At 42.7% G+C, this 115,343-nt stretch carries 114 protein-coding genes and 1 other RNA gene (1 of these 115 only partly in view); 19 read left to right on the forward strand and 96 right to left on the reverse strand.

From position 1 onward, the window contains the following. Window positions 1-240: 240 nt before the first annotated feature. On the forward strand, window positions 241-495 hold the full coding sequence (locus IGI71_RS08435; RefSeq protein WP_016620130.1) for a LexA family protein: 255 nt from the start codon (window positions 241-243) through the stop codon (window positions 493-495). A 32-nt stretch (window positions 496-527) separates the two neighbouring features. On the opposite strand, the gene IGI71_RS08440 is transcribed toward IGI71_RS08435, so the two are convergent. Next, entirely contained in the window at window positions 528-1,514 is a 987-nt protein-coding gene (locus IGI71_RS08440) for a DNA/RNA non-specific endonuclease (protein ID WP_008379949.1), read from the reverse strand. 409 nt (window positions 1,515-1,923) lie between these two features. On the opposite strand from IGI71_RS08440, the gene mgtE reads away from it, so the two are divergent. Both mgtE and rsgA read left to right on the forward strand, forming a co-directional pair. Beyond that, complete coding sequence (mgtE, locus tag IGI71_RS08445) at window positions 1,924-3,288, forward strand: magnesium transporter (protein ID WP_074535841.1); 1,365 nt, start codon at window positions 1,924-1,926, stop codon at window positions 3,286-3,288. A 152-nt stretch (window positions 3,289-3,440) separates the two neighbouring features. After that, on the forward strand, window positions 3,441-4,382 hold the full coding sequence (gene rsgA, locus IGI71_RS08450; RefSeq protein WP_128489699.1) for a ribosome small subunit-dependent GTPase A: 942 nt from the start codon (window positions 3,441-3,443) through the stop codon (window positions 4,380-4,382). Between the two features lie 315 nt (window positions 4,383-4,697). On the opposite strand, the gene IGI71_RS08455 is transcribed toward rsgA, so the two are convergent. From IGI71_RS08455 to IGI71_RS08470, 4 genes are all read right to left on the reverse strand, one after another. After that, the gene (locus tag IGI71_RS08455; protein WP_015509694.1) at window positions 4,698-5,051 is read right to left on the reverse strand and encodes a DUF2200 domain-containing protein; all 354 of its coding nucleotides are present in this window, start codon (window positions 5,049-5,051) and stop codon (window positions 4,698-4,700) included. Between the two features lie 95 nt (window positions 5,052-5,146). After that, on the reverse strand, window positions 5,147-5,434 hold the full coding sequence (locus IGI71_RS08460; RefSeq protein ID WP_128489701.1) for a hypothetical protein: 288 nt from the start codon (window positions 5,432-5,434) through the stop codon (window positions 5,147-5,149). Beyond that, a complete protein-coding gene (locus IGI71_RS08465; protein WP_010748343.1) occupies window positions 5,431-5,709 on the reverse strand; it encodes a hypothetical protein in 279 nt (92 codons plus the stop codon). The genes IGI71_RS08460 and IGI71_RS08465 overlap by 4 nt, the downstream gene beginning before the upstream one ends. Window positions 5,710-5,745: 36 nt before the next feature. Next, window positions 5,746-6,114, reverse strand: coding sequence for a hypothetical protein (locus IGI71_RS08470; RefSeq protein WP_074535836.1), 369 nt, complete (start codon window positions 6,112-6,114; stop codon window positions 5,746-5,748). A 202-nt stretch (window positions 6,115-6,316) separates the two neighbouring features. Here IGI71_RS08470 and IGI71_RS08475 point away from each other — a divergent pair, with 202 nt between their 5' ends. Then, window positions 6,317-6,703, forward strand: coding sequence for a hypothetical protein (locus IGI71_RS08475; RefSeq protein ID WP_074535834.1), 387 nt, complete (start codon window positions 6,317-6,319; stop codon window positions 6,701-6,703). Window positions 6,704-6,862: 159 nt separating this feature from the next. Here the strand turns inward: IGI71_RS08475 and IGI71_RS08480 are convergent, their stop codons facing one another. From IGI71_RS08480 to IGI71_RS08590, 23 genes are all read right to left on the reverse strand, one after another. Then, the gene (locus IGI71_RS08480) at window positions 6,863-7,273 is read right to left on the reverse strand and encodes a hypothetical protein (RefSeq protein WP_074535832.1); all 411 of its coding nucleotides are present in this window, start codon (window positions 7,271-7,273) and stop codon (window positions 6,863-6,865) included. A gap of 1,728 nt (window positions 7,274-9,001) precedes the next feature. Beyond that, window positions 9,002-9,850 carry a sce7725 family protein gene (locus tag IGI71_RS08485; protein ID WP_430616337.1) on the reverse strand — a complete coding sequence of 283 codons (849 nt, stop codon included), beginning with the start codon at window positions 9,848-9,850 and terminating at the stop codon, window positions 9,002-9,004. A gap of 15 nt (window positions 9,851-9,865) precedes the next feature. After that, complete coding sequence (locus IGI71_RS08490) at window positions 9,866-10,534, reverse strand: hypothetical protein (RefSeq protein WP_086338209.1); 669 nt, start codon at window positions 10,532-10,534, stop codon at window positions 9,866-9,868. A gap of 87 nt (window positions 10,535-10,621) precedes the next feature. Beyond that, window positions 10,622-11,260, reverse strand: coding sequence for a hypothetical protein (locus IGI71_RS08495; protein WP_430616338.1), 639 nt, complete (start codon window positions 11,258-11,260; stop codon window positions 10,622-10,624). Window positions 11,261-11,397: 137 nt separating this feature from the next. Then, the gene (locus IGI71_RS08500; RefSeq protein ID WP_430616339.1) at window positions 11,398-13,665 is read right to left on the reverse strand and encodes an AAA family ATPase; all 2,268 of its coding nucleotides are present in this window, start codon (window positions 13,663-13,665) and stop codon (window positions 11,398-11,400) included. A gap of 18 nt (window positions 13,666-13,683) precedes the next feature. Further along, window positions 13,684-14,163, reverse strand: a complete 480-nt coding sequence (locus IGI71_RS08505) for a DUF6530 family protein (RefSeq protein ID WP_005235941.1) — start codon at window positions 14,161-14,163, stop codon at window positions 13,684-13,686. Between the two features lie 189 nt (window positions 14,164-14,352). Further along, window positions 14,353-14,610 carry a TfoX/Sxy family DNA transformation protein gene (locus IGI71_RS08510; protein ID WP_074933839.1) on the reverse strand — a complete coding sequence of 86 codons (258 nt, stop codon included), beginning with the start codon at window positions 14,608-14,610 and terminating at the stop codon, window positions 14,353-14,355. Further along, the gene (locus tag IGI71_RS08515) at window positions 14,603-15,145 is read right to left on the reverse strand and encodes a GNAT family N-acetyltransferase (protein WP_010748353.1); all 543 of its coding nucleotides are present in this window, start codon (window positions 15,143-15,145) and stop codon (window positions 14,603-14,605) included. The genes IGI71_RS08510 and IGI71_RS08515 overlap by 8 nt, the downstream gene beginning before the upstream one ends. Before the next feature lie 176 nt (window positions 15,146-15,321). Further along, window positions 15,322-16,170, reverse strand: a complete 849-nt coding sequence (locus IGI71_RS08520; RefSeq protein ID WP_005235946.1) for a DegV family protein — start codon at window positions 16,168-16,170, stop codon at window positions 15,322-15,324. A 93-nt stretch (window positions 16,171-16,263) separates the two neighbouring features. Further along, complete coding sequence (locus tag IGI71_RS08525) at window positions 16,264-17,538, reverse strand: LCP family protein (protein ID WP_074933835.1); 1,275 nt, start codon at window positions 17,536-17,538, stop codon at window positions 16,264-16,266. 117 nt (window positions 17,539-17,655) lie between these two features. Then, a complete protein-coding gene (locus IGI71_RS08530; protein ID WP_016609329.1) occupies window positions 17,656-18,126 on the reverse strand; it encodes a GNAT family N-acetyltransferase in 471 nt (156 codons plus the stop codon). Beyond that, complete coding sequence (gene pheA, locus IGI71_RS08535) at window positions 18,101-18,982, reverse strand: prephenate dehydratase (protein WP_430616341.1); 882 nt, start codon at window positions 18,980-18,982, stop codon at window positions 18,101-18,103. Before pheA ends, IGI71_RS08530 begins: the two co-directional genes overlap by 26 nt. 1 nt (window position 18,983) lies before the next feature. After that, a complete protein-coding gene (locus IGI71_RS08540; protein ID WP_005226095.1) occupies window positions 18,984-19,490 on the reverse strand; it encodes a shikimate kinase in 507 nt (168 codons plus the stop codon). Next, entirely contained in the window at window positions 19,487-20,776 is a 1,290-nt protein-coding gene (gene aroA / locus IGI71_RS08545) for a 3-phosphoshikimate 1-carboxyvinyltransferase (RefSeq protein ID WP_005226096.1), read from the reverse strand. Before aroA ends, IGI71_RS08540 begins: the two co-directional genes overlap by 4 nt. A 9-nt stretch (window positions 20,777-20,785) precedes the next feature. Beyond that, window positions 20,786-21,868 (reverse strand): prephenate dehydrogenase, encoded by a 1,083-nt coding sequence (locus IGI71_RS08550; RefSeq protein WP_368742216.1) that lies wholly within the window; start codon window positions 21,866-21,868, stop codon window positions 20,786-20,788. A 44-nt stretch (window positions 21,869-21,912) separates the two neighbouring features. After that, complete coding sequence (gene aroC / locus IGI71_RS08555) at window positions 21,913-23,079, reverse strand: chorismate synthase (RefSeq protein ID WP_005226098.1); 1,167 nt, start codon at window positions 23,077-23,079, stop codon at window positions 21,913-21,915. A 19-nt stretch (window positions 23,080-23,098) separates the two neighbouring features. Beyond that, on the reverse strand, window positions 23,099-24,154 hold the full coding sequence (gene aroB / locus IGI71_RS08560) for a 3-dehydroquinate synthase (RefSeq protein ID WP_121261326.1): 1,056 nt from the start codon (window positions 24,152-24,154) through the stop codon (window positions 23,099-23,101). A 36-nt stretch (window positions 24,155-24,190) separates the two neighbouring features. After that, window positions 24,191-25,216: a 3-deoxy-7-phosphoheptulonate synthase gene (gene aroF / locus IGI71_RS08565; RefSeq protein ID WP_005226100.1), complete on the reverse strand. Its 1,026-nt coding sequence runs from the start codon at window positions 25,214-25,216 to the stop codon at window positions 24,191-24,193. Window positions 25,217-25,255: 39 nt separating this feature from the next. Further along, the gene (locus IGI71_RS08570) at window positions 25,256-26,125 is read right to left on the reverse strand and encodes a shikimate dehydrogenase (RefSeq protein ID WP_015509715.1); all 870 of its coding nucleotides are present in this window, start codon (window positions 26,123-26,125) and stop codon (window positions 25,256-25,258) included. Window positions 26,126-26,538: 413 nt separating this feature from the next. After that, the gene (locus tag IGI71_RS08575; protein ID WP_005226102.1) at window positions 26,539-27,297 is read right to left on the reverse strand and encodes an ABC transporter ATP-binding protein; all 759 of its coding nucleotides are present in this window, start codon (window positions 27,295-27,297) and stop codon (window positions 26,539-26,541) included. Then, on the reverse strand, window positions 27,297-28,181 hold the full coding sequence (locus tag IGI71_RS08580) for an ABC transporter permease (protein WP_010748362.1): 885 nt from the start codon (window positions 28,179-28,181) through the stop codon (window positions 27,297-27,299). Before IGI71_RS08580 ends, IGI71_RS08575 begins: the two co-directional genes overlap by 1 nt. A 78-nt stretch (window positions 28,182-28,259) precedes the next feature. Continuing rightward, complete coding sequence (trpX, locus tag IGI71_RS08585) at window positions 28,260-29,312, reverse strand: tryptophan ABC transporter substrate-binding protein (RefSeq protein ID WP_010748363.1); 1,053 nt, start codon at window positions 29,310-29,312, stop codon at window positions 28,260-28,262. Window positions 29,313-29,686: 374 nt separating this feature from the next. Then, entirely contained in the window at window positions 29,687-30,265 is a 579-nt protein-coding gene (locus tag IGI71_RS08590; protein ID WP_010748364.1) for a hypothetical protein, read from the reverse strand. A gap of 126 nt (window positions 30,266-30,391) precedes the next feature. Between IGI71_RS08590 and IGI71_RS08595 the strand changes: the two genes are divergently transcribed. Beyond that, complete coding sequence (locus IGI71_RS08595) at window positions 30,392-30,790, forward strand: DUF1622 domain-containing protein (protein WP_016609320.1); 399 nt, start codon at window positions 30,392-30,394, stop codon at window positions 30,788-30,790. Between the two features lie 108 nt (window positions 30,791-30,898). Continuing rightward, entirely contained in the window at window positions 30,899-32,599 is a 1,701-nt protein-coding gene (gene efbA / locus IGI71_RS08600) for a fibronectin-binding protein EfbA (RefSeq protein WP_430616342.1), read from the forward strand. Between the two features lie 251 nt (window positions 32,600-32,850). Here the strand turns inward: efbA and IGI71_RS08605 are convergent, their stop codons facing one another. The 17 genes from IGI71_RS08605 to IGI71_RS08685 form a co-directional block, all read right to left on the reverse strand. Then, window positions 32,851-33,339 (reverse strand): pyridoxamine 5'-phosphate oxidase family protein, encoded by a 489-nt coding sequence (locus tag IGI71_RS08605; protein WP_430616343.1) that lies wholly within the window; start codon window positions 33,337-33,339, stop codon window positions 32,851-32,853. A 14-nt stretch (window positions 33,340-33,353) separates the two neighbouring features. Further along, a complete protein-coding gene (locus IGI71_RS08610) occupies window positions 33,354-34,256 on the reverse strand; it encodes an AraC family transcriptional regulator (RefSeq protein ID WP_115232326.1) in 903 nt (300 codons plus the stop codon). A gap of 308 nt (window positions 34,257-34,564) precedes the next feature. Further along, the gene (locus tag IGI71_RS08615) at window positions 34,565-35,242 is read right to left on the reverse strand and encodes a carbonic anhydrase family protein (RefSeq protein ID WP_017144366.1); all 678 of its coding nucleotides are present in this window, start codon (window positions 35,240-35,242) and stop codon (window positions 34,565-34,567) included. 158 nt (window positions 35,243-35,400) lie between these two features. Next, on the reverse strand, window positions 35,401-36,036 hold the full coding sequence (gene pyrE / locus IGI71_RS08620; protein WP_005226111.1) for an orotate phosphoribosyltransferase: 636 nt from the start codon (window positions 36,034-36,036) through the stop codon (window positions 35,401-35,403). Further along, a complete protein-coding gene (gene pyrF / locus IGI71_RS08625) occupies window positions 36,033-36,752 on the reverse strand; it encodes an orotidine-5'-phosphate decarboxylase (RefSeq protein WP_142967393.1) in 720 nt (239 codons plus the stop codon). Before pyrF ends, pyrE begins: the two co-directional genes overlap by 4 nt. Continuing rightward, on the reverse strand, window positions 36,752-37,675 hold the full coding sequence (locus tag IGI71_RS08630) for a dihydroorotate dehydrogenase (protein ID WP_005226113.1): 924 nt from the start codon (window positions 37,673-37,675) through the stop codon (window positions 36,752-36,754). The genes pyrF and IGI71_RS08630 overlap by 1 nt, the downstream gene beginning before the upstream one ends. Continuing rightward, window positions 37,675-38,451, reverse strand: coding sequence for a dihydroorotate dehydrogenase electron transfer subunit (locus IGI71_RS08635; RefSeq protein WP_005226114.1), 777 nt, complete (start codon window positions 38,449-38,451; stop codon window positions 37,675-37,677). The genes IGI71_RS08630 and IGI71_RS08635 overlap by 1 nt, the downstream gene beginning before the upstream one ends. A gap of 21 nt (window positions 38,452-38,472) precedes the next feature. Then, window positions 38,473-41,658 carry a carbamoyl-phosphate synthase large subunit gene (gene carB / locus IGI71_RS08640; protein ID WP_010748371.1) on the reverse strand — a complete coding sequence of 1,062 codons (3,186 nt, stop codon included), beginning with the start codon at window positions 41,656-41,658 and terminating at the stop codon, window positions 38,473-38,475. Between the two features lies 1 nt (window position 41,659). Beyond that, on the reverse strand, window positions 41,660-42,739 hold the full coding sequence (locus IGI71_RS08645) for a carbamoyl phosphate synthase small subunit (RefSeq protein ID WP_010748372.1): 1,080 nt from the start codon (window positions 42,737-42,739) through the stop codon (window positions 41,660-41,662). Window position 42,740: 1 nt separating this feature from the next. Then, window positions 42,741-44,024 carry a dihydroorotase gene (locus tag IGI71_RS08650; protein WP_016609311.1) on the reverse strand — a complete coding sequence of 428 codons (1,284 nt, stop codon included), beginning with the start codon at window positions 44,022-44,024 and terminating at the stop codon, window positions 42,741-42,743. Window positions 44,025-44,060: 36 nt separating this feature from the next. Next, window positions 44,061-44,987, reverse strand: a complete 927-nt coding sequence (locus tag IGI71_RS08655; protein ID WP_005226118.1) for an aspartate carbamoyltransferase catalytic subunit — start codon at window positions 44,985-44,987, stop codon at window positions 44,061-44,063. 47 nt (window positions 44,988-45,034) lie between these two features. Beyond that, window positions 45,035-46,315, reverse strand: coding sequence for a solute carrier family 23 protein (locus tag IGI71_RS08660; RefSeq protein ID WP_016609310.1), 1,281 nt, complete (start codon window positions 46,313-46,315; stop codon window positions 45,035-45,037). A 19-nt stretch (window positions 46,316-46,334) separates the two neighbouring features. Further along, window positions 46,335-46,871 carry a bifunctional pyr operon transcriptional regulator/uracil phosphoribosyltransferase PyrR gene (gene pyrR, locus IGI71_RS08665; RefSeq protein WP_005231374.1) on the reverse strand — a complete coding sequence of 179 codons (537 nt, stop codon included), beginning with the start codon at window positions 46,869-46,871 and terminating at the stop codon, window positions 46,335-46,337. 243 nt (window positions 46,872-47,114) lie between these two features. Then, window positions 47,115-48,023 carry an RluA family pseudouridine synthase gene (locus IGI71_RS08670; protein WP_218213390.1) on the reverse strand — a complete coding sequence of 303 codons (909 nt, stop codon included), beginning with the start codon at window positions 48,021-48,023 and terminating at the stop codon, window positions 47,115-47,117. Next, on the reverse strand, window positions 48,007-48,492 hold the full coding sequence (gene lspA / locus IGI71_RS08675; protein WP_005226122.1) for a signal peptidase II: 486 nt from the start codon (window positions 48,490-48,492) through the stop codon (window positions 48,007-48,009). The genes IGI71_RS08670 and lspA overlap by 17 nt, the downstream gene beginning before the upstream one ends. Beyond that, window positions 48,489-49,196, reverse strand: a complete 708-nt coding sequence (locus IGI71_RS08680; RefSeq protein WP_325843691.1) for a CBS domain-containing protein — start codon at window positions 49,194-49,196, stop codon at window positions 48,489-48,491. Before IGI71_RS08680 ends, lspA begins: the two co-directional genes overlap by 4 nt. Continuing rightward, the gene (locus IGI71_RS08685; RefSeq protein WP_074933801.1) at window positions 49,189-49,596 is read right to left on the reverse strand and encodes a hypothetical protein; all 408 of its coding nucleotides are present in this window, start codon (window positions 49,594-49,596) and stop codon (window positions 49,189-49,191) included. The genes IGI71_RS08680 and IGI71_RS08685 overlap by 8 nt, the downstream gene beginning before the upstream one ends. Window positions 49,597-49,874: 278 nt before the next feature. On the opposite strand from IGI71_RS08685, the gene IGI71_RS08690 reads away from it, so the two are divergent. Next, window positions 49,875-51,176: an ISL3 family transposase gene (locus IGI71_RS08690; RefSeq protein WP_201705159.1), complete on the forward strand. Its 1,302-nt coding sequence runs from the start codon at window positions 49,875-49,877 to the stop codon at window positions 51,174-51,176. A 160-nt stretch (window positions 51,177-51,336) separates the two neighbouring features. On the opposite strand, the gene IGI71_RS08695 is transcribed toward IGI71_RS08690, so the two are convergent. Both IGI71_RS08695 and IGI71_RS08700 read right to left on the reverse strand, forming a co-directional pair. Then, window positions 51,337-53,007, reverse strand: coding sequence for a formate--tetrahydrofolate ligase (locus IGI71_RS08695; RefSeq protein WP_015509731.1), 1,671 nt, complete (start codon window positions 53,005-53,007; stop codon window positions 51,337-51,339). Window positions 53,008-53,216: 209 nt separating this feature from the next. Next, a complete protein-coding gene (locus IGI71_RS08700) occupies window positions 53,217-53,627 on the reverse strand; it encodes an EbsA family protein (protein WP_005231379.1) in 411 nt (136 codons plus the stop codon). A gap of 65 nt (window positions 53,628-53,692) precedes the next feature. Between IGI71_RS08700 and IGI71_RS08705 the strand changes: the two genes are divergently transcribed. Continuing rightward, the gene (locus IGI71_RS08705; RefSeq protein WP_005226128.1) at window positions 53,693-54,109 is read left to right on the forward strand and encodes a ribonuclease HI family protein; all 417 of its coding nucleotides are present in this window, start codon (window positions 53,693-53,695) and stop codon (window positions 54,107-54,109) included. On the opposite strand, the gene cls is transcribed toward IGI71_RS08705, so the two are convergent. The 4 genes from cls to IGI71_RS08725 all read right to left on the reverse strand — a co-directional run bounded on the left by cls (window position 54,089) and on the right by IGI71_RS08725 (window position 61,046). Beyond that, a complete protein-coding gene (gene cls / locus IGI71_RS08710; protein ID WP_015509734.1) occupies window positions 54,089-55,555 on the reverse strand; it encodes a cardiolipin synthase in 1,467 nt (488 codons plus the stop codon). The two genes, IGI71_RS08705 and cls, sit on opposite strands and share 21 nt — an antisense overlap. A 24-nt stretch (window positions 55,556-55,579) precedes the next feature. Beyond that, window positions 55,580-56,722 (reverse strand): cation diffusion facilitator family transporter, encoded by a 1,143-nt coding sequence (locus IGI71_RS08715; protein WP_430615413.1) that lies wholly within the window; start codon window positions 56,720-56,722, stop codon window positions 55,580-55,582. 277 nt (window positions 56,723-56,999) lie between these two features. After that, the gene (gene alaS, locus IGI71_RS08720; RefSeq protein ID WP_430615416.1) at window positions 57,000-59,642 is read right to left on the reverse strand and encodes an alanine--tRNA ligase; all 2,643 of its coding nucleotides are present in this window, start codon (window positions 59,640-59,642) and stop codon (window positions 57,000-57,002) included. A gap of 351 nt (window positions 59,643-59,993) precedes the next feature. Beyond that, window positions 59,994-61,046: a DUF7278 family profilin-like fold-containing protein gene (locus tag IGI71_RS08725; protein WP_005226132.1), complete on the reverse strand. Its 1,053-nt coding sequence runs from the start codon at window positions 61,044-61,046 to the stop codon at window positions 59,994-59,996. Between the two features lie 70 nt (window positions 61,047-61,116). On the opposite strand from IGI71_RS08725, the gene IGI71_RS08730 reads away from it, so the two are divergent. Next, window positions 61,117-61,560, forward strand: coding sequence for a GNAT family N-acetyltransferase (locus IGI71_RS08730; RefSeq protein WP_430615419.1), 444 nt, complete (start codon window positions 61,117-61,119; stop codon window positions 61,558-61,560). A 31-nt stretch (window positions 61,561-61,591) separates the two neighbouring features. Here the strand turns inward: IGI71_RS08730 and IGI71_RS08735 are convergent, their stop codons facing one another. Both IGI71_RS08735 and IGI71_RS08740 read right to left on the reverse strand, forming a co-directional pair. After that, window positions 61,592-62,938 (reverse strand): DEAD/DEAH box helicase, encoded by a 1,347-nt coding sequence (locus IGI71_RS08735; RefSeq protein WP_151195264.1) that lies wholly within the window; start codon window positions 62,936-62,938, stop codon window positions 61,592-61,594. 58 nt (window positions 62,939-62,996) lie between these two features. Next, entirely contained in the window at window positions 62,997-64,160 is a 1,164-nt protein-coding gene (locus tag IGI71_RS08740; protein ID WP_430615423.1) for a VanZ family protein, read from the reverse strand. Window positions 64,161-64,253: 93 nt separating this feature from the next. On the opposite strand from IGI71_RS08740, the gene IGI71_RS08745 reads away from it, so the two are divergent. Continuing rightward, the gene (locus IGI71_RS08745; RefSeq protein WP_010748384.1) at window positions 64,254-64,580 is read left to right on the forward strand and encodes a hypothetical protein; all 327 of its coding nucleotides are present in this window, start codon (window positions 64,254-64,256) and stop codon (window positions 64,578-64,580) included. A 156-nt stretch (window positions 64,581-64,736) separates the two neighbouring features. Here IGI71_RS08745 and IGI71_RS08750 read toward each other — a convergent pair whose 3' ends face one another. The 8 genes from IGI71_RS08750 to IGI71_RS08785 form a co-directional block, all read right to left on the reverse strand. Further along, window positions 64,737-64,970: a hypothetical protein gene (locus tag IGI71_RS08750; protein ID WP_010748385.1), complete on the reverse strand. Its 234-nt coding sequence runs from the start codon at window positions 64,968-64,970 to the stop codon at window positions 64,737-64,739. Then, window positions 64,967-65,347: a hypothetical protein gene (locus tag IGI71_RS08755; RefSeq protein WP_005226138.1), complete on the reverse strand. Its 381-nt coding sequence runs from the start codon at window positions 65,345-65,347 to the stop codon at window positions 64,967-64,969. Before IGI71_RS08755 ends, IGI71_RS08750 begins: the two co-directional genes overlap by 4 nt. A gap of 83 nt (window positions 65,348-65,430) precedes the next feature. Then, on the reverse strand, window positions 65,431-66,090 hold the full coding sequence (locus IGI71_RS08760) for an HD domain-containing protein (protein WP_016609302.1): 660 nt from the start codon (window positions 66,088-66,090) through the stop codon (window positions 65,431-65,433). 146 nt (window positions 66,091-66,236) lie between these two features. After that, window positions 66,237-67,751: a carboxypeptidase M32 gene (locus IGI71_RS08765; RefSeq protein WP_213357098.1), complete on the reverse strand. Its 1,515-nt coding sequence runs from the start codon at window positions 67,749-67,751 to the stop codon at window positions 66,237-66,239. Then, entirely contained in the window at window positions 67,748-68,911 is a 1,164-nt protein-coding gene (locus IGI71_RS08770) for a THUMP domain-containing class I SAM-dependent RNA methyltransferase (RefSeq protein WP_010748389.1), read from the reverse strand. Before IGI71_RS08770 ends, IGI71_RS08765 begins: the two co-directional genes overlap by 4 nt. Before the next feature lie 66 nt (window positions 68,912-68,977). Beyond that, window positions 68,978-69,343: RNase P RNA component class B (gene rnpB, locus IGI71_RS08775), an RNA gene on the reverse strand. 24 nt (window positions 69,344-69,367) lie between these two features. Then, a complete protein-coding gene (gene gpsB, locus IGI71_RS08780; RefSeq protein ID WP_005226142.1) occupies window positions 69,368-69,778 on the reverse strand; it encodes a cell division regulator GpsB in 411 nt (136 codons plus the stop codon). A gap of 71 nt (window positions 69,779-69,849) precedes the next feature. After that, window positions 69,850-70,395 carry a DUF1273 domain-containing protein gene (locus IGI71_RS08785; protein ID WP_005226143.1) on the reverse strand — a complete coding sequence of 182 codons (546 nt, stop codon included), beginning with the start codon at window positions 70,393-70,395 and terminating at the stop codon, window positions 69,850-69,852. A gap of 70 nt (window positions 70,396-70,465) precedes the next feature. Between IGI71_RS08785 and recU the strand changes: the two genes are divergently transcribed. Next, window positions 70,466-71,092 (forward strand): Holliday junction resolvase RecU, encoded by a 627-nt coding sequence (gene recU / locus IGI71_RS08790; protein ID WP_010748391.1) that lies wholly within the window; start codon window positions 70,466-70,468, stop codon window positions 71,090-71,092. 1 nt (window position 71,093) lies between these two features. Continuing rightward, window positions 71,094-73,415, forward strand: coding sequence for a PBP1A family penicillin-binding protein (locus IGI71_RS08795; protein ID WP_034857413.1), 2,322 nt, complete (start codon window positions 71,094-71,096; stop codon window positions 73,413-73,415). Between the two features lie 78 nt (window positions 73,416-73,493). On the opposite strand, the gene IGI71_RS08800 is transcribed toward IGI71_RS08795, so the two are convergent. From IGI71_RS08800 to IGI71_RS08880, 17 genes are all read right to left on the reverse strand, one after another. Continuing rightward, window positions 73,494-74,693 carry a hypothetical protein gene (locus tag IGI71_RS08800; RefSeq protein WP_347483081.1) on the reverse strand — a complete coding sequence of 400 codons (1,200 nt, stop codon included), beginning with the start codon at window positions 74,691-74,693 and terminating at the stop codon, window positions 73,494-73,496. Next, entirely contained in the window at window positions 74,693-75,544 is an 852-nt protein-coding gene (locus IGI71_RS08805) for a hypothetical protein (protein WP_430615428.1), read from the reverse strand. Before IGI71_RS08805 ends, IGI71_RS08800 begins: the two co-directional genes overlap by 1 nt. Window positions 75,545-75,665: 121 nt before the next feature. Beyond that, the gene (gene lepB, locus IGI71_RS08810; RefSeq protein ID WP_430615431.1) at window positions 75,666-76,145 is read right to left on the reverse strand and encodes a signal peptidase I; all 480 of its coding nucleotides are present in this window, start codon (window positions 76,143-76,145) and stop codon (window positions 75,666-75,668) included. An 18-nt stretch (window positions 76,146-76,163) separates the two neighbouring features. Continuing rightward, the gene (locus IGI71_RS08815; RefSeq protein ID WP_430615434.1) at window positions 76,164-78,215 is read right to left on the reverse strand and encodes a glucosaminidase domain-containing protein; all 2,052 of its coding nucleotides are present in this window, start codon (window positions 78,213-78,215) and stop codon (window positions 76,164-76,166) included. Between the two features lie 259 nt (window positions 78,216-78,474). Continuing rightward, entirely contained in the window at window positions 78,475-81,528 is a 3,054-nt protein-coding gene (locus IGI71_RS08820; RefSeq protein WP_260262444.1) for a WxL domain-containing protein, read from the reverse strand. Between the two features lies 1 nt (window position 81,529). Next, a complete protein-coding gene (locus IGI71_RS08825; RefSeq protein ID WP_060791955.1) occupies window positions 81,530-82,657 on the reverse strand; it encodes a DUF916 and DUF3324 domain-containing protein in 1,128 nt (375 codons plus the stop codon). A gap of 13 nt (window positions 82,658-82,670) precedes the next feature. Continuing rightward, entirely contained in the window at window positions 82,671-83,483 is an 813-nt protein-coding gene (locus tag IGI71_RS08830) for a WxL domain-containing protein (protein WP_010748398.1), read from the reverse strand. Between the two features lie 40 nt (window positions 83,484-83,523). Beyond that, window positions 83,524-84,327, reverse strand: a complete 804-nt coding sequence (locus IGI71_RS08835) for a WxL domain-containing protein (protein WP_115233073.1) — start codon at window positions 84,325-84,327, stop codon at window positions 83,524-83,526. Between the two features lie 14 nt (window positions 84,328-84,341). Further along, the gene (locus tag IGI71_RS08840) at window positions 84,342-84,716 is read right to left on the reverse strand and encodes an LPXTG cell wall anchor domain-containing protein (protein WP_010748400.1); all 375 of its coding nucleotides are present in this window, start codon (window positions 84,714-84,716) and stop codon (window positions 84,342-84,344) included. A 597-nt stretch (window positions 84,717-85,313) separates the two neighbouring features. After that, window positions 85,314-85,970, reverse strand: coding sequence for an endonuclease III (nth, locus tag IGI71_RS08845; protein WP_005226155.1), 657 nt, complete (start codon window positions 85,968-85,970; stop codon window positions 85,314-85,316). Window positions 85,971-85,994: 24 nt separating this feature from the next. Further along, window positions 85,995-86,696: a DnaD domain protein gene (locus IGI71_RS08850; protein WP_115232341.1), complete on the reverse strand. Its 702-nt coding sequence runs from the start codon at window positions 86,694-86,696 to the stop codon at window positions 85,995-85,997. 112 nt (window positions 86,697-86,808) lie between these two features. Beyond that, window positions 86,809-87,195, reverse strand: coding sequence for a RidA family protein (locus IGI71_RS08855; protein ID WP_015509753.1), 387 nt, complete (start codon window positions 87,193-87,195; stop codon window positions 86,809-86,811). After that, the gene (locus IGI71_RS08860) at window positions 87,192-87,632 is read right to left on the reverse strand and encodes a Fur family transcriptional regulator (protein ID WP_005226158.1); all 441 of its coding nucleotides are present in this window, start codon (window positions 87,630-87,632) and stop codon (window positions 87,192-87,194) included. The genes IGI71_RS08855 and IGI71_RS08860 overlap by 4 nt, the downstream gene beginning before the upstream one ends. Before the next feature lie 169 nt (window positions 87,633-87,801). Further along, window positions 87,802-88,731, reverse strand: a complete 930-nt coding sequence (gene cysK / locus IGI71_RS08865; protein WP_118215638.1) for a cysteine synthase A — start codon at window positions 88,729-88,731, stop codon at window positions 87,802-87,804. Between the two features lie 198 nt (window positions 88,732-88,929). Next, on the reverse strand, window positions 88,930-89,808 hold the full coding sequence (locus IGI71_RS08870; RefSeq protein ID WP_016609285.1) for a glucosaminidase domain-containing protein: 879 nt from the start codon (window positions 89,806-89,808) through the stop codon (window positions 88,930-88,932). Between the two features lie 376 nt (window positions 89,809-90,184). Beyond that, window positions 90,185-92,182, reverse strand: a complete 1,998-nt coding sequence (tkt, locus tag IGI71_RS08875; RefSeq protein ID WP_060791961.1) for a transketolase — start codon at window positions 92,180-92,182, stop codon at window positions 90,185-90,187. Between the two features lie 100 nt (window positions 92,183-92,282). Then, window positions 92,283-92,522, reverse strand: coding sequence for a DUF896 family protein (locus IGI71_RS08880; protein WP_005226164.1), 240 nt, complete (start codon window positions 92,520-92,522; stop codon window positions 92,283-92,285). A gap of 136 nt (window positions 92,523-92,658) precedes the next feature. On the opposite strand from IGI71_RS08880, the gene lexA reads away from it, so the two are divergent. Further along, complete coding sequence (gene lexA / locus IGI71_RS08885) at window positions 92,659-93,279, forward strand: transcriptional repressor LexA (RefSeq protein ID WP_005226165.1); 621 nt, start codon at window positions 92,659-92,661, stop codon at window positions 93,277-93,279. A gap of 129 nt (window positions 93,280-93,408) precedes the next feature. Next, entirely contained in the window at window positions 93,409-93,621 is a 213-nt protein-coding gene (locus IGI71_RS08890; RefSeq protein WP_005236082.1) for a hypothetical protein, read from the forward strand. A 76-nt stretch (window positions 93,622-93,697) separates the two neighbouring features. Here the strand turns inward: IGI71_RS08890 and IGI71_RS08895 are convergent, their stop codons facing one another. The 7 genes from IGI71_RS08895 to obgE form a co-directional block, all read right to left on the reverse strand. Next, window positions 93,698-94,210 (reverse strand): adenine phosphoribosyltransferase, encoded by a 513-nt coding sequence (locus IGI71_RS08895; protein WP_005226167.1) that lies wholly within the window; start codon window positions 94,208-94,210, stop codon window positions 93,698-93,700. An 11-nt stretch (window positions 94,211-94,221) separates the two neighbouring features. Beyond that, on the reverse strand, window positions 94,222-96,522 hold the full coding sequence (recJ, locus tag IGI71_RS08900; protein WP_128433006.1) for a single-stranded-DNA-specific exonuclease RecJ: 2,301 nt from the start codon (window positions 96,520-96,522) through the stop codon (window positions 94,222-94,224). Window positions 96,523-96,668: 146 nt separating this feature from the next. After that, window positions 96,669-97,106 (reverse strand): lipopolysaccharide assembly protein LapA domain-containing protein, encoded by a 438-nt coding sequence (locus IGI71_RS08905; protein WP_005226169.1) that lies wholly within the window; start codon window positions 97,104-97,106, stop codon window positions 96,669-96,671. A gap of 12 nt (window positions 97,107-97,118) precedes the next feature. Then, entirely contained in the window at window positions 97,119-97,907 is a 789-nt protein-coding gene (locus tag IGI71_RS08910) for an SDR family NAD(P)-dependent oxidoreductase (protein ID WP_128433004.1), read from the reverse strand. Continuing rightward, entirely contained in the window at window positions 97,891-98,847 is a 957-nt protein-coding gene (rnz, locus tag IGI71_RS08915) for a ribonuclease Z (RefSeq protein ID WP_034857404.1), read from the reverse strand. The genes IGI71_RS08910 and rnz overlap by 17 nt, the downstream gene beginning before the upstream one ends. A gap of 72 nt (window positions 98,848-98,919) precedes the next feature. Beyond that, window positions 98,920-99,495 (reverse strand): DUF456 domain-containing protein, encoded by a 576-nt coding sequence (locus IGI71_RS08920; protein ID WP_010748409.1) that lies wholly within the window; start codon window positions 99,493-99,495, stop codon window positions 98,920-98,922. Between the two features lie 180 nt (window positions 99,496-99,675). Further along, a complete protein-coding gene (gene obgE / locus IGI71_RS08925; RefSeq protein WP_005226173.1) occupies window positions 99,676-100,989 on the reverse strand; it encodes a GTPase ObgE in 1,314 nt (437 codons plus the stop codon). A 248-nt stretch (window positions 100,990-101,237) separates the two neighbouring features. On the opposite strand from obgE, the gene gap reads away from it, so the two are divergent. Beyond that, window positions 101,238-102,248: a type I glyceraldehyde-3-phosphate dehydrogenase gene (gene gap / locus IGI71_RS08930; RefSeq protein WP_005226174.1), complete on the forward strand. Its 1,011-nt coding sequence runs from the start codon at window positions 101,238-101,240 to the stop codon at window positions 102,246-102,248. Between the two features lie 50 nt (window positions 102,249-102,298). Here gap and IGI71_RS08935 read toward each other — a convergent pair whose 3' ends face one another. After that, entirely contained in the window at window positions 102,299-103,249 is a 951-nt protein-coding gene (locus IGI71_RS08935) for an alpha/beta hydrolase (protein WP_375354790.1), read from the reverse strand. A gap of 178 nt (window positions 103,250-103,427) precedes the next feature. After that, window positions 103,428-104,519, reverse strand: coding sequence for a DUF871 domain-containing protein (locus IGI71_RS08940; protein ID WP_060791964.1), 1,092 nt, complete (start codon window positions 104,517-104,519; stop codon window positions 103,428-103,430). A 182-nt stretch (window positions 104,520-104,701) separates the two neighbouring features. Here IGI71_RS08940 and IGI71_RS08945 point away from each other — a divergent pair, with 182 nt between their 5' ends. Next, window positions 104,702-105,451: a peptidylprolyl isomerase gene (locus tag IGI71_RS08945; protein WP_010748413.1), complete on the forward strand. Its 750-nt coding sequence runs from the start codon at window positions 104,702-104,704 to the stop codon at window positions 105,449-105,451. 50 nt (window positions 105,452-105,501) lie between these two features. Here the strand turns inward: IGI71_RS08945 and fabZ are convergent, their stop codons facing one another. After that, window positions 105,502-105,942 (reverse strand): 3-hydroxyacyl-ACP dehydratase FabZ, encoded by a 441-nt coding sequence (gene fabZ / locus IGI71_RS08950; RefSeq protein WP_005226178.1) that lies wholly within the window; start codon window positions 105,940-105,942, stop codon window positions 105,502-105,504. Window positions 105,943-106,148: 206 nt separating this feature from the next. Here fabZ and fabI point away from each other — a divergent pair, with 206 nt between their 5' ends. Together fabI and IGI71_RS08960 are read left to right on the forward strand one after the other, a co-directional pair. Further along, window positions 106,149-106,904 (forward strand): enoyl-ACP reductase FabI, encoded by a 756-nt coding sequence (gene fabI, locus IGI71_RS08955; protein ID WP_142973037.1) that lies wholly within the window; start codon window positions 106,149-106,151, stop codon window positions 106,902-106,904. A 147-nt stretch (window positions 106,905-107,051) separates the two neighbouring features. Then, entirely contained in the window at window positions 107,052-107,969 is a 918-nt protein-coding gene (locus tag IGI71_RS08960; protein WP_015509767.1) for a mechanosensitive ion channel family protein, read from the forward strand. A 35-nt stretch (window positions 107,970-108,004) separates the two neighbouring features. Here IGI71_RS08960 and cbpB read toward each other — a convergent pair whose 3' ends face one another. The 8 genes from cbpB to IGI71_RS09000 form a co-directional block, all read right to left on the reverse strand. After that, a complete protein-coding gene (gene cbpB / locus IGI71_RS08965; protein WP_005226181.1) occupies window positions 108,005-108,508 on the reverse strand; it encodes a cyclic-di-AMP-binding protein CbpB in 504 nt (167 codons plus the stop codon). A 109-nt stretch (window positions 108,509-108,617) separates the two neighbouring features. Next, the gene (locus tag IGI71_RS08970; protein WP_005226182.1) at window positions 108,618-109,130 is read right to left on the reverse strand and encodes a metallophosphoesterase; all 513 of its coding nucleotides are present in this window, start codon (window positions 109,128-109,130) and stop codon (window positions 108,618-108,620) included. Then, window positions 109,127-110,479 carry a ribonuclease PH gene (gene rph, locus IGI71_RS08975; RefSeq protein WP_375354274.1) on the reverse strand — a complete coding sequence of 451 codons (1,353 nt, stop codon included), beginning with the start codon at window positions 110,477-110,479 and terminating at the stop codon, window positions 109,127-109,129. Before rph ends, IGI71_RS08970 begins: the two co-directional genes overlap by 4 nt. Then, window positions 110,480-111,295 (reverse strand): glutamate racemase, encoded by an 816-nt coding sequence (gene racE / locus IGI71_RS08980; protein ID WP_015509769.1) that lies wholly within the window; start codon window positions 111,293-111,295, stop codon window positions 110,480-110,482. A 230-nt stretch (window positions 111,296-111,525) separates the two neighbouring features. Continuing rightward, window positions 111,526-112,182 carry an amino acid ABC transporter permease gene (locus IGI71_RS08985; protein WP_005226185.1) on the reverse strand — a complete coding sequence of 219 codons (657 nt, stop codon included), beginning with the start codon at window positions 112,180-112,182 and terminating at the stop codon, window positions 111,526-111,528. A gap of 17 nt (window positions 112,183-112,199) precedes the next feature. Further along, window positions 112,200-112,847, reverse strand: coding sequence for an amino acid ABC transporter permease (locus tag IGI71_RS08990; protein ID WP_005226186.1), 648 nt, complete (start codon window positions 112,845-112,847; stop codon window positions 112,200-112,202). An 11-nt stretch (window positions 112,848-112,858) separates the two neighbouring features. Next, window positions 112,859-113,668 (reverse strand): transporter substrate-binding domain-containing protein, encoded by an 810-nt coding sequence (locus tag IGI71_RS08995; protein WP_005226187.1) that lies wholly within the window; start codon window positions 113,666-113,668, stop codon window positions 112,859-112,861. Between the two features lie 18 nt (window positions 113,669-113,686). Next, a complete protein-coding gene (locus IGI71_RS09000; RefSeq protein WP_005226188.1) occupies window positions 113,687-114,424 on the reverse strand; it encodes an amino acid ABC transporter ATP-binding protein in 738 nt (245 codons plus the stop codon). A 267-nt stretch (window positions 114,425-114,691) separates the two neighbouring features. Between IGI71_RS09000 and trpS the strand changes: the two genes are divergently transcribed. Further along, window positions 114,692-115,343, forward strand: the 5' portion of a protein-coding gene (gene trpS / locus IGI71_RS09005) for a tryptophan--tRNA ligase (RefSeq protein ID WP_005226189.1). The gene runs 356 nt beyond the window's last position; 652 of the gene's 1,008 nt are visible here — the first part of the coding sequence; it begins with the start codon at window positions 114,692-114,694; the stop codon falls past the right edge of the window.

A 115,343-nucleotide genomic window follows, 5' to 3' on the forward strand; every position in this document is an offset into this window, starting at 1 on the left:
CTATTTTTTGCTGCTAAATTTGATAAAATCAATACCAAAGAGCGCTGCTAGCCGATGCTTTTCTCGTTAAGGGGAAAATTCCAGCGTTTAAAAGTAACTTTAACTCGTTGGAAGAATGGGAAAAGAGAGAGGAACAATAGATTTTCAGTGTATTAATTGGACAAAAAGCTGACGAGGCAGTAGCTTATCGGTTTTTACGAATTTGCAGCAGTGAAGACTGTTTTGCGGAAAGGAGGAATTATGCCGAGAAAAGATCGAATCTTACTTTTTATTGACGAATATATGCAAGCTCAAGGTTGCGCACCTACCATACGAGAAATCTGTGCCAATGAAGAGATAAAAACAACTTCTTTGGTTTATCGTCATTTATTGCGTCTTGAAAAAAGAGGCCTGATTTACCGAGCTTATCGCTTTAAGTCACGTTCGGTTCGTTTTACAGACGAAGGGAAGGCCTATGTCAAAGTGTTGCGACAAGCACAAGCCAACGAAGAATAAATAAAACCAAAATAAAAAAGCCTAAGGCTTTTTTATTTTGGTGCACGGTAGCCGGCAGCTTCCGCTTCAGCGATGGTTTTGAACCATTCTTTCGGGTTGGTAGTATCCTCGTAGTATTTAGATCCGGGCAAATGATAGATGCCGCTTCTTGATCCTTTGATCAAACCGTTTCCTTGTTGATCGACATATTCTTTCTGTTTTTCCTCTGTTTCACTGCTTTGAGAAGTGGCTGTTGTCGTGTTGTTTTCACTACTTGTAGCATTCTCCGGCTGCGTCATATCTTCGTTGGAAATCTCGCTGCTACCATCCGCATAGTTGATTGTGACACCATCTTGGATGTTGAAGATATAATAGTTGAATTGGATCGTATCCTCGCCAATAGATTGGGCTTGCATCTGTACCCCACGGGCAACCAGCTCGTCATCGCGATAGATCGGGGTGACGGAATATCGGACATAATGATTTTTATCTTGCTTGAGATAATAGTTGATATCCATTTCTAAGCGCAACATCTCGGGATTGTTCAACTGACTTGTCCCTGTGATCAGATTCTTCCAGTTTGCATTTTCGCCAGCTAAAGCAAAGCCAATCAAGTGGGTTCGATTATATAAATATTTCCCATTGGGGAGCTGTTTATTACGCCAACCTGTCGGTTTCACACTGGAAATATCGCCACGCTTTTCCGTGGGCATCAAGGATTGATTCAACATTGCTTCAGCAGATGTCGCACGATTGAGGTGATCGAGGTCGCCGTATGCTTCCCAGGCGCCATTTTCAAGGGAAAGATCATCTTCTGAAAACTCAGGAATGTTCTGATTGACTTCAATCGTTTGGGTGCCTTGGTAAGTTAACTGTGCCAGCTCATCTGCACGAATATCCTTAGCAGAAGTGACTGCCACTTCTGATGATGGTGTTTTGTGATTTGGGAATAGATCATTACTGTGTAGGAAACTAAATCCGACTGCTGCGAGTGCGAGAAGCGCAGTGACCGATCCGATAAATGTTTTTTTCTTTGCCATCTTTTTTTGCCTCTCTTTTCATTGATGTATAGTTAGCATAAACGGGGAGTAAAAAAACTGCAACCCATTCATCATACCATTTGCATGGAGCGTTTTACAGAACTTTCAGGTTTCTTTTGCTTTTTGATCTCAAATGTTCTTAACCCACTTTCTTTACCAAGGGAACATGCCTGAATGGTTTTTTTTATTTGCAAGTCAAATTTTTCATGTTTTAAAAAAACTATGTGATATAATGAATAAAGTTGTTGCTATTTCCCTTTGATGCTTGTTTTAATAACAGGCATCTCCAGCTGCGGAACGAAATTTCAGCTGTATAGCACGCAACCTTCAAACGAAAGAAATCTGGACAATTTTCTGAACGATTTCCTTTCTTTCTTTGAGCAAAATTACAGGAGAAGGAGTGTATCCCATGAACCAGCAAGAAACCATCTTACATTATTTAAATCAGAAAGACTCTGAAAAATTAAAAGAACTCGTATCAGGAATGGAAGAGCTGCCGTTGTTACAATTGTTCAGCAATTTATCCGCGGATGAAAAAGTGATCGTTTTCCGACTATTACCGAAAGATAAAGCACTTATCCTGTTTGAAGATTTGACACCAGCTACACAACAACACTTATTACGCTCTTTCACCGATGAACGGGCAACCGAGTTTGTGAACGAAATGGCACCAGATGTCCGAGTAAGACTCTTGGATGAGTTGCCAGCGACCGTAACACAAAAACTTTTACAATCAATGGCACCGGATGAACGTGCTGCAACAAACCTCTTACTAGGGTATGAAGCCGAAACTGCGGGTCGTTTGATGACACCGGAATTCATCACATTGAAAAAAGATATGACGGTCAATCAAGCGTTAGAAAAAGTGCGAATGCAAGCCAAAGAAAAAGAAACGATCTATACGCTTTATGTTACTGATCAAACGAAAACGTTAGAAGGTGTTTTGTCGCTGAAAGATCTCTTAATGGCACAAGGGGAGCAACGCATCAGTGAGATCATGTCCCAAAAAGTTATTTATGTGACCACGGACACCGACCAGGAAGAAGCAGCCCGTTTGCTAAATGAACTAGATATCATTGCGCTGCCAGTCGTAGACAAGGAATCACGAATCGTTGGGATCATTACCGTCGATGACGCGATCGATGTCATCGAGCAAGAAACAACGGAAGACATGTTTAATGCCGCTGGTTTAGTCGATGTTGCTTCTAATGAAGCAGACCGTAGTAATGTTTTGATCAATGGCAGCCTGTGGCAAATCTGGAAAGTCCGCTTGCCATTCTTAGTGATCACGCTTGTTGCTGGGCTTTTAGCTGGGGTCGTCATTGATGAATTTGAACAAACGTTGGAGTCGGTGGCAGCCGTTGCGATTTTTATTCCTTTGATCATGGATATGGGTGGAAACGTTGGTACACAATCCTCTACTGTATTTGTTCGGGGAATGTCGTTAGGGCATATTGATCTTTCAACCTTCACCCGCCATTTCTTTAAAGAAGTTTGGATCGGTTTGAGTCTAGGCTTGATCGTCGGGATCATCTCTGGAACCGCTGCTTCACTTTGGCAAGGGATCCCGATGTTAGGGGTCGCTGTTGGGATTTCATTAGTTTTTGCTATGACCTTAGCCGCAGCACTTGGCTTTTTAGTCCCGTTTGTACTTATTAAACTAAACATCGACCAAGCAGCCGGTTCGGCACCGATCATCACCTCGATCAAAGATATTGCTGGCTTGTTTATCTACTTCGTTTCAGTAAATGTTCTTTTGGGTCATTTGCTTTAGCATACTGTCCGTTCCAGTGGTATAATAAAGCGACATCGCATGATGAGCACAACATAGAAAGGGGAAATGTCCTATGACAAATCAAATGAAGCAACATCAACTCGGAGGTTTCTCTTTTTAAGTGCGGCCTCCTAATTAACTGGAGGGAAATCATGGAAAAACAAGGAATCGTGGTCTTTCAGGCTAAGGATATCGCAAAAGTCCGCCTGACCACAGGAGAAGAATGTTTAGCAACCGTTTCAGGAAAATTTCGTCAACAGGCACGAGTGCCAAAGGATTATCCTATTGTTGGTGATTTTGTCCAAGGGCAGGTGTATGATCAAGATCATTTCTTGATTGATGCTTTGCTCCCACGAAAGAGTTTTTTACAACGAAAAGTAGCTGGAAATCGGACGGATGAACAAGGGATCGCTGCGAACATCGACACGGTTTTTATTGCAACCAGCGCCAATGAAGAATTCAATTTCGCTCGGTTAGAGCGCTTTGTCACGATCGCTTGGGACAGTGGCGCTAACCCAGTGATTCTCTTGACCAAAGCCGATCAAGTCACAGCTGATGAAAAAGCAGAGCTGTTGCAAGCATTAAACGATGCTTTTGGTGTGAAAGCATTCGCTACTTCTATTTATGAACCGAACGAATTGCTGACAGAAGCCTACTTTTCAGACGGAAAAATCAGTGCATTTATCGGTTCGTCAGGCGTTGGGAAGTCCAGCTTATTAAATCAGCTCATGGAGCAAGCCGTTCAAAAAACCAATGACATACGAGAGGATAGTCGAGGACGACACACGACGACGAGTCGCCAGTTGTTCACACTGCCCTCTGGCGCAATGATCATCGATACTCCTGGCATGCGGGAAGTTGGCATCAGTACCGTTCGGTCAGCTTCGATCGAGCAATCCTTTGAAGCGATCAGTCAATATGCTGAAGGTTGTTTCTTCAGAGACTGTCAGCATGAAACAGAACCGAAATGTGCGGTCAAAGCAGCTATTGCTGCCGGTGAGCTTTCAGAAGCAGCCTTCGCTCGCTATCGCAAAATGGAAAAAGAGCTGGCGTATTTGAAACGAAAAGAACAGATCAAAGAAATGAAAAAGTAATAGTTAGCACTCCTTTCTATAAGAGGAGTGCTTTTTTGTACGTGTCAAGAGCGCCTTGTTGAGTAAAGAAGAGGAGAGCCGCAGCCAACGTTCTTGTGTTTTCACGAAAAGGCGGCCAATTCCAAAGGGCACTACATGCTAAGTGGTTGAACTAAACTAAGATCGCCTGCCTGGTTACAAGCTGTCGTCAAGAAAAGCAGGATAAAAAAACACAGTGGGGTGTTGTCCCACTGTGTTTTGAGCAATGATTTGCCCCTGCCAAGGTATTTCTAGTATAAAGCGTTGATTCTTAAATAGCAACTCGAAAAAAACGCCTCATTCAGCAGAGCGCAGAATTTTCGTCATGGCTTTTCCTTTCGCCAATTCATCGATCAGTTTATCTAGGTAACGAATTTCTTGAACTATTGGCTCTTCGATCTCTTCTACCCGAATCCCGCAAATCACACCAGTAATCTGTTTTCGTGCAGGATTGAGCTGAGGGGCTTGCTTAAAAAAGCGTTCAAAAGAAACATCATCAGCCATCTGTTGGAGTGTTTCTTGGTCATACCCAGTCAGCCAGGTAATAATCTGATCTACTTCTTCTTTTGTCCGATTTTTCCGTTCTGCTTTGGCAATATACAGAGGATAGACTTTCGCAAAACTCATTTGGGTAATCTTTTGATTTTTCATGATAAACTCCTTTAGTCTTTACACAAAGTATACTTCATTTTTTTCTTTTTGCCGAGATTTTCAACGTTTGTTGTGTGCCAAAATAGGCGAGGGGACTAAAGGATGATTTTTTCTTCTTGTTCACGAAACCCCAATACCTTTTGTCGTGACTCGCCATCCCAATAGAGCAAGTCCAAATTCTTATGCAGCATTAGCTGTGTATATAATTCTTTCAGAGTCAAAGCAGGCTTTTTGGGTTCGAAAAATAAAATCAATTGGTTATTACTATCTTGTGCGATCGTCGTAAAAGGAATCAGGTTTTCTTTGTAAGTTAAATAAATTCCTTGGTAATCTGCTGCACTCGACGACGTTGTCAGTGCTGTCAAGAGGTCTCTTGCTCTCATAATGAACCCGCCTTTACTGTTTTTTGTCGATAGGCATCGATATCCAACATGATTTTTGTTTTGCCGTATACCGTATACTTTTGCACCACGAATTGGTGGCGCTTATTCCAATAGCCACCCACAGTTAGAAACATGCCCTCATCAACATCGCCTAAAAAATTCAAACTGTGCTTCGCAATCAAACAGTTGGTGGTGCCTAGTGTAAAGCGGACCAAAGGGGAGGGGGCAAAGGAGACGATCCTTATTTTTGAGACAGCGCCTTTTTGTGTTTGCATCAGGTATTCCTCCTTTAGTAAGTAGTAAAAAGCGGATCATTCGTTGAGATCAAACCATTTTTTCTCTTCATAAAAAGCAACATGACGAATCTCATCATAATGAATTTTTTCTGTGGTTTCTCCCGTCAAATAAATGCCCAATGTGTCGTATCCGTTGATTTTTCCGACAATATCTGGGGGATAGCCACCTTCTTCATTGACTTCTTCTCGTTGGATCGCCACAGTTAGATTCTTTTTCATCGCTTCGAATAAGCATTGATTGATTTCTTCCGTTGTGAGTGACGGCTTAGGCGGACAATCAAACGTGCGTGTCGGCTCTTCTTCAATTTCAGTTGTATGCTCAGATAAAAAGAATCCTTGCCACTTTAGCTTTTTCCGATCTTCATATGGTTGCAGCATACCCATAGCAATCACCTCTTATCTATATAATACAAACATACGTTCTCTTTTGTAAAGCGAACAGATTTTTAAATTTCTGATTCTTCTATGAAACATCTAAAAAGTGCATCAAACAAGGGGATAGTGGCGGGTATCGTTTTTTTATACTATATATGTTATAATTTATCCTGAAGTAATCATGAACGTTTTAGAAAATAGCTGGCGAAATATGTCTGGATTAATCGTGGTCCTGCTTACGATCTACTTTGCAAGTAGGAAAGATAAAGAACAGTGGCTTTTTGATCCCAAACGATTGACTATTCTGGCGCTTATGTTTGTGATCGTCGGCATAAGTTGGGGCTTAAATGACAAAATAATGAAGGATCCTCGGAACCAAAATATTAGAAGTGATTTACTGTTTAATTATTCGTTCCCCTTATTGATAGGTATGCTAGGTCTATTTATCAAAGAAATACCACGGTGGGGACGGATCGTGACTTTGTCATTTGGCTTTATGATTTTTGGGTATTTAGCTATGCACTATTTGATAGGGTTTCACAACCCGTATTGGGAAAATCTACAGCTAAGTCCATTGTATTGGCTACCAAGTGACTAGCCATACGAAAGTATCGCCAATGGAAACGAAAAAAAGCACTCCCTTTATTGAGTGCTTTTTTCGGCTAAATCACTGCAGCAAGATGTTTCTTTTCCCAAAAAATGGGTTGAACCTAAGTAGCAAGGGGGATCATATAAGGAGAAGTCACGACTGTTTGAATCAAACCGATTGATTCTTGACTAAACCGTGTCTTTTGATCATTGCCAAAGTAAAATATGCGACGAGCGTTCCTGCAATCCCAAAAAGTAAATCGATTCGATCAGGGGTGTTCATAAAGCCCAAGACAGTCTCGCTCAATAGATTGGCAATGAGTAAGAGCAGGGTCAATAGCGTGACGGCTTTAAATGGCGCACCTACGAGAAGCCAAAAGTACCCCAGTAAGCCAATAATCAAACTAATCGAAAAATTGGAGATATGAAGATAAAAGTCAGGATACATCGAAGTAAAGAAAGAAACGTCCAAGTACTTTGATAAGTAGAGGAAGAGGGCTGTGAACACGAAAAGCAAGTAGAGGAGTGACGCCCAGATTTTTGGTAAAAAGACTAGCTTTAATTGCTTCTTCTTTTTCATTATTATTCTCCTTTTAAAATTGTCAGCTTATACGGATGGAATTGCTTTTATCGGGTGTTAATTACACAGTGGAAAAAACAAGCTGCAAACCAGGCAAATCAGTAGTCTGCAACTCATTAATGGTAAAATGAGTTGAGGTGATAAAATGACAATAATAAACAATCAGCGATTATGGTTAGGTATAGGGATAGAAATTATTTTGCTCATATCATTCAGCATGATTATGTATTTCATCCTGACGAGTGGCAACTTGAAGCAAAACCCGTTCAGCAGTCGACGAAAAGGAAAAATAAGCTTATGGGTAGCTGCTGGTTTGATTTTACTTGCCATGATTCTAGTATTCCAAGGAATGATCAACGGCGCTTTATTCAGACTTTTTTAGCAAAATATGGACGTTTATGTCGACCTATGAACATTACAATTATATTAAATAACGAAATACCCTAAATTATCTACATGATTTTAGGGTTCTTTTTTATCGAATCATGTAATAGATATTTGCTGGCATTTGCAACGTCTAACTACTTGTGTAAGAACTTTGAAATGGATTGGCTATATATGAATAAAGTTCTAGGTAAAAGCTCAAAGATTTTCAACATGATTATAGCATACAATCAAACCGATTGGTTCGTGAATCAAGGCTGATAGCTTGATTCTGTATTTGCTGAGATAAAAAAGACGAATCCGTATGTAACTTGCTACAAGACCGTTAACAATCTGTTGATTAGTAAATCCAAAAAGAATCTGAAGAAACTTGTAAAATAAGAAATTCTTAGCTTTAGTTAAATTTTAGATGAATTAGAGACAATTTTCTGATAAAAGTCATTCGGAGGGAGGTAAAATGATGCAAAATTGACTTGAACTGTCTAAAATATCACGAACTCTTTTTCGAATATAACTTTGTATAATATATATTATGTAAACTAAAATATAAAATTTTTCGAACACCGTATTTAGCGGATAATTTTGCGGCTCTCCTCCCTCTTATTTAGGATTATTTCCTTCAAATTCACCTAATTGGCAGCATAATCCAAAAAAATGGTCATTTGAGCGATAGTTTTAGATTTTGTTTGTTCTACAACTGATAAGAAAATCAACTGACAAATTATCTCTGAACCTTTGTCTGTATTTGATCTTGTTGATTCTTGAATCTTTGAATTCAAGCTTTGGTTTGCAGCTGCTGGCCAAACTCAATGAATCAGTCAAGTATCGTTGTTCACGATCTTATCAGTAATGATTCGCACTTAACCCAGCAAATTTATGCTAACTAATAGCCTAATGGGAATCTTGATCACAGGCAAACCAGCAACGATAAACAAGAAACGTTTCGTTGCGTTCAGTTTTCACCTAAACGGATCAGATTCCCATAGCGAGTCCTAATCAAGGGTGCACAGTCATCTAAGTACAAGTTTCGTTTTGTTGCTGCCAATAAAGCAATGACAGCTACGGAAAGTTTCAAACTATGTAATACAGGATCGCCGAAAAGACAATGATCAAAATGACCAAGACAACGATTAGTTGATTTAAACGTCGAATAAGCAGGTTTTTCTTGTTTTTTTCAAATTCTTTTCCTTCATTTCGATAATATTCTCTATCTTTTGTTCCCACGAGCGCCAACTCCTTTTCCCTGATTTTATCACTATCCTGAAAACAATGGGTGCAATCAAGGTGTTTTGTACAATAAATGGCAGTATTTTGTTAGAGCCTACAATCGTATGCGTATAGCGACTAAATAAGACGACTGACGAGTTCCAAGTGATTCATAACGGCAGCTTTCCGAATAACGCCCATACCAGGAAACGACCTTTTCTGATAAGCAGCAACTAATAGCTGCAGCCCAGCTGTTTGTGTAGGATACTCTTCCTCATGCTGCAACAAAGCCTCCATGACTTCAAAAAACTTTTCTTTCTGACTTGGTAATTCTTCCTCAGAAAATAAGTGAACGATTCGCAAGTCTTGCTCTGCTGTCGGATAGATCCAATGCAAAACCAACCGTTTTGAGGGATAACTGTGCTCATAATAAATTTTGCTATCGACAGAAAAATCACTAAATCCCGCATAGCCCAATTTATGATAAAGATGATGGGTTTTTGAAAATCCTTCCTCCGGACATTCTGTATAAAAACTATTTTTAGGTAAACGGGTAAACGGATCTTCCATCAGTAGTTTCGGGCCGTTGATTTTATTTAACAAACGAAACTCTTTGCTTACCAGCACCGGCAGTGTATTTTCCCGCCAATCACTAGCGAGTGCTTGGTCCGCTTGATGGATGATCCAAAGATCAGGCTTTTCTTCCACTGTTTCAATGGGACGATCTACGATCATTGCTTTAGGGGCAGCAACATTTTGCAACTCTGCTAACCCCTCTGCCGTCAGAAAAGCCCCCGCCTGTGGATTGCGAACCAGATAAAAAGGATGCTGCTTCCTTTGAAACAGGTCAATGGTCGTCCAAAACGTTTTTGATTGCTTGACTGGTTCAATGATCGGCTGGATCGCGTCTGACAAACAATCTTGTTCCAACAGTGCTTTCAACGCCAATAAATCAAATTGTTTTCCACGAATATACGGGAAGTACATCTTCTTCTCTCCTTCTTACTCGCCTGATAAAAAACGTTTTTCCAGCGCTTCATAGGCTGATCTCGTAGCGGCCAATTCTTCTTTCAAGGCTTCGATCGCTTGCAGCTGAGTATCTTCAATAAATCGATCATAGTAATTGACTCCACCACCGAACAAGTCATACTCAGGCTGACGTTTCTTCAGTTCTTGGTACAAACGTTCTGTTGAAAATACCCGCAATCCTCGAGCAGTCTGTTTTGCTTTGCCGACTTCTCGCGCTTGTGCCGAAATCAACCGAAACAATAAGGCATTTTCTGGAACCTGCAGTTCTTGCCGTTGGGGCTTCTTTTCGACACTGAAATACCCTTTGCTGCCCGTTTCTTTTTCAAGAAATGCATGATAGACCAGAACACCAATTGTAGGTCCAATCTGATCTTTGACTTTCTCGTACAATGCCTTGGGTAAGACAAAATAATTATAATTCCCAATAAAGGATAGTTTTGCTTTTGAGCGAAAATCTGCCAAACTAACTTTGAGTTCGTAGCAACGCCATTCAAAGGTATTTTCAGTCGTCAAGCGACAACTCAAAGTATCCACGATGCCGTGATCATCTGGCATGACTACCTCTTCTACCACAATATCACTGTTTTCCCGACAATAATAATAAAGTGCCTCTTCCATTTCTAAAGTTAAGGATGTCTTCACAAATTCACGACCTTTGTCTTGTTTCACCTATTATAAAACATATGTTCGCATTTTGGAAGAGGGAAATAAAAGCAGCCTATCATCCCCTCACCCATTCGGGCATCCGTTAACGATAATCTCTTCAACCGTCCTCTTTGTACCGCGGAATCGTAACAAAAAAAGCAGCAAGAGCACACCAAGTTGAGCGATTAATGGACCTTTAAAGGGAAATTCAAAAGTAAAGCCTGCGGGAAGATGAAAGAAATGGAAAAAATCCTGCAGTGCTTTTTGACTAAGCCACAGACCGCTGAAAAGCCCTATCAAACTAATAACAATGCTTTGAATGCCTACAAAGAAAAGCTCTTCTAAGGTGACCAACAACGGAGACTGTCCTAACAACAACCGAATACTCAGGGATTGCTGCTCCTCCCCCATCAAATGAAAACGATACATGTGATTGCAGTGCCATAAAAAGGCGGCGATCAAGCCTACAGTTAGAACGCCTAGTACGAAGCGTAGCAACTGCAAAAAGAAAAGCCAACTGGCATACGTGAGATCCATCTGATTCTCACTGCTATTTGTTTCATATTGTAGCCATTGATGAAAAAACACTAACCAATGCTCTGCAAAGATGGCGATGATCAGTAAAAGAATCGCCAACACACCACTCATCAGCAAACTGCGCCTACGAAGTGCTGCATGCCAGCCGAATTGGCAAGGATAGTAGAAGTACCGCCATTTGTTCATGATATCTCTCCTTTTGGCGTCTATTTTACAGAACTTTCCAAATTTAGACAAATATCATCTTGTTTACATAATATAATTATGATCAAAAAAAGAGTGCGGCACGAAGTCCACACTCTTTTCCTTTTACCTATCGACGTTTACAAATACCTTGTCAGTAGCTGCAACAAACGCTGCGGAAATTCTGTTAGATTGGAAAGATCAATAAAGCGTTCTTCCCCATAAATCGCTTTGATCACCTCTTTGTCTTGCCCAATAGAAGCTGCAAGAAACAGCACTCCTTGTCGTTCATAGTCAGCGATCACCTGCTGAATATCTTCTTTGGCTTTTCCCCCTGTATAATCAGGAAGAGCTTTTGGCTGGCCATCACTGATATTCAAGAGTAATTTAGTGGTTGCCGGCTGATGAGCGAGCTTTTCAGCTAGCACACGCAAGACAGCTCCATCACGGTTATTTTGCCGAGGCTTCATTGTCATGAGTTTCTCTGGCACAAATTCAAAGCCTTCATTAAATTCTTTGTATGCAAAAAGCGAGGTTTTTTCACGAGCGGTCACGTCCGCTGTGTCGCCATAGATCATCAATGGCAAAGATAAACGTTCGGCAAAAGCATTCACCGCTAAGACCGCCTGTTGGGCATACAATATCCGATCTTCTCGAATCATCGAACCTGATTCATCGATGCGCAAAGCAAGAGCTAAGGAAGGCTGTTCGTGAGGTGGATTCTTCTTGTCAAAGGTCCGGAAATCCTGATACGCAACCTTGCTGGCATCAAAGCGTGTACCACTGTACTTACCTTTACTGTATGCCGAAGCTTGTTCGTTTTCCAATACTTCTTGGGTTTGCTTGATCAATGACTCTACGATCGGCAGCAACGGCTGCAAACGCTGTTGGGCTTCAGTCGCTTTTTCTAAATCGACGGGTGGGCGATGAACGATCAGCCCTTCTTTGGCATGGATCGATTCTTTCAATGCTTGTCGTGCTGCCTTTGATGCCGTGGTTTTCTTTTCTTTCTCCTGGGCTTCATACGCTTCGATCGACAAAGAATGAGAAGCAGGAGCTGCCTCTTGTGTCTCACTCCCAGCTTTTGCTTGGCCATCATGACTATTGCGTTCTAGTTCTTCTGAAAACGTCGCCTCAGTTGCTGCGCTTTTCGCTTCTTGTTTGTCAGAATCACTGGTTTCCATCGTTTCCGCCTCAGTTTCTTGATTGGCGGTCTCAAGGACTTGCTCATTTTTTAAGACGGGTGTGCCTTCTCCCACTACATTGCGTTGGTCAGCCTCTTCGCTGCTGATTCGGCGTCCTTTGATTTGTTCTTTAAAGGCATTTAGCGGTTGTCCAGAAAACAAAAGCCGCAATTGCGCCAATAACCCTGAAGCTTCTAGCGCCTGTTGTAAAAGAGAAAGCTCATTTGGATCGGTAGTGATTTTGTAGAGCACTTTGCTATCAATTGCTGTAAAGGGATCTTGTCCTTGTTTGACTGCATTTAACCAATAAAAATAAGAACGCATGCCCGCCACCCCTTTGATAGCGTTGGCTTTGGCGGTCACGTCTAGTAAGCGGATGATTTCAGCCATTTTCTCTGCAGTCGTTTTGTCCGGATAATTGGTTTTGGCAATGCCTCGCTGCACCATGACTGCTAGCTCAGGTAAATCCATTTTTTCAGCGTGCTGCATCCGATCTCGCAAGGATTCGTTCAAGGGGCGGTTGCCTTGGTAATTCCGATTCGTTGTGATAATCACCACACAGTCAGGGTGTCGTCGAACAAAGCCAGTCGGGATATTTAGCATCCCGTTTTGTTCAAGGGCCGAGTTTAGTGCCACTAGTACCGAAGCATCACGAATGACCGTTGGTTCTTGAATCTCAAGCAAATAGCCTTTTTCCAGCGCCCGTACGATTTCGGAGGGATAAAATTTGTATTGAATCGTCGGTTGCTGATCACTGGTTTCAATCCGTTCGATCAGTTCCGCAAATTTCGCCCGTGCCCGCTCACGAGTCAAGGAAAAATGCCGCTGGATCAATGCCAAGACATCTTCAAAACAATCACTTTGATAAATCGCATCCAGCAAGTCCTTGTCCTCTTCTTGGTCGGTGTTGATCACTGGTAATAAAGCACCAAATACATCTGACTTATCCATATCCGCAAAGCAGGTGATTTTGGTGTAGGGCAGTTGCAAGTCGGCAGAAAGTGCCTTTGCCAACTGGGTCTTACCCGACCCAGCATCGCCTTCCAGCAACACATTGAAGATCTTCATCTCTGGATCCGCCCAATTCAACGCGATCTCTGAAGCAATTCGTAGTTCTTCAGCACTGGTCTGATGACTTTGTGGTTTTTTCCAAATCATGGTTTGTTCTAATTTGCTAAAAGCGCGTCCTTTCGTTACGACAAAAGACGGTTGATTTTGTGTCATGGCAATCTGCTCCTTTTCTTAATAACCTAGCTCATCTAAAAGCCGCTTTAGGATTTTGAAGCGTTCGCCGTATAGCTCGCCATCTTTTTGCAAGGAATCATAAAAAAGCAGAATGTCTTCATCGATTTTAGGATTTTCGGTGTCTACTTCAACGGTCATACGATTTCCTTGCAGGCCAATGATCTCGATCAACGGATTTTCAGGATCGTAAAACTTTTCATGGCGATAGGCCTCTTGAAAATACAAACTAGATTGCGCCACTAAGATTGCTAGATCTAAGATTCTAGTGAGGGGTAGTTCTTCTGACTGACGAGACCATTTTTCACCTGTATGGCGCCAAACCTTGCCTGAGATATCGACTTTTCCGCGATCATTCCATTGTGCTAATCCGAGGGAAAGGCCTTTTGCATCTGTATGTAACGCATTTTTTCCGTCAACAGTATCATAGTCTTCCACTTTAATGACGGGCTTATGTTTCAAGTTTTCTGGTATTTTCATTATTCTCACTCCTTGTTTAGTAAATTAGTAATTTACTAGATAGAGTAAGTATAATGAGGAAGCTGGTTTGGAACAAGCAAAAGGTCTTTTCTAGTAGCTAGGGACAGATGTTTATAGAAAAAGCACTTGATAAGAAGCATCTAAAAACAAACGCTCTTAAAAAGTGCTTTTTTATGACGCATTACTTCACTAACTCAATTGATTGAAAAAAAGGCGTAACGCTTGTTTTCTCTGATATGTAAGCTGCGCTTTAGGAATGCCTTGGATCGCCCCTTCAATGCCGTAGAGCATATGCAAGCAAGCGCCCGCATCACATTGGTGGCGGATAGCTAGAAAAACCTCTTCGGCCGTTTTTGTGCGTAGTTGTTCAGGAGTATTGATGCCGATACGAACCAGGTGATCCGCTAAAACCTGACCTACATTTGGTAATTTTTGCAGTTCATTCATAGGTTTCTCCTTTTTGATTGTGGTCATCTTGCCCCTCTTTCTCTTGACGAACCAACGCATAGAGCTTCATGTCGAACAGCTGTTGGTTTTTCTCCGCATGCTTTCGCAAAACGCCTTCTAACGTAAAACCTGCCTTTTCCAACACACGACAAGAGGAATGATTCTTCGCAAAAGATTCAGCAGAAATACGAACGATAGTTGATGTAGTAAATACATAGTCACATAGTTGCTGAACGGCTTGCGTCATCAAGCCTTTTCCCCAATACTCTTGTGCAATAGAGTAGCCAATCTCAGCCGTTCTATAATGGATATTTTCTTTGCGAACAGCACGGATACTGCCGACTGCTCGGTCATCCACAGTGATCGCAAAGGCAAATTCTGCTTCCTCCACAGATCGAATATAGGCTTGTGCATCTGCGACCGTATAGGGGAATGGCAACCCATCTCGTAAATAATCGTGGATGGTTTGATTATTTAACGCATGGGCTAAATCTTGCGCATCGCTCATTTGCCACCTTCTTAAGGAACACTTCATAGCAATTCCTCATTTGTCAGTCCTTCATTTTGATCCTATTGTACGAGTTTGTGTGATTTTTTACAAGCGAATCTCAAAAAAGCAGAAAAAAGAACCAGCTAGACAAACGTCTAACTGGTTCTTACATACATCGTCTTGAAAAGATAATGGCGTGATAAACATAGAAAAAATAAAAATTATTGCGCTGAAATAGCGATCCCAATGGCTTTTTCTCCTAAATGCGTGCCGATAACTGGTCCGAAGTGACCAATCTCAATTTCTGCATTTGGGTATTTCGCTTGTAGCTTCGCTTTTTCTTCTTTCGCTACTTCTAAATTGTTGGCGTGGATTACATAAAATTTAACAGGCAATGCGATTTCTTGCTCCCGTTGACCAATGATATCTTCTGCGCGATTGAATGCTTTTTTACTGGAACGAATGCGCTCGTAAAGCACAATTTTACCTTGATCAAAGGTCAAGATCGGTTTGATTTTTAATAATCCGCCAATCAAGGCTGCCCCATTGGTTAAGCGACCGCCGCGAACCAAGTTATTCAAGTCGTCCACGATTAGATAGGCATAGGTATTGTCTCTGATAGTGTCCAGATGGGAAATGATCTCTTCGACGGTTTTGCCTTGACTTGATAGATCAAGAGCGGTTTCTACCATGTGACCCATCGGCATACTTGTGATTTTCGAATCGTAAGGAATGATTTGAACACCTTCGATTTCATCGGTGATTCCATACAGCGTTCCGATAAATCCAGAGATACCGCTTGATAAGTGGATACTAATGATCGTGTCGTAACCGCGATCTTTCAATGACTCATATAAGGCTAACACTTCTCCTAATACCGGTTGAGAAGTGGTTGGGAATTCTTTGCTGTTTTTCAGCAAAGCGTAATACTCATCAGCTTCAATGTCGATACCCTCATTGTAGACTTTTCCATCTAAAATAACAGGAATCGGTATGATAAACAAATCTTCATGGTTTTTGATCCGTTCCGGCAGATAAGCTGTACTGTCAGTAACAACGGCTAATTTCATTCTTTTTCCTCGTTTCAACAAATTTCAAACGTCATTAATAATATAGCATAAATTTACTTACTTTCAAATGGTTTTCAGAACTTTTCATTCTGCTTACTCATTAAGAAAATTCCTGATCGCTTGTTGATTGGTTTCAAGATTGACGACTAACACACTTCCAGCACTCGCACTTGAACCGTATTGCCAAGAGTCAGCGACTGGGACAGTCAAGCTGTCGACTCCTCCCGCCCCTCGAGCAATCGAGAAGGTATTTTTTAATAGGAAAGACATTGGCAGGTTGGTGGAAGCATAGCCTAAGACTTTTCCTGCTGCATAAGGCAATTTTAAAATAGCTAAAGGATTTTTCATTTCGCTAAAGATCGCATCCATTACTTGCTGCTGTCGTCTTACACGACCAAAGTCACCTTCTTCGTCCATCCGAAAGCGTGCGTATTGCAATAGCTCAAGCCCATTCATTTGTTGTTGCCCTTGTTTGATGGCAACTTCAAGATTTTTACTCATATCTTTTTCCGCGTTGATAGCAACACCTGAGGGAAACAGTGTGTCGATCACTTTTTCAAAGGAACGAAAGTCAACTTTTGCATAATAGTTGGTTTCTAGCCCAAAATTCTCCGCTAACGTTTGTCTGACTAAATCAGCACCACCAAAGGCATACGCCGCATTGATCTTGTTTTCGCCATAACCGGGAATCGTAACTAAAGTATCCCGCATAAAGGAAAGCAGCTTCGGTTGCTTACTGGGACCATCTAATTGCAAAACCATAATAGTGTCTGCTCGTCCAGCTTCTCCTTCACGACTATCACTACCAATGAGCAATATATTACGAGCACCATTTGCAGCGGCCGTACCATTAAAGGACTCTTCATCAGTCGTAGCAAAAGCAGCGTCACTTCTTGCGACTTGCTGACCGACAAGAAACGCAATCAATGAATAGGCAAAAAGCACCAATAGTACCCGGACCACAATACGTAGAACTGGGTGCTTCCGCTTTTTCTTTTGTTTGGGTTGCTTGCTCTTCTTAAGCTTTTGCGGTTTTTGTTTGCTTTGTTCCTGGCCTTGATGCATCGCAGGTCCCTGAGCAGATAGCGGGGGGATTGCTCTTTTTCGTCCCTCAGATTTTTTTATTCCTACTTGTGACTGTTCTCGGGAACTTTGAGCCGCACGAGGGTCGCTTGCCCTAGGATGCTCGGTGTTTTGATACAAAATGTCTCTTACTGGCTCATCAGCAGACGAAGTAGAATCACTCGGTCTGACGCGCTGGTTTCTTCTTTTTGCTTCTCGGCGGGCAAAGATACTTTCTTTGGCTGCCTGACTGGATTCCTTTTCTAGCCGTTCATGCAGTTTTTTATTTTTTTCCATCCTGCTCATTGCTTCTGATCCTCCAACTAAAAAATAGCTCTCTGTCTATAAGGATACCCTAGACCTTATAGAAAGAAAGCTATTTTCTGAAATTTTAACCTTTTTCTAGGAAATTTCTTCATTTTTCTACCTTAGATGCTTTGATGCTCCTTGTCGTGTGCTCACAAATCCTGCTTGCTCATAAAATGATTTCACTTGATTTGCCGACCAAAAGTTTAGTGAGAGATCATCGAAGCCTTTTTCCAGCGCAACGTTTTCAGCAAATGCCAACAATTGTTTTCCAATATGCATCCCTTGGTACCGAGGGTCAACAGCGATCGCTGCAATTTCCAGCCACTTTCGTTCATGCATCATCGCATTTTGTGGCAAACGGACCTCTTGAAGATGCACAAAGCCACAAGGCTGTTCCGCCAACCAAGCGATAAAAAAGTGGTGGCTTGGCTCTTGCAGCTGCTGTGTGATTGCTTGTTCAAATCTTGGTTGATCAAAGGGCTTAAAAATCGTTGGGTACCATTGATGGTGCTGTGTTTGGATCTCTTTATGAAACGTTGCTAAAAGTGTTTCATCTTGGCTAATTCTTATTTTGACTTGAGTCATTTTTTGTCACTTCCTCAACAACATTTACCGAATACACGCCGAGAAGATGGACGTGTCCACCCAACAACTGAATCTCTTCAAAGGCATTTACAATCAGTTGCCACGGTTTGTCCATCACCAGATCGATCACGAAAAAGTATTCCCCTAAGGAGGTTTTTGACGGCCGCGATTCAATTTTGCTTAAATCAATTTCTCGCCAGCCAAAGGTTGCTAAGATTTTGTGCAAGATTCCCGGGCGATTTGCTGGCAGCGTCACAAAAATCGTTGCTTTCTCGACGGTCTGCTCTGGTAATTGGGTGTTTGCTGCTTTCTTCGTCAAAACCCAAAAACGGGTTTGATTAAAGGCAACATCTTGAATATTGGTTTCTTTGATCGTTAACTGATAAGCCAAAGCGGCTTCTTTGGAAGCAATCGCCGCAACTGCTTCTTCTGGATGTTTTGCTACGTAGGCTGCTGCAGTCGTTGTGGAAGCAACCGCCTCAACAGTAGCTCCAGCAAATCGGGCTTCGATGAAGTCGGCACATTGCGCCAAGGCTTGCGGATGAGAAATTATCTTAGTGATAGGACGGTTGTCTTTTGCTATTTGCTGAGAAACTAACAATTGATGATTGATCGGTAAAATAATTTCCTGTTCGATGCTCAATTGATTTTGACGAAACAGTGTATCAATAGTGGCATGAACGGACCCTTCTAATGAGTTCTCGTTCGGAACGACCGCACGATCGATCACACCGTTAGCTAGCGCTTGAATACAAAGTGGAATCGATCCATAAGGGATACAGGCATTTTCTGGATACGCTTCTTGCGCAGCTAAATGCGTAAAGGAACTTTTCGGTCCTAAATAACCAATCTTCATTTTATGCACCTGCTTTGATCAAAATTTCCTGTACGATTTCTTCTGGTGTTTTGTTCGTCGTTTCAACGATCAATGAAGCAGTTTCTTCATAAAGAGGAATCCGAGGACGGTAAACAGCCAATATTTCTTCTGGTGATTTTGAGACGACTAAGGGACGAATGCTGCCAGTATCCGCCTTTAAGCGATGGATCAGTTCCTCGGGATCTGTTTTTAAATACACGACGAGCGGCATCTCTTTTAAAAGCTGACGATTTTCTTCTTTTAATACGATGCCCCCACCAGTGGAAATAATTTGTTCCTTTGCCAAAGTTTTAGCTAAAATATCCGTTTCGATTTTGCGAAAGGCTTCCTCACCGTGTTGATCGAAAAAGTCTTGAATGGTCATGCCGATCTCAGCAACGATCAAGTCATCAAAATCCACATGAGACTGTTTCGTTTCTTCAGCCAAAAGACGACCAATCGTGGTTTTTCCAGCACCCATAAAGCCAATTAATATCACTTTTTTCACTCGCTGTTTCCTCCTTTAGCCAAACGTGCGACATCCTCAAAAAAATCAGGATAAGAAACTGCTACGGCTTCGGCTTTTTCTAATTCTACCTCTTCATCTGTCAATAAGGCGGCAATTTGCAGCATCATGCCGATGCGATGGTCCCCCCGACTTGACACACGTCCGCCATGCAAAGGGGTTGGACCGTTGATGATCAACCCGTCCTCGGTGGGAGTGATGTCCGCTCCTAGTTTTGTCAACTCTTCGGCAGTTGCATCAATTCGGTTGGTTTCTTTTACTTTTAGTTCTTCCGCATCTTTGATCACCGTTTTGCCATGCGCCTGCGTGGCTAACAACGCAATGATCGGCAATTCATCGATCAAGCGTGGGATAATATCGCCAGCGATGGTTACTGCCTGCAAGGTAGAACTTTGAACGGTAAGGTCAGCTGATTGATTCTGATCGTCTTGATTAGAAAAAGCAATCGAAGCACCCATCTCCTCTAGCACGTCAAGAATTCCTGTACGAGTGGGGTTGATCCCGACATTTTTTAAAACGATCTCACTTTCTGGCATAATCGCGCCGGCTGTTAAGAAAAAGGCAGCGGAGGAAATATCACCGGGAACAACTACTTCTTGTCCTTGGAGTGTTTGAGGTCCCGTCACAGTGATCGTTTTGCCTTGTGTTGTGATGACACCACCGAATTGACGGATCATTTCTTCGGTGTGGTTGCGGCTTGTTTCTTTTTCAATGATCGTAGATGTACCTTGTGCTTGTAGTGCCGCAAAAATCAGCGCTGATTTTACTTGAGCACTTGCTACGGGCATCTGATAATTGATGGGATGTAATGAAGCCGTGCCATTGATGGTGATCGGTGGGAATTCCGTCTGTTCATGCCCTCTCACATTGGCACCCATTTCTCTTAATGGCAGCATCACGCGATTCATTGGTCGTCTATTCAATGAGTCATCACCGAATAAGGTAGTTGTAAATGGCTGTCCAGCCAAAATCCCCATCATTAGACGAATCGTTGTGCCAGAATTACCGATATCGATTGGTTCGTCAGCAGGCTTAAGACCATTAAAGCCCTGTCCTTCAATCGTGATCGTCTGACCGTCATCATGGATCGGAACCCCTAATGATTGAAATGCATGAAGGGTGCTATAGCAGTCTTCTCCACGTAAGAAATTTCGGACAGTCGTTGTTCCTTCAGCTAACGCCCCGAACATGATACTGCGATGCGAGATCGATTTGTCAGCAGGGACCGCTATCGTCCCTTTTAAATGTGTTGCTTTTTTTAGTTTCATCCCAGCCTCCTATTTTTTTCGACACGAATAGGTCGTCTTGTTTTGGATCAGCTGCTCTGCTTGCAGCAAATCATTTTGCGTTTTGAATGAAATCTGTAAAACACCAATGATGTCTTCTCGAGTTTCAAGAATTTTTAAGTTGATCAAAGAGAGCTGATGTTCGCTCAATAGCCCCGTCACTTCAGCGACAACACCGGGATGATCCGGTACATCGATGAATAGATCATAGAATGCCGGGATCGCGCCATTTTGATGAACCGGCAATTGATCCCGTGTTTCCTTCGCGGATTCAAAGAACCGAAAGATCGCCCGTTCGTCTTTTTCCTGCAACCAGTGAGCCATGGTCGTCATTTGTTTTTGCCACTCATCGATCAGCTGCAGTAGTTCCTGTCGATTACTCAATAAGATATCGGTCCACATGCGAGGATCTGAAGAAGCGATGCGAGTGATATCGCGAAAACCGCCTGCTGCAAGTTGTTGCGCTCTGGGATGGGCTTGGTTGAAAGCGTCTGCCTGATTGACTAATCCAGAAGCAATAATATGGGGCAAATGGCTCAACATCCCTGTGATTTGATCATGCTCTTTTGGCGCAAGCGCCACATATTTGGCTCTGGTGCCGCGAAAAAGCTCTTGCAGCTCTTCCATCCGCTGACTTTTCGTCGGTGTGAAGATATAGTAAGCATTCTCGAAAAGGTTCTCATCGGCTGCTGTGATCCCTGATTTATGAGAGCCAGCCATCGGATGGCCCCCAATAAAATCAAAGGAAAAGGACTCGGCGAATTGGGTGATTTCCGCTTTGGTACTGCCGGTGTCTGTTACCAGCACCGAAGGCTTTAATGAAAGTGTCCCCAGTTCGGAAAGATATTTTTTGGTGATCTCTACCGGCAATGCCAACAAAATCACGTCGGCACGGACAGCACCTTCTGAAAATGAAGGGGGCACTTCGTCTACTAAACTTGTTGCTAATGCGATCTCATTGGTTTCCTGACAATCCCAGCCCATCAAATGCACTTGCGGATGTGCCTTTTTGATACATTTTGCTAAGGAAGCGCCGATCAATCCTAGACCGGCGACAAAGATATTTTGGTTCATGAAAAGAATCCTCATTTCTACTGGAATTTTTGCTGGTTCTTTAATCAGTAGGTTAACAAGTATTCTCGATACGCCTGAACAGATGCGGTCAATTCTGCGAATGAATCACTTGGGAACTTTTCTAATAGTTCATTGGCCACCACTGTCGCCACCACACTCTCACAAACAACGCTGGCTGCTGGTACAGCGGTGCTATCTGAGCGTTCGACGCTTGCTTTATACGGTTCTTTGCTGTCGATATCCACACTTTGCAACGGCTTGTACAAGGTCGGGATCGGCTTCATAACACCACGAACCACGATTGGTTCACCGTTCGTCATGCCGCCTTCAAACCCGCCAAGGTTGTTGCTGCGACGGGTATAGCCTCGTTGTTCGTCCCATAAAATCTCATCCATGACTTTGGAACCTGGCAAAACACCAGCCTCAAAGCCAACGCCGAACTCAGCACCTTTAAAGGCATTGATGCTGACCACGGCTTGGGCGATTTTCGCATCAAGTTTTTTGTCCCATTGCACGTAACTGCCTAAACCAGCAGGAACGCCGCCAACAAGTACTTCCACTACACCGCCGATCGTATCGCCATTTTTCTTCGTTTGATCGATCAGCTGCTTGATTTCTTCTTCGACTGACGGATCTAACACCCTTACTTCTGAAGCTTCAGAGCGTTCTGCGATTTCTTTGACGGTCAACCCTTCAGGAATTTCCGCTTTGATGCCGCCTAACATTGTTACATGACCCGCCACATCGATGCCAAGCTCCTTTAAAATTTTCTTCGCGATTGCTCCGATGGCTACCCGCATGGTCGTTTCACGAGCAGATGAGCGTTCCAAAACGTTTCGTAAATCTTGATGATGGTATTTCATGCCGCCGACTAAGTCAGCATGACCAGGTCTTGGTCGTGCCACTCGTCGTAGTTTGCGGTCTTTTTCTGGTACCTCTTCGATCGCCATGACCTTGGTCCAGTTTTTCCAATCTTTGTTCTCAACCACTAAAGTCACAGGAGAGCCTAGTGTTTTTCCATGACGGATACCCGAAGTGATACGGACTTGGTCTTTTTCAATCAGCATCCGTCCCCCACGGCCATAGCCGGTTTGTCGTCTCGCTAATTCAAAATTAATGTCTTCTGCTGTTAATGGCAATCCTGCCGGTAAACCTTCGATAATGGCGGTCAACTCTGGTCCATGTGATTCGCCTGCTGTAATATAACGCATGATCCGTTACCTTCCTTTCTTATAATAGGTAGTCTTTGATTTTTTCAGTCGGGATCGTCATGATTTTCGCCTGTCCGATCGCTTCTAATAGAATAATCTTCAATTGTTGCCCACGGGCTTTTTTATCATGAGTGATTGCTTGGTATAATTGCTCTTTATCTATTTCACTTGGTGTGATCGGCAAATGAAACTTCTCAACCATTTCTGTAAGCTGCTGGGTCGTACCTTTTGGCGTTAATCCGATGGCTTCTGCATGACGGGTGATCATGATCATCCCCATTGCAACCCCTTCGCCATGACTGGTGTCAAACGCGGCTGTTCTTTCTAAGCCATGCCCGATCGTATGACCGAAGTTCAGTGTCAGACGACTGCCATGATCAAAAGGATCTTCTTCTACTACTTTTTGTTTTACCTTTAAAGAAGCAGTGATTACTTTCTCAGCATGTGCCAAAAGATCGACTTCATCTTTCAAACCTGCTAACGTTTGCCAAAGCTCAGGATCTGCAATAGCGGCTGACTTGATGATTTCAGCAATGCCTTCTTGGACGCGTTTGAGGGGCAAACTTGTAAGTAAATCTGGATCGATCATCACACCGGCTGGTTGTGCAAATGTCCCGACGAGATTCTTGGCACTGCCAGTATTTACAGCTGTTTTTCCGCCGATACTTGAATCGACCTGTGCCAATAACGTCGTTGGAATCTGCAAGAAATCAATGCCGCGCATATAAGTAGAAGCAACAAATCCTCCAAGATCACCAATCACACCGCCACCAAGGGCAATGATCCCATCGCTTCTGGTCATTCCGAGTTGGGCAAGACCATCATATAAATTAGCTGCTTGCTCTAGTGATTTGCTTTTTTCGCCAGCTGGTACGACTAACAGTGTTGCCTCAAACCCTGCAGCGGTCAAGGAATCGACGATTTGTCCGCCATACAGGGGTGCGACGTTGCTGTCTGTAATGACGGCAATACGCTGTTTGTCCCACAACTGTTGCACCCAGGTTCCGACGTTTTGAAACGCCCCTCGTTTGATGAGGATATCATAGGAATGTTCTTCTAAATGAATGTGTAACATTGATTTTTGCACCTCTTTTATTGGTTGTCTTGACGCTTAGTCTTGCAATGCTTTGATTTCTTTCATCGCTTTTTCCATGATATGGACTTCTTTCATCATGTTCATGTACGTTTTTTCATTAAGTGATTGAGGACCATCAGACCAAGCATTGGCTGGATCTGGATGGATCTCAACGATCATCCCATCGGCGCCAGCAGCAACACCCGCTCTAGCCATAGGCGGTACAAGATCCCAGATACCTGTTCCATGACTAGGATCAACGATGATTGGGAAGTGGCTCAGTTTTTTGATGATTGGTACCGCGCTTAAATCAAAGGTATTACGGGTTGCTGTTTCGTAAGTTCGGATCCCACGTTCAATGAAAATCACTTCACTTTTATCTTGAACGGCGATGTATTCCGCTGCATTCAACCATTCGTCGATTGTGCCAGAGATGCCTCGTTTAAGGCCAATTGGTTTCCCAGTTTTCCCAACGGCAGCTAGCAATTTGAAGTTTTGCATGTTCCGAGCACCAATCTGCAAAATATCACTGTATTCCGCAACCATATCGATATGTCCTTCGTCCATGACTTCTGTGATGACTTTCATTCCCGTTTCATCCGCTGCTTGACGAATGTATTTTAGCCCTTCTTCTTCCAGCCCTTGGAATGCGTATGGCGACGTGCGTGGTTTGAAGGCACCACCACGTAAGATTTGTGCACCACCAGCTTTAGCGATTCGGGCACATTCACGAATTTGGTCTAAGCCTTCAATCGAACATGGACCAGCCATCGTAACAAAGTTGCCGTCACCGATTTTCACGCCATCTACATCCACAACCGTATCTTGCGGATGGAACTCACGAGAGGTCAATTTGTAGGTGTTTGAGATCCGAATGGCATCTTCGACACCCTCGTAGCTGCGAAAAGCAACATCTTGGATGCGGCGGGTATCCCCTTTTAAGCCGATAACGACCTGTTCTTTTCCTTGGTTGACTTGAACATCTAAGCCTTCTTTTTTGATTCTTGTTACAACAACTTCAACTTGTTCTGGCGTAGCGCCTGGTTTCATAATTACGATCATTTTTTCTTCCTACTTTCGTTTTTTTCTGTTTTTTATTTTTTACATGGATTCGATGAGTGCTTTGACTTTTTCAACAGGCATCGCTTTGCCAGTCCAAAGTTCAAATGCGGCTGCACCTTGATAGAGTAGCATGCTTAAGCCGTTTGCAGTTTTGGCGCCGACTGCTTTCGCATCTTTCAAAAGCTGCGTTTCTCTTGGATTATAGATGACATCATAGACAGCTAATGATTCCCGTAGGAGTGTTTTATCTTTCAGAGGACTTACGGTATCATTTGGTTTCATTCCCACGCCCGTGGCATTTACCAATAAGCTGCTTTGATCGATGGCTGTTTTTAAAGCCATCTGATCTTCTAAGTCGGTTAAGGTAATTTCACAAGCTGTTTTTTGTGCAATCTGTGTTAATTTTTCTTGGATGATTGGATAAAACTCATCCTTGCGGTTAAAGACATGGATCGTTTTGACGCCGTCTAGTGCGGCTTGGCTAATGATCGCTGTCGCCGCTCCGCCAGCTCCAATCACCGTCATGGTGTCGCCAATGATGGATACTTGAATGTCCTCAAGAGCTCGCATAAAGCCGATGCCGTCTGTATTGTGCCCAATCAAGCGACCTTCTTGATTGACGATCGTATTGATTGCGCCGATCAACTCGGCTGCTGGTGAACATTCATCCATCAGCGCTACAGCCGCCATTTTATGAGGCATCGATAAATTGACACCTAAGAGGTCCAACTGACGGATGCTTTGGATACTAGCGGCTAAATCGTCCGGCTCAACATCAAAGGCCAGATACACGGCGTCGATCCCTTGTTCTTCAAAAGAAAGATTGTGCATCGCTGGAGAGATGCTGTGTTTGGCTGGTTTGGCAAATAGTGCCGCCAACCGTGTGTGTCCGGTTATCATTTGTTTCATCTGGTTCATTCCTTTCAACAAAAAAAGATGTCCACCGTAAATTTAAGAATCTACAGTGAACACCTTCAAACATTACATAACGACAGAGCCGATATGTGAATATAAAAAATAGCCACTATAGATTTTACGATCTACGTGGCTGCGAATTCATTACGAAATGCTCTAGCCATCATAGATACAAACTTAGCGTTTGTACCCATGCCTTCATGAATACAAACCTATCTAAAATAGCTAAAGTAATATTTATTCAGTTGTGTGGGGTTCGTTAGCAATAATTTTTGCATAGTCGTTCGCTCCAAACTGATGTAAGATTGACCTAAGTATAGGTTTAACTTTGAAAGATGTCAATGATTTTTTCTTATTTTTTTCATTTATTTGATTGTTTTTTTTGAAAACACTGTTCTATCAAGGGTTTATAAGTCATCCTCAAAGAACAATAATAGTTCAGGTAAGCTTAATTGCGCTTTTTCCTCTGCTGAAAGATCTTTGACGATCTCCCCTTTTCTGAGCAGGATCAAGCGGTCCCCGTATTTTAATGCATCTTCCATCCGATGGGTGATCATTAGACAGGTCAGGTTTTGTTCTTCCACGCGTTTTGCAGTGATTTGCATCAGCTGTTTGGAGGTCTTTGGATCTAATGCAGCCGTATGTTCATCTAGCAACAACAGTTTTGGTGTTTGAATCGTTGCCATCAATAAACTTAGTGCCTGTCGTTGACCACCAGATAAACTGCCCGTTGGCGTATCCAAATGATTTTCCAACCCGTTGCCGATTTCTTTACAAAGTGCAAAGAACATTTCCCTTTGTCCTTGGAGTTGTCGAAGACCAAGTGACCGTTTTTGCCCTCTTTTTTGGGCTAACAGCAGATTTTCTGCCACTGTCATACGGGGAGCAGTGCCCATTTTCGGATCTTGGAAAACCCGCGCCAAAAAGCGTGCGCGTTTTTCTTCCGAAAGTGTAGTCACATTTTGATCATCAATCATCACTTGCCCACTCGTCAAGGGCATGGTGCCTGAGATGCAGTTGAATAACGTGCTTTTGCCGGCGCCGTTTCCTCCAACGACCGTGACAAATTCTCCTGGCTTTAAAGAAAGATCGATTTTATTCAAGAGTACTTTTTTCTCATTTGGTCCGTTGCCGACAACTTTAAAGGCTTTTTTTAAGGCTAACATTATTCGTCCTCCGTTTCAAAACCAGTGCGTAGATGCAAGGCTTGTTTAAATTGAGGGATCAACAAGCAGATCGTCAAGACGATTGCAGAGAAGATCTTCAAGTAGGTCGTATCAAATCCAGCTTTGATCACAAATAGGATCAATAATTGGTAAATAATGCTGCCGATCACAATAGCGATCAAACGTTCCAGCAAGGTCAGTTCCCCGTATAACACTTCACCAATGATGATTGACGCCAGTCCGATAACGATCACACCGATACCTTTGCTAATGTCGGCATAGCCGTCATTTTGCGCAATCAATGCGCCTGAGAGTGCGATCACGCCATTGGAGACGATCAATCCAATGATTTTCATTCGATCGGTATTGATCCCCATCGATTTTGCCATATGCTCATTATCACCTGTAGCGATGTAAGCTTGACCTAAATTCGTATGGAAAAAGTAAACCAAGACGCCCCCGATCAACAAGACCATGATCAATCCAATGATCACCGTATCATAATAATTCGGTAAATTCATTCTAGTAAAAAAATCTTGAATTTTCGGTTGGTTTAATAAAGAGAGGTTGGGTGAGCGCATCACAAACAGCATGACCGAGTTCAATGAAGACATCACCAAGATTCCAGCTAAAATCACGGGAATTTTGCCTTTTGTATAAAGAAGTCCTGTCACACAGCCCGCACACATCCCAGCCAATACTCCTAAACAAGTCGCTAAGACGGGCGACACCCCATGGGTGATCGCTGTCACACAGACAGCACCGCCTAACGGAAAGGACCCTTCCGTCGTCATATCCGGGAAATTTAAAATTCGATAGGTCATAAAAATCCCTAATCCCAGGATTCCCCAAAGTAGTCCTTGCCCTATTGCTGAAACAATCATCATTCTTCCTCCATATTCTTACAAGTTTTCTCTTTCAAGACCCTCTCGATGATCGCAGGTGATCGCTGTTCTTGGTAGTTACTCATCACTTGCTTCGCTTTCTGGCGTGGTTGTAATCAGTTTCGCCTCGTCTTTGAGGTTTTCTGGGATAGTGATGCCCAATAACTGCGCCTGAGTTTCATTGATGATCGTTTCGCCATCGCTGAATGTATAGATCGGTGTTGTCGCAGGTTCTGCTGTCCCATCAAGAATTGCTGCCACCATCTTCCCAGTTTCCACGCCTATCGTAAATTGATCTTGTCCGACCGTTGCCAAACCGCCTTGTTCCACCATCGTGTCTACGGAAGTAATGATTGGTGTTTTTGATTTATTGGCTTCTTGAACTACGGTCTGCATAGCATTTGCGATCGTATTGTCTAACGGAATATAGATAAAATCGACTTCCCGTGCCATCACTTGCACCATTTGCGCAATTTCATTACTTGAAGGAACGGCATAGGATTTGCTGGTCAAGCCATTTTCTTCGGCAGCAGCTTCTGCTTCTGCCACTTGGTATTTCGAATTGTCTTCGGTCGAAGAATACAAAATACCGACTGTTTTTGCCTCTGGCAGCAAATCTTTTGCTAGTTTGATTTGTGCAGCAACTGGTGCTTTATCGGAAACACCAGTGATATTGCCGCCGGGTTGATCCATATCTGCCACGAGATTTGCCCCAACTGGATCAGTGACCGCTCCTAAAACGATCGGTACATCCTGAGTGACATTCGCCAACGCTTGTGCTGCGGGTGTTGCTACCCCAACCAAAACGTCGGCATCTTTATTTAGCAGCTGCTGACTCATCGTTGCCAATTTGCTTTGATCCGCTTGACCGTTCTGGAATTCGATCGTCAAGTTGTCCCCTTCGGTATAGCCTGATTCTTTAAGGCCTTCTTTGATCCCCTCGGTGATCGCATCCAGTGCTTCATGACTGACAAATTGTAGGATCCCGACTGTTTTTTCAGCTTTTTCTACTGGTTCCGAAGTCTCACTAGCTTGATTGGTCCCACTTCTCATTCCTAACTGATAGACAAATGTCGCTCCTAAAAATAATAAAATAACGGCAACCGATGCAATTAATCCCTTGTTTTTCATTTTTCATTCTCCTTTTTCTGCTTACGTTTTTCGTGTTTTTCATTTTATGGTTTTTGAGAACAAAAAAAGCAACTGCCTATGTGACGGCAATTGCAAGTACGCAAAAGCCGCATAGAAGCTTGTCCTATGCGGCGATAAATTCAACTACCAGCATAGATACAGCACTTTAGAAGGTTCTCTAAAAAGTTGTATCTATGGAATGAGGTCCCATCAATACAACTATCTACGCCAGTTTTGCCATAATTTCACTTGCAATGGAATAAATAGTTTCATGATTGTTCCTCCTTCTCAACTTGTTTTCTTTCTTGATTGAATTCAGTTTAGCTTATTGATAAAAAAACGTCAACAATTTTCTGTCAAATCGTCAGATTTTTTTATCGATCATTGGCAGAAGAACGAATCGTCCACATCGGTAAACGATTCAATTCTGGGATGAATTCCGTCGTTGGCTGCTCAAATGAATCAAAGGTAAAGCGATTTTTCTCAACCCCTTCTTCATAAAAAACAAACGTCACTTTATCAGGATCAACGCTGTATTCATTGGAGAAAAAAGCCGCATCATAGACGATTGGATAATAAAAAAATGTCCGATTCAGCTCATCTTCTTGCGCTTGGATCAGATCAAATACTTGATCGAGTTGAGGTCCGTTGGGCTTACTAAACATCACCGAGATCGCTCGTGTTTCACGAATCGTCTTGTCTGCAGTCAGATAAGGCAATGGCTGTACTTTTTCTGACGGCAGCTTGTCAAAAGCGATCCGATCCACTAAAGAAGCATTGATACGATTTTGAGAAAAGACGATCAAACCTGCGAAGACCAGTGCGAAAAGAATTCCCCCGATCAGCGTGAAAATCGTTTTTTTCTGATCTCGATAAAGATCATCTAAAAAAGCTTGCCAGCTTTCAACTATTTTTTCTTTCGTGTAATGAACAAAGTTCCTAACTTGTTCCATAATTTGCCCACCTTTTTTAAAAATCCTACTATTAATTCATACTATCAATTCCCTCCTAGAACGTCAAGAAACTTCACATTTCTTCGATAATTCGGTAAGATAAAAGAAAACGGTAAAGGAGTCATTATGCATAATCTAGCTGATTCATTGATGACTGGAGCCAATCCAATCTTCGATTTCATCGTTGTCTGTTTGAACTTTCTCTCCATTTTTGTCATCGTTTGGGGTGTATTGATCGCTGGCATTGATTTTGTGCGCTACGAATTAACAGAAAAGGATCGATTGGTGGCAGCCAGAGAGAATAATTTTATCCGCAATTATTTAGGGAGCTATGTCTTATTAGGTCTGGAGATCTTGATTGCAGCAGATATTATTGAGACGATCATCCACCCTACTTTCGAAGACATCGTACGTCTAGCTGCCGTCGTTATTATTCGGACAGTCATCTCTTATTTCTTGAATAAGGAAATCGAGCGTGCACTGCAAACCACCGATCACCAACCTACCAAGAAAAAGGAAAGCTAGCTGCCATGGCTTTTCTTTGGATTCTTCGGTATAATAGATAGGAATATTTGACATTGGAAGGATCAATCCCTCAGTCAAACTATCCTTAAAAGAAAAGAGGGAAACAATATGTCTTTTGATGGTGTCTTTACCCATTTAATGGTCAAAGAATTACAAAATCAATTAACCAGTGGACGTGTAAACAAAATTCATCAACCTTATGAAAATGAGGTCGTATTTGTGATCCGTTCCCAAGGGAAAAATCACAAACTTTTGCTATCCGCACACCCCACCTATGCTCGTGTACAATGCACAACGATCGCCTATAGCAATCCAGAAACCCCACCGAATTTCTTGATGATGCTACGGAAATATTTAGAAGGGGCGATCTTAGAATCAATCGAACAAATCGACAATGACCGTGTGATCCATTTTCATTTCACGCGACGAGATGAATTAGGTGATTTGCAAGCCCTCGTCTTGATCGTCGAATTAATGGGCCGTCACAGTACGATTTTATTAATGAATAAGACGAGTGGAAAAATCGTCGATACGATCAAACACATTGGTCATTCCCAAAATACGTATCGTACCTTATTGCCAGGTGCTGTCTATGTTGCACCACCAAAGCAATCGACGCTTAATCCTTTCACAGCCTCTCGCACCAAAATTTTTGAAGAATTATCTACTCTTGATCCATTGACGGCAAAAGAACTTCAACAACGATTCCAAGGCTTAGGCCGCGATACAGCAGAAGAATTGATCGCTCGAATCAATGCCAATCCCAATGAAAAACTGCGTCAGTGGGAAGCTTTCTTTACAGAGCTTACCCAGGAGCTAGCACCAAGTTATCTCCAGTCAGAGAAAAAGGAATATTTTACACCAATTCCCTATCCATCATTGATCGATGCGACCACCACTGTCACCCATTATCAGAGTCTGAGCGAGCTATTAGATGCGTTTTATCACGACAAGGCGGAAAGAGATCGGGTCAAACAACAAGGTGGCGAATTACTAAAGAAGATTGAGAATGAACTGAAACGGAACCAGTTGAAGTTAAAGAAACGCCAACAAACGTTGATCGATTCAGAAAACGCCGAAGAATTCCGTCAAAAAGGGGAGCTTTTGACGACCTTTATGAATCAAGTCCCCCGTGGTGCTGCTTCAGTTGATTTGGAAAATTATTATGATGAGAATCGGCTTTTGACGATCAAACTCGATCCTGCTCTTTCTCCCAATCAAAATGCTCAGAAATATTTTCAACGTTACCAGAAATTAAAAAATGCAGTCAAACTGATCCATCAGCAGATTGCCGAAACGAAAGAAGAAATCGCGTATCTCGAATCCGTGTTAGCCCAATTAGAAATTGCCTCTCCCATGGATCTGGCGGTTATTCGGGAAGAACTGATCGCACAAGGCTATGTCAAAAATCGGGCGAAACAGCGTAAAAAAGCTGCTCCTTCGCAACCAGAACGATTTCTTTCTTCAGACGGAACTGAAATTTTCGTCGGAAAAAACAATTTACAAAATGACCAACTGACCTTAAAAACAGCTCGTAAGAGTGATATCTGGCTGCATACCAAAAATATTCCTGGCTCTCATGTCATCATTCGTTCGGATGATCCTAGTGAGACAACCTTAATGGAAGCTGCAGAGCTTGCCGCATATTTCTCAAAATATCGTCAATCTGCCCAAGTACCGGTGGACTACGTGCAAGTCAAACATATTCGGAAACCGAATGGTGCTAAACCTGGATTCGTCATTTATGAGAATCAAAAAACACTTTTTGTGACACCTGATGAGGGTATTTTAAGATTAAAACAGTCCTAGCTGTTTCTAAGTTTATTCGGATCAACAAATCATAAAGTAATCAATCAAAAAACCGATCACAAGCGCTGCGAAGAGGCACGCGTTTGTGATCGGTTTTTATGCTTTTCGTTTTCTCTACTGCTCTTTCAGCAACAATTTTCCTTAGCTTGAATCACAAAAGGCAAGCCTTCTCAGAATTCAGCCATCGACATATCTGCTAGATCCGCTAGAATGGCAATTGAACAGCACCTGCGGCTAATAGGCTCTGCTGGCTAATAAATCCCGCCATCCTCCATAGTGACTTTCTTCTCAAAATCAAAATGATACAGCTTTTCCCAGTGATTGATATTCAACGTTCCTTTGGTCAAACGGATCGCTAGAAAACAACAGCCTTTATCATTCTCATTGTTGACTTCGTCGTACCAGACAAAGGCTTTGCGAATTTTGCTTCTTAATTCTGCATTTTTAGGGTCTAGTACCCACCCTAAATTCTCTCCTTGACCGATCGCAGTAAACCATTCACCACTGACAGCAATCGCAACTGCTGAATTCTTACTGATTTGCTTCATTTTGTTTGATTGCTCATGAGTTGTCACGTAAAAAACGCCGTCTTCATAAAAAGCATCTACTTCTCGGACGACTGGCTGTGTTCCTCCCTTGTCATTCTCGTTACAAGCAGCCGTGGCAAGGGCGATCACATTGTCTTTAAAATGTCCGAATTTTTCTTCAAGTAGTTTTACTCCTTCTTCAAACTGAGTCATTGTACTGTTCCTCCTTACATCTCACTTCTTTTTTTAAAAGGAATCCATAATTCAACATGAACGACCTGATTTTCTTTTTTTTGATATAGCTCAGGGAAAAAATCCTCAGCAATCCACCCATTTTTCTTTAACCAGAAACGGGTATAGCGCATCGCCTTCCCCATATTGATGATCAGTTGCTCTGAAATCGTATCAAAACTGCAAACAACGTAATCCCGAGCCGGTAGCGTCCATTCACTGAAGGTCGATCCCTGTGAGTCATCACCTACTTGGCCAACAAAGTAACTCGAATAGCCTTCTGGCGCATCTCCTGGAAACGAAACACCGATCTGGTAGTTGGCTTTTCCCGGTTGATTGGCAATCTTTTGAAGAAATTCATGCCAAATTTCTTCAATCGGGTCGATCCCTGTTCGTTGCCCTAGCATTTTCCCATAGTTGAATGGGTAGTAACCGACGATCCCATAGAAGACCAGTGGATGCGGATTGCTTTTTTTCTGGATTTCTAAAACAACCCCTTCACTGATCAATGGGATACCCTCTTCCGTCACAATATAGCCTAATGAAAGATCTGGCTTATCAAAGTTTTGTAAGCCAATGGGCTTTTTCTGATAAAGCGAGGGTGAAATTCTATAGACCGTTTTAAACGTTCTTGAAAAAACGGCATGACTGCTAAAGCCGACTTCAAAAGCGACATCAATGACTCGCTTCTTTTGGTTTTTCAATAAAAGCGCACCTCTTGCCAAACGACGCAGTTTTATATATTCCCTAACAGAAATTTTAACCAAACGAGTGAATAAGCGCTGATAATAAAAAACGGACAATGATGCAACTTGCGCCAACGTTTCGATCTCTAATGGCTCGGTAAGATTGTCTTCAATATAATCGATTGATTTTTGGATTGCCTCCCATGCATGCATATGAATTTCCTTTCTTTTACTATAAAATAATTCGCTAAAAAAGCTTTACCGTGTCTGCTCTTTTTCAATTGATTTAATTGTGTTTCATTTCACAATAAACCAAATAATTAAAACCTGCTTATTGATTAGTTTAGCATAGCCTTTGTGCTCGATACCTATGAAAATAAAAAAAGACGAGGATTTTCGTCTTTTTTTCCGTTCGTTTTTAAACTATTGTATTGCTTGAAGGTTCCCACTACGTCGGGTTTTATAGGATAATCAGAAGAGAAGTCCGAGAAAAAATACGTAAAAGGAACCATTTTTATAAATCAATAGAAATAAATAGGCCGATCTTTGCGGTCTTGCAATGGGCGATTATTATTTTCTAATACTTCTTCGCGGAATTCTAAAATGAAGCGACGGCTCATCTCCCCAATCCAGTCAAAGACAAACCAGTTGATTGGCCCTTTCGTTGGTGGGGTCGTCAAGGAACCAACATAATGAAAATGGTGGGTGCGTTCTGGCAAGAACATGCTCGGATCAAACCATTGGGTGTGGTTCTCAAAGTCCCAGATGCTGTCGTCTTGCTGATTGCAGATCCAGTTGAGTTTATCCGTCAGTTTGAATAAGATACCCACCACCAAGTTTTCTCCATCATCATTCATATGAACGAGGTGAAACTCTAACTCTTGCTGCTCGTCATCGATAATGTGTTCAGACGGCATGTGAAAATGAATATCCGTCAAATAGTAGTTGATCCCTTTAAATGTGACATAGCTTTCTTTGTTATAAGGAACGAAGTGAATCGTATTTTTGAATTCTTTTTCCGTGAACCGCTCTCGTTTATAGTGAAAAGCCAAGTCCTGATCGATGGGTTCTTCGGTCTCATCGTGGACTAAAGCGATTGGGGATTGGTAAGGAAATTCGGCACCTTGTGCATACCAGTCGCACAAAGTGTGCCAATGTTCAGGTCCATTGTCTCCGGAATAACTCCAGGGAACGTCCATATTTCTTTTCAAAAAAAAACAGCCTCCTAATTCAAGTTGACAGCAAGGTATAGCCCTTCCTATCAAAAAACTTTCTCCCAATGCTATCAGAAAATAGGTAAAAATAAAACGAATATGCTTGGTCATTCCCTCACATATCCGCTTCTTATTTCAATTCCTTATTCACTCAACCAAGCAGCAGGATCTTTACGCCACTCTTGTAACAGGGCAACATCAGATTCTTGAATAGCACCCGTTTCTAAAGCCGACTCGATCAACGCTGTATAGTTTGTCAAAGTCACATAGGATAAACCTGCTTGATCAAAATTTTCTTGGACTTGAGGCAGCTCGTAAGTAAAGATCGCAGCGACGCCTAATACATCGGCTCCTTCTCTTTTGGCTGCTTCACAAGCTTCTAAGACACTGCCACCTGTTGACAATAAATCTTCAATGACAACCATTTTTTGATTTGGTTGGATACGCCCTTCAATTTGATTGCCTTTACCGTGTTCTTTTGCTTTGCTGCGAATATAAACCATTGGCAAATCTAACAATTCAGCGACCCATGCAGCATGGGGAATCCCAGCTGTTGCGGTCCCTGCAATCACTTCTGCTTCTGGGTAAGTCGTTTTGATGACTGCAGCTAAGCCTTTCGCAATGGCGCGACGTACATGTGGATAACTCATAGTGATTCGATTGTCGCAGTAAATAGGGCTTTTGATGCCGCTTGCCCAAGTAAATGGTTCATTCGGTCGTAAGAAAATCGCCTCGATGTCTAAAAGATCTTTGGCGATTTGATTGGATTGTTCTTTCATTGGCTAGCTTCCTTCCATTCTTGTTTTATTTGCAGATAACTTTCATACGGTGCCTTAGATTGGGTGATTGGACGTCCCACAACAATCATGGTAGCCCCTGCTTTACGAGCTTGTGCAGGTGTCATGATCCGTTTTTGATCACCAACTTCACTGCCAGCTGGTCGGATACCAGGCGTCAAGCGTATGAAGGCATCCGTTGTCCTTTGTTTGATCTGCTTTGCTTCGTGAGCGGAGCAAACAACACCGTCTAACCCAGCTTTTTGGGCACAAGTGGCGTAATGGATGACACTTTCTTGCAGTGACGTCATGATCTGCTGATCATGATGCATTTGTGCCTCACTAGTGGAGGTCAATTGGGTAACTGCAATCAAATCAGGAACTTTGTGCCCTGCGGGGGTTCCTTGCTGCAGGCCTTTTTTAGCAGCAGTCATCATTTCGATCCCACCGGCTGCATGAACATTCGTCAAAGCCACACCTAAAGAAGCTAAGCGTTCCATTGCTCGTCCTACTGTATTGGGAATATCATGTAGTTTTAAATCTAAAAAAATATCATGACCACAGTCTTTTAACCAAGTAACGATCGCTGGTCCTTCTTGGTAGAAAATCTCCATTCCCACTTTCACAAACAACTTTTCCTCTTTAGGAAAATGCGCTAAAAAAGTTTCAATAGCCTGTTTGTTAGGAAAATCTAAGGCAATAATTGGCCGTTCACTCATCACATGTGCTCCTCTCTCACTTCTTTTATCAGCTGTTCCAAAGAAGGGATTCCTAATTCTGCCATTCGTATAGGCAATTCTTCAATCAACTTTGGGCAAATGTAAGGATCGGTAAAGTTTGCGGTTCCGACTGCAACAGCACTAGCACCTGCCAGATACATTTCAAGGACATCATCCACTGACATCACGCCCCCCATGCCAATAATTGGTAATTGAGAAACTTGCGCCACTTGTTTGATCAGGCGAATCGCCACTGGTTTGATTGACGGACCAGACAAGCCCCCCGTTTGGTTAGCTAAAATTGGTTTCCGTGTTTTTAGATCAATCCGCATGCCTAAAAGTGTATTGATCATCGTAAACCCGTCGGCGCCGCCTGCTTCGATCGCTTGTGCAATTGGGACGATATCCGTCACATTCGGCGAAAGTTTGACATAGATCGGCACTTGCGAGACTTTTTTGACCGCTTCAGTCAATGCACCAGCAACCGCAGGATCGGTTCCGAACGTGATGCCGCCATGCTTGACGTTCGGGCAAGAGATATTCAATTCGATCGCTTTGACATTTTCTGCCTGACTGATTTCCTGACACACAAGAACATAATCTTCGACGGTCGAACCGGCAACATTCGCGATGATTGGCAAATCGGGGTGTTTTTGAGCCAAGTCGGGTAAAATTTGATTCATGACCGCTTCTAACCCAGGATTTTGCAACCCGATGGCATTTAACATACCGCTAGGCGTTTCTGCTACCCTTGGGGTCGGATTGCCGAAACGTGGTTCAGGTGTAGTCGCTTTGATCATCACCGCACCTAATTGACTGATGTCATAATATTTATCATATTCTGCACCAAACCCAAAACAGCCGCTGGCAGGCATGATCGGATTTTTTAGACTCAATCCGGGTAGCTCGACATTGATCGACATTAAATGACCACCTTTCTCGCCTGAAATACAGGCCCTTCGTCACAAACTTTGACACTTTTTGTGCCTTGTTCATCATCTTTCGTATGGCAAACACAGGCATAACAGGCACCCATCCCGCAAGCCATTCGCGCCTCCATGGATAATTGAACATCTGGAAGGTCTTCGAAAAGCTGGGCGGTGGTTTTTAAAAGACCGTTATTTCCGCAAGCAAAGACCGCCGCAGGTGTTTGCTCTGCAGCTAATAACAGGTTGCCAACATTTCCTTGTAAACCCGCGCTGCCATCATCGGTAGCGATCCTCGTATCTCCCAGTGCGCGAAATTCCTCTTCATAATACATGACGTCTTTGCTGGCAAAGCCCAAAAAGTGAATGACGTGGACGCCTTGTTGTGTCAGGCGTTTCGATAATTCATAGAGCGGCGGTACACCGATACCGCCACCTACGATAAATGCAGTGTCCCCCTGGTTTAAATGATGATAGCGAAACCCATTTCCTAACGGCCCCATCACATCGATTGGATCACCAACAGTCATTTCTGAAAAAATTCTTGTGCCATCTCCTTCGACCCGATAAATGATTCGGCATTCTTTTTTCTCAGCATCAATATGATTGATACTGATCGGTCGGCGAAGAAGAAAGGCATTTTGAGGAACCCGCAGGTGTAGAAATTGCCCTGGGGTCCTCATCTCATTGACTAATTCACCCGTCAATGTCATTTCAAAAATCCGCGGTGCCAGTTGACGCTGTTTGCTGATGGTCATGATTTCTTGCTTCATCAAAAAACTCCTTTATCTGCGTTAAATTGCTTTTGTTGAAAAACTGCGGGATTCCATCACTTTTAGAATCGCATCCGCTGTATCAAGAGAAGTAAAGGTCGGTACACCATGTTCCACCGCTTCTCGGCGGATGATAAATCCGTCTTCCGTTGCATTTTGGCGATCTTTGTCCATGGTATTGACTACAACTTGGGTCGTTCCTTTACGGATCAAATCAACAACCGTTTCTTCTGCTTGCTGTTCGGAAATCTTGGCAACCCGAGTCACTTGTAGTCCTTTTTCTTCAAAGTAATCGGCGGTTCCATTGGTAGCCAATAAGGTGAAGCCGACCTCTACGAAACGCGCTGCCAGTGCTGCTGCCTCTTCTTTGCTTTCGTCTGCAACGGTGAAAAGTGCTTTTCCAAATTCAGGAATATGCAGGCCTGATGCCTCAAAAGCTTTATAAAGTGCTTTTGCCAAATCTTTGTCTGATCCCATTACTTCACCCGTTGATTTCATTTCAGGGCCTAAGTAAGTATCGACTTTTAAAAGTTTTGTAAAGGAGAAGACAGGTGCTTTGATGTGTACTTCATTTGGCGTTGGCGCAAGTCCGTCTTGATAACCTAACGCTGTGATCTCTTCCCCGAGAATCGCCTTCGTGGCAATTTGGGCCATTGGGATCTCTGTTACCTTGCTTAAAAATGGTACGGTTCGGCTAGCACGAGGATTTACTTCAATGACATACACTTTGTTCTCATGGATGACAAATTGGATATTCATCATACCGATACAATTTAAACCTAATGCCAAGCGTTTGGTATATTCTTCGATCGTAGCAATTAGTTCATCCGAAAGATTTTGCGGTGGATAGACCGCCATTGAATCTCCTGAATGGACCCCTGCACGCTCGATATGTTCCATGATTCCAGGTATCAAAACAGTTTTGCCGTCACAGATAGCATCGACTTCACATTCTTTACCGACCAAGTAACGATCGACCAAAACAGGATGTTCTGGTGATGCTTTCACTGCATGACGCATATAATCTTCTAAATCGGCTTGGTTTTCCACGATTTCCATCGCACGTCCCCCTAAGACATAACTTGGGCGGACTAAAACAGGATAGCCGATTTCTTGAGCGATGGCGATCGCTTCTTGTTCATTCGTCGCTGTATCCCCTGGTGGTTGCGGAATATCTAGCGCTTGTAATGCTTGCTCAAAGAGATCACGATTTTCGGCACGATCAAGATCTTCAATGCTGGTGCCTAAGATTTTGACCCCAGCTTTTACTAAAGGCTCTGCTAAGTTGATCGCCGTTTGCCCGCCAAATTGGACGATGACCCCAATGGGTTGTTCCAAGTCGATCACGTGTAAGACATCCTCTAAGGTCAATGGTTCAAAGTACAGCTTGTCGGAGATAGAAAAGTCAGTCGAAACCGTTTCAGGATTACTGTTCATGATGATCGCTTCATAGCCAGCAGCTTGGATCGCTTTCACCGAGTGCACTGTTGCATAGTCGAACTCCACCCCTTGTCCGATTCGGATCGGTCCAGAACCTAGGACAAGAACAGATTCTTTTTCACTGCGCTTGCTTTCATTCTCAAACTCATAGGTGCTGTAGAAATAAGGTGTTGCTGATTCAAATTCTGCGGCACATGTATCTACCATTTTGTAGACGGGCAAAATCTTTTGCTCATGACGCAGCGTGCGGATCTCAGCTTCCGTGGTTTCCCACAGCTCAGCAATCTTTTTATCCGTAAAGCCGTTTTGCTTGGCTTTTTTCAACACATCAAGGGATTGTGGTTCGTTTGCTAATGCTTGTTCGATCTCAAAGATGTGAAGCATCTTATCCAAGAAGAACAAGTCGATTTTCGTCATTTCGTTCAAATCTTCGATGGTGTACCCTCTTCGGATGGCTTCCATGACGTAGAATAGGCGATCATCTTGCGCCTTGATGACTTTTTCCATCAGATCATTGTCAGAAAGAGCTTCTAATTCTTTCATTTCGATATGGTGTGTGCCGATCTCCAATGAACGAACGGCTTTTAATAATGACTCTTCAATATTACGACCGATCGCCATCACTTCACCCGTCGCTTTCATTTGTGTTCCTAATCGACGTTCCCCAGTTTCAAACTTGTCAAACGGCCAGCGAGGAATTTTTGCGACGACATAGTCAAGGGCGGGTTCAAATTCTGCATAGGTGGTTTCTGTGACTGGGTTTTTCATTTCGTCCAATGTTAAACCGACGGCAATTTTCGCTGCCAGTTTGGCAATCGGGTACCCTGTAGCTTTACTTGCTAACGCAGAGGAACGTGAGACCCGTGGATTTACTTCAATGACATAGTAGTTGAAGCTATGAGGATCAAGCGCCAATTGAACGTTACAGCCACCTTCGATTTTTAACGCGCGGATGATTTTTAATGAGGCATCCCGTAACATTTGGTATTCATGGTCTGACAAAGTTTGGCTCGGCGCAAAGACGATGGAATCGCCGGTGTGGATACCGACTGGATCGAAGTTTTCCATATTACAAACGACGATCGCGTTGTCAGCAGAATCTCGCATCACTTCATATTCAATCTCTTTATATCCAGCAATACTCCGTTCAATCAAGCATTGGGTCACTGGCGAGAGCTTCAAGCCGTTTTCAGCGATTTGGCGAAGTTCTTCTTCATTGTTACACATGCCGCCGCCCGTTCCCCCTAGCGTAAATGCTGGACGAACAATGATTGGAAAGCCGATTTTTTTCGCAAATTCAACTGCTGCTTCCACCGTTGACACGATTTCTGATTCTGGGATCGGTTGATCCAATTCTTCCATTAATTGTTTGAATAGATCTCTGTCTTCTGCCTGGTCGATTGCTGCTAATTTGGTTCCTAGCAACTCAATTCCTAATTCATCCAAAATACCTGAGTTGGCTAATTCCATCGCCATATTCAAGCCCGTTTGTCCGCCTAATGTCGGTAAAATTGCATCAGGCTGTTCTTTACGTAAAATCCGTGAGACAAACTCAAATGTGATTGGTTCAATGTAGACTTTGTCAGCAATTTCTTTGTCCGTCATGATCGTTGCGGGATTCGAATTGACTAACACCACTTCGTAGCCTTCTTCTCGTAAAGCTAAGCAAGCTTGGGTACCGGCATAATCAAACTCTGCCGCTTGTCCTATAATAATCGGTCCAGAACCGATAACCATGATTTTCTTGATATCTGTACGTTTTGGCATATTAGTTCTGCTCCTTCCATGCATCGATCATCTCTAAAAATTCGTCAAATAAGTGGACTGCATCATGCGGGCCCGGTGCCGCATCTGGGTGGTACTGGACACTGAATGCTGGGTAACGGCGATGACGAACCCCTTCGATCGTGCCATCGTTTACTTCGACGTGGGTTACCATTAGTTTTTCTGGATCGATGGATGCTTCATCCACAGCAAAGCCATGGTTTTGTGAAGTAAAATCGATCCGACCAGTGGCGATCTCTCTTACCGGATGGTTTAATCCGCGATGACCGAATTTCATTTTATAGGTATCTGCCCCATTCGCTAATGAGAAGAGCTGATGGCCTAAACAAATCCCGAAGATTGGTACCTTGCCTTGAATCCCTTGTATCATTTTAATTGCTTCTGGCAAGCTTTTGGGATCTCCTGGTCCATTCGTCAGCATTACACCATCTGGTGCGAGGTCTAAAATTTCTTGGGCTGTCGTATTGTATGGCAAAATCGTTAAATTGCAGTTGCGGCGTGACAACTCCCGTAAAATACTGTGCTTCAAGCCGAAGTCGATGACCACGATATTGCGACCCGTTCCAGGACTTGGATAAGGTTTTGAGGTAGAAACTTGTGCCACTTGATTGGTTGGTAAAACCGCCGCTTTTAATTGATCAAAGGCATGATCAAAGACATCGCCTGCATCAACGATACTCGCTTTCATGGTTCCGTGTTGACGAATCTTTCTCGTCAGCGCTCGTGTATCGATTCCTGCGATCCCTGGAATATTTTTGCGTTTTAAAAATTCGTCTAACGTCAGCTGTTTCCGCCAATTGCTCGCTAGACGCGCGTGTTCTTTCACAACAACCCCTTTACAAGTTGGTGAAATTGATTCGTAATCGTCTCGGTTGACGCCGTAATTGCCAACCATCGGATACGTAAACGTAATGATTTGTCCGTTAAAGCTTTGATCCGTAATGGCTTCTTGATACCCTGTCATGCTTGTGGTAAAAACGATCTCACCAAAAACATTGACACTGGCACCAAACCCTTCGCCTTCAAAGTATGTTCCATCTTCTAAAATAAGCCAACGCTTCATATTATTGCCCACCTTTTTGCCATACTGTTTTACCATTTACAAATGTATAACTCGTATCCCCATATAACGTCCATCCACCGAAAGGCGTATTGACTCCTTTTGATAGGAATTGCTTAGGATCCACGTTATAAGCTGATTCTAAGTCAAAAATTGCCAGGTCGGCTTTGTCTCCGACCATCATCGTTCCAGCACTTAGACCAAAGAGCGACGCTGGTTTCACGGTCATCCAATCCACTAGCTGCTGCAAGGTAAAGCGTCCTGTTTTCACAAAATGAGTATACAACAATTGGAAGGCATATTCTGATCCGACGATGCCAAATGGTGCTTTTAAAAAGCTTTGCATTTTTTCTTCATAGCCATGTGGGGCATGATCCGTCGCGATACAATCGATCGTGCCATCCAACAGACCTTCGATCAACGCTTCACGGTCTTCTTGCCCACGTAACGGTGGGTTCATTTTCCAAAAGCCTTCATCGGCAGGAATATCTTCATCGATGAGAAGCAAATGGTGGGGAGAAACTTCGGCTGTCACATGGATCCCAGCTTTTTTGGCATCTCGAATCACTCGAACACTTTCTTTCGTAGAGACATGGCAGACATGGTAATGGGCTCCTGTTGCTTCCGCCAAAAGCACATCCCGAGCGATTTGAGAAGCTTCTGTTACACTCAAGATCCCTGGCAATCCAAGTTCTTCCGCTTTTTTACCAGCATGCATCACGCCGCCAAAGAGTAAGGAATCATCTTCTGTATGGGCAACCAAGGCCAAGTCATTTTCGGCGGCTTGCTTCATTGCCAAATACATTGTGCCAGCAGTCTGAACCCCGACACCGTCATTTGTTAAGGCAAATGCCCCCGCGGCTTTCATTCCAGCTGCATCCGTCAACGTTTCGCTGCGCAAGTTTTCGGTGATCGGGGCGTATTGTAAGACATTGATTGATGCATCTGCGCTGATTTTTTCGTAAACAGCTGCTAATTTTTCTGGTGTATCAGGAACTGGGTCAAGGTTTGGCATTGCGCAAACTGTCGTAAACCCGCCACGAGCGGCTGCCATGCTGCCTGTTTCGATTGTTTCTTTGTATTCAAAGCCCGGTTCTCTGAAGTGTACATGAACATCCACTAAACCTGGTGTGATCAATTGCTCTTTGGCATCGATGACTTCGTCAAAATCTGTTTCGGGAAATGCTGTACCGATCCCGCGAATGATTCCGTCTTCGATCCAAATTGCTGCAGGAACACAGTGATTGTCTTTTTTGATGATTTTACCGTTTTTAATGAGCGTTTTCATGTAAACTTCCTCCTCTAATTCATTCCTTTTTGCCTGTTAGGCCTTACCGTTCAACACCGCTTCAAGAATTGCCATTCGAACAAAGACGCCATTGGACATCTGGGTGATGATTCGCGAGCGTAAGCTTTCAACTAAGGCATCAGCTAACTCCACATCACGATTGACTGGTGCTGGGTGCATAATGATCGCATGCTCTTTCATTCTTGCGGCGCGTTCGACGGTCAACCCGTGATTTTTTAAGTATTCTTCTTTTGAAAAGCTTTCCGTTCCATCATGGCGCTCGTGCTGGACACGAAGCATCATCATGACATCGACTTCTGCGACCAATTCGTCGAGTGGCATCCAGTGACCGTATACTTCAAATTCTTCGTCATACCATTCCTTTGGACCTGAGAAGAAGACTTTCGCGCCGAGACGCTTCAACATTTGCATGTTTGATTTTGCGACCCGTGAGTGGGTGATGTCGCCTACGATTGCGACTTTCAAGTCGTCAAAGTGCCCGAACTCTTCATAGATTGTCATCAGATCTAGCAAACATTGCGTTGGGTGTTGGCCGCTGCCGTCCCCGCCATTGATGATACTGCACTGGATCGTTTTGCTTTGGATCAAAGAGTCGTAGTAGTTTTCATCGCCGTGGCGAATGACCGCAACGTCTACACCTAAAGCCGACATCGTCAAGACCGTGTCATACAAGGTCTCGCCTTTTTGAACAGAACTGGTGGAGGCTTCAAATTCGATGACTTCGATCCCTAGTTTTTTCTCAGCAACATCGAAGCTTTTGTGGGTTCTGGTACTGTTCTCAAAAAAGAGATTTGTTGCGAAATATTGTTCTTTTTGGGGCATCCATTTCGCCCCTCTTTTGAATTCTTGTCCTCTGCGGATGAGTCCCATCACTTCACGGTCTGTCAATGCTTCGACCGTCAAAAGATGCTTTAAGCTGATTCTTTCGGATTGAATAATCATGAATGAATTCCTCCTTTGATTCTGTTTAAACGATGAGTTGTCACAAGTTATTTTTCTTCGCTGCGAGAGCTGTCAGGTAAAATAAGATTCAAGAAGATTCCTAGGACAGTTGCTAACGCCATTGCGGATAAGGTGAAGGTACCGACCGTGAAGACAAGCCCGCCGATTCCTACCACAAGGATCACTGACGCAATGATCAAATTCTTCTTACGATCAAAATCGATTTTATTGTCGATCAAAATTTTCAACCCGCTGGCAGCGATGACGCCAAAGAGCAGGAAGCTGATCCCTGAGATGACTGGACCAGGAATACTTAAGATCAATGCGCTTAGTTTTCCAACGAAGCCTAGTACGATGGCTAGAATTGCCGCACCACCGATGACGAACACACTGTGGACCCGTGTAATTGCTAAAACCCCGATGTTTTCTCCGTAACTTGTCACTGGGGGTCCCCCAACGAGACCGGCTGCGATTTGAGCAAAACCATCGCCCAAAAGTGTTCGGTTCAAGCCTGGCTCTTCAAAAAAGTTCCGCTTCGTTAATTTGTTCAAGACCATCAGATGACCGATGTGTTCGGTCATGGTAACAAAAGCGATCGGCGCCATCGTCGTGATCGCATTCAGATACAGTTTTGGTTCATAGTTAATGAAGGGAATCTCGAAGCTCGGCATGCCAAGCCAGTTGGCGTCAATGATGGGCTGTACATCGACGATTCCCGCTGCTAAGGCGATCAAGTATCCGCCCACGATCCCCAGAAGGATCGGAATCAGTCCTAAGAACCCTCGCAGAAACATATTGAAGAAAATCGTTAATCCTAAGGTAGCCAACGCTACCAGAATGTACTTGAAATCGTAGACTGAGTCATTGTACATCGCATTCTGAGCTGCGTTAGCGGCTAACCCTAATCCAATCACCATAATCACAGGACCGACAATGATCGGTGGTAAGATCTTATCTAACCAAGCAGCACCTGCACGTTTAATGATCATCGAAACGATCACGTAGACCAACCCAGTCGTGATGGCGCCTTGTGCGATAGCTGGGTAGCCGTCAGATTTCATCAGCATCTGCATCGCTGCGATAAACGCAAAGCTGCTGCCTAGATACGCTGGAATCTTCCCTTTCGTCGTAACCAAGTAAACCAATGTTCCAATACCTGAACTAACTAAAGCGATGCTGGGGTTGATCCCAACGAGGATCGGAACTAAAACGGTTGCCCCAAACATCGTGAAAAGATGTTGTAAGCTTAGGCCTAACCAAGGCAGTGCTTTGGGCCGATCTTTGATGTCTAAAACTGCGTCTGGATTACGAAATTCTTGCTTCTGCATGTTGCTGTCACTCTTCTTCCTAGTCGTTTTCTTTATTGATCATGATCCGGTCAGAACCATCTGATTCTTCCATCTCCACGATAATTTCTTCACTTAAAGCAGTTGGAATATTTTTTCCAACAAAATCTGCCCGAATCGGCAGTTCACGATGACCGCGGTCAACTAAAACGGCGAGTGAGATTCTTTTTGGTCGACCAATATCCATGATGGCATCCAAAGCTGCCCGAATCGTCCGTCCTGTAAACAAGACATCATCGATCAAGATGACTTCTTTGCCATCAATGGCAGTCGGGATGTCTGATGAATGGATCTCTGGATCATCTTCTGTCTTTTTGTCATCTCGGTACAAGGTGATGTCCAATTCACCGACAGGTACTTCTACGCCTTCTAGTTGTTTTAAACGTTCTGCTATTCGTTGCGCGATATAGATGCCGCGGGTTTTGATCCCTACCAGCACCAAGTTATCAATGCCGCGATTTCTTTCTATAATTTCATAGGTGATCCGCGTTAACGCTCGTTTCATTGTTACTGCATCTACTACTTCTTTCGCTGCCATATGTTATTCCCTCCTAATTTTGAACATAAAAAAACTCCTACCTGCTTGAGGTAGGAGTCATGTTTTCCGATCGTTGCCTAAAATCCCATTCTGTGGATTTTGGGTACACGTTATCATCTAGTAAGGGTTCGAATCTCCAACGCGGGAGTCGTCTGCTTACTCATTCCTTCTTAGCCTCACGGGACTACATTTAAAGGAGCTATTTAGTTGTTACAATTACTATACAGTTCTCACACAAAAAAATCAATCATTTTTTCGCAATTTTTTTAACGTGTCCGCGAACAGCTCTGGTAATGGCGCTTCAAAGACCAGCGACTCGCCTGTTGTTGGGTGGGTGAAACCTAGAAGCTTGGCATGTAAAAACTGCCCATTGCCTTTTAGCGTGCGTTTAGGTCCATATAGCGGATCGCCAGCTAGCGGAAAACCGATGTACTGCATGTGGACTCTTATTTGATGGGTTCTTCCTGTTTCCAGCTGTAGTTCTACTAAGGTGAACTGCTCGAAGCGCTCCAACACGGTGAAGTGAGTGACAGCGGGTTTGCCATTTTCGATCACGGCTTGCATTTTGCGATTGACTTTTGAGCGACCGATTGGTGCATTGATGGTGCCTTTTTCGTGGCTGATCGTACCATGAACCAATGCTACGTACTTGCGTAACGATGTTTTGTCTTTCAATTGTTTCGCTAACGACTCATGTGCCTGATCATTTTTGGCGATCATTAACAGACCCGACGTATCTTTGTCGATTCGATGAACGATTCCTGGCCGAACAACATCATTGATCGTGGATAAATCATCCATATGGTACAATAACGCATTAACCAAGGTGCCATTTGGATGCCCAGCGGATGGATGAACCACCATCCCTTGCGGTTTGTTGATGACTGCTACATCAGCATCTTGATAGACGATCGTCAAAGGAATATTTTCTGGTTGTAAGTCTACAACTTCAGGTTCTGGTACTTGGATGATCAAGTGATCACCTGCTTTTACCTTATAATTTGCCCGAACCGTTTCGCCCTTCAATGTGACCGCAGCTTCTTTTAGCCACTGCTGGATTTGTGACCGACTATGATTTGGCAAGCGTTCAGCCAACACTTTGTCGACCCGCCCTTTTTCTTCTTTAATGATTACTTCAATTTGCTTTTCCATTTGATTCTCCTTGTTTCCCTTTTGCTTCGTCATCTACCAGTGCATAAATAAAAATCAAGATCACCCCGAACACTAATGACATATCAGCGATATTGAAAATTGGGAAATTGATAAAATCAAGCTGGAACATATCGACCACAAAGCCATGCTGCAACCGATCGATAAAATTACCGATCGCCCCACCTAGAACAAACGCCAGTCCGAAACGAAACCATAGACTGCTTTTTTGGTAGCGAAACAATAGGTAAACAACAACAGCAACCGCGATAACGGTGATGATCGCAAAAAAGGTGATTTTTCCTTCTAGAATACTCCAAGCTGCGCCCGTATTCTGAAGATAGGTCAGGGACAACACATTGTCGATCAGAGAATGAGTTTCACCCAGTTGATAATTGGCAACGATCCAAATTTTCAGCCATTGATCCAAGCCAATGACAACAGCACTTAACAAAAAAAACAACGCGATCATAAATTTTCCACTCTTTCTTCTTTAAAAATATCTCGTGGACGGATGATGCCCAAGAGATTTCCATTCGGATTTTTATCCTTGGTGATCAAAACCGCCTCAAGCAGGGCATTTTTTTGAAACAATTCTTCCACTTCTACGATGGTCGTTTCAGCCGACACGAAACAATAATTTGATCGTTTCCCATCTCCTGCTAATAATTCATCTGCCGTTCTGCCTGCCAACTTGATTTCACCATGGAGGCTTTCTTTCGCTAACCAGTAACCCAGCATCCGCAAGGTGATCAAGCCCAAAAATCGACCATTATCATAGATCGGAAATTGTGAATAGCGCTTTTGGGCAACGATTTTCAATAACTCTGGTAATAGCAGGTGCTTTTCAAAACCAGTCACTCGTTTCGCAAAACGCGGCATGACTTTTTCAGGTGCCAGTAAGGAGCGTTCAATTTCTTGGATGCGATTGACGACCCATTCATTCGGTTCCGCAATGACAAAGTTTTCTCCGATTTTTTCATGTACGATGGCATTGCGCAGCTGAGCCATTTGTAATAGATCATCTTCTGCTCTTCTGACATTGATATTTTTGCTTTTTGACAAGCGACGAACCATTTCAGAAAAACCCATATTCCGCGGATTATCCAATTCGTCACGAAGCCGCTTTTCGATTCGATTAAAACTGCTCAAAAATTGATCTGCACCACTAGCCATGAGGAACCTCCTTGATAAGATACGCTTTTTTTAAATAAATCAAAATAAAGACAAAATATGCCACTAAATACACACCGACAAAAAGCAACGAGTAAAGGGAGATGGATAATAAGCCCAATACCCCCATCATGAGAAAAAGGCTTAAATAAAAGCCGATATATATTCTTTTAAGCGCAGGATTCATCACGACCTCCAGCTTGAGCGCTGATTGGCCTTTTGGTAACTGAAAAGGCTGACTTTCTAAAAAAAACATGCGCACACGAATCGGCGTCTGCTCAGCTAGCCCCAAAAAAATCGTTTGCTGATGATTGATGGCAGCGATTCTTTTTTTTCCTTGCATGACCTCCAAGGGACTGCCCATTCCATAAAAACCAGTCCTCCTAGTTAGTTGTAGCTCCATTGACAAAGATCACCTCAATTGGTTAAGTATACTTGATTATCAAAAGAAAGAAAATAGACTTTTGCTTGCTTCCTTGATTATTATAACAAGAATCCCTACTTTTATCTTCCATCACGTCTAATGAACGAGAAAAAGAGGTTCTACAATATTTAGTGTTGGTGGAAAATCTACGGATTTTCTACTGACACTTTTTTTGTAAAAAAAGATAGAAAAAGAGATAGCCTAACTGGTAGAATTTAGTCGACTAAAACAAAACCACACCAAGAAAGGATATCTCCATGGATCATTGTACTAGAAACTTGTTAGGTTTAACAGATGAAAATTTATTCTTCGAAGAAGAATGGTTAGAGACTATAGAAGAAGAGGGGTTTCGCACCAATCTTATCCATGCCAAACTTAGCTATATACCAAGCCATTGCCGTAAATGTGGTATCAAAAATGAAGGACGAATCATCAAGAATGGCTCACATAAAACAAAAGTCCAACTTTTGCCTTATCGAGACATCAAAACAGAATTACGCTTGGTACGTACGCGCTTTTACTGTAAAGAATGTCAGTCGACATTCAACGCTCAGACCAATTTGGTGGATGAAAACTGCTATCTTTCAAAGGAATTAAAGGTTCAAATTGCCTTGGAACTGGCGAAGAATACAACAAGAAAAGAAATTGCCGATCGCTATTTTGTCTCTGACGTAACCGTTCTGCGTGTCCTGCACACCTGTTTAAAAACGTATCATCCTCGTTTTGATACATTACCTTCGGTCCTTTGTTTTGACGAGTTCAAATCGATGAAGTCCTGCAGTGGAAAAATGAGTTTTGTCTTTATGAATGGGCAGACCCAGCAATTAATCGGTGTATTGGAGAATCGTCGCCTGGCTTTCTTAAAACCATATTTCCTTAAATTCACTCGAAAAGCACGAGCGAACGTGAAATACGTCGTGATGGATATGAATGCCCCTTATTTTGAACTTGTAAAGGCGGTCTTCCCAAACGCCAAAATCGTGACCGATCGCTTTCACATTGTCCAACAAATCACTCGTGCGTTAAATCAGTTGCGAATTAAAACAATGAATAGCTTTCAAAAAACGGAACCGACAAAGTATCGACGATTGAAGCGATTCTGGAAATTACTCCTTAAACATGCCTATGATCTGGATAGTTCCAATTATCAATATGATCGATCCTTTCGTAGACCAATGACGCAAAAAGCGATCGTCGATGAGCTTTTGAGTTATGACGAGCAATTAACAAGGGCTTACGAGACCTGTCAGCTCCTCCTCTATCACTTTAAACACAAGGACAGCCAAAGCTTTTTCGATACGATCAACAGCTTAGATCAACGCCTCCCACAATGGTTTTGTAAGAAGCTGACGTTTTTAAATAAATACAAATTAGGGATTCAATATGCTTTAAAAACCAGGTATAGTAATGGTGCATTAGAAGGAACAAACAACAAGATAAAAGTGATAAAACGAGTAGCCTACGGCTATCGAAATTTCCATAACTTTCGAGCAAGAATTTATCTCATTCAAGGCTTGATCTTCCAAGTAAAACAAAAACCAGTTAAGCACTCTGCCTAACTGGTTATGACTAAATTTTCAGTTGTATCTTTCTCTACCAACACTAAATGTCGAAGAGCCGAAAAAGACGAATGCCGCTTGCACCCGTCCTTTCAAATCATCTCTTTCCGTTTTTCCGTTTCAAATGCCGCGAATGCCTTCTTTGTTTGTGATAGCTCTTTTAGAAAAGACCGATCGCTTGGCCATCAGAAGTCACGTCCATATTGATGGCGGCAGGTTTCTTCGGTAATCCTGGCATCGTCATCACGGCACCTGTCAAGGCTACGATAAAGCCAGCCCCTAATTTTGGCACGAATTCGCGAATCGTTACTGTAAAGTCATCTGGTGCGCCCAATCGCTTTGGATCATCACTGAAGGAATACTGGGTTTTTGCCATACAGATCGGCAGCTGATCCCAGCCTTGTTCTTTGAAGCTTTGCAACTGTGCCTTGGCTTTCGGCGCAAACTCAACCTCTGCCCCGCCATAGATCTCACGCACGATCAAAGAAGCTTTATCCGCTAAAGGCAAATCGTCGGTATACAAGCGTTGATAGTTGGCAGGTTTTTCCTCGATTACTTGAACCACTGCTTTTGCTAGATCCGTTCCACCTGCACCACCGTCTGCCCAAACGGCTGTCCGTGCGATGGTGACGTCGATTTGCTGGCACATGGTTTCGACTAGTGTTCGCTCCGCTTCGGTGTCTTGTGAGAACTCATTAAGCGCAACGACAACTGGAATCCCGTATTTACGCATGTTTTCAACATGTCGCTTTAAATTACTGAAGCCTAACTCTAATGCTTTTAAGTTTTCTGTCCCTAAATCAGCCACAGCGACCCCACCATGCATCTTCAGTGCTCTGATCGTCGCTACTACTACGATCGCATCTGGTGCCTTTGATAAGTTCGGTGTTTTGATATCAAGAAATTTCTCTGCCCCTAAGTCAGCACCAAACCCAGCTTCGGTCACCGTGTATTCGCCTAAGTGCAAAGCCGTCTCGGTTGCGATGACACTATTACACCCATGGGCGATATTTGCAAAAGGTCCGCCATGGATCAGCGCAGGGGTTCCTTCAATCGTTTGAACAAGATTCGGTTTGAGGGCATCTTTTAAAAGTAAGGCTAAAGCACCTTGGACCGCCAGATCTTTTACGTAAATCGGTTGTTTCTCAAAAGAATAACCAATTAAAATCTTTCCTAATCGCTCTTTTAAATTATCAATGCTTGTTGCCAAGCACAAAATCGCCATGATTTCACTAGCAACGGTGATGTCAAAACCGTCTTCTCGGGGAACGCCTTGTAACGGTCCCCCTAGACCGACAATCACTTGTCGTAACGCTCGATCATTCAAATCGACAACCCGTTTCCATGTGACCCGACGTCCGTCGATCCCCAACTCATTGCCTTGCTGGATATGATTGTCGATCAATGCAGACAAGGCATTGTTTGCTGCTGTGATCGCATGCATATCGCCAGTGAAGTGTAAGTTGATGTCCTCCATCGGCAACACTTGTGCTTTGCCGCCGCCGGTGGCGCCGCCTTTGATGCCCATTACTGGTCCTAAAGATGGCTCACGTAAAGCGATGACGGTTTGCTTGCCGATTTGATTTAACGCATCTGCAAGTCCAATGGTCACGGTTGACTTGCCTTCTCCAGCGGGTGTCGGACTGATCGCTGTGACTAAAATGAGTTTACCCAGCGGATTGTTTGCTTTTTCGGTGATTGCCGACCATTCGATTTTTGCTTTATACTTGCCATAAAGTTCCAGGTCATCGCCTGTTAAACCAAGTGGTTCAGCAATTTCAATAATCGGTTTAGGCATTGATTCTTGTGCAATTTCGATATCTGATTTCATTTTTACCCTCAATTCACGAACTATTTAGCACTTTAAAATGTATTTTGTTTGCTATGCTCTTATTATACTTGATTTTATTCAGAAAGAAAGAGAGATTTTTCACACTTTTACAAGAAGTTTCACGAATCCTTTATGTAAACAAAAAACAACGTCCCTCTTAAGGCTGTAACGCCAAAAGGAGTGATCGCTGCTTTCTAGATTTCTATGAATTACTCGTTGGTTTTGACCTGCACCCTTTTTTCAGGGATTTTTTCTTGAAAAAAAGTTTCTAACCATGCCACATCTTTTTTACGCAACGTGAAGGTATACGTTTTTTGATGATCGGTAATGCTTATTAAACGGTTTATAATTTGCCATTTTTCTATCTCAGGTAAAGAAATAAGGCTTTTCTTCCATAAGCGCGCATAGCGAATCAGGAGCAAATCATTCCTGATGAGCATGCTTCGGTGAATCCCTAACCATACAAAAAAGAAAAAGACGGCTAAAACGAGGTTGCTTTTCCAATAAGGTCTGGTATTTTCTAACGAAAGAATCAAACTGATAAATAATATCATCATAGTAAACGACCAATAAATGATCGCTGTAGCAGCTTCCGGTTGCCAATACAATTTACGCTTCATAAAAGTTCCTCACAACATAAAATTTCTAGTATACTATCTTTATCATATCAAAAAAGGGTGAGACAATGTTAAAAGTTTATCTTGATGCTTCCACGAAAGGCAACCCCGGCCCTAGTGGCGGTGGAATCGTCATTGTCGGTACTGATCTGCATGAACAAATTGCGTTTCCGCTACCTGATTCAACCAACCACCAAGCAGAGTTCGCTGTGATGGTCAATGCGTTGCAGCTGCTGATTGACAAAGGTTTACAGGAACAGACAATTATGCTCTATACCGACAGCAAAGTCGTTGCGCAGACCATCGACAAGAATTATACCAAAAACCCTGCTTTTTCTGATTATTTAACAGAAATTCAATACTTGTTGAAACAGTTCGCTTTAGCAATCATCCAATGGGTCCCTGAGAGTCAAAACAAAGGTGCCGACCATTTGGCACGCCAAGGATTAGCAAAAGCGATGAAATTAAAGGATCGGAGACAATAACCGAGAGAAGTTTTGTTTGAAGCGCAACCAGTAAGATTGCTTCGCCAAAATTTCATCCGTCAGTAATGTTGATTGTGCCATATCCTCTTCAAAGAAGCCTTTCAACGTTTGCGTGACATCGTGATCGTAGGCGAAGGCATTGACTTCAAAATTCAAGGCATAACTCCGAATGTCTTGATTCGTCGTCCCAAAGGAACTAATGGTATCATCCATCATGACCGTCTTCGCATGGAGGAAACCATTGTTATAGATGTAGATTTTTGCACCACGGCGATGCAAGTAATTGGCATAATGCTGTGTTGCCCGATAAATGAATGGGTGGTCAGGCATACATGGAATCATGATTCGAACGTCTACACCTGAGTGGATGGCAATTTCCAATGCGTTCATCATACTGTCATCAGGAATCAAATAAGGCGTTTGGATCCAAATCGATTCTTTGGCAGCTAAGATCATTTTTACAAAACCGCCTTTGAGAATTTGGGTCTCACTTTCAGGCCCATCAGCGACGATCTGCAAATCAACATTTCCAGAGCGCTCTTTCGGCGGTAGAATAAAGTAGCGATCCTCGTATTCCAGCTGATCCTCTTCTCTTTTTACAGATGCGTTCCAGTCACGAATAAAAATCTCTTGTAGTGTAAAACTGGCAGTACCTACGATTCTCGCATGGGTGTCTCGCCAATAGCCAAATTTGGCCTTTTTCCCTAAATACTGATCGCCGACATTAAAGCCGCCAGTCCATCCGATTTGACCGTCGATCACAACGATTTTTCGATGTAGATGGTAGTTCAATCGTGTGTTGCGGATTAGGTTCTTCGAAGTGATGAAAGGCACGACTTTTCCACCGGCATCAATCAACGGTTGAAAGAATTTCCGATTGGCCTTCGGTGACCCCCATGGATCATAGACCAAACGCACTTCAACACCTTCACGGGCTTTATCGATCAAGATTGACAAGAATTGGCCACCGATCTCATCATTAAAAAACGAATAATACTCCACATGCAGATTATCTTCTGCTTGCTTCATGTCCTCAAACAATGCGGCAAATTTTTCTTTTCCATCTGTATAAAATTCTACTTTGTTTCCTTTCGTCAAGGGCGATTCATCAAGGTTCTTAAAATAGCGCTCTAATAGATGATTGTCATCTGAGTAAGGATGTTCAGGAAAAGAATAATTGTGCACTTTGATGATTTGATTCAACTCATTGATCCTACTTTGGTGGTGCTCACTAAATTTATAAATAATTTCTCCGTCGATCCCCCGACCACAAAACAAGTACAACAAGAACCCGATGCCGGGGATGAATACCAACGTCATCATCCAAGCAAAGACACTTGCAATCGAGCGTGGTTTCCGAAAAACAGTAATAAAGGCAGCGATCGTATTAATAAACAAAAGTGCCAATAATACTGTGGAAATCATGCTCATATCCATTTTTATCATAGTTTCCTCCTATATCCTGTAACCCTATAATAGGTAACTGTGATCGAAAGCAAGCTTCAATTCATAGTCCCCTAGTGTTTCTTTGATTTTTTGTTTCAGCATTTCTTCGATTTCTTGATCACTATACGCCGGTTTTGCGGGAATCACTAAATCAAAAGCCAACAGATCTCCTTTGACCTGAAAATCATGCATCCGTAACTGTGGGTCAACGAAGCGAATGATCTTTGACACTTCTTTTTTTAAATGCCGATACTGCTGATCTTGAATTGGTACGGGATCAAGATGACAGACCAGGTCGACCTTTAAAGATTGGCGAAAATCTTGTTCAATCGCATCAATCACCTCATGCGCTTCCCGTAAAGACCACGTTTCATCCACTTCGATATGCACACTGGCAAAGCGATTTTTCGGTCCATAATTATGAACCAGTAAATCATGGTAACCGAGAATCGTCGGATAGTGATCCAAGCGTTGCTCCATGGCAGCTACTTCTTCTTGGGTTGGGCGTGCCCCTAATAATTCGTTGATAAAGGAACGAATCATTTTGATTCCGCTAATCAAAATATACAAGGCAATCAGACAGCCGACGAAGCCATCGATACGTAGGCCAGTCAACCACTCGATCGTCGCTGAAAACAAAACTGCCCCCGTTGTATACACATCGTTGAGACTGTCTTGTCCGCTGGCTTTAAGTGTTTGAGAGCCGATCAGGTTCGCCAGTTTGCGGTACATCGCTCCCTGCCAGATTTTGATCAAAATCGATAAGACCAAAACGATAAACAATAGTGAGGAAAGACGGATACTCGTCGGTTCCATGATGCGTTGCACAGAGCTAATGAGAAATTGGCCGCCAACAAACGTGATGATCAAAGATACTACAAACCCACTGATGGCTTCAAATCGCTCATGACCATATGGATGTTCACTGTCGGCTGGTTTCGCAGAGATCCGAAAACCGATCAATGTTAAAATAGACGAAGCGGTATCTGAAAGACTGTTGATGGCATCTGCCATAATCGAAACAGACTGGGCAGATAAGCCAATGATAAATTTCCCAGCAAATAATAGTAGGTTGGAAAGCAACCCGAGGCTGCCTGCTAATTTCCCGATGGCTGTACGTTCGTAGACACCATTTTTTTTGCTACGATCTAAAAAAAAGTTTAGCAAATCATCACCCTCTCAAAAAACCATCTTTCTTATTTTACCCCGAAGGAATTCAATTAAACAACTATTCGTATCGTTTTTTCGAAAAAAAAGCGAATTCCCTTCAATTATCAAACGCATTTTCAGATAACACGTAGGAAAAAAGGAAAAAGATAACGGAAGGGTCTCCCCCTCCGTCATCTTCGTTCAAAAAAGGAATGTGTTAAAGACCTACGCTCCTCTTTCACCTATCTTCTTAGAAGGAAAGGAACTCGCGGGTACAGATTCAACCATAGTGTGCTTACTTGGCAGCTAACCACGCTGCTGCTGTCTCAAGTGCTGCTGCGATTCCTTCTGGATTCTTCCCGCCGGCTTGTGCCATATCAGGACGGCCGCCACCGCCGCCGCCAACTTTAGGTGCGATCTCTTTGATCAAATCGCCTGCTTTCAATCCTTTTTCGTTGGCTGCTTTGTTCATGGCAGCTAAAAGATTCACTTTGCCATCATTCGCGGTAGCTAACACTAAAATATCAGAATGGTCTTTTTGTTTCCATTGGTCAGCTAGTTGACGTAATTGGTTCATGTCCTTTACAGTCACTTTTGCTGTGATCAGACGCAGACCATTTACTTCTTTGACATCCTTGAAAACATCCCCTGCTTGCTGGTTTGCTAACTTGCTGGCAAGAGCTTCGTTTTCTTTTTGCAATTCACGCAGCTGCGCTTGCAGTTGTTCTGTTTTGGCAACGACTTCTTTTAATTGGGCGGATTTAACGATCCCTGCAATTGCTTTTAATTGCGCTTCTTCTTCATGCAATAACGTATAAGCTTCTTGACTAGTCACTGCTTCGATCCGACGAACACCAGCACCGATCCCTGATTCAGAAACGATTTTGAAAATACCGATATCCTCCGTATTTGCTACATGGGTTCCCCCACATAATTCGATCGACCAATCGGCAACATTGACGACGCGAACGTCATGCCCATATTTTTCACCAAAGAGTGCCATCGCTCCCATGCCTTTTGCGGTATCGATATCCGTTTCGATCGTCATAACAGGAAGAGCTTCCCAAATTTTTTGGTTGACGATTTGTTCCATTTGGCTCAGCTCTTCGCTGGTCACTTGCCCAAAATGACTAAAGTCAAAGCGCAAATGTCCTGGAGCAACTAATGAACCTGCTTGGTTCGCATGGCTGCCTAATACTTCTTTTAAGGCTTTATGCAATAAGTGAGTCGCCGTATGATTTTTAATGATCTTATTGCGACGATGCTGATCCACTTGTAAGAAATAGTTCACGCCTTCTTTTAGTGGCGCTTTGATTGTAGCAGTATGCAAGAACTGACCGTTCGGTGCTTTTTTGACATCCGTCACTTCCGCTACGATCGTACCATCTTCTGCTACGATCGTGCCTGTGTCCGCAACTTGTCCACCCATTTCTGCGTAGAATGGTGTTTCGGCAAAAATCAGTTTTGCTTCACCTGTCGAAACAGAATCATGTAACGCTTCGGCTTGGATGATCACTAATAATTCGCTGTTTGCTTCAAGTGAATCATAGCCAACGAAACGGCTGTCTACTTTGATATCTGTCAATAAAGCGGATTGTACGCCCATCGAAAGCTCTGTTTGTCGAGCCGCACGAGCGCGGGCACGTTGTGCATCCATTTCTTGTTCAAACCCTTGGTGGTCCACTTTCAACCCTTCGTCTTCTGCCACTTCTTCTGTCAATTCAACTGGGAAGCCGTAAGTGTCATACAATTTGAAAATATCTTGACCAGCTAACGTATCTTGACCGTCTGCTTTTACTTGGGCGATCACTTGATTTAAAATATCTAACCCTTCATTGATCGTTTCATGGAAACGTTCTTCCTCGTTGCGGATCACTTTCTCAATAAATTCTTGCTGTTCTAGTACTTCAGGATAGTAGCTTTCCATGATCTCGCCAACGATCGGTACTAATTTGTATAAGAAGGCAGTATCGATCCCTAATTTTTTCCCATGCATGACTGCACGACGTAATAAACGACGTAAAACATAGCCACGGCCTTCATTTGAAGGAAGTGCCCCATCGCCGATCGCAAAAGAAAGTGCGCGGATATGGTCTGCAATCACTTTAAAGGAGATATCTGTCGTTTTGCTGTCGCCGTAGTTCACACGACCGCTTAAATTTGCCACTGCATTAATGATCGGCAGAAACAAGTCTGTTTCAAAATTGGTTGGTGCATTTTGAACGATGGAAACCATTCGTTCCAGCCCCATCCCCGTATCAATGTTTTTATGTGGTAGTGGTTCATAGGAGCCATCTGGTTGATGATTGAATTCTGAAAAGACCAGATTCCAGATTTCCAAATAGCGTTCATTTTCGCCACCAGGATAGTTTTCGGGATCATCTTCCGCTACGTCATTAAACTCAGGACCACGGTCATAGAAAATCTCTGAATCCGGTCCACAAGGTCCTGCACCGATGTCCCAAAAGTTGTCTTCAATCTCAACGATATGCTCTGTTGGTAAGCCGACTTCCTCTGCCCAAATCCGTTTTGCTTCTGTGTCTTTTGGATAAACCGTGACATATAATTTGTCTGGATCAAAAGCCATCCATTCTGGTGAGGTCAAAAACTCCCATGCCCAATGGATCGCCTCATTTTTGAAGTAATCGCCGATTGAAAAGTTGCCTAGCATTTCAAACATCGTATGATGTCTTGCTGTTTTCCCAACGTTTTCAATGTCGTTAGTCCGAATCGATTTTTGCGCATTGGTAATTCTTGGGTTTTCAGGAACAACACTGCCATCAAAATATTTTTTTAGCGTTGCCACCCCTGAATTGATCCATAACAGGGTTGGATCGTTGACTGGAACAAGGGACGCACTCGGCTCGATGGAATGTCCTTTTGATTGAAAGAAGTCCAAAAACATTTGGCGTACTTCTGCACTGGATAATTGTTTCACGTTATTCTCCTACTTTCTTCTGTGTTCGCTTAAGATACAGGGGCTGACAAAATTGCTGGTAAGGCGCTCTTATTCCTGTAGAGTCATTTTGACGATAAAAAAACACCATTGCAGAGCAAGGACGTCGATACGCGGTACCACCTTGCTTGCAATGATGTGACTCATTACCTCTTAGACTCGTTAACGCGGAGTGGACGGCAACATTTCTGCTGCAGTTGAGCACCAAAGGGAGCAATCCGTCCGAATTCATGTTTTTCTCTCAGCAATGAAAAACTTTCTGTAATGAATCATCAAACCGACCATATCCTTCGTCATTCAAAGTATAAGGAAATGTTTCGAAAAAGTCAATCCTCAAATCCGTTCTTTGTTGATCAGAATCGCTTTGCGGTAACGATAGCTCTGGGGAGAAAGCTTTTGATCTGGCTGCAGCATTTTCCGTGAACGGTAATAACTGGCATATGGCAAGGCATCGAATAAAGGATGCCCACAAATCTGCCAGTTCTCCATTTTTAAAGACAAGCCATCTGTCAGCTCCCACGCATCCGCAAGCCCATAGGTGCAGCCAAATAAATTCGGTTCAAGCAATTCAGCGGTTGACAAAGAGACACCATCGTCGCAGGACTTTTCATTGCCCCAGCGAAAAAGTCGCCGAGTCGCAGCACCGCAAACGTATTCCCATTGATCCTCTGATAGCAGCTGAAAGCCTTGTTTGTCTAACTGCTGTTTCAATTCTGTTTGACTGACGGATTCGTGGGTAAATAACTGATAGGTTTCCGATAACGGCTCGAGTGCAGCAAAATAGCGATTCTCTTCGTGGTAAAAAGCGGGTAATTCCCAACGCAAGCTTTCCTCAAAGGACGCTGGTGCTGTGAATTGTGCCTTTAGCTCTTTTTCGAAAACACTGAATTGATCGACTAACCCGTGAAACTCCCCAGTGATTGTATTTAACTGCCCGATATACCTTGCGCCAGCAGGCAGAGAACTTTTTTGGACTAGCATAGGATCAATCACAGCTTTGCGCAAAGGGCTCGTAGACTCATTGACAAAAATCCCCCAATCCTGGCTGGTTTCTAACTCATAGATTGTTTCCAGCTGGCGAATGATCTCGTTGGGTGGTGACTGCCAATTTTTACTCCAGCAAGTAGCTGGTAATCCTTGCACACCGAGATCCCAACCTAAGATCGCCTCAGAGTTCCCTGGTATAAAGACAAAGTCTTCGCCATCGATCGTTAATTCAAAGGTAGCACATTTCAACCCTGCATACGTCAACTGACTAAAATGGACATCGGTGATCTCCTTTAAAGGACTGACAAAATACATTAAAATTTGCTGGATCAGCTGTTCTTTGATTTCAAAGGACAGTGTCTTCCAATTTGACCATTGTAACGCCTCAAAAAAATCCACGTCATTTCTCCTCTCATCTGCTACAATTACTATATAACGAGTATACCACGAAAAAGGAGGAAAACGACTGATGCTTTATTTTGGACGCAGTCCGTGGATGCTACAAGCGGTTTTCGCCCTGCGGCAAGCCGTTTTTGTGGAAGAACAGCACATCCCTATAGAATGGGAATTTGATGAAAAAGACCAAACCTGCCCATACTATCTTTGGCTAGATGGACGCATCCCGATCGCGACCATTCGCTATCAATTCTCTTCACCGAACACTCTGCAACCTGATCGCTTTTGCGTAGCCAAGGCCTATCGGTACCAAGGATACGGCACCAAATTATTGCATTATCTCGAAATGCGTGGTATCCAAGAGGGTGCCCTCCAATCAGTGTTATCCGCAGAGATCGACGCTTGTGCGTTTTATGAATCCTGTGGGTATCAAAAAACATCTGAACCCTATGCTGAAGATGGCGTATTGTGTGTAGAAATGACCAAACAATTAAAAACAGCAGTCAAGGAAGAGTAGTTCTCTTCCTTGACTGCTGTTTTGGTAAGCATTAGCTATTCGAATTTTTCTTGTTTTTGCGGGCGGTTCGAGTCGTTTGACGACGTTCGATCTTCCGTTTTTCTTTGTTCTTCTTATCAACGGCCCATTGAATTTTTTTCTTGTAGCCAGGCTTGATTTTCTTCTTCTTTTTCTTGACTAAGCCAATCAAGGTTGGGTCTAATTCGTCACGAGATTTTTCCCGCTTTTGCCGACGATTCCGATCGTAAGTCGCAACGATCTCGCCATTTTTGATTTCCTTCGGTTGGAAAACAACCCCTAGATCTTCGATGGCTTGGATTGCCCCTTCATCGCTTGGATCATATAAAGTGATCGCGGTCCCATCCATTTGGTTTCGACCGGTCCGACCAACACGGTGGATAAAGAAATCCAAATCAGCTGGAATCTCAGCATTGATGACATGAGAAACCCCTTCAATATCAATTCCTCGCGCAGCTAAATCTGTTGCGACAACATATTGGTAGTCCAAATTTTGCACTTGGCGCATGATCCGTTTTCTTTCACGAGGACTGATGTCGCCGTGGATCTTCGCTACTTTTAAGCCTTGTTCCTTTAAGTAATCCGTAATTTCATCCACACGGCTCTTCGTGTTGGCAAAAACGATGGCAAGATAGGGATGGCCTGTAGTCAATAATTGATAGATCAATTTATTGGTATTTTTCCCTTTGGTAGAAATCAACCAATTCTCGATCGTATCAGAGATGACTGCTTTCGATTTGATTTCTTCGATCAATGGATTGGCCATGTATTTTTTCAAGAATGGGCGCAATTTCTCTGGAATCGTTGCGGAGAAAACCAGCATTTGTAGTTTCTCAGGCAAACGCCCCGCAATTTGATCGACTTCTTCCAAAAAGCCCATATCCAAGGTCATGTCTGCTTCATCCACGACAAATACATTGGCAGTGTGAACCCCTAACGCTTGTTCGTTGATCATATCCAAGATACGACCAGGTGTCCCAATCACGACATGGGGCTGTTGATTTTGCAGACGGCTCAATTGGCGCTGTTTATCCGTTCCTCCAACAAAATTTGACACACGAATCTCCGGATCATGAAACCCGCCGATCTGTTTTGCGGCTTGATAAATTTGTGTGGCTAATTCACGACTCGGTGCAGTAATCACGACTTGCACTTCATCTTTTTCGGCATCAATTTTATCCATCAATGGCAGTAAAAATGTATGGGTCTTACCACTCCCAGTCTGAGATTGTCCAACAACACTACGGCCTTTTTGGATAACAGGTATCAGTTTTTCTTGCACTTCTGTTGGTTTAGAGAACTTTTTATCAGCAAGTGCTTCATAAATAAATGGTTGAAATTTAAATGACTCAAAAGACATTCAAACACCTTCTTTCTTTTAGCATCCTTTGGATTATAGCATATGTTGCCTTGTTTTCCTAACTTTCTTTTGTAATCGATTGAGGATCGATCGTACTGATAGTATACGTTGCACTGCGGCGTTCATAGAAAAAGCGGCTTTCTTTTTTTATTGCTGCCCACAAGAGATTCAAGTAAAAACCAAACTGGATCAACCCAAAAATAACTACCATCAACAAACTAACGACTAAAAGCAGCATATTATCCGACTCAAGAAACGGAGCGAAGAAGATATTGACCCGACTGATGCTGGCATAAATCAGATAAAACAAGCCATAGCGTTTCAATAACGCCCCCAAGCTGACACGCTCACGGCCTTCTTGCATGATTTTGATTCGTACGAGTTTTTTTCCAATCGTTTGTCCCTTGGCAAGGTAAGCCAACAACACAAAGTACAGCAACACTTCAAGAGCAAAGTACCAATAGTCCCCACTAAAGTCCCGTACCGTCTGTTGAGTGAGCAAACGAACAGCGATCACCACAAGGAAACTGATCACATTCAGTATTCCCCAGTCGATCAACCAAGCAAACACCCTTCGTGTCACAGTCACCCGAGTGCCTTTGGCGTAAGAATCGGCATCCATCTCTTCCCTTGATGGCAATAAGAACGTAAAAAGTGGGGCGATCGTCCAGCCCAAAAGCCCTCCAACTGTATTGACAAAGAGATCATTGACATCGAATAAGCGATACGGACGAGGATAAATAAAATATAGGCCCGTCAACTGCGTTAATTCAAAAAACAACGTCAGGCAAAACGTAATAACGAGTGTTTTTAAAAAGGAACATTTGAAGTAATAACGCAAATAGACCCCAAATGGTAAGGTCAACAATAAATTAAAGAGTGGCTCAAGGAAGACCCCCTGCTTCATAGCGGGAAGATAGGTTTGCGGATCGTGAATGTTTAAGACGGTCTGTTGGACAAAATGTTGCCACGATGCCCCTAACTGCAATTCCATCTTAGGACCAGTCATCTGTGCTACCTCTTCGATCGAGGGCAATGGTAGGATAACTAAGAAATAGGCGCACAATAAATAGAAGACAAATGAATACAGAACCAGTGCGCGTGACAAGATAAAACGACCGTATTTTCGATATTGGATAACAAAAAAAATCATTGATATCGCCAATGCTAGGAAAGGAAAAACCAGCAAGGCAACCTTTATTGGGGTAATATAAGCGGACATAAAGAACTCCTTCACGTTTTCTTTTTATCTTACACGCTATTTCCCAAAACGTAAATTTTGGAGTATCATAAAAGAAAAGGAGGTTAAAAAACCATGTTAAATCCCTATTTTGCCTTTGGCGTACCGGCATTCCTTTTGGTATTATATGCAGCTTTTGCTCTTTTTCGCCGGTCTTCCGATATTCCCTATTTAGGCTTTGTCCTTTTCATCATTGCTGGTTTTCTGACAGGATTTAGTTTACAAGTCATTCAACAAGCCATCAATGAAGTGGAGAAAACATCTCTTGAACACGTGCAAGAAACCCACCTTTACTCGCCTTACTTATTAGCGATTCCATTGATTGTGGGCATTCTTTTACTGATTGTCAACTTGATTCGCGGCTATTTAAAAGTCAAAAACGTTCGTCTGCGGACAAAATAAAAGCAACCTACCTAGAAATACGAATTGATCCTGCTCCTCTTGACGGGAAATGAGATCGCTTCGTATTTTTTTGGTAAGCTGCCTTGATTGCTAGACCCCTTCTAAAGATCCATCCGCCACTTTCGTAGTAAAACAGTTTATCAACTAAAAAAAGGTTTATTCGTCGGCTAGTTCTTCATCCAGGTCTGTCTCTGAGGTATCAGCAAAAGACTCTTTCACATCATCATTGACTTGCTCCAATAAATATTGCCAGTCACTATTCGACACAACCACCACATCGATATTCTTTTCTTCATCGATCAGCTCGAGATTTGAAACATCCTCTCCTAACTGCTGGAATAGGTCGATCAATGTTTGGTCTTGTAGCGTTACGTATTCAGTCCGTTTCATCCTTCTTCCCCCCATGAGTCAAAAAATTCATAAAACAAGATATCGAAACTAGTAAGATCGGTCATCTTTTGTAAAGTAGATAGATCTAAACGAATAAACGCTTTTTCCACTAATAAATAATGGTTTTCTTCCAGCGCTTCTTCGATAAATGGTAAAATCTCTTCTTCATCCCCTAATGTTTCACTAGAGATTTGGTCGATTTGATCAAACAAGCGATCATCTTGCAACAAAAAGAATTGATCGTCGTAAAGATAGACTGCGATTTGATATTGCCGGATGGGTAGCTCAGCCCGAATGACAAAAAAGCATTCCCCTGAATTGGAAATCGCTGGCAATAGTTCATTCGGTTGTAATGCCTGTTGGTAGTACATTTCCATCCCTCCTTTGTACTTATTATTATAAAGAACAATGGAGGAAAAAGGAAATAATCGAATTTCAGTTTAAAAAACTCTAAACAAAGTTAAACATCCCACTCTGCATAGAATTCTTCTAAAAAATCCTTCATGAAAGCCACACGTCGTTGGGCTTCTTTTTTGCCATACGCCGTGGTCATCTTTTCAGGAAGCAAAAATAGTTTCTCATAAAAATGATTGATCACCGTCGTTCCTTTTCGGTAATCTTCATGATTTTGAAACGTCTTTGGGGCTAAGTCACTGACATGGATCGGGTGTTGATGACTGCCACCAAAATAACTCGTCCGTAAAATACCGATCGCACCTAAAGCATCGAGACGATCTGCATCACGAACGACGCGGCCTTCTACCGAGACAACTTGCGCGCCTTGCAAAAGTTCTTTTGAAAAAGACAGATTCTCGATAATAGAAAAAATTTCTTTCGTTTGTGCTTCACTGGCTCCCGCTGTGGTCAAACAAGCTCGCACTTCGTTAGACGCCGCTGTGACATCCGCCACAACTTTGTCATCCACCGTATCATGGAGATAGGCTGCCGCCTGTACGACAAAGCGATCAACTGTCAATTCGTCGGCATCAATGATGGCTTGACTTAACCCAGCCACTCGTTTGACATGATCAAACCCATGTCCTGTGTAATCATTCCCCAGAATACTTTCGGCATAAGCAATTACTTTACTAAGATCGGCAACATTGTTTTCTTCCTTCATTTTTTTCCTTCTTTCGATATGAAAGCAGCTAGCCTTCTTTTTTCGATGGTGATTGATACAAAAGGAAAAGAAGTTCAACAAGACGAGCACCCCATGAAATAATTGGGGCGGCAACGTCTTGCGAAGCTTCTTTCCACTCGTTACTTTTAAGCGAAATCTTGCGTCTCGCTGATTTTATAGACACTAAAATAGATCTTGCGTAAATAGTCTAATAGATATTGAGGATTCAATAATTCATCCGTTGCATCTAAAATCAATTCATTTGGTTTCTTGGATGCACCATATTGATGGATATTTTCAGTCAACCATTTACGAATCGGTGAATAATCATCCGAAGCCAACACTTCATCGACATTGATTTCTTTTTCCATGGCATGGAGCAATTGCGCTGCATACATATATCCTAGAGCATAGGATGGGAAATACCCGAAGCTTGAACCTGACCAATGAACGTCTTGTAAGATCCCTTCCAAGTCATTTTCTGGACGAATCCCTAAATATTCCTCGTATTTGTCATTCCAGATTTTTGGCAGTTCATCGATCGATACGGTTTCATTAAAGATCATTTTTTCGATCTCGTAACGAATAATAATATGAATGACATATGTCAGACTATCAGCTTCAATACGGATCAAGCTAGCTTTTGAGTGCTTTAAGGAGTCATAGAAAGTGTCAAAAGACACATCATCAAACGTGCCTTCCGCACATTCTTGGAAAAATGGGTATTGCTTTGCCCAGAAATTGCGGTTGCTGCCGATAATGATTTCATTAAACAGCGATTGGGATTCGTGGATTCCCATGGACGCCCCTTCATGAACAGGCGTGCCTTCGTATTTCTCATCGATGTTTTGCTCGTACATCCCGTGACCAGCTTCATGAATCACACCGAACAGTCCCATCGAAAAGTCAGTTTCGCTCCAGCGTGTGGTCAACCGTACATCATTGTGGTTGATCCCCGTAGCGAATGGGTGGACCGTATTATCCAAACGGCCGCGAGAAAAGTCATAGCCTAAGTCGGCGATCACTTTTGAGATAAATTTACGTTGTTGCGCTTCTGTCATCTTACGTGAAAGGATCGAAGTGTCTGGCGCTGTTCCTTTTTCAGCCAATTGACGACGAATATCCATGATACCGTCTCTCACTTGTGAGAATACGTTATCCAAGATCTCAACCGTCATATTCGGCTCGTATTGGTTTAACAAGACGTCATAGTTCGTCAGCTCATTTTTCTTCCAATAAGGAATCAATTCTTTCGTCAAGCGAATGTTTTCAGAAAGAGCGTCTTTAAATAAAGAAAAATCTTTTTCTTTACGGGCTTTGAGCCAAGCAGTATGTGCTTTTGACGTAGCTGCGGAAGCCGCCATCGCCAACTCATTGGGTACATCTTTTTGCAATTCATATTCTTCTTTGACTAATTGATACGCAGCTTTCCCTACTTCTGATAATTCATCTGGGTGTTTCCCGAAATAGCTGATCGCTTCTTGGATTGGTTCCCCCACTTTTTTATCAAAGTATAGACCATATAAATAGCTGTCAACTTCCGCACGGTAATCACTGGCTTTTTCTGGCATCCCTGTTTGATTATCCCAGCCTAAGATCCCCATTGCTTGTTGTAATAGATCGATTTCTTTTAATTCTTTCAGAAATACTTGTTCTTTCATTCAGCAGACTCCTTTTTGCGTGGCGGACGTTGTCCCCAGTATTGGAAGAGATCGGTACGAATCGCACCGTTGTATAATTTGCGTTTTTTTGTCGCTTTTTCGCCGTAATGGGTCTCAAAAGTCAAGTCACTGGTCAAAAAGTACTTGCTCCAGGTTTTAAGCGGCCGAAACACTTGGCCCATTTCCTGATACAGTCGCTGAACGGACGCTTCTTCTCCTAAGCGTTCGCCATAAGGAGGGTTAGCCACAACGACACCATACTCTTTTTCTGTTTTAAAGTCTTTAACGGCTTGTTGTTTGAAGGTGATCGAGTCTCCTAGACCGATTTCTTCCGCATTTCTGCGGGCGATCTCAATCATTCGACCATTGATATCCGAACCGGTAATATCTAATTCGACATCATAATCTGCTGCTTCATCTGCTTCTTTCCGTACTTTTTCAAATACTTCTGCTGGGAACCAATCCCACGTTTCGCAAACAAATTCCCGATTAAAGCCAGGGGCGATATTGTGACCGATCAACGCTGCTTCAATGCACAACGTGCCTGATCCACAAACGGGATCGACAAACGGCTTGTCTTTGTACCAATTTGTCAGCATCACTAAAGCCGCAGCCATGTTTTCTTTCAGCGGCGCGCCTCCTTTTTCTAAACGATAGCCACGTTTAAACAAACTAGGGCCAGTCGTATCCAATGTGATCATCGCATGGTCTTTCAATAAAGCGACTTCTAATTGGAAAAAAGCGCCCGTTTCAGTCAGCGGCACACTTGCTGGACGATGGTATACTTCTCTTAAGCGATTGACGATTGCTTTTTTGGTAATCGCTTGACAATCAGGTACACTATACAATTTTGATTTGATTGATTTTCCAGCTACCGGAAATTCAGCATCTAAAGGTAAAAAGTCTTCCCACGGTAACGCTTTAACTTCTTCAAACAGCTGATCGAAAGTCAATACGTCAAATTCCCCGACGACAATTTTGATACGGTCCGCTGTACGGAGCCACAAGTTCGCGGTAGCAATGGTCTCCATCGTCCCTTTAAAACGCGCTCGGCCGTTTTCAACCTCACACTCGATCCCTAAATCCCGTAATTCTTTGCCCACTAGTGCTTCTAAACCGCTCGCAGCGGTGGCAATACAATTAAATGTTTTTTCAGTCATAACGCTCTCCTTCTTGGTATAAAAAAACCTTCCGTTGCTGGAAGGATTCCCTGATAGGTTGTGATTTTCTATAAGCCATGTTTTGTCCGTATTTTCCTCAGGGAGAAGAAAACACTGGGTAATTATCTATCTGCAATTACTTGCCTTCTTGCTCCGTTCATTTCCGTGCAAAAAGTGCCCCTACCATTGTTTGGGTTGCTCGCTCGAGGGGTTTACCGCGTTCCACCAAGACGGTTTCCCGCCTTGCTTCGTCACTGTGGCACTTTCAAGGATACTTTGGCATAGCTTACACCTTAGCCATTTTTCCTGCCGTTACTTTCTCAAGTACCCTAGCTTATGGTTTCGCTAGGCACGAACACTACAAGCATCTCAGCTTGTGCGAGCATGGACTTTCCTCAGCATAATCGAGTTATGCCGCAATTACCCGAAAACCACAACTATCTTTTCTACATTAGATTAGAATTGACGGGTTTTTTCGTTGTCATCTTCAAAATCAGCATTTGTATAGTTGCTGTTGTAGGAAGAAGAACGAGTGACAGGTTCTGATTCACGATCAAGCTTTTTGCCAAACACTTCTTTTTCAAGATTAGACAAACGTTTCAAAATATCAAAGTTTGTAACGGTTTGGCTTTTCGGCGCTTCTTGTTGAACACGAGATGCGATCGCTTGGTTTTTCGACAATTGATCGATTTTCGCTGTCAGACGGTCATTTTCTTCTTGCAGGGCTAAGATCTCTTTGTTGTAGCTTTCGTAGTCTTTAATGATATTATCTAAAAACTCGTCCACTTCAACTGGATCATACCCGCGCATTTTTGTTTTGAATTCTTGTTGCAGAATATCTTTTGGACTATAAATTAAATTTGCCATTATTTACACCTCATTGTTTATTCCAAATGGTTTTCACTTTCTAGACCATTCTATCAAAAAATATACGAAAATCAAAGTAAATTACTATCAAATGTTGCGTTTTGTAGGTCATCCATTGTTATTTGATGAATAAAGTAGGGATTTTGCTCACTATAAGCTTTGGCATCTCTTAAGAAATAATTAGGTTTTCCTGGAAATTCGTCATCATATAACACAAGTGCGCCTTCGGTATGCTCCAGTAAAAATGCCGTGTGATTTCTTAATTGACTGGGGTCTTGGTAAGGCTTATGGCTGGTGGCATTGACATAATCGGCAAATGACTTCGCTGTTTGCAGTGCCTGCTGATTGGTTTCGTTCCAATTTTCACCAAACCCTTCAAAAGGAAAAATAATTCCTAGTTTCAGTTCTGGGTATGTTTGTTTTAATTGTTCAACGGCTTCGGCACACCACAGCTCTGCTCCAAGATTCCCGCTGATCAAGAGCCATTCTAACCCTTCTTCGACATAATTGGTCAAAGTCGACATTATTACTTTCTTAATAACTGCAATCTTGGGATCTTTTGCTTGAAAGACACCTAATTCATAATTACGATAGCCAGTAAAGTATAAGGTTTTCATTGTTTCTCTGGTCATCTCTTTTCTTTCCAAACGACTTTTTGGTATAATGTTGCCTAGGAGTGTGAACAACATGGTTATTCGTTACCCGAATGGACAATCTACTACCTATGATGACGGCAAAAAACAAAAAATGCAAGAGAAACTAATAAAGCCAAAAACGTATGCCAATCGTGGGATGCGTTTTGAAGAAGCGATCAATGAAAGCAACCTTTATTATTTGAATCGGAAACTTGCTGTCATTCATAAGAAACCGACACCAATTCAAATCGTGAAAGTAGATTATCCAAGAAGAAGCGCCGCCGTAATCAAAGAAGCCTATTTCCGTGAGGCATCCACCACTGATTACAATGGGGTTTATCAAGGGCAATATATCGACTTTGAAGCGAAAGAGACTCAAAACAAAACGTCATTTCCCTTTAAAAATTTTCATCCACACCAAATCAAGCATATGGAAGACTGTTTGGAACAAGCGGGTTTATGTTTCGTTCTTTTATGGTTTTCTAGTCTACAACGCTGCTTTTTTCTCGATAGCAAGTGCTTAATTTCTCAATGGCACCTGCAAAAAGAAACGGGGAAAAAATCAATGACACTGGCCTATATTGAAACGAATGGGATTGAAATCATCCCTTCAATTGCGCCGCGTATTCCCTATTTAAAAGCAGTTGATCAATTTTTAACGATGAAGGAGAATGATTAGTATGGCAAATGGATCACAATCGAGGACCTCTCGGCATGATTCTAAAAAAGGTACAGCTAAAAAAGCACCAAAGCCTCCTAAGGCAAAAGGCAAACGAAGCATTGGGAGTATTCTTTTAAAAGTATTTATGGGGCTGTTTTTCTTGGGCTGTATCGGGATTCTATCCGGGATGGGGCTATTCTGGTGGTATGCCAAAGATGCGCCTGCACTTGATGAAACACGTTTGGATTCAACGGTTTCTTCTCGTTTCTATGCGTCAAATGGCGAATTGATCACTGAATTCGGTAGTGAAACCAGAGAAAAAATTACAGCAAGTGAGATTCCTCAACTGCTGGAAGACGCGATCGTCTCTGTCGAAGATCGCCGCTTCTACCAGCATATCGGAGTCGATCCGATTCGGATCGTCGGTTCCGCATTATCCAATGCCACAACCGGCGGTATGCAAGGCGGAAGTACGTTGACACAGCAATTGATCAAGCTGTCCTTCTTTTCTACCAGCGCTGAAGACCAAACATTACGTCGAAAAGCACAAGAAGCATGGATGGCGGTTCGTCTTGAACAAATGAAATCAAAACAAGAGATCCTCACTTACTACATCAATAAAGTATATATGTCCAATGGTGTATATGGGATGCAAACCGCCGCAATGAAGTTTTACGGCAAGCCGTTAGCTGAACTAGACCTTGCGCAAACCGCTTTGATTGCCGGTTTACCAAATGCCCCTTCAGCTTTTGACCCATTCGCGCATCCTGATAATGCGAAAAGTCGGCGAGATGTTGTTTTAGGTGCAATGCTGGAAAATGAAAAAATCACGCAAGCGGAATATGATGCGGCCGTTGCCGAGGATATTCAAGAAGGCTTGCAAGACAATCCGCGTGAAAACCAAGAGTGGAAATACTTTGACAACTACTTTAACGAAGTGATCGCTGAAGTCAAAGAAAAAACCGGCAAAGATGTTTATACAGATGGTTTAGATATTTACACCAATGTCGATATCGATGCACAAAAACGATTATATGACATCGTCAACAGTGACGACTACGTTGATTACCCAGATGATAAGATGCAAGTTGCCGCTACCTTAGTTGATGTCAACACAGGCAAGGTGACCGCTCAGATCGGTGCCCGTAATGTTGATGATGTTCTAGCAAATAACCTGGCTGTCAATGTCGCACGAGACTTTGGTTCGACCGTCAAACCAATCACAGACTATGGCCCTGCCTTTCAATTTCTACAAGATTCCACGGGTAGAATGATTTTAGATGAACCTTACACGTATAAAGGGACGAATATTCCTGTTTACAACTGGGATCGCCAATATATGGGCAATATCACCTTGCGGACTGCTTTAGCAGAGTCTAGAAATGTGCCAGCAGTGAAGCTGTTTGATGAAGTCGGAGCGGACAATATCGCAGACTTTCTCAGTGGTTTAGGAATCGAATATGATACGATCACCCAATCCAATGCGATTTCCAGCAATACGGATAAATTGGATGGCACAAAGTATGGGATCTCCAGTCTGAAAATGGCCGCTGCTTATGCTGCATTTTCAAATGGTGGCACCTATTATGAACCACAATACGTCAATAAAATCGTCATGCAAGATGGCACAGAAGACGAAGAATCCTTTAAAGTTTCTGGTCAAGAAGCAATGGATGATACGACAGCTTACATGGTGACCGATATCTTGAAAGATGTTATTTCTGTCGGTACTGGAACCAACGCGCAAATCGATGGTTTGTACCAAGCAGGGAAAACGGGAACGTCCAATTACACCGATGACCAGCTAGCACAACTGGATACATCGAATGGTGCCTACCCTGATATTACCTTTGCCGGTTATACTCCCTCCTACTCATTGGCGGTTTGGACAGGCTACAACGACAAAATGACACCGATCACTGATAGTAGTACCCATGTGGCTTCAGATGTCTATCGTGAATTGATGCGCTATGTTTCTGCTTCTGTAGAAAACACGGACTGGACAATGCCTGACGGATTGACACGGATCGGAAGAGAGCTTTATCTTGAAGGGACGTACACCCAACCAAGCTATTCAGCACCAAGTTCGTCCAGCAGCAGTTCCTACGTTGAACCAACGACACCTTCTACAGAAAGTAGCGAATCAACACCATCAAGCACAACAGAATCATCAAGCGAAGTAACACCACCAGTGACAACACCTGATGAGGATGATTCATCATCGGTCGTTACGCCTCCTGCTTCTAGTCAGGATCCCGGTTCAACAACACCTTCCAGCAGTGAGGATAATCCTTCCTCACCACCGGACCCGCCGGAACCAAACGATGGTAGTGTCGAATAATGGAGAATCGCAAAAAAACAGTAGATCAAAATCTGATCTACTGTTTTTTTTTAATTCCTGCCATATAAATGTAGAAGCTTACTTTTCAAGCTCTTCAAACAGCAATTTTTTATCGGATAGCTGATAAACTTGATTATGCAGATCGTCAAATAAATGAATCACATTTTCTTTCGTCTCGTTCACTTCAAAAAGAATCTCTTTGGCACGATCATGAATCCCATCGATCCGCATTTCTGTTGTACGGATCATTCGTTCAGATTCGATTTTCGCTTCCTGAATTGTGCGATTCGCTTTTCTTCTAGCAAAGACTAAGACCTCACTGATTTCTGTTTGGAACTGCTCGTTTTCGATTTGTAGGGCTGCATTTTCTTCCCTTAATGCTTCGATTGTCGCCTGAAGCTCTGCGACTTCTTCATTTGATTCGCTAGCTGATACATTTGCAGCAAGCTCTTCTTTTTCTGCCAATTGCTGTTTCAAATCAGCAATTACCTCTTGCAGCTGCTGGATTTCTTGCCGCTTCAAGGTCCATTCAGCGCGTTCCTTTTCGTAAGTTTGTTTCTCTTGTTGCTCTTTTTCTTGCTGAACAGCTAACTTGGCTTCTAATTGCTGGATTTTTACTTCAAGTTTTTCTGTATCTACTTTTGCAAGCTGCTCTTCTAGGTCTTTGACTTTCTTATTCGCTTCTACTAGCGAAGCTTTTAATTCTTTTGCCTCTGCTTCTTGTTGAGCCACTACCTTCTGCTGTTTTTTTAACTGATTTTTTTCTTCCTGTAGTTGCTCATTTTCTAAAATCAATTCTTTGATTTCAAAAGATAAATTTTCAATCATATGATCCTTTTCTTGTTCTTTTGACTCTTGCTTATTTGTCTGGTTTGTACTCAATTCTTTCTCCATACGTTCTCCTTTATCTTCAACGAGTTGACTATCCTTGGCGTAGCTATCACGGTTGCCAGAGGACTTTTGCTGCACTGCTATCTTTTTGACACTTTGCTCTTTCTGCTGATCTCCAGCCACTCTTTGGTGAGAAATCGGTTTTGCGAAAGTTTGTGCGACAGGTTTTACTGCTTCTTTCTGGGTTTTAGGGAGTTCATTGTCTGCTGGTCGATTGGTCTCGTCCTCATTTTTTTCAGGGGTAGCCTTTGCGGACCCTTGATCCTCAACGATTCCCTCTTCTTGATTTGTCTCCTCAAATTCATTCAGCTCTTCTATGGATAATTGATTCACTTCATCCATTAGCTTTTGGGCAGAAAACCAACCTTTGTTTTTCTTTTTCATCATTAATTTTTCACACTGCCTTTTTGTTCATTTGTATTGATCGTTTCACTTTGATCCGTTTGAGGAGTAGACGATATGCTCTCGCTCCTCTCGTTGTTGGCTACTTCTTGAGCATCAGTGTTTGGGAATCTGCATTCTAAAAGGGTCCAGACCCCATTCTCGTCACGAATGATCGTCTGCTCAAAGGACTGATCAGAATCCTTGGAAAATTGGACAGAGAAGGTTCCTTGGGTGATCAGGGGAACGTTCTGCATATCATGGAGTAGACGAGAAAAATTCTCTTCCCATCCGTTTAAGTCATCAATTGATGGTAATTTGCTAGATAGAACAATGGAGATTTCTTGCAAAGGCTGATCAACAAAAATCATCGCTACAGTGCGACCTAGATATGGTGATAACTGATAGGCCAACTCATATTCAGCTGCAAACTGTGCTTCACGATCATTGGAGACGAGTAAATGCTCCCAATCAATCGCTTCAAAAGAAAAGCCGTTCTCAGGATAGGCAAAAATCGGCATCCGCACCCATTCCGTTTGTTCAGTTCTTAGCGCGAAGACTTCCTCTTTCAATTGACTGGTTTCTTCTTGCAGCTTTTGCAAATGAATGCCGCCTGTCAGCTGAAAAACTGTTAGTAGCAAGACACTTACGATTATGGCACTACTGCAGCCCAATAAAATTAGCAGGTGCCCACTGCGCAGGTTGTGCTTAAATAAACGCAGTTTCCTTTTGGATAAAGCATCTGACGACAGCTGCTTTTCAACTTTTCTTAATAAATATTCTCGATACAATCGCCAACCGATGATACTACCTGCTCCAATGGCAAGCAGTATCATCCCAATATAGATAAAAATCACAGTCTCTTCCTTCCATCAAAACTAAAATTCGTTTTATTCATCCATTTTGATACAAACTTAGTCTCGTTGATATGTTGCAAGAAATGAATCATCGCAAACTTCCTTTCAAAAAGCTGATGTGTCAGAAGAACGTGGTCACCACACCATAAAAGGTTTTACTTGAAATGATTCCAAATTCTCTACTATCACTTGAAGTGAGCAGTGCATCGCCAACGACAAAGTACTCATCTTCTTTGAGGTACCCCCGAATCGGCAACGCCTCAACGGCTTCATCCTTCACAGTGATCATAAATGAAAAATCAAAGTCAGTATCCTCCGCCCCAATCAACAACCGCTCCTGTGTACGAACGAAGGAATCCCCCGGCACACCAATCACTCTCTTGATCAAAAATTTTCCTTCCTGTTCGAAAGCGATCAGCTGATAGCGATTTGGCTGACGCTTTTTATGAATCAGCACAACTTGTCGATCCTCGATCGTCGGCAGCTTGGACGTTCCTCTGACTAACGCCAGTCGATACGGCTGAAGAAACGCAATAAGCAAAAGGACCATCAAAAAGATACCGCTGATAGGAAGACCTATTTGTCTATGCCTTTTACTCATATTGCCAGCCCTCCATCCTTATTTTGGCATAATATATGAAACACTTGATGAGTGCGCCAATTCATTGCTGATCACGCGATAAGAGATTGTGGTTCCACCATAGACATTTCCTTCTGAAACCAAAATACCATTTGGACCAACGGCTTCAACAAAAGCGACATGACCATAACGAGGATCAGATCCAGCTGTTCCAGGTGCAAAAGAGATCATACTGCCTGCTTTAGGCGTTTGACTGACGTTGTAACCTAAACGTCGTCCGGTATTGCCCCATTGACCACCATTTCCCATGTAGTCATCTACTTGACCGCCTAATTGACTCACCCGATTGAACACATACCAAGTACATTGTCCAACAGGATACGAACCAGAAAGATTGTAGTCATGACCGTTGTATTCTGGGAATGTCATGAGGGAGCGATACTCTTCTGGAATTTGTTCTTTTCCTTGGATAAACAAGCCTGTTTCTGTTGCGATCACTTGGTCATATTGCGTCAATCCATAGACCGCAATCAGTGAATTGATTTTTTTACTATAATTAACATCGGTCGCATAAGTGCCCGTCAAAGCATCTGCTGCCCGAAGATAGTTTTTTGATTCAGAGCGCCACACGTCTTGATAAAAGGTTGGATTTCCAGTGATTCCTCCGCGAATCAATTTGACATAATCTGCCATCGAATCTCGATAACTTGAATAGGAACGAAAGGCTGCTTGAATTTGGAATAGTTCTCCGTTGCCTTTATCTTCCATTGTTGGTAAAGTCACGCTGCTTCCTTGATAACTGCCTTTGATCCCAAAAAGGTTATAATGGGGACTGCTGGAAAGCCCGCTGTCGCCACTGCCGCTTTCAAGGATCGCTTGCGCGATTAATACAGAAGCAAAGACATCGTATTCTTGCCCTAAGCTTTGGGCTTCTTGTGCCAATGTTTCAATAAACGTCTGGGTCTTTTGATTCACTGTAAATTCGTAAGGGGCTGGATATTCAGTAACTAGCTTTTCGCCATATGTAGCCAATTCAGGATTTGATAGCCGTCTGATCGATAGCGGCTCTTCGATTGAAACCCGCTGAACTTCGATGGCAGTTTTCGTTGGCTCTTCTTGATTTGTCACTAAACTTGCTTGGTAACCATCTGCGAGGTAGATACCAATTAACTTATTTTCGTCATATAAAAGATCCCCCGGTTGTAATTGTTCAACCTGCTGTTCTTTTTCTATCCAGCTAGCTTTTCCTTCTATAACCGCTTTGATCCGTTCATTGATCCATTCGTCCATTGTCGATGGTTCTTCTAGTTCACCAATTTGCCCGATGATCTCGTAGACCAATGCCGCTTGCCATTGGGCATCATAATCAGCTAATATCGGCAAGGTGAAATCTAACAGATTCGAATCTGCGATCTTCGCTGCCCGAAAACTCTCTGGTAAATCAATGGTACGTCCATCATAAAAAGAATTTTTCAAGTGAGAAGTAGCATCTGGTGATTGAACGACAGGGTTTATTACTTGCTCAGGTGCAATAATCGGAGGTGTTTTCGGCTCCTCTTTTTTTGCATTTTCAGTATTTTCGTTGCTCTCAGTTGAAATTTCATTTTCTTTTGGTGCCAATGACTCATCAATCAAGTCGGTCTCTTTTGGCTTGTTCTCTGTTTCTACTTCTAGATCGTCCGTTTCAGCATCTAGTTTTTCCTCTTCCTCGGAAGGTTCCGTGGACTCTAATTCCTCTAGTTCGGTCGTTTCCGCTGACTCGGTCGTTTGTGTTGAGTCTGATTCTTCAGACGAATCAAGAGATTCTACAACGGGATCTGCTGTTTCTGAATCCACAAGCGGTTCATTTGATTCGGAGGATAACTCGGTCGAGTCCTCCGTTTGCTCTTTGCTGACGTCTTCTTGACTTTCTTGGTCATCTGCTGCCGATGAATCTTGGTCATCAAGTTGCTGTTCGACATTTGTATTTTCTGAATAGTTATCAGGCTGAGGGCTTTCTTTCGCCAGCAATACGGGAGAAACAAAAAGTTGGCTTGCTAAAATCCCAGCACTGAATACTGTCAGATATGACTTCTTTTTTTTACTCTTCATACAGTTTCCTTTCTCTTGTTTCAGCTGGCATCATTGGTTTTGAACAAAACCTGACGAACTGATTCAAAGCTGCTTGAATAGTTATTGCACGAGTTTAGGTGAACTCTATCTCTTCGCGGTTATTAGGAAGCAAGCGTGATCTACCGCAAAAAAACGGTAAAACCCACTGCTTTTCAAGCGATTTACTCACTATCTTCCTATCAAGAATGGAAGCTGTCATAGGCGTCAACAGCTTCCATTTGATAAGATTGAGCATTGATCATTCGGTAGATGGGACAAAACTTAACTCCCATTCAATCGTTGCTTGGTAGGTCATGTTACGCGGATTTGATCCAATGGGTACTTCAAGTTTGACACTATCCCCCATCGTCCCCATATCCCCGTAGCGCTGAATCCAGGTACCGCTTCCTTCATTTGCATCTGCTTCAGCGATCAAAGCGGGTACCCCAGGATCAAGGATCATTGATTCACTATAAGTGGGAGGAATTGCTGAATTGGCAGCATTCGTCAGCATAACTGCATTTTCTAAAATAATTCGTGCACCCCGAAGTTCTTCTCCTCGATCATTACGAAATCCTGCAGCGGATAATGTCGCGTTTAGTTCCCAGCCGGTAAATTGAGCGCGACGGTCAGAAATCTGCACGTAATTTGGCCGTTCCTCAGTTACTGAGCCATCTGCACTGCTAAGACGTTGCGGCAATGCCTTGTACTGTTTGGTATCTGCACTTATTGATACATCTCCAAAGCTATACTGGGAGATGAAATCGATACTGATAAACCCTAAATGTTCTGGTATATCCGGTTTATTTTCTGGATTTACTTCAATATCTGGCGCGATCGGATCTCGTGGATTCATTGTGGCAATCTCTTGAACAACTGTTTCAGCTGTATCAAATTTTCCATTTAAGAAAGCGTAAGCCGTCACCGTATTATGTTTTGTAAACCGATCCCCCTCGGCTAAGGTCAAGCTGAAATCACCATTGGCATCTGCTTGAAGATGGAACAAGCTGTTATCATCAAAAGAGGGTGATTGCAGTTGCGGTGCGGGAATCGCTGGATCTCCGTCAAAACGAATCACACTATAAGGTGTGGCTTTTCCCCTAATGATTCTTGAGCCTTCCAGTGCCGGGTCTTCCGTTAATGGTTCTAAATGAACCTCGACATCTGGAATATATTCAAATAGGATACGTTGTGCTCTTGTGGTAAAATTCGCGCGAAAATGATCAACGATCTCTTGAGAGATGGAAGAAACATTCGAAATCGATGACAAGGTAGAGGCAAAATTCACTTTTAAGTTGAAGATTGGACTCCAACTGAAGTCTGGTTCCTCCGTCAAGTTTCCGTGCCGCCATTGTTTCGCTGCTTGAATATCCACATCTAATAGCCCACCGCTGCCGGAGATCGAAATAAGGCTGCTATTTGCTGCATTTCCGGTAACCGCCCTTGTTTTCTCTAAATTGATGCGTTGTGCATCCGCAAAAGTGAAGGTTGAGGCCGAGCTCAAAAATGTCATCAAGGAATGAGAGGGATTGGTTCCGTCTGACTTAATATCCAAGATTCCTTCTTTAGCAACAATAAATGTGGCGGCACCGGCTACATGGATCACTCCGGATGTGGTGGTCCCTTGATTCACTGCATCAATTTCGACACTGCTTTTATTTCCAATAAGCATCGTGCTTCCAGCACCCATGTAGATAATGTTATAGCCCCATCCATTGAGGCTTGTGGTACGTCCGTCAGCTTTGATTACCACTTTGCTATCCTCAGACATTTCAAAGTGGGCGCCGCTAGCATACATACTGATTGCGGGGGAGTTGGCTCGAGCATTCAAATGAAGCTCGGATCGATTACCGATATCGATCCGACCATTTTGAATGTAAATATTTGCCCCATAGGCTTCTCCTCCTGTGCCAGCTGTTCGCAAGGTCATTTTCACATCATCGCCAATAATCATTCGACCCGTTGCATAGTACAAATAAATATTTCCCGCATTAATCGTTGACATGTCAACTACTGCGTTATCGAGAACTTCTAATTGGGTTATTTCCATATTTACCTGATTCGTTGCGTTGATCGTTTGTACTCGTCCTGATCGGGACGTATACGTCGGTGATTGATGCGATGTTACCTCGCCAGACATAACGACAGGTGTTGCGTGCGAGTGAATCAATTGATTTCCCGCATTGGTCAAATTATGGTAGCGCATTCTGGATAGATTCTGTTGTGGAATGCTCATATTCGTAAAATTCATGAAGCCATAATAGTTGCCATGAACGATATCGATATTTTGGTACGTGATGTCCCACGGCGTTGCACTATTGACGGTACTATCATAAAATCCGACAGCAACAGCTCTAAAGTCGATTTGATACCCATTGCCTTCGATCACAAGCGTTCTTGAAATTCCAGAAGCATTGGTCCAAATATAGGCTAATCCATTTGTTGGGTTGGAAGTTGCACTTCCCACAGCCACTCCAGAAACTCCTTGAGTAGGATTATCCGAAGATTCAAAGTCGTTTACGATATTGATATAATTTACATCTTTGTTCACGATTGCCGCCATAAATTCTTGCCAGTTGGAAACATCCCGATGACTGATTTCGTTTAACGGTGTGACCGGTTCTGTCAATTGGGCAATCGCTTCTGCTTGATCAGCTTCTGTGTCTTGCTGATTCTCGTTTAGGTTCGCGTCATTGGAAGGTTGCGTGGTTCGTTCCCCTTCCTGCGGCGTCTCTGATGGTGAGACTTCTGTCTCGATCGTTTCATTATCTGCATCATCATCCGAGTCCTCTTCCTCGTCATCTTCTGCCTGTACTTCGATCGTTAGTTCCGCTTCACCTATAACCAGTTGATAATCGCCTATTTTATTAAAGACGATAGGAATCTCGAACTCCATTAGCTCTTCATCAAAGGTAAGCGTCCATTCCTGTTCTTCTTCAGACAGCTTTTTACTCTTCACTTCTGCAGCAAATTCTTCTTCCGCGATCGCTGCTTCTTTCGCTACAACCAGCGTAATCTCATCTAACGGTTGGCTTGATACGACGAAAACATCGATCGGTTGATCCACGACACCTTCAATCACACTAACTGGAAACTGAAAAAAAGGGGTATGGATGTCAAATTCTTTTGTTTGGATCGGTTGTGTTGCTTTATCAAGCAAGGACATGTTATGCGTTTCGTCCAATGGTTCAATCGTGTGATCGATGGCGTGGATTTCTGGCAATAGTAAACTGCTCAGACTTGGAAAAAAAGTTTGCACACTTAGCAATCCAATAATGATCGCAATTATTACCTTGTGTGGGGTATTCTTCATTTCAACTTTTCCCACCTTCCTTTGCATTTTTTTTCTGACGAACAATTAGGATGATCGCAAGCAATAGAAACAAGCTGATTAGACCAGCCGTGGCGATCATCCACCAATTGAGTGACGTATCTACAGTGACATCGAGTTCATTTAAGCGGCGAGCATCTTCTGCCTCTACGCTAAATGTCTGTTCCCAAGACCACTCTTCCTCTCCTGACCGCGCAGTAAGATTCAATACATACTCCCCATTACGAAAACGATCGCCATTCAAGGGAATTGGGAAATGCATATGTGAATTAGGAGCCATTTGCATCGCTGATTGACTTGTTTCATATAAAATTGTCTCACTGCCAACAGATCGAATTTCAGCTGTTACTTCCAATTGATTGACAAATGTTGAAGTATAATTTTGGATAACAGCACTAAATACGTTTCGGTAGTTTACTTGATCGGCAAAAACATCAAGCAGTTCCAATCCCGGATCCGTTGCGGACCGATTGTTGCTTACTACCACACCAATGACATAGGAAAATGCATTCCGAATACCTAATCCTTGTTCAGCAGATTGTGTTTGCTCCTCTTCCGAAATAACCTCTTTGATTCGAATGCCACCTGCCAAAACCCCTTTAAATTCCTCTTCTGGCATCGTAATCGGTAAAGAAATGATTCGTTTTTCTAATGGATCGAACGATACGGTTTCAGGCACCTCTACCAGTTCATCAATTGATGCAGGTAAAGTCGGATCAGGGGATTCTGCATCCCTACCATATTCCACAACACCATTCACATTCGTAAATGCCGTATGGGCAGAAATTTCTATTTCGATCGCTTGATCAGAACCATTTTCGATCTCTAAAGCCAATTCATCACGTTCTCCTGCCCCAAGATTTAAATCGAAATACCCCAATGCCCCTCCTTCCAGCTGACTTTCCGGTAAGATAGGCGTCACATAGAAGTTTAATTCTGATTCTGTCTGAGCATAGCTCAATCTTGGTGAAAAAAAGAATGATAATAGGATGACCGCATAGGTAACCGTTTTTATCCATTTCATTCTCATACGTTGTTCAGTCAAAAGTGGTTCTCCTTCCAAAAAAGGCAGGAATAATTTACTATTCCTGCCAGTTGTTTCTTGTTGCAAGCTATGATCCTTCTTACGGATTTACTGTTTCGCCGCCACTATCAACAGAAGCAGTTAGCGTCCATGTCATTTCCGCAGTATAGTTAGTTGCTAGCTGCGTGGTAGAACCTGGTACAAATAGTTGAATATCATCATTTCTGATAATTTCGCCTTCTTGTTTATTAAGATTTTGTTCCGTCAATTTTTCTTGATCTCCCCAGTAAATCGATGAAGCGCCCGCGCCTTGACCGACCGAAGCACGCATGACAGGAATGTCTTGATCGTTGACATCTAAGATCAACGCATTTTGTTCTTCATTATTGATAACGGCACTTGGCTGTAAGTCTGGATCACCCTCGCCTTTGTTGAACACGATCTCAGGGTTTGCCAACTTGATTTTTGCCCCAGTCAAGACATCCCCTGATTCAGAAGTAAAATCAGTTAGACTAACATTTAATGTCCAACCAGCATGCGTTCCTCGGGTATCTTGCACTTGGGCAAACGATACATACGGTGTCGTACCTGATTGATCAGCCAAATTACGCTCATCAGCAACGATTGAATACCAACGATCACTGGTAGAAATAGCATTCTGACCAAAATCGAATGTTTGTGGTGCATAAGCAATGGTAAATGGACCCGTTTGTCCTGGCGGTGTTGGTTCGATCGTTTCTACTTCTGGGTGCACGACTGGCGGTTGTACCACTGTTAGATCGCTTCCGTCTGAGGTAAACCCTACAACGTTATCGGTAGTCGTTTCTAATGAAGATTGGGCAAAGGCTTGAACGCCTCCTGCTAGTAAAGTGGTGGATAATACAGCGACCGTAGCTAAACGAATCTTTTTCATTTCTAGTTCCTTCTTTCTTTTTATTCAGTACAAAACCAAGTTATTGAACCGTTTCTCCGTCCGGTCCAGCTGTTGCAGCCAATGTCCAAGTAAGGGTTGCTTCATAAAGAGCAGCGTCTTTCGCTGTTGATCCAGGAACAAGTAACTCGATTCCAGCATTTTCAACAACCTCTGCGCCTGCTTCCACTTGTCGATTGATTTCTTCCTGATCGCCCCAAACGACTGACGATACACCAGCACCTTTTGTTTGAGCAGCGGTCAGAACCGAACGCTCACTATTTGTAGCATCTAAAATCAATCCATCCGCATGAATTTGTGGTTCATTTTCTTGGTTGCTTCCGTTATATTCCAATTTTGGCGAATTAAAACGAATTCTTGCTCCAGTCAGTTCATTATTTTGTGTTCCTGATTCAAAAGCACTTAAGGAAACTTTTAAATCCCACCCAGCATTTGTCCCACGCGTATCTTGGACTTGGGCAAAAGAAACATAAGGAACTCTTTCTTCACTATCTTCCGCATCTTTTAGCTTGTGTAATTCAGCCACTAGCTTATATTCTTGATCGGTATTAGAAATCACTTGCTCACCGAAATTAAGCGTAGGTGCGTAAGCAATCGTCAATGGTCCCGTTTGTCCTTCCGGGCCGACTGGATCGATCTCTACATCTGGACCATTAGGACCAGGATTTGGTGGTTGAACCACTGTTGCTTCGCTATCGTTTGGTACAAAGAGAACTTTCCCTTCTGTATCATGGTTTGTTACACTTTCAGTAGCGAAGGCTTGCGCGCTAATAGTAAATAAAGTTGCAGCTAAAACAGCTGCCGATGCAAATCTTACGAATTTCAAATTCATCCCTGCTTTCAAATTATTTGTCTTTTCTTTTTAACCATCATAAATTTTGATCGATGTTTGGTATATTGCACATACAATACAACCAGTACGAGCAGTAATCCAAGTAAGATTACGCCGTAAGTTCTTGTCTCGTTGGTCTTTGGTAAAATACCACCTGGTTTTGCTACCTCGTTTGGTGGCGAGATATTCTCTGTAGGGCCTGCTGGCGGTGCTGGTTCGGGTTGCCCAATAGGCTCATAAACACCGGTAAAAAGCACAGAGCTTTCTGTTTCAACCGACTGCACTTCCTGAGCATTCACCGCTGCAGTAGAAATAGTTATCCCATAAAAAAGAGTGCAAAACAGAACCATACGAACTAATTTCCATACCTTTTCTCCTTTCATTCACCCTCCTCCTCTATACTTGCCACATCTTATAAGTGATCTTTTCAAAACTGCGTTTGTCTAAGACCCGTTAACAAAAAATGATTTTGAGATCGTTACAGAATCATTTGAACTATGCAACGCTTTTTCTGTCATTCGTAAAATAGCAGAGAAAGACTTATAACCTTTGACAAAGTTCACTATACTGATGATTTTCACAGATTTGAAATACTATTTTTCACCAATAGGTGAATTTTCTTATTAATTTTACGTTTTATTGACCGAAAATATGCTGTTTTATAAAAAGAAAGGTTAAAAACTGTCCGAAAGAAGCCCATCATACTAAGCTTACAAATAGTTTCAAAAAAAAGGCGTATCGGAAGGTTCATTTCGCATCGAGCATCATCCCTCACACGATCTCTTTGTGAAAAAACATCTAATTTTGAGTGGTGTAATCAAAAAAATTCAGTAAGCTTATGTTTTTCCAGTTACTTGAAAGGGCTTTAATAAAGGGTATTACGTTAATTACCTGTTTTTTTATCAATTTGTGCAAAAAAAAAACGCTAAGCGATTTCGCTTAGCGTCTTGATCCTAGTTACTTTTGGTTTATGTTCACCATTAAATGGTTTTCTTCCCCTTCATCCGAAGTTTTCCTTCTTGGCACATTGTCAACAATGGACAAACCTCACACTTAGGTGCCCGGGCTGTGCAATGATAACGACCAAAGAAAATTAACGTGTGATGCGTTTTGACCCACAACGTATCTGGAATCTTTTTCATCAATGTTTGTTCGACTTCTAATACGTTGGCGTCTAGTTTACAGATGCGCAGCCTTTTTGATACCCGCTCGACATGCGTATCGACAGCGATTGCTGGAATGCCAAATGCATCGCCAAGAACGACGTTCGCTGTTTTTCTGCCGACACCTGGCAAAGAAATTAAGTCTTCTCTGGTTTGAGGCACTTCGCCTCCAAAACGCAACAACAATTCAGAGGCACAAGCTTTGATATTTTTCGCTTTGTTTCGATAGAGGCCAATCGATTTGATTTTTTCAATAATGTCTTCTAACGGCGCCTCGCTGAGAGCCTGCGGCGTTGGATATGCTTCAAAAAGTGCCGGTGTCACTTTATTGACTGACACGTCCGTTGCCTGTGCGCTTAGAATGACAGCAATCAGCAATTCAAAGGCATTTTTTGACACTAGTTCTCCATGTGCTTCAGGAAACATCTCATACATTATTTCTATCGCAGTCATTGTTTTTTCTTTACTGATCATTGGACGAATTAAACTCCTTGTATCTTACTCTCCTTCTAACCAATTATGCATAGGGATTTTGGGCATTGGGCCATCCTCTTGTGGCGTGGTTTCATTTTGAAGAAACTGTTTTTTTCTTCTTTTTTGCTCTTCTTCTACTTGCGCTTTTGAGGTAATATTCTTGCGTTCCCACGAAAGCAAAATACGATCGATATAGTTTAAACTATACGCTTGATTCAAGACCGCTTCTCGCAAAGCAAACTGGACCAGCTCGGGATCATAGTGGTCCTCATCCAACCACTGCCCGATCCGTTGGTATTCGATCGCCGATAAGGGGCGACCAAATTCTCCTTCAAATAAGCGATACAACTCGCGTATCTTCTCTTCATTTGTTTCAGCGACTTCCTTTTTGGATTGCTGCTGCAAAAGAAACTCGAGCCGTTCATAAATGCCAGTGAAATCATAATAATCCACCATTTTTCCTGCGTCGTCTTTTTTTGAATCCATTCGCAGCACATCTTTTTTCAGCAATTGATTCAACCAATGATAGATCTCTTTTTGGTCGCTGCCCATCACCGAGGCGATCTCACGTAAATCTGGAAAATCATTGCCTTGCTCATGGCTGCGATACAGTTGCAGCCATAACAAAAATTCATCATTCGTCAAACCAAGATGATGGTAATTCTCTAAAAGCAAATTTGAAATCGTCGTTTGCCCTTTTGCCAAATATTCCTTTAACGAAACCATACTGCATCCTCTTCTCCTTGGCTCACTTGAAACATTAAGATTCTTCCTACTCAGGATCGAATCAATAAAAAGGGGACGACGCAAATGCGGACGTCCCACGATTCTTTGTTGGTTACGCTTTTTCTTTGACTGCTGCGATGATCTCAACTTCAACCAAAACATCTTTTGGTAAGCGAGCAACTTCGACAGCAGAACGTGCAGGTAACGCTTCATTGAACAATGTGCTATACGTATTATTGAAAGGAACGAAATCATTCATATTTTTTAAAAAACATGTCGTCTTAACGATGTCATCTGGCGTAAGTTCCGCCGCTTCAAGAATCGCGTTGATATTTTTCAATACTTGCTGAGTCTGTACTTCAATCGTCGTACCGACAACTTCCCCCGAAACAGGATCTAATGGCACTTGACCAGAAGCAAACAAAAAGCCGTTTGCGATTTTTGCTTGAACATAAGGACCGATTGCTTGTGGTGCTTGATCTGTAGAAATTATCTTCATTTTGTTTCCTCCTCTTTCACTTGGCATTCGGGACATAGACCATAAACTTCTAGTCGATGGTTATTTATTTGATACCCAGTTAATTTCGAAGCCGCCATTTCGACATCTTCCAATCCTGGATAGTAAAAATCAGCGATCTTTCCACACTTTTGGCAGATAGCATGATAATGAGGCTCCGTTGTAAAATCAAAACGGCTGGAGGCATCTCCATAATTCATTTCTTTTACAAAGCCAATTTCTGTGAACAAACGTAAGTTATTGTATACCGTTGCGACACTTATACCAGGAAAATGAACTTCGATCGCCCGATAAATCTCTTCAGCGGTTGGATGGGCATCGTGACTGGCTAAAAATTCTAATATCGCTACTCGCTGCGGTGTAATACGAATATTTTCATGTTTTAATCGTTTGATCGCTTCATCGTAGATCGTACTCACAGGAGTTCCTCCATTTCTCTTATCTTACCTATCATACTATGTAAAACCTAAAAATTCAAACAGCTTTCCTTGTTTTTTTCAAAGGAATAGCGCATTTTCCCAGCCCGTCTTCCCTCAGTTTTTCGAGAAAGAAAAGCAGACAAACGAATGCCTGCTTTCTCCCTCTTTGCTAGTCTTCAAACTGATACAGTGCCGTAGACAAATAGCGTTCACCATTATCTGGTACGATCGCTAAGACTTTTTTGCCTTTTCCTAAGTCCTTAGCAACCTCTAATGCCGCTTTGATCGCTGCACCAGAAGAAATCCCTACTAAGATTCCTTCTTTCATCCCAACTTGACGCGCAGTTTCCATGGCATCCTCACTAGCGATGGCAATCACCTGATCATAAATCTCAGTGTCTAGTACTTTAGGAACAAATCCCGTGCCGATCCCTTGGATCTTATGGGGACCAGGTTTGCCACCTCCTAAAATAGCTGATTCTGCAGGCTCAACGCCCACGATCTTCAAATTAGGATAGACGCGCTTCAATTCCTTCCCCGCACCAGTGATCGTACCACCTGTGCCGATCCCAGCAACAAAAGCGTCTAACCCTTTAGATTCAAACGCATCCTCAATTTCTTTCCCTGTCGTTTTTTCATGGACTTCTGGATTGGCTGGATTTTCAAATTGTAATGGCATATAATAGCCGTCTTGTTTTGCTAATTCTTTTGCTTTATTGATAGAACCAGTGATTCCTTCAGACCCAGGGGTCAAAATCAACTCTGCACCATAAGCTTGAACAATTTTACGTCTTTCAATACTCATGGTTTCTGGCATAACCAGGACGACACGATAGCCTTTTGCCGTACCGATCATGGCTAAGCCGATCCCAGTATTCCCAGAAGTTGGTTCGATGATGGTATCACCAGCTTTTAACAAGCCATTTTTTTCTGCTTTTTCAATCATGGCTAAAGCAATTCTGTCCTTGACACTTCCCCCAGGATTGAAGAACTCTAATTTCAGATACACATCCGCAGAACCTTCTTCTACGATGTGATTTAATTTGACGATTGGCGTATGCCCAACTAACTCATTGACCGATTGATAGATTTTTGTCATTGAAAATCCCTCCCGTTCTTATTCTTCCATTCTACCTAAAATAACCCCGAGTTGCGAATAAAAAGTAAGCAATTTCAATTTTTTTCTTATTTTTTTATATTTGTTTGTATTCACTTTCTTGATTTTGTTTTTCCATTACAAAAAAACCTTAAGAATGATGCCATTTAAAGCAATCATTCTTAAGGCGGTATCAGATAATTAAACGATTAATTCTTGGCCAACAACAATGACCTCACTAGATAACCCATTTGTTGCCATTAGAGCGTCGACCGTTGTGCCAAATTTATTGGCGATATCCCAAAGTGTATCGCCTGAAGCAACGTGATAGCTCTGCGCTGTAGATCCGCTGTTTACCTGAGTCGTCGTTGTAGTTTGCGTAGTACTCGTGCTAGTCGTGCTCGTTGTACTTGTCCATGCGGTACTTTGCGTTGTCCCAGTATCAAAGCGTGTGAGCTGATACGTTTCAATTAACCAGTTCAGTTTTTGTGCATACCCTGGATCGGTAGCATAGCGCCCCGTCAAGTAATTCGTTGCATCATAAAATGAGGTTGTTTGGCTTTTCCAAACACCACTGTAATGAGCAGTTCCTGTCGCGAAACTCGTGCTGCGCAAGACATTCGCATGATCCTGAAACGATTCCCAGTAAGAGTTATATTGACGAAACGGTTCATTCATCTCTACCCACTGACCATTCAAATACTCTTGTGTAGGCATATAGACACTTTGTCCGTTGTAACTGCCTTTGACCCCAAACAAATTGTAATAGGGTGCATTGGATAACGCGGAAGAACCATAGCCGCTTTCCAAAATCGCTTGAGCAATCATCACAGAAGCATAGAGATCATTGTTGGCAGCAACATCTTGTGCTGACCAGCCAATTTGCTCAATAAAACCTGAGATGTCCTGCGTCGCGTATTGATTCTCAGCAGCTTGTACCTGTTGAGGAACGAAAGTGACCGTCATTGGCGCTAACATCATTCCTGCCCCCATCAAAGAGACCACCGCCTTTTTAGTAGGCCTTTTTATCGTCTTCTTTGGTTGATGATGTCTTTCACTTCTTGTTTGATAACTTCCCATTTTTTTCCTCCAGTAACTGTACGTTTTTTCAAATAAATCAATACAGCTATTATACGGAAAAACATCTAACAGTGCAAACAATGTTCACTTCGCAAACAACAAAAGACTTTTAAAAAACTGTATGGGTATCCCGCTTGGTTTGCTAACTACTGATAAGTTTTTTTAAAAAACTGTTAGATTGCTATTTTATCGATTCCCTCTTACTATTCACACGTGCCTGTGCCTTTCGGTACAACCATTTTTTGGAAATCTTTGCCACTATTACTTTAAATAAGTCACTCTAACACGTTTAAAGTGGCAAGGATCCAGACAAAAAAACACGCTCGAAAATCGAAAAGATTCTCGAACGTGCTATTTTTGATTGATTGTCGATCAATTAATCGATTGATTTGAAAGTATTCACGACATTCTCAACACTGAAGCCGAATTCGGCTAAGACTTTGTCACCAGGTGCCGATGCACCGAAATGATCGATCGCGATCACTTTTCCATGGCAACCGGTGTAACGTTCCCAACCAAATGGGGAAGCTGCTTCGATCGCTACCCGTTTCTTCACTGCTTTTGGCAAGACGCTTTCTTTGTATTCTGAGCTTTGTGCTTCAAACAGATCAAAGCTTGGTAAGGAGACCACCGATACATCGATGCCTTCTTCTGCCAATTTAGCTTGTGCTTGGACCGCAAGATTCACTTCAGAACCTGTGGCGATCAAAATCCCCGCTGGTGTTTCACCAGCTTGTTTTGAAATCACGTAGCCACCTTTTGCGACATTTTCATCCGCACCGGTTTGCGTGCCTTCGATCACTGGTAGATTTTGTCGGCTTAAGACTAAGACCGTTGGTTTATCCGTTGTCGTCATGGCCAATTTCCAGGCAGCACGGGTTTCATTGCCGTCTGCTGGACGAATCACTTGGACATTTGGCATACAACGGACGCTAGCTAATTGCTCGATTGGCTCATGCGTCGGTCCATCTTCTCCAACCGCCACGGAGTCATGCGTCAAGACATAGATCACAGGTGCATGCTGGATCGCAGACAAGCGCACCGCTGGACGCAAGTAATCAACGAAGACGAAGAAGGTTCCGCCATAGATTCGCGTACCGCCATGCAATTGGATGCCGTTCATCGCTGCCGCCATCGCAAATTCTCGGACGCCAAACCAAATGTTGCGGCCTTCGTATTGGCCAGGTTCAAAGTCTTTTTCTGCTGCCACCATCGTGTTGTTGGATCCAGAAAGGTCAGCCGATCCACCCCAGAGACTAGGGACGGCTTTGGATAAGGCTTGGATCATCTCTTTGCTAGATACTCGACTAGCTTGTGAGCTGCCAACTTCGTAGCTTGGTAATGCTGCATCCCAATCTGCTGGCAATTCACCCGCAAAGGCTTGTTTGAATTGCGCAGCAAGTTCTGGGTAGGCTGCTTCATAGGCACGGAAGGTTTCGTTCCAAGCTGCTTCAGCTTTTTGCCCTTCATCGATCATGGTTTCTTTGAAGCGCGCGGCAACTTCTTCAGGTACGGTAAATTCTGGGTATTCCCAACCATAAATCGCTTTGGCTGCAGAAATGCCTTCGGCACCGATCGGCGCACCATGAACGGCAGAGGTGCCTTGATTTGGCGCACCGTATCCGATCACAGTCTTGATTTCGATCAAGGTTGGTTTGTCGCTTTCAGCTTTTGCTTCGTCGATCGCTTTCGAGATCGCTTCTAAATCATTGCCGTCTTCAACGAGAATGTGTTGCCAGCCATACGCTTCAAAACGCGCACCGACATTTTCTGTAAAGGCTTTTGAAGTTGGGCCATCTAGGGAGATGTCATTTGAATCGTACAAGACGATCAGTTTGTCTAATTTCATGTGACCAGCCATGGATGCAGCTTCTTGCGAAACACCTTCCATCAAGTCGCCATCGCCACATAAAGCGTAGGTATAGTGATCAATGACTTGATACTTGTCGCGATTGTAGGTTGCAGCCAAATGGGCTTCGGCCATTGCCATACCGACTGCCATGGCGATCCCTTGTCCTAAAGGTCCAGTGGTTGCTTCCACGCCGTCTGTGTGATCGACTTCTGGATGTCCTGGCGTGCGGCTATCCCATTGACGGAAGTTTTTTAGATCCTCAATGGTCACATCGTAACCAGACACGTGCAACAAGCTGTACAATAACGCCGAACCGTGTCCAGCAGACAAAACAAAGCGGTCACGATCCACCCAGTTGCGAGAAGTCGTTGGATTGACTTTCAAGTGTTTCGTCCACAAGGCATAGGCCATGGGTGCTGCCCCCATCGGTAATCCTGGATGTCCTGAATTGGCTTTTTGTACGGCTTCGATACTTAATGTACGAAGGGTGTTCACTCCTAATTGATCGATTTTATCAAACAATGGTAGTTCCTCCTAATTTAGGTTTTTTTTACCTTTATTACATCTTTCATTATACGTGATTCAGAAGCTTATTTCAATAGCAATGAAAAGGAATTCACAATTATCTGCCGTGGAGACCTTTTTTCTTTTGAATCTCTTTTAACTTCTCTGGTGTCACATCAGCACCTTCAGGGTCAACGATTTTCATTCCTTCGATATGGTGTCGCATCCCTCCACGAAAGGCGGTTAAATACTCTTCACGCAGAACTTTTTGTTCGTGGGTCTCAGCCTCAGTCAATCCTTCTGTTTTTTTCTTGTTGGCAAGTTCATTGATTCGAGCTAATTTTTCTTGAGATAGCATAGTTGTTCCTCCTTTTCCCTCTTGATTTTACTACAAACTAGCGAGCAAAAACAATAGCACAAAAAGCGAACATTTGTTTGAATAATCGATATAGCTATGGTACACTAAGGTTATCAAATGAAAGAAGGTGTCAGTTTTGGCAAAACGAACAGAAAATCGACAAATCGAAATTCTTAAGTTCATTCATACACGTGTCACTGAAAAAGGCTATCCGCCGACTGTTCGCGAAATTGGCGAAGCCGTTCAGTTATCTTCTACCTCAACTGTTCATGGCCATTTGTCCCGACTTGAAAAAAAAGGGCTGATCTTACGAGATCCTACAAAACCCAGAGCCATTGAATTAACTGCTTCCGGTCTTGAAAAAATCGATGTTCAACCAGCATCCATTCCGATGCTTGGTGTCGTAACTGCTGGAGAACCGATTTTAGCCGTGGAAGATGCATCCGATTTCTTTCCGATTCCGCCAGATTTAGCGAATAGCACAGGAAGTTTATTCATGTTGACGATCCGAGGAGAAAGTATGATCAATGCTGGCATTCTCGACGGTGATCAAGTAATCGTTCGTAAACAACAAAGTGCTCAAAATGGCGATATCGTGATTGCTATGACAGATGAAGACGAAGCTACGTGCAAACGATTCTATAAAGAAAAGAATTACATTCGTTTACAACCAGAAAATGATTATTTAGAACCAATCATTTTGCCTGACGTAACGATTTTAGGATTGGTTGTTGGATTGTATCGCCATCTGCTTTGATGCTCAACGAGCTGACTAGGAAATCTTCGTTTTTACGAAGATTTTTTTTCTTTCCTCTTTACAAAGCGAACAAACATTCGTATAATAAGTATACAAACATAAGTTCGTATTATTTAAGGAGTGAATGAGATGAAAGCAGTTCGTCGATTTGGTTTTATGTTGTGGGTATTATTGATGGGAATTGTTATTGGCTATTTTGGCGTTTTAAGTGCTGTTCTGATTTTTTGCCCTCTAATGATGCTTTGGTTCATGCTTTGGGATGAAAAGAAATTCCGCCAAGCAGAGCGCAAACGTAACCGCCATTATTATCACGATCATGATTTTTATCGTTATGAACCATGATCCTTCCCCTACATACGCCCATAAGGCAGCAGAAACAAAAAAGGACTCCAACGAGTCCTTTTTTGTTTCTGCTTTTTTAGTATTCCATTAACGTCTTGATTTCGACACCTTGGATCTTGTCTCTTCCATGTAGATCCATCAGTTCGATCAAGAAGGCACAGCCAACAACGATACCACCTAATTTTTCTACGAGTTCGATCGTTGCTTTGATCGTTCCACCAGTTGCTAGTAGATCGTCACAGATCAAGACACGTTGACCTGGTTTGATGGCATCGGCGTGCAGCGTCAAGACATCCACACCGTACTCTTTTTCATATTCTGCTTCAATCGTTTCCCGTGGCAATTTGCCTTTTTTGCGTACTGGGGCAAAGCCAACACCTAATTGATACGCAACTGGACAACCAACGATAAAGCCGCGGGCTTCAGGTCCTACCACCATATCGATGCCTTTTTCTTGTGCATACTCAACGATTTGTTGTGTCGCATACCGATACGCTTCTCCATCTGCCATCAATGGCGAGATGTCCCGAAAAATAATTCCCTCTTGGGGATAATCAGGAATACTAGCAATATACTCTTTTAAATCCATTTTCTTTCCTCCTAGACTGTCAACCACTGACGAAGGGTTGATAAATCACTCATTAATAAAAATTCTTCTGTTTTGATCAGTTTTTGTCGTTGCTGATACAAATGACTCTCCGTCAATGGACGGGAAACAGGATCAGCAGTTTTATTCAAAACACCATCTTGTATTGTAACAAATTCCAGCTCAGAAAACACCTGAATCATGAAAATAAGTAATTTTTGTGGAATTTTTAGATAGTCAGCGACCATCTTTAGTTTGTAACGAATGTCCAAACGAGGCTGCTGTTTGATTAGTTGAAAGAGACGACTGTATTGCTCTCTTGTCCCTACCCCATCTAAATAAGCATCTTCTGTCGAGTAGAAAACAAAAGCAACTCTTGACGCCTGGAGCGCTTGAACGATCTCTTTGATCACTGCAGGGTCAGCAGGACAATCTAAAAATGCAATCTCTTGGAACTGACCAGCACGAAAAGTATCTTCCAAGGCTGTAACTGAGTCAAATATGGTGGTTTGCCCACACAAGCCTTGCAATTCCCGAGGAAGTTTCTGCTTGAAAAGAACGCCTAGTGTTTGACTGCCCAGAGAGACACCTTGACGGCTTCTTTTCGAACGATAATCAAATAGCTGAATCCCTTCCACTGCAAAATCATCCAACATGAGCTGCGGTTTTTTGTTGCCATTCCATTCATTGATGGTAAGCTGACCAACGATCGATAAGCGGTCGTTTTCAAACGCTACTAAATCTTTTCCAAAACCAAACCCAATGACATCCAGCTGCGTGTTAGACTCATCGCTCATCACTAACTTCAAATGCTGATTTTCTGAACCAATCTGGCGAGCATTTTGAGTCATCAGATTAGAAAATAAAAATTTCGGTAAGGGGTTGTCCGTTCCAAAAGGCGCTAAGACTTTTAATGATTCAATAAAACTGATCGAAACTTCTGTTAACGGTAGCTCCTCATCGATCGCTAAGGGGATGCCCTGACTGAGGTCAATGGCATTATCTTCAACGTAACGATTCATTTGGGTTTGCAGCATATCTAAATGATCGATGGGGATACTTAATCCAACTGCTGCATGATGGCCGCCAAAGCTAGTAAACATGTCTTTCATCGTCGACAGCATTTCAAACAAATTCAACGCAGCAATGCTTCTTCCCGACCCTTTGGCTAAGCCATTTTCTTTTTTGGTCAAAACGATCACTGGTTGTCCTGTACTTTGCATGATTCGCCCTGCCACGATCCCTAAAACGCCTTCGTGCCAATGATCTCCCACCACCAAATGAACATGGTTCGCAGGATCGATTTTTTCTTGTGCTTCTTTCATGATTTCTTCAACAAAGGTTTTTCGCTGCTGATTGATCGTATCCAAGGTTTGCGCTAAGCTGACTGCCTCTTCTTCATCGAAGGTAGTCAACAAGCGAACAGCCGGATTGGGGTCCTCCAAACGACCGATCGCATTTAAACGTGGTCCAACAGCGAAGCCAATATCTGTTTCGTTGACTGTTTGTTTTTTTAAACCGCTGACTGACAGCAACTCATTCAGTCCGATGCGATCCGATTGCTGAATCATTTTCAACCCGTTGCTGACTAATAGCCGATTCTCATCGGTTAAAGAAACCATATCAGCGATCGTCCCAATCGCAACAAGATCAAGCAATTCCACTGGCACTTCTTCTAACAAAGCGCAAGCCACTTTAAATGCAACGCCGACTCCAGCCAAATCACCAAAAGGATAGTTTCCTTGAGGGTGACGGGGGTGGACAATAGCAAACGCCTCCGGTAGTTCTGCAGGTAGTTCATGGTGATCTGTGACGATCACGTCAACTCCTTGTCCTTGAGCATAAGCAATCGCCTCATGACCAGACACCCCATTGTCGACGGTGATGATCAATTGCGTCCCTGCTGCAATTTTATCTTGATAGACAGTTAGATTGGGCCCATATCCAACTGTAAAACGATTAGGCAAATAATACTCAGCTTCCGCCCCTAGCAATTCCAACGTTTCCTTTAACACGGTAGTGCTTGTAATCCCATCCGCATCGTAATCACCATAAATCAAGATTCGTTCGCCATTTAAAATCGCTTCATGGATTCGTTCCACGGCTTTAGCCATATCATGAAATAAAAACGGATCATGAAGATATTGCAGGTCCGTTGATAAAAAAGCATCGAGCGCCTCTGCTGTTCGAATATTTCGCTGCCATAGCAACGCGCCGATCCGCTCAGGGAGCTTTCTTTCTTGGATCAGCTCTTTAAATACTGGGGTCGTTTCGCTTTCTTGCGGACGCACCCAATGAAAATTTGCACGTTTCACCAAATCACTCCTAACTAGGATATTATAGCAAAGTTTATGCAAAAAAGAAAAACAACGAGAGAAACAGCACTCGTTTTACAACACAAAAAAAGAGCTTGCAGCAAATCTTGCACTAGCAAACTCTTTTTTTGTGAAACGTCGTTCTTTTAGGCTTGCGATTCAAAAGACTTCATTTCCTCATCGATCGTTGGCGGCGTGGATGCGCCCGCAGCACGTGAGGAAAGCTGGGCTTCTTGATCATCGAGCTGCTGCTGTCTTGCCGCTAACTCCGCCTGCTTGTTCGTGTATTCCCGTTCCAAAGCTTCTCGTTGTTCTTGGAGAACCTTCTCGTTATTCGAACGATAATCTGAAAGCTCTTTTCTCAATTGCTTTAGTTCTTTTTTTTGGCGGAACATTGCGCTTGTGGAAACCAGCAGCAAAATCAATGCGCCTAACAAAGCAGAACCAATAATGACTAAGATCAGTGGCGATTGAATCGTTGTGAAGCCAAAGTTGATCGGGACAGTCATATTGTTTGCAACGGCAAATAAAACGATCACTAAAATCAGTAAAATACCAACGATAACACGCCATTGATTTTTCATGGGCTTCAACTCCTATTTTTTGTTGAACATCGTTCCCGCCATATAATCGCCGATTGAAGGAAACAGGGTATATAGTTTCGCAGCAGCGCCTAAAATATGTGGGCGATTGATTTCTCGTTTTGGATGGATCATCGCTTTGACGATCGTTTGCGCTAATTTGTTCGGTTCGAGTACTAGGCTGCCCACCGACGATAAGTAACTACCGCTTGGGTCTGCTTGGTCAAAGAATGCCGTTTCGATCGGTCCAGGATTGACCGTTGTTACGTTGATCCCTAATGGTTTTAGTTCTAAACGTAATGCGTTAGAAAAACCGAGCACAGCAAATTTTGTTGCAGAGTAGACGGCCGTTTTTGGCGTAGCGATCTTACCTGCGATCGAAGCAACATTTATGATATGACCATGCTTTTGTTCAGCCATTTGGATCGCTACTTGCTGGGTCAAAACCATCATGCCAAGCACATTGACTTCGAACATATTTCGGATGACCACCGGGTCCATCTCTGTAAATTCTTGAAAGATCCCGTAGCCAGCATTATTGACGAAGACATCGATCTTACCAACTTTTTCATTGATTTTTTCTAGTAAGCGCTCCACACTTTCAGGATTTGCTACATCCAATTGAAAAGCATACGCTTCTTTGCCGCTTAATTCCATACATTGTTCTTTGACTTTTCCAATCAGATTCGTTCTTCGGGCACAAGTCACGACGATCGCACCACGTTTTGCGGCTTCATAACAGATTTGTTCGCCAAGTCCAGCAGAGCCACCTGTTACAACGACAACTTTATTCTCTAAATTCATCTGTTTCTTCCTCTCCGGCAAAAGGGATCTCGACAATATCAAAATCTTTGACGATCAACGTATTCGGAAATACTTCTTTTGCTTCATTTACTAAATTTGTAATATCTTTGCCAACGTAACGCGCACTGATATGGGTCAACAGCAAACGCTTAGCTTGAGCTTCTTGTGCCACTTCGGCAGCTTGCCGCGTCGTCGAGTGAAAATAAGCGCGAGCCAACTTGGCTTCTTCTTTGTTAAAGGTACTTTCATGCACCAATACATCCGCATCTTCTGCTAGCAGTACGGCGTTTTGACATTTACGCGTATCACCTAATATCGCCACGATCCGACCTTTTTTCGCTTGGCCCAAGAAATCAGCCCCATTGATTTGACGTCCATCGTCAAGGGTAACTACTTCACCTTTTTTCAAACGACCGAAGAGCGGCCCAGGTTTCAACCCAAGTTCCAGTAAAGCCTGCACTTGCAATTCCCCTTGATGGCTTGCTTCAACAATCCGATAACCAAAACTGTCAATGCCATGATCAAGACGCAGACACGATACTTCAAATTGCTGATCTTTAAAAAGAATCCCTTCTTCTTCAATCTCGAAAAAATGTAAGGGGTAGCTGACTTTGGTCTGAGAAATCCGCAAAACGGTTTGAACGTATGCTTTGATCCCCTTGGGTCCATAAATCTCTAGAGGCGTGTCGCCTCCTTGAAAGGAGCGGCTGCTGATCAATCCTGGCAACCCATAGATATGGTCACCATGAAGATGAGTGATAAAAATTTTTTCAATCTTTCGTGGACGAATCGTAGAATGCAAAATCTGCATTTGCGTCCCTTCGCCACAATCAAAAAGCCAAACGGCATTCCGTTCATCTAAAAGTCGTAACGCAATGCTGGTCACGTTTCGATGTTTCGCAGGCACACCCGCGCCTGTTCCTAAAAATTCTAATTCCATAAGCTTCTTTCCTTTCATCTCTTTCCAATTTTAGCGGAAAAGAAATCAAGTTGCAATTGAAGCTTGTGGATTTTATTTCTCAGATTGGCGATCTTCTGCGTCGTTATGAGAGTTTTTCCAGTCTTCTTGAACGCGTGCTTTGGTGGATTCTTCGACTTTCTTAGCCGTTTCAATCTCTGCTTCCACTTCATCGTAGTCAAAGCGCGTAATGTCACCGCCTAATTCATTCATGATCAATTGATTCAAAGGACGATTGTCTTCTTCATCTGCGATCAATAATAACCCCGTATCACCAACACCAATTTGGTTTCCGACATGTTCAAAAAGCATTTGCGCATTTTGGATCTCTTTTGCATCACGAGTAGCACCGATCATACTGCCACCAAACCAGCCCAGCATGATTCCTAAAGGTCCGCCTAGCACACCAACGAGCATCCCGATCAATCCACCCGTTGATGTCTTATTGTTCCCAGTAAAATCGAGAAAGTCCTCGACTTTAAATTGATGCACGCCTTCATTGGTGTGGGTAAGAACCGCCATTTGTTCCCCTTTGATCTTCCGTTCCATATGCATCCGTTTCACTTCCGAAAAGGCTTGGTACGCTTTGGCACTGGCATCAAAATTCATTACAATGACACGTTTTGACATAAAAATCGCTCCCTTTGGTTTATTTGTTCTCTTCTTTATTTTAACAGTAAATCATTTAAATGAAAAAAGAAACCAAAAAGACTACCAATCATTGATTTCTTAGTGAAAATCAATGATCGGTAGTCATATCCACTGCAGCTAAAAAGGTATTTTTTAGGCAAATGATGTTCTTTTAAACGATTATTCGACAAACTCGAACTCGAAGTTGCCGATCCGAACGATATCGCCGTCTTTGGCACCGCGCGCCCGTAACGCTTCATCGACACCTAAACCACGCAGCTGACGAGCAAAACGCATCACGGTCTCATCATGATCAAAATTCGTCATCTGGAATAGTTTTTCGATTTTTTCACCGCTCAAGATCCAAGTTGCATCAGGATCGCGATCAATTGAGAACTCTGGTTCATCCGATTGGAAGCCATAATGAACAACATCTTCTTCCATTTCTTCATCGTATAAAAGAAACTCAGGGGTGACTTCCAATAGATCCGCTGTCGCATTCAACAAGGCATCGATTCCCTTACGAGTGACACCAGAGATTGGGAAAATCATTGGTTCATCCGCGAACTCATCCGTTTTTTCTTTTGCCAGCTGCTCTTTGAAAAGGGCTAGGTTTTCTTCAGCATCCGGCATATCCATCTTATTGGCAACGATGATTTGTGGTCGCTCTAGTAAGCGCAAGTTATGGGTCGACAATTCATTGTTGATGGACAAATAGTCCTCGTATGGATCGCGTCCTTCCATGCCACTCATATCGATCACATGTAAAATGACGCGGGTCCGTTCGATATGGCGTAAAAACTGAGTCCCTAAACCAACCCCTTGTGAGGCTCCTTCGATCAGACCAGGTAGATCAGCGACCGCAAAACTACGGCCATCAGTAGTTGTTACCATACCTAAATTTGGTACCAGCGTGGTAAAATGATACGCACCAATTTTTGGTCGAGCAGAGGAAATCACAGAAAGTAATGTAGACTTCCCAACTGAAGGGAAACCAACTAGACCAACATCTGCTAAAACTTTTAATTCGAGCTCGATTTTTCTTTCTTGACCAGGTTCTCCATTCTCAGCTAATTCTGGGGCTGGGTTTTTCGGAGAGGCAAACCGAATGTTGCCACGGCCGCCACGGCCACCTTTAGCAATCACTAATGTTTGGCCTTGCTCAATCAAATCACCTAATAAGGCACCTGTTTCAGCGTCACGAACGGTCGTTCCCTGTGGTACTTTGATGTAGGTATCATCTGAGCCACGACCGTGCATTCCTTTACTCATGCCGTTTTCCCCGGGTTGCGCTTTAAAATGACGATTAAAACGGAAATCCATTAATGTACGCAGACCCTCGTCTACGACTAAAATGACATCACCACCACGTCCACCGTCACCACCTGCGGGTCCGCCGTCTGGGACATATTTCTCTCGGCGAAAAGCAACCATTCCGTCGCCGCCTTTTCCTGCTTTGACATCGATTGTCACTTGATCTAAAAACATGGACATTATTTGTCCTCCATTCTTTTTTTACTACCTTCTATACTTTTTGATTATCAGTTATCTCACCTTAAGTGGTTACTATTTCTCTAATAAGAAAGTCTATTTTATTGTAACGACCGAAACGTCTTTTGTCTATCTTTTCTCATGGGTTTCCGTAAGAAATCGCGAATTCTTAAGGGTTATTCTTTGACAGTCACTTGAAATCGTAGCAAACTTTTAAGTGTACCAGACACAATCAAAGGAGGAAACAAGAAATGACAGTAAAAGTTGGAATCAATGGTTTTGGACGAATTGGACGTTTGGCTTTTCGTAGGATCAAAGAAGTTTCTGCCGATATTGAAGTTGTGGCAATCAATGATTTAACGAGTCCAGTCATGTTAGCACACTTATTGCAATTTGACTCGACCCACGGCACGTACCCTGGAACTGTTACTGCAACGGATAATGCTATCGTTGTCGATGGCAAAGAGACCCGTGTGTACGCTGAACCAGACGCAAGCAAAATCCCTTGGGCAAAAGAAAATGGCGTCGATATCGTTTTAGAATGCACGGGTTTTTACACTTCTGCAGAAAAAGCACAAGCCCATCTTGATGCGGGTGTCAAACGAGTCGTTATCTCCGCACCAGCTGGTAATATGAAAACGATCGTTTACAATGTCAACTCCGACACGTTAACACCAGAGGATACTATCATATCCGCAGGTTCTTGTACGACCAACTGCTTAGCTCCGATGGCCTACTTCTTAAATGAGGAATTCGGGATCGAAGTTGGTACGATGACGACGGTACATGCCTATACTTCTACACAAATGCTATTGGATGGTCCGGTAAAAGGCGGAAACTTAAGAGCCGCTCGGTCCGCTGCAGATAACACGATCCCTCACTCGACGGGTGCTGCTAAAGCGATCGGTCTAGTTATCCCAGAATTAAATGGCAAATTACAAGGACACGCCCAACGGGTTCCTGTCGTCGATGGTTCTTTAACAGAATTAGTCTCAATTTTGAAAACCAAAGTAACCGCCGATGAAGTCAATGAAGCGATCAGAAAACACACCGTCGATAATCCGTCATTCGGTTACGATGACCGTGAGATCGTCTCTGGAGATGTGATTGGTACCACCCAAGGTTCTATCTTTGATCCGACACAAACAGAAGTAACCACGGCTGGCGATTTCCAACTGGTGAAAACCGTCGCTTGGTATGATAATGAATATGGCTTTACTTGCCAAATGATTCGTTTGCTAGAAGAATTTGCTCGTTTATAAGCCAAGGGTCAAGCAAAAAGTGCCGGTTCTTTTTTTGAACCGGCACTTTTTTATTCACTTGCTGGGTGATCGTATTTGTCCAAAAAAGCTGCAATTTTTTCTTTGTAAAGCGCTGGATCTGTTTTGTAGCTTTTCGCATGCTCGGCACCTGAAACAACCCACTTTTCTTTTGGTGCATCGGTCGCGTTATACAAAATTTCCAGCATCGAATAAGGAACAAACGTATCCGCATCGCCATGGATAAAAAAGATTGGACGCGTATTCTTTTGCAGTTGTTTGACTGCATCTGCTTCACCAAAGAAATACCCCGCTCGGATTTTTGTGACAAGGCTAGTGACATTCATCAATGGAAAGGCAGGTAGACCAAACAATTGATCGAGTTGATACCCCAATTCTTCATTGACGTTGGTATACCCACAATCTTCAATGATAGAAGTGACATTTTTCGGCAAGTCTTCCCCACTGGTCATCATTACCGTGGCAGCCCCCATACTGATGCCATACAAAGTGATCGTTTCTTCAGGACCATTTTTTGCGAGTACTTCATCGATCCATTGCAGATAATCCTTACGTTCGTGCCACCCAAAACCAATATAATCTCCTTCGCTTTGACCATGCCCTCGAGCGTCTGGAACCAAGACATTATAGCCTAAATCATGATACATCTTAGCATAGTCCGCCATCGTTTCTGCATTCCCCATGTAGCCATGCGCGATGATCGCCGTTTTTCCTCGATTCTTCTCCTCCGCCGGTAGATAAATGGCGGATAATTTTAAATCATCTTCAGAAGTCAGCTGCCACATCTCACGATTTGCTGGATCTGTAAACCAATTTTGCGATTCATTTCCTGTCTGATTTTCATTCGTACCAGGGGTATCTCCTTCCAAAAAATCTTTTTCTGAAGGAACCACCGCATAATCGTAAAAATAGTTTCCTGCATACCCTAATCCTGCAATTGCTAATACAGCCACTCCGATGGCAATCTTCCAGCGCAATTTCACACTTGTCACGTCCTCTTGTTATATAGTTTACATAATATTATTATGGTTTCAACGTTCTTCATGGAAAGAACCCACTACATAAATTACCGTTTTTTGCTCGTGTTTGTCAATTGCAAGCGCCCAAAAAGAAAACCATTGCCAACACGCTTTGTTGGCAATGATTGATTTCTCGTGATAATTAGTTATTTTCGACCAATTTAAAACTTGACCAAGGTTTCAAAAATTCTAATAAGAATAGTTCCTCATCAGCGATCTTACCAACGACATTGACGCGACCATCATTTTTCATTGCTTTCAAGGCGATTTGCGTCTCACCTTTGTATTGTCCATAGCCAGCATTATCGATCAAGACATCCCCTCTTACCATATCACGGGTATCATGAGGTGGAAATTCCTTGTCTTTATAATAGATCCGCGTCATCGTTGAACGCAAGATGTACTCTGAGCGATCTCCTCGATAGCTGTGCAGATTATCGAAGAGACAAATTCGTTCATCTTCAGTGATTCCGTCAACGACATCGACTCTTAATGTCGGATAATCAGCATGAAACGCTTCAGCCATTGCTGCCAATTCTGCTTCTGAAGCATAGGCATTGCCAATAGAGATATCATCGATCAAACCAGTCAACACTAAATGTTTGACTTGTGTAGCTAGTGGCAGATCACGATGGTCTTCCAAAGAGCATAAACCATCTTGTGTTGGCCATGGACCGAAATCAGCTTCGTGAGAATTCACGAAAGCCATCGTATTTAAATTGTATTTGCGGAATTTTTCCGAGCAAAAAACAAAATGGTCATAGCCTAACCCTGAATAGCGATGAGGATAGAAGTTATGCGAACCGAGTAAATTTTCAGTATTAGGTGAATAACTCATGATGTTATCCACGTAGCTCGTGCCGCTGCTCATGTTGATTTCGATTTTGATCCCGTAAGGATTACGGGTCATTTTGGCTTCTTCTGAACCAGTGAAACCAATATCTAACCGAACACCGTAAGCCCCCATCTCATCAAAGAAGGATAAATCATCATAAGAAATACCTAGCTGTTCGAATAAACCAGGATTGATATCTACCATGACTTCCATTCCTAACTGATTGGCATAATCCACGACTTGCTTAAAGTCTGCCAAGACTTTTTCTTTGTCATCGTTGATTTGCAGCAAACTGGTAAATACCCGTTTAAAGCCGTATTTGTGTGCCAAGTCTAGATACGCTTTGTCCTTTTCAAACGTTGAGCGCTCTGGATAAATCGATATCCCTAATTTTCCCATCAAAAAAACCTCCTGTAAATTCTATCCGTTTATTATAATGAATCCTCTTTCATTATAGCAAACATCTAAAAAGTGGTCTACACCTTTCCGTCTGTTTCTTTCTCATTCCACAAAATCTGCGCTTTCTTCTATGTCTCTTTTTTGTTATGATTATCATTAAGAAAACTGGAAGGAATGAAAGAATGAAAAAAATCCTATTCACACTGACAGCAGCTGCTAGCCTTTTATTATTAGCTGCTTGTACAGGTTCAAGTACCACCGATCCCTCATCAAGCAATTCAGCAGAAAGCACGTCAACCTCAGAATCCGTTGACTTGAATGCCCTGGAATTGCCGCAATTATCAACGGATGTGCAAGAGAATGAAGCTTTAGTTGAAATGGTGACGGAAGAAGGCTCGATCAAAATCAAACTTTTCCCAGAGATCGCGCCCAAAGCAGTCGAAAACTTTTTGACCCATGCCAAAGATGGTTATTATGACGGCTTGACTTTCCATCGTGTCGTAGAAGAGTTTATGATCCAAGGGGGCGACCCTAATGGTGATGGCACTGGCGGAGAAAGCATTTGGGGCGAAGGATTCGGCGAAGAATACTCCAACCAGCTTTATCACTTGCGAGGCGCATTAGCAATGGCAAAATCAAGTGCGCCAAACAGCCAAGGCAGTCAGTTCTACATCGTTCAAAATGATCAAGATGTATCCGACGGTCTAGCGATCCAACACTATCCTGAAAAAATCATCGAAGCCTACAAAAATGGTGGAACACCACGATTGGACGGCAGCTATACTGTATTTGGTCAAGTGATCGAAGGCATGGATGTCGTAGATAAAATTGCGCAAGCAGAAACCCAAGACTCTGGCAATGGTGAGAATTCTCAACCAGTTGAGCCAGTGAAGATCGAAACGATCAAGGTCTTACAAGAAGCCAAAGAATAAATAAAAAACCGCTGAAGTCTCCGATATTCGGGAATTTCAGCGGTTGTCTTTTATTTTTGGTCGCCAACGATAAAGGTGAATTCGCATTCCGCAGCTTTTTTGCCGTCCACTGTAGCGACCGCATCAGCAGTTCCTACAGAGCCTTTGATTTTAGTGATCTCGAAAACAAGTTTCATGGTATCTCCCGGAACAACTTTTTGACGGAATTTGGCTTTGTTGATGCCGCCGATATACGCCGTTCTACCTTGGAATTCCTCGGATTTCAAGATCAGGATCGATCCTGCTTGTGCCAATGTTTCTAAAATCAAGGCACCTGGCATTACTGGATTTCCTGGGAAATGTCCTTGGAAAAAGTCTTCGTTGATGGTGACATTTTTCGTTGCGATAATCTTTTTGCCAGACTCGATTTCATCGACGTAATCAATATATATAATTGGGTAGCGATTTGGAATCAAATCCATGACTTCTGTTTCAGTCAATAGTTTTTTCATGGTTTCCCTTCCTTGCTTAAGAATTTATTATAGTTTGATTATCAAAGTATCATAGTTCAGCGAAATTCGCAACTAAATATTTATTAAGAAAAAAATAGTTTGACAATCAAACAATTATGCTTAATAATTAGAAATCAAGATAGTTTGATTTACTATTTGTCATTATACGTATTTTATTATTGTTGAATTTATTAAGGAGTGGAATTATGAGTTTTTTAACCGGTAAAAAAGTTGTCGTCATGGGCGTTGCTAACAAACGCAGTATCGCTTGGGGCTGTGCACAAGCATTAAAAGCACAAGGAGCCGATGTGATCTACACGTATCAAAACGACCGCATGAAAAAGCCTTTAGAGCGCTTATTGGAATCTGATGAATTTGTAGTGGAATGTGACGTCGCCAATGACGAAAGCATTGCTTCCGCCTTTGAAACGATCAAAGAATATGCAGGTGAGATCCATGGTGTTGTCCATGCCGTTGCTTATGCCAATAAAGAAGATCTATCTGGCGATATTTTGAATATTTCTCGTGACGGTTATGCTTTGGCGCAAGACATCAGCAGTTATTCATTGATTGCCGTCACCAAATATGCCAAACCAATCTTAGCTGAAAATGCTGGAATCGTTACCCTTTCCTACTTAGGTGCCGAACGGGCAGTACCGAACTACAATATGATGGGAATTGCAAAAGCCGCTTTAGAATCAAGCGTTCGCTATTTAGCTGCCGAACTTTCACCGCAAAAAATCCGCGTCAATGCGATTTCAGCTGGTGCCATCAAGACGCTGGCAGTAACTGGTGTAAAAGACTATCAAAAACTGATCCAATTGTCAGAGGATCGAACACCTGATCATATTGGTGTGACGATTGAAGAAGTGGGCAATACTTGTGCCTTCTTGATCAGTCCATTATCAAGCGGGATTATCGGCGAAGTGATTTTTGTTGATAAAGGCGTTCATTTATCTTAATCAATAATTGTCATAGAAAAGTCTGCTATTTGCCTACCCGTTGGCTAAGCAGGCTTTTTCTGAAAAAAACAGATATTTCAGAAAACCTCCTTTGCATTTCTATTTTATCTTGGTTAAAATAGATGCAGTAAGACTTGGAGGGATTTTATGAAACAACTGCTACTTGCAGCTAGCACGACCGATTCAAGTGGTTCCAGCATTACCGAACCAGCAGCTGCTCAGCTCAATGCATTACAAAAATGGTGGGCATCGATCGACTGGGAATCGATCATTGGCCTACTGATCCAAAAAGCACTGATGCTGCTTTTTTTGTGTATCTTATTCGGAATTTTATTAAAAATAAGCAACATGATCATTGACCGGATCTATCGGTCCTATGAAAAAAAAGCCACCTTCAATGTGAGTCGAATCAACACGATCCATACCCTGATCCGCAATACGGTTCATTACACATTAGGCTTCTTTTTTGTCTATGCTCTCCTTTCAACCATCGGCGTACCTGTAGGCTCGCTACTAGCCGGTGCCGGAGTCGTCGGTGTCGCCCTCGGTCTCGGCGCCCAAGGCTTTATGAACGACTTGATTACTGGCTTCTTTATTATTACCGAACAACAAATCAACGTTGGTGATTACGTCCGCTTGACCAATCTGACGCTTGAAGGTACGGTGACGGCCGTCGGTATTCGGACTGTTCAATTAAAATCCGTTGACGGAACCGTTCATTATATCCCAAATCGTAACATCACGACCATCAGTAATACATCAAGAGCCAATATGCAAGTCGTGGTAGACGTACGTATCTTACCATCTGAAGGCTTAGATGAAATACGTGCCATCATTGAAGAAGTCAATGAACAGATTGCTCAGCAGCACGAAGAAGAGATTCAAACGGCCCCTACGGTCTTCGGTCTGGTGGATCTAGGGAACAACAACTTTGCAATTCGCACGACCATGTATGTGACCAACGGTACGCAATGGAAAATCAAAGAGGAATTTTTGGCCGCATCGATCGATGCATTAACTGCCAAAGGCTATACGATCCCCAATGCGCCGATCGTCGGTATTTAAAAAAAGGTTATCCCGAAACTGGGATAACCTTTTTTCTATACCACATGCAGTTCATCTGTCATCTTTGGGGCATCTTCTTTCGAAATCAGCAAATAGCGTCTTTCGATTTCATGCGCCAAATGATTGACGGATTTTAAAATCTCTTTGCGAGTGATAATCCCAACAAAGACATTGTCATCATCAACGATCGGCAAGAATGCTTGATCCACTAACAGATGCAGCATACTTTCCAACTCATCGTTTTCTTTGATGCAATTCACATTGACTTCCATGACATCTGCCACAGTCAGCCCTTCAATATTTTCCATACTGAAGCCAGTGAGATCCATCATTCGTTCTACGATGTTTGAGAGGCTGATTAAGCCGACTAAATGGTCCTCACTATCTAGTACTGGGATCTTTGAATAGCCCACTTTTGATAAAACAAGCAATGCGTGACTCAAAGGGTGGTTATAAAATACCGATGCCACATTCTCTGCCGGCACCAAGAAATTTTCTTGATTCTCGAGTAATATTTTTTCTACGGTCTGTCCTATCAATCTAATTGCCTCCATTTCACAGCTACTCTTCTATTTTACTTGAAAATGAGAATAGAAAGTAGAAACCTGCAAAATTATAATGAAATTTTTACTTTTTGATTCCGCTTACTTAACGTGTGAAAACGAAAGCTAGCTCTGGGACTTTATGAAAGGAACGATCATAGTATTGGATTGCCCATTGTTCTGGCGTACTTTCAATAATCGCAAAACTTTTGATTTGAATTTGCCCTCGCGGTTGGGAAATACTGCCGGGATTCAAGAAAAGTCGATTCCCGACTTTCTCACAAGCAATTTGATGCGTATGACCAAACAAAGCGATCGAGGCATCTGCTTGTTGCGCTTTTAAGCCTAATTTGGTTACGCCAAAACGAACATCCGCCAAATGGCCATGGGTCATATAGATGGTATCCAGCGGCGTTTTAACGATACGCTCATTCGGAAAACCACCACCGTAATCGCAATTGCCACAAACGACTTGGAATGTTTCCCATAAAGGATCCGTTTCAGGAAGTTCTGAATCCCCACAATGAAGGAACAAATCGACTTGATTTTCGAATTCATTTTTAAGATCAACAAGAATCTCACGATCTGAATGATTGTCACTGACAACTAAGTATTTCATACATTTTCTCCTTCTAACCACTCCCGCCACTGTTCCTGCAGTTTTTTGATTGCTAGACCACGGTGGCTCACTCGGTTCTTTTCTTCTTGACTCATTTGGGCTGCGCTTTGCTCTGAACCATCAGGAATAAACAATGGATCGTAGCCGAACCCATTTTCTCCACGAGGGATGCGGCCGATTCTCCCCGGCCATTGAGCTTCAACCACCAAACTCTCTTTTCCTGGCGCTGCGAAAACTAACGTACAGTGAAATTGGGCACTGCGTTTGTCATCTTCGACATCCGTCAATTCATAGAGCAATTTTGCATTATTGGCAGCGTCACTTTTTTGCTCACCAGCAAATCGAGCAGAGTACACCCCTGGTCGTCCCCCTAATGCATCGACTTTCAGTCCTGAGTCATCAGCTAACACCGGTCTTCCCAAAATTCTGGCGATGGTTTCGGCTTTAAGGCGGGCATTTTCTTCAAAGGTGGTGCCGGTTTCTTCAACATCTGGTAAGGAAGGATAGTCTTTTAAGGTACGGACATCGTAACCTGCCGCGCCAAATACGGCTTTAAATTCCTTGGCTTTTCCTGGATTGCCTGTAGCAATGACGATCGTTTTTTCGGGAATCTCATAAGGGGGTTCATCTGGTAAAAACAGTGCCTCTTTTTGATAGGCAATCAATTCTTCGATAGCCGTTTTTCCGTAAATCAGCATCTCATTCAACTGCTGACCATCAAAGGTCGCTTCTTCCCCAGTTCCTTGCAATTCGACAAATCGACCAGATTCCGTCATCACCAAATTCATGTCAACAGCAGCTGAAGAATCTTCTTGATAATCAAGATCGGTCACACAGGTGCCATCTGGTAAGATCCCGACACTAATTGCTGCCAAATGCTCCTTGATTGGATCTTCCATCAACGCTTTGTCACGGAACAAGGTATCGATAGCTAAACGCAACGCGACAAATGCGCCGGTAATACTAGCTGTTCGGGTACCGCCATCTGCTTGAACGACATCACAATCGACCACGATACTGCGCTCCCCTAATTTTTCTAAATCGACTACTGCGCGCAAGGAACGAGCGATCAGCCGTTGGATCTCCATCGTCCGACCAGAAAGCTTGCCTTTGGCACTTTCTCGACGATTCCGAGTGTTGGTCGCTCGTGGGAGCATACTGTATTCGGCTGTGACCCAGCCTTTTCCCGTATCTCGTAAAAACGGAGGGACCCGCTCTTCAATCGTTGCCGAACAGATCACGGTTGTGTCACCAAAAGAGATCACAACCGATCCTTCGGGGTGTTTGTAGACGTTGGTTTGAATGTTAACTGGTCTTAACATTGTTTCTTTTCTGCCATCATGTCGCATTTAAAAGCCTCCTAAATCAGTGTGAATCGATGAGATCGTGTCTAAATCAAGCCAATCATTGGCAATCTCATCAAACATTTTCGGTGAACCAGTAGTAAAAAATGCATGTTGCGGATGCGGATCGTCCTGACTCGTTGCAGCAATGGAAAAATAGTCCAACAAGGTACTGACTTCCCCCACCGTTTCTGCCCCTGAATCAATCAGCTGGATATGAGCGCCCAATTCATTTTGAATCAAAGGACGCAATAAAGGATAATGGGTACAACCCAAAATCACTGTATCTAGCCGTTTGTTTTTCAATGGACGCAACGTTTCTGCCACGATTTTCTTGGCGACCGAGCTATGGTATTGTTTGCTTTCTACGATCGGCACAAACTTCGGGCAAGCCAAACTGACGACGGACGCATGGGGCGCTTTGCCATGAAGAGCGCGCTTGTAAGAGTCACTTTTGATCGTTCCGTTTGTCCCGATGACACCGATTCGTTGGTTTTTGCTTGCTTTGACTGCTGCTCGACTGCCAGGCAGGATCACGCCGATCACTGGGATCGCTAGTTGTTCTTTGATTTCTTCAAGGGCGACCGCTGTTGCTGTATTACAAGCGATCACCAACATTTTAATGTTTTTTTCTAATAAAAAACGGGTCATTTGCCACGTATACTCGATGACTTGCTCAGCAGGTCTCGGACCATACGGGCATCTGGCTGTATCTCCCAGATAAAGAATCGATTCGTTGGGTAATTGCTTGATTGCTTCTTTGACGACCGTCAACCCACCAACACCAGAATCGATAAAACCAATTGGTCTGTTGTTTGTCATAGTTTCCATCCTTTACATGAAAGAAAGAGTTTGGTGCATTTTTCTCTCTTATTCATTTTGGACTTTTTTTGACTATTTTTCAAGTATTCCTTTCGTTTGCTAAAAAAGCTTTCCCAAAAAGCACGAAACGGTCAAAAAGAAAAAAGCCCCCACGATTGGCTTACACCCCACAAGTTGCACTTGCATGGGTAAAAGACCGATCGTGGGGATTTTTTTGACGATTATTCTTTTTAGTAATCGTACTGACGTTTTTCCAAAAAGCCAGAAAGCAATGACAAGGCATAACAAACCAAAAAGTATAAAACAGTCATTGCCAAAAACATAGGCAAAACATAGTTTGTATTTTGGCCATAAATGATTCGAGCATGATGAGTCAGCTCTGGTAAAGAAATAATCACGGCTAATGACGTATCTTTGATCAAAGAGATCAACTGACTGACGATCGCTGGCAGCATCGCTTTAAATGCCTGCGGCACGACGATGCTCCGCAATACTTCGACATAGCTCAACCCTGTAGACAAACCAGCTTCCATCTGCCCTTTTGGCACAGAATTCAAACCAGCACGAAAGATTTCAGAGAGCATCGCTGATTCAAAAATCGTCAACGCCACAACCGCTGACCAAAAAATGTTAAAGCGGATGCCAATCTGTGGCAAGGCAAAATAAGTGAAGAAAATGATCAAGAGCAAAGGCAAGTTACGAATAACATCGATCACGACACCTAATACTTTAGAAAAGACCGGGATCGAGCTGAAGCGCAAAATGCCGGCGATCCCTCCGATAATAAAGCTAAATAAAATCGATAGGATCGACACTTCAACTGTTACCCGCAAGCCATCGATCAAAAAACGAATGTTAATCGCTGAAAAAGCTTCAAAAAAATCCATAGTTCTTTAGCTCCTTTCTATGAGCGGACAGCCCAACGCCGTTCCAAGTAAACCATCAAATAAGACAATGGCAGGGTAATAATCAAATAGAAAAGACCAACAATGATATAGGTATCAAATGTATTGAAGGTCTCACTTGCGATCAAATCCCCTTGATACATAATATCTAATCCTGCGACCATCGCCAAAATTGATGAATTTTTGACAAGATTGATAAATTGATTGCCTAACGGCGGTACGACGATCTTAAATGCTTGAGGCAAAATAATGTAGCGCATCGCTTGGCTGTACGTAAAACCAGAAGACAAGGAAGCTTCCATCTGGCCTTTAGGAACCGTTTGAATCCCTGATCGGATCGTCTCAGCGATAAATGCCGATGTATAGATCGTTAAGCCAATTGTTCCCGCTTGAAAGCCGTCAAAAGAAACCCAATACATTGGCACAACGACATAAAAGAACATCACGATGATCAATAAGGGAATATTTCTAAAAAACTCAACATACGCTTTGGCAATCCCTTTGATGAGGCGATTGTCTGACAACTGAAAAATTGCCATTAAGGTTCCGATCAAAAGACTAAAAAACAGTGCGATCAAACTCGCCATGACTGTGTATTTAAAGCCTTCAATAAACTGACCGGTATACGTTTGAAATAATTCAACCATTCAGTTTCCTCCTACTCTACTTTTCCTGATTCGTCTTCAGGGAACCACTTGTTGTAAATCTCATCATAGGTTCCATCTTCACGCATTTCCCGCAACGCTTGATTCACTGCATCAAGAAACGGCTTTTGTCCTTTATTGATAGCAATACCATAAGGTTCTTCTGTAAAAGTTTCGCCAACTAAATGGTAATTGGGATTTTCACTCGCCATCCCTAATAGGATCGCATTATCCGTGGTCATAGCATCCCCTTGACCAGATTGTAAAGCGGTAAAGGCTTCCGCATAATTCTCAAGTTCCAAAATTTGCGCTTCTGGTGCTGCTTCACGAATGTTCACAGCGGAAGTAGAGCCTTTCACGACCAATACAGTGGTATCTGCGGTCAAATCTTCGATCCCTTGAATAGGGCTGTCTTTGGCAACTAATAACGATTGGCCTGCATCAAAGTAGACATCGGAAAAATCGACCTGTTTTTTACGTTCTTCCGTGATAGTCATCGTGGCGATGATTGCATCGATGTTGCCGTTTTTCAAAAGAGGAATCCGAGTTTTTGAGGTTACTTCAACAAAGATGGCATTGCCATCACGACCTAAAATTTTCTCAGTGATTGCACGAGCGATATCAATATCGAATCCTCGTACTTCTCTGGTCGCGATATCCATTAATCCAAAAAGACGGGTATCGTTTTTTACGCCCCAAACGATCTGATTCGTCTCTTTGCTGTTTTCTAAAATATCGATCTCTGCGGCACTTTGTCCTTTACAACCTGAGAAAGTTACAAGGGCAAAGGCTAAGACTAGAAAGGAAAATATTTTCTTTCTCATAAGGGTTCCTCCTATTGCTTAATGATTGCTGACTTTGCTCAAGAATTGTTTTGCACGTTCGTCTCTTGGTGCATCAAAGAATCCATCGACATCGCGCCGATCCTCTAGTACTTGTCCTTCCGCCATAAAGACGATTCGATCTGCTACTTCACGGGCAAAGCTCATTTCATGGGTAACAACGATCATGGACATGCCTTCACTGGCAATTTTTTTCATGACATCCAAGACATCACCAATCATTTCTGGATCCAATGCAGACGTTGGCTCATCAAAAAGCAGCATCTCTGGTTTCATCGCAAGCCCTCTGGCAATTGCGACCCGCTGCTGTTGTCCGCCGGATAACATGGAAGGATAGGAATCTTTTTTATCTAACATCCCTACCCGATCAAGAAGCTTTTCCGCCAAATTGATGGCTTCTTGCTCATTTTGTTTTAATACTTTAATCGGTGCCAACGTAATGTTTTCTAACACGGTTTTATTTGGATACAAATTGAAATGTTGAAACACCATACCGATGTTTTTTCTAATTTCTGTCATTTTGACATCTTTGTCAAACAAGTTCTTGCCATTGACCAATAATTGACCACCTGAAATGGTTTCTAGACCATTAATCGTACGGAGCATTGTACTTTTACCAGATCCTGAAGGTCCGATAACAACAACGACCTCACCTTTTTCAAATTCAAGGTTGATGTTTTTTAATGCATGGAACTTTCCGTAATATTTCTCTACGTTCTTAAATTCGATCATTGCCATTGATTCACACTCCTAGCTTTTTTTAAAATTAAATGAGTAATTGGAAAGATTTGATTCATATTATAGCTCAATCTTTTTTCATTTGTAAAGGTGCTTTTCCAATGTTCCCCCCTTATTTCTGAAAAGACAAGTGCTATTTTACTTTGATGTGAGGTTTTTGTCCATGAAAATTTTTCTCACCCCATCAGATCACAAGGAGAACCGGTTGTTTCTTTTGCTAAAAAAAGGTAAGATAAACCATATAACAAAGGAAAAGGTGGAAAAAAAGTGAATACGATTTTAACTGGCGACCGCCCAACTGGCAAATTGCATCTTGGCCATTATGTGGGGTCTTTAAAAAAACGGGTCGAAATGCAAGCTGACCCTGAAAATCAGCTTTATATTATGGTCGCTGACATGCAGGCACTAACAGATAACGCGAAAACACCTGAGAAGGTCTCAGCGAATATTTTAGAAGTTGCTTTGGATTATTTAGCCGTTGGATTGGATCCAGCAAAAACAACGATGTTTATTCAATCGCAAATCCCTCAGCTCTCTGAATTGACGATGTATTATCTCAATCTAGTCAGTGTTGCTCGAGTACGACGAAATCCAACCGTTAAAGCCGAAATTGAACAAAAAAAATTTGGTGAAGGCGTCCCTTCAGGTTTCTTCATCTATCCTGTCTCTCAAGCAGCGGATATTACCGCTTTTAAAGCAAATTTAGTCCCCGTTGGAGAAGATCAAAAACCAATGCTGGAACAAACGCAAGAAATCGTGCATAGTTTTAATTCTACGTATAGTGAAGTATTAGTCGAACCAAAAGCGGTTTTACCGCCAAAAGGCATGGGACGTTTAGCGGGGATCGATGGGAACGGGAAAATGAGCAAATCACTGAACAATGGTATTTACTTAGCTGATCCAGCCGATGTATTACAAA

The organism is Enterococcus sp. DIV1279b (assembly GCF_050531515.1).
Lineage (GTDB): Bacteria > Bacillota > Bacilli > Lactobacillales > Enterococcaceae > Enterococcus_D > Enterococcus_D casseliflavus.

Bases quoted from the DNA above. Each gene is read 5' to 3' on its own strand.
- IGI71_RS08575 (WP_005226102.1), bottom strand. From the start codon at position 27,297: ATGTTAGCCTTAAAAAAAGCCTTTAAAGTTGTCGGCAACGGACCAAAT.
- IGI71_RS08785 (WP_005226143.1), bottom strand. From the start codon at position 70,395: ATGAAAACCTTATACTTTACTGGCTATCGTAATTATGAATTAGGTGTC.
- IGI71_RS08505 (WP_005235941.1), bottom strand. From the start codon at position 14,163: ATGAAAATACCAGAAAACTTGAAACATAAGCCCGTCATTAAAGTGGAA.
- IGI71_RS08870 (WP_016609285.1), bottom strand. From the start codon at position 89,808: ATGGGAAGTTATCAAACAAGAAGTGAAAGACATCATCAACCAAAGAAG.
- IGI71_RS08760 (WP_016609302.1), bottom strand. From the start codon at position 66,090: ATGAAGGAAGAAAACAATGTTGCCGATCTTAGTAAAGTAATTGCTTAT.
- fabI (WP_142973037.1), top strand. From the start codon at position 106,149: ATGAGTTTTTTAACCGGTAAAAAAGTTGTCGTCATGGGCGTTGCTAAC.
- IGI71_RS08480 (WP_074535832.1), bottom strand. From the start codon at position 7,273: ATGAAAAAGAAGAAGCAATTAAAGCTAGTCTTTTTACCAAAAATCTGG.
- IGI71_RS08735 (WP_151195264.1), bottom strand. From the start codon at position 62,938: ATGTCTTTTGAGTCATTTAAATTTCAACCATTTATTTATGAAGCACTT.
- IGI71_RS08670 (WP_218213390.1), bottom strand. From the start codon at position 48,023: ATGGAAAAGCAAATTGAAGTAATCATTAAAGAAGAAAAAGGGCGGGTC.
- IGI71_RS08820 (WP_260262444.1), bottom strand. From the start codon at position 81,528: ATGAAGAATACCCCACACAAGGTAATAATTGCGATCATTATTGGATTG.
- recU (WP_010748391.1), top strand. From the start codon at position 70,466: ATGGTTATTCGTTACCCGAATGGACAATCTACTACCTATGATGACGGC.
- gap (WP_005226174.1), top strand. From the start codon at position 101,238: ATGACAGTAAAAGTTGGAATCAATGGTTTTGGACGAATTGGACGTTTG.
- IGI71_RS08905 (WP_005226169.1), bottom strand. From the start codon at position 97,106: ATGAAAAATCAATGGCGTGTTATCGTTGGTATTTTACTGATTTTAGTG.
- IGI71_RS08800 (WP_347483081.1), bottom strand. From the start codon at position 74,693: ATGATGAAAAAGAAAAACAAAGGTTGGTTTTCTGCCCAAAAGCTAATG.
- IGI71_RS08650 (WP_016609311.1), bottom strand. From the start codon at position 44,024: ATGAAAACGCTCATTAAAAACGGTAAAATCATCAAAAAAGACAATCAC.
- IGI71_RS08615 (WP_017144366.1), bottom strand. From the start codon at position 35,242: ATGGACGTTCCCTGGAGTTATTCCGGAGACAATGGACCTGAACATTGG.
- IGI71_RS08690 (WP_201705159.1), top strand. From the start codon at position 49,875: ATGGATCATTGTACTAGAAACTTGTTAGGTTTAACAGATGAAAATTTA.
- IGI71_RS08465 (WP_010748343.1), bottom strand. From the start codon at position 5,709: ATGCAAACACAAAAAGGCGCTGTCTCAAAAATAAGGATCGTCTCCTTT.
- trpX (WP_010748363.1), bottom strand. From the start codon at position 29,312: ATGAAAAACAAGGGATTAATTGCATCGGTTGCCGTTATTTTATTATTT.
- IGI71_RS08745 (WP_010748384.1), top strand. From the start codon at position 64,254: ATGTTAAATCCCTATTTTGCCTTTGGCGTACCGGCATTCCTTTTGGTA.
- obgE (WP_005226173.1), bottom strand. From the start codon at position 100,989: ATGTCCATGTTTTTAGATCAAGTGACAATCGATGTCAAAGCAGGAAAA.
- lspA (WP_005226122.1), bottom strand. From the start codon at position 48,492: ATGATCGCGTTGTTTTTTTTGTTAAGTGCTGTTGTCATTGGCTTGGAT.
- IGI71_RS08515 (WP_010748353.1), bottom strand. From the start codon at position 15,145: ATGAAGTGTTCCTTAAGAAGGTGGCAAATGAGCGATGCGCAAGATTTA.
- IGI71_RS08855 (WP_015509753.1), bottom strand. From the start codon at position 87,195: ATGAAGATAATTTCTACAGATCAAGCACCACAAGCAATCGGTCCTTAT.
- IGI71_RS08770 (WP_010748389.1), bottom strand. From the start codon at position 68,911: ATGACTGAAAAAACATTTAATTGTATTGCCACCGCTGCGAGCGGTTTA.
- IGI71_RS08520 (WP_005235946.1), bottom strand. From the start codon at position 16,170: ATGAAATTAGCCGTTGTTACTGACAGTACAGCTTATCTGCCGGAACGG.
- rnz (WP_034857404.1), bottom strand. From the start codon at position 98,847: ATGGAATTAGAATTTTTAGGAACAGGCGCGGGTGTGCCTGCGAAACAT.
- IGI71_RS08940 (WP_060791964.1), bottom strand. From the start codon at position 104,519: ATGGGAAAATTAGGGATATCGATTTATCCAGAGCGCTCAACGTTTGAA.
- IGI71_RS08475 (WP_074535834.1), top strand. From the start codon at position 6,317: ATGTCTGGATTAATCGTGGTCCTGCTTACGATCTACTTTGCAAGTAGG.
- cls (WP_015509734.1), bottom strand. From the start codon at position 55,555: ATGATAAAAATGGATATGAGCATGATTTCCACAGTATTATTGGCACTT.
- IGI71_RS08580 (WP_010748362.1), bottom strand. From the start codon at position 28,181: ATGATTGTTTCAGCAATAGGGCAAGGACTACTTTGGGGAATCCTGGGA.
- IGI71_RS08895 (WP_005226167.1), bottom strand. From the start codon at position 94,210: ATGGATTTAAAAGAGTATATTGCTAGTATTCCTGATTATCCCCAAGAG.
- IGI71_RS08945 (WP_010748413.1), top strand. From the start codon at position 104,702: ATGAAAAAAATCCTATTCACACTGACAGCAGCTGCTAGCCTTTTATTA.
- IGI71_RS08685 (WP_074933801.1), bottom strand. From the start codon at position 49,596: ATGGAGCTACAACTAACTAGGAGGACTGGTTTTTATGGAATGGGCAGT.
- IGI71_RS08590 (WP_010748364.1), bottom strand. From the start codon at position 30,265: ATGGAACAAGTTAGGAACTTTGTTCATTACACGAAAGAAAAAATAGTT.
- IGI71_RS09000 (WP_005226188.1), bottom strand. From the start codon at position 114,424: ATGGCAATGATCGAATTTAAGAACGTAGAGAAATATTACGGAAAGTTC.
- IGI71_RS08500 (WP_430616339.1), bottom strand. From the start codon at position 13,665: ATGACACAAAATCAACCGTCTTTTGTCGTAACGAAAGGACGCGCTTTT.
- rsgA (WP_128489699.1), top strand. From the start codon at position 3,441: ATGGAAAAACAAGGAATCGTGGTCTTTCAGGCTAAGGATATCGCAAAA.
- IGI71_RS08470 (WP_074535836.1), bottom strand. From the start codon at position 6,114: ATGGGTATGCTGCAACCATATGAAGATCGGAAAAAGCTAAAGTGGCAA.
- IGI71_RS08660 (WP_016609310.1), bottom strand. From the start codon at position 46,315: ATGCAGAAGCAAGAATTTCGTAATCCAGACGCAGTTTTAGACATCAAA.
- IGI71_RS08610 (WP_115232326.1), bottom strand. From the start codon at position 34,256: ATGCATGCATGGGAGGCAATCCAAAAATCAATCGATTATATTGAAGAC.
- aroC (WP_005226098.1), bottom strand. From the start codon at position 23,079: ATGCGTTATATTACAGCAGGCGAATCACATGGACCAGAGTTGACCGCC.
- gpsB (WP_005226142.1), bottom strand. From the start codon at position 69,778: ATGGCAAATTTAATTTATAGTCCAAAAGATATTCTGCAACAAGAATTC.
- IGI71_RS08830 (WP_010748398.1), bottom strand. From the start codon at position 83,483: ATGAAAAAGATTCGTTTAGCTACGGTCGCTGTATTATCCACCACTTTA.
- IGI71_RS08460 (WP_128489701.1), bottom strand. From the start codon at position 5,434: ATGAGAGCAAGAGACCTCTTGACAGCACTGACAACGTCGTCGAGTGCA.
- IGI71_RS08435 (WP_016620130.1), top strand. From the start codon at position 241: ATGCCGAGAAAAGATCGAATCTTACTTTTTATTGACGAATATATGCAA.
- IGI71_RS08655 (WP_005226118.1), bottom strand. From the start codon at position 44,987: ATGATTATTCAATCCGAAAGAATCAGCTTAAAGCATCTTTTGACGGTC.
- IGI71_RS08595 (WP_016609320.1), top strand. From the start codon at position 30,392: ATGCATAATCTAGCTGATTCATTGATGACTGGAGCCAATCCAATCTTC.
- IGI71_RS08910 (WP_128433004.1), bottom strand. From the start codon at position 97,907: ATGAATTTAGAGAATAAAGTTGTCGTTGTAACAGGTGGCTCTGCTGGA.
- nth (WP_005226155.1), bottom strand. From the start codon at position 85,970: ATGATCAGTAAAGAAAAAACAATGACTGCGATAGAAATAATGTATGAG.
- racE (WP_015509769.1), bottom strand. From the start codon at position 111,295: ATGACAAACAACAGACCAATTGGTTTTATCGATTCTGGTGTTGGTGGG.
- IGI71_RS08890 (WP_005236082.1), top strand. From the start codon at position 93,409: ATGAAAGCAGTTCGTCGATTTGGTTTTATGTTGTGGGTATTATTGATG.
- pyrE (WP_005226111.1), bottom strand. From the start codon at position 36,036: ATGAAAGAACAATCCAATCAAATCGCCAAAGATCTTTTAGACATCGAG.
- IGI71_RS08880 (WP_005226164.1), bottom strand. From the start codon at position 92,522: ATGCTATCTCAAGAAAAATTAGCTCGAATCAATGAACTTGCCAACAAG.
- IGI71_RS08755 (WP_005226138.1), bottom strand. From the start codon at position 65,347: ATGGAAATGTACTACCAACAGGCATTACAACCGAATGAACTATTGCCA.
- IGI71_RS08510 (WP_074933839.1), bottom strand. From the start codon at position 14,610: ATGAATGAACTGCAAAAATTACCAAATGTAGGTCAGGTTTTAGCGGAT.
- IGI71_RS08920 (WP_010748409.1), bottom strand. From the start codon at position 99,495: ATGTCAAAACGTGTCATTGTAATGAATTTTGATGCCAGTGCCAAAGCG.
- IGI71_RS08700 (WP_005231379.1), bottom strand. From the start codon at position 53,627: ATGAAGCGTAAATTGTATTGGCAACCGGAAGCTGCTACAGCGATCATT.
- IGI71_RS08840 (WP_010748400.1), bottom strand. From the start codon at position 84,716: ATGAAAGGAGAAAAGGTATGGAAATTAGTTCGTATGGTTCTGTTTTGC.
- IGI71_RS08990 (WP_005226186.1), bottom strand. From the start codon at position 112,847: ATGGTTGAATTATTTCAAACGTATACCGGTCAGTTTATTGAAGGCTTT.
- IGI71_RS08815 (WP_430615434.1), bottom strand. From the start codon at position 78,215: ATGAAGAGTAAAAAAAAGAAGTCATATCTGACAGTATTCAGTGCTGGG.
- IGI71_RS08495 (WP_430616338.1), bottom strand. From the start codon at position 11,260: ATGAACAAATGGCGGTACTTCTACTATCCTTGCCAATTCGGCTGGCAT.
- lepB (WP_430615431.1), bottom strand. From the start codon at position 76,145: ATGAGTAAAAGGCATAGACAAATAGGTCTTCCTATCAGCGGTATCTTT.
- IGI71_RS08485 (WP_430616337.1), bottom strand. From the start codon at position 9,850: ATGTACTTCCCGTATATTCGTGGAAAACAATTTGATTTATTGGCGTTG.
- IGI71_RS08705 (WP_005226128.1), top strand. From the start codon at position 53,693: ATGTTAAAAGTTTATCTTGATGCTTCCACGAAAGGCAACCCCGGCCCT.
- carB (WP_010748371.1), bottom strand. From the start codon at position 41,658: ATGCCAAAACGTACAGATATCAAGAAAATCATGGTTATCGGTTCTGGA.
- IGI71_RS08645 (WP_010748372.1), bottom strand. From the start codon at position 42,739: ATGAAGCGTTGGCTTATTTTAGAAGATGGAACATACTTTGAAGGCGAA.
- IGI71_RS08960 (WP_015509767.1), top strand. From the start codon at position 107,052: ATGAAACAACTGCTACTTGCAGCTAGCACGACCGATTCAAGTGGTTCC.
- aroB (WP_121261326.1), bottom strand. From the start codon at position 24,154: ATGTTACACATTCATTTAGAAGAACATTCCTATGATATCCTCATCAAA.
- IGI71_RS08730 (WP_430615419.1), top strand. From the start codon at position 61,117: ATGCTTTATTTTGGACGCAGTCCGTGGATGCTACAAGCGGTTTTCGCC.
- IGI71_RS08550 (WP_368742216.1), bottom strand. From the start codon at position 21,868: ATGAACCAAAATATCTTTGTCGCCGGTCTAGGATTGATCGGCGCTTCC.
- IGI71_RS08455 (WP_015509694.1), bottom strand. From the start codon at position 5,051: ATGAAAAATCAAAAGATTACCCAAATGAGTTTTGCGAAAGTCTATCCT.
- IGI71_RS08795 (WP_034857413.1), top strand. From the start codon at position 71,094: ATGGCAAATGGATCACAATCGAGGACCTCTCGGCATGATTCTAAAAAA.
- IGI71_RS08765 (WP_213357098.1), bottom strand. From the start codon at position 67,751: ATGAAAGAACAAGTATTTCTGAAAGAATTAAAAGAAATCGATCTATTA.
- IGI71_RS08570 (WP_015509715.1), bottom strand. From the start codon at position 26,125: ATGAAACAAATGATAACCGGACACACACGGTTGGCGGCACTATTTGCC.
- IGI71_RS08525 (WP_074933835.1), bottom strand. From the start codon at position 17,538: ATGAGCAGGATGGAAAAAAATAAAAAACTGCATGAACGGCTAGAAAAG.
- IGI71_RS08750 (WP_010748385.1), bottom strand. From the start codon at position 64,970: ATGAAACGGACTGAATACGTAACGCTACAAGACCAAACATTGATCGAC.
- IGI71_RS08605 (WP_430616343.1), bottom strand. From the start codon at position 33,339: ATGACTCAGTTTGAAGAAGGAGTAAAACTACTTGAAGAAAAATTCGGA.
- rph (WP_375354274.1), bottom strand. From the start codon at position 110,479: ATGCGACATGATGGCAGAAAAGAAACAATGTTAAGACCAGTTAACATT.
- IGI71_RS08970 (WP_005226182.1), bottom strand. From the start codon at position 109,130: ATGAAATACTTAGTTGTCAGTGACAATCATTCAGATCGTGAGATTCTT.
- cysK (WP_118215638.1), bottom strand. From the start codon at position 88,731: ATGACAAAAATCTATCAATCGGTCAATGAGTTAGTTGGGCATACGCCA.
- IGI71_RS08635 (WP_005226114.1), bottom strand. From the start codon at position 38,451: ATGAAGCAAGAAATCATGACCATCAGCAAACAGCGTCAACTGGCACCG.
- IGI71_RS08740 (WP_430615423.1), bottom strand. From the start codon at position 64,160: ATGTCCGCTTATATTACCCCAATAAAGGTTGCCTTGCTGGTTTTTCCT.
- efbA (WP_430616342.1), top strand. From the start codon at position 30,899: ATGTCTTTTGATGGTGTCTTTACCCATTTAATGGTCAAAGAATTACAA.
- pyrR (WP_005231374.1), bottom strand. From the start codon at position 46,871: ATGGCAGCGAAAGAAGTAGTAGATGCAGTAACAATGAAACGAGCGTTA.
- aroF (WP_005226100.1), bottom strand. From the start codon at position 25,216: ATGATCGTAATTATGAAACCAGGCGCTACGCCAGAACAAGTTGAAGTT.
- pheA (WP_430616341.1), bottom strand. From the start codon at position 18,982: ATGAAGATTGGTTATTTAGGACCGAAAAGTTCCTTTACGCATTTAGCT.
- IGI71_RS08995 (WP_005226187.1), bottom strand. From the start codon at position 113,668: ATGAGAAAGAAAATATTTTCCTTTCTAGTCTTAGCCTTTGCCCTTGTA.
- aroA (WP_005226096.1), bottom strand. From the start codon at position 20,776: ATGAAACTAAAAAAAGCAACACATTTAAAAGGGACGATAGCGGTCCCT.
- fabZ (WP_005226178.1), bottom strand. From the start codon at position 105,942: ATGAAAAAACTATTGACTGAAACAGAAGTCATGGATTTGATTCCAAAT.
- IGI71_RS08630 (WP_005226113.1), bottom strand. From the start codon at position 37,675: ATGTCGATCAATGTCGAGCTACCCGGATTGAGTCTAAAAAATCCGATC.
- mgtE (WP_074535841.1), top strand. From the start codon at position 1,924: ATGAACCAGCAAGAAACCATCTTACATTATTTAAATCAGAAAGACTCT.
- IGI71_RS08695 (WP_015509731.1), bottom strand. From the start codon at position 53,007: ATGAAATCAGATATCGAAATTGCACAAGAATCAATGCCTAAACCGATT.
- IGI71_RS08985 (WP_005226185.1), bottom strand. From the start codon at position 112,182: ATGGATTTTTTTGAAGCTTTTTCAGCGATTAACATTCGTTTTTTGATC.
- pyrF (WP_142967393.1), bottom strand. From the start codon at position 36,752: ATGAGTGAACGGCCAATTATTGCCTTAGATTTTCCTAACAAACAGGCT.
- IGI71_RS08680 (WP_325843691.1), bottom strand. From the start codon at position 49,196: ATGGCTAGTGGTGCAGATCAATTTTTGAGCAGTTTTAATCGAATCGAA.
- IGI71_RS08850 (WP_115232341.1), bottom strand. From the start codon at position 86,696: ATGGTTTCGTTAAAGGAATATTTGGCAAAAGGGCAAACGACGATTTCA.
- IGI71_RS08530 (WP_016609329.1), bottom strand. From the start codon at position 18,126: ATGACTCAAGTCAAAATAAGAATTAGCCAAGATGAAACACTTTTAGCA.
- IGI71_RS08440 (WP_008379949.1), bottom strand. From the start codon at position 1,514: ATGGCAAAGAAAAAAACATTTATCGGATCGGTCACTGCGCTTCTCGCA.